86 protein-coding genes, 1 tRNA gene, 1 pseudogene, 1 riboswitch and 1 other annotated feature are annotated in these 87324 nt (G+C 64.9%); of the genes and pseudogenes, 48 read left to right on the top strand and 40 right to left on the bottom strand.

The window, feature by feature from the left end:
• The first annotated feature begins 426 nt into the window (after positions 1-426).
• Complete coding sequence (locus tag EWH12_RS12400) at positions 427-663, top strand: zincin-like metallopeptidase domain-containing protein (protein ID WP_129926780.1); 237 nt, start codon at positions 427-429, stop codon at positions 661-663.
• A gap of 101 nt (positions 664-764) precedes the next feature.
• Here the strand turns inward: EWH12_RS12400 and EWH12_RS12395 are convergent, their stop codons facing one another.
• The 3 genes from EWH12_RS12395 to EWH12_RS12385 are packed head-to-tail and all read right to left on the bottom strand — an operon-like array spanning position 765 to position 2739.
• Entirely contained in the window at positions 765-1106 is a 342-nt protein-coding gene (locus tag EWH12_RS12395) for a helix-turn-helix domain-containing protein (protein WP_129926777.1), read from the bottom strand.
• A complete protein-coding gene (locus EWH12_RS12390) occupies positions 1099-1458 on the bottom strand; it encodes a type II toxin-antitoxin system RelE/ParE family toxin (protein ID WP_129926776.1) in 360 nt (119 codons plus the stop codon). The genes EWH12_RS12395 and EWH12_RS12390 overlap by 8 nt, the downstream gene beginning before the upstream one ends.
• Before the next feature lie 42 nt (positions 1459-1500).
• A complete protein-coding gene (locus tag EWH12_RS12385) occupies positions 1501-2739 on the bottom strand; it encodes a phage integrase (protein WP_129926775.1) in 1239 nt (412 codons plus the stop codon).
• Positions 2740-2982: 243 nt separating this feature from the next.
• Between EWH12_RS12385 and EWH12_RS12380 the strand changes: the two genes are divergently transcribed.
• From EWH12_RS12380 to EWH12_RS12370, 3 genes are all read left to right on the top strand, one after another.
• A complete protein-coding gene (locus EWH12_RS12380; RefSeq protein WP_129926774.1) occupies positions 2983-3258 on the top strand; it encodes a hypothetical protein in 276 nt (91 codons plus the stop codon).
• Between the two features lie 85 nt (positions 3259-3343).
• Positions 3344-3883 carry a glycoside hydrolase family 108 protein gene (locus EWH12_RS12375; protein WP_066607444.1) on the top strand — a complete coding sequence of 180 codons (540 nt, stop codon included), beginning with the start codon at positions 3344-3346 and terminating at the stop codon, positions 3881-3883.
• 11 nt (positions 3884-3894) lie between these two features.
• Entirely contained in the window at positions 3895-4164 is a 270-nt protein-coding gene (locus EWH12_RS12370) for a 3TM-type holin (protein ID WP_066606526.1), read from the top strand.
• Positions 4165-4618: 454 nt separating this feature from the next.
• On the opposite strand, the gene EWH12_RS12365 is transcribed toward EWH12_RS12370, so the two are convergent.
• Positions 4619-5200, bottom strand: coding sequence for a hypothetical protein (locus EWH12_RS12365; protein ID WP_066606528.1), 582 nt, complete (start codon positions 5198-5200; stop codon positions 4619-4621).
• 279 nt (positions 5201-5479) lie between these two features.
• Between EWH12_RS12365 and rpsM the strand changes: the two genes are divergently transcribed.
• The 9 genes from rpsM (at position 5480) to EWH12_RS12320 (ending at position 15268) form a co-directional block, all read left to right on the top strand.
• Positions 5480-5848 carry a 30S ribosomal protein S13 gene (gene rpsM / locus EWH12_RS12360; RefSeq protein ID WP_066606530.1) on the top strand — a complete coding sequence of 123 codons (369 nt, stop codon included), beginning with the start codon at positions 5480-5482 and terminating at the stop codon, positions 5846-5848.
• A gap of 111 nt (positions 5849-5959) precedes the next feature.
• Positions 5960-6349 (top strand): 30S ribosomal protein S11, encoded by a 390-nt coding sequence (gene rpsK, locus EWH12_RS12355; protein WP_004208752.1) that lies wholly within the window; start codon positions 5960-5962, stop codon positions 6347-6349.
• Between the two features lie 118 nt (positions 6350-6467).
• On the top strand, positions 6468-7529 hold the full coding sequence (locus tag EWH12_RS12350) for a DNA-directed RNA polymerase subunit alpha (protein WP_066606532.1): 1062 nt from the start codon (positions 6468-6470) through the stop codon (positions 7527-7529).
• Positions 7530-7705: 176 nt separating this feature from the next.
• Positions 7706-8128, top strand: coding sequence for a 50S ribosomal protein L17 (rplQ, locus tag EWH12_RS12345; RefSeq protein ID WP_066606534.1), 423 nt, complete (start codon positions 7706-7708; stop codon positions 8126-8128).
• Between the two features lie 101 nt (positions 8129-8229).
• The gene (locus EWH12_RS12340) at positions 8230-10425 is read left to right on the top strand and encodes a prolyl oligopeptidase family serine peptidase (protein ID WP_129926773.1); all 2196 of its coding nucleotides are present in this window, start codon (positions 8230-8232) and stop codon (positions 10423-10425) included.
• A 64-nt stretch (positions 10426-10489) separates the two neighbouring features.
• The gene (locus tag EWH12_RS12335; protein ID WP_207212398.1) at positions 10490-11116 is read left to right on the top strand and encodes a hypothetical protein; all 627 of its coding nucleotides are present in this window, start codon (positions 10490-10492) and stop codon (positions 11114-11116) included.
• A 47-nt stretch (positions 11117-11163) separates the two neighbouring features.
• The gene (locus EWH12_RS12330; protein WP_129926772.1) at positions 11164-12414 is read left to right on the top strand and encodes a TCR/Tet family MFS transporter; all 1251 of its coding nucleotides are present in this window, start codon (positions 11164-11166) and stop codon (positions 12412-12414) included.
• 43 nt (positions 12415-12457) lie between these two features.
• Positions 12458-14017, top strand: coding sequence for a glutamine-hydrolyzing GMP synthase (gene guaA / locus EWH12_RS12325; protein ID WP_066606541.1), 1560 nt, complete (start codon positions 12458-12460; stop codon positions 14015-14017).
• Between the two features lie 78 nt (positions 14018-14095).
• Positions 14096-15268, top strand: coding sequence for an aminotransferase (locus EWH12_RS12320; RefSeq protein WP_129926771.1), 1173 nt, complete (start codon positions 14096-14098; stop codon positions 15266-15268).
• Here EWH12_RS12320 and EWH12_RS12315 read toward each other — a convergent pair.
• From EWH12_RS12315 to EWH12_RS12305, 3 genes are all read right to left on the bottom strand, one after another.
• Entirely contained in the window at positions 15223-15735 is a 513-nt protein-coding gene (locus EWH12_RS12315) for a hypothetical protein (protein WP_129926770.1), read from the bottom strand. The genes EWH12_RS12320 and EWH12_RS12315 overlap by 46 nt on opposite strands.
• Positions 15736-15793: 58 nt before the next feature.
• A complete protein-coding gene (locus tag EWH12_RS12310; protein WP_129926769.1) occupies positions 15794-16570 on the bottom strand; it encodes an SDR family NAD(P)-dependent oxidoreductase in 777 nt (258 codons plus the stop codon).
• Positions 16571-16655: 85 nt separating this feature from the next.
• Positions 16656-17486: an alpha/beta fold hydrolase gene (locus EWH12_RS12305; protein ID WP_129926768.1), complete on the bottom strand. Its 831-nt coding sequence runs from the start codon at positions 17484-17486 to the stop codon at positions 16656-16658.
• 208 nt (positions 17487-17694) lie between these two features.
• On the opposite strand from EWH12_RS12305, the gene EWH12_RS12300 reads away from it, so the two are divergent.
• From EWH12_RS12300 to EWH12_RS12250, 12 genes are all read left to right on the top strand, one after another.
• Positions 17695-18600, top strand: coding sequence for a GlxA family transcriptional regulator (locus EWH12_RS12300; RefSeq protein WP_242496039.1), 906 nt, complete (start codon positions 17695-17697; stop codon positions 18598-18600).
• A 128-nt stretch (positions 18601-18728) separates the two neighbouring features.
• On the top strand, positions 18729-20207 hold the full coding sequence (locus EWH12_RS12295; protein WP_129926766.1) for a DNA recombination protein RmuC: 1479 nt from the start codon (positions 18729-18731) through the stop codon (positions 20205-20207).
• A 78-nt stretch (positions 20208-20285) separates the two neighbouring features.
• Complete coding sequence (locus tag EWH12_RS22235) at positions 20286-20459, top strand: hypothetical protein (protein ID WP_165363623.1); 174 nt, start codon at positions 20286-20288, stop codon at positions 20457-20459.
• A gap of 58 nt (positions 20460-20517) precedes the next feature.
• Positions 20518-21147: a nicotinate-nucleotide adenylyltransferase gene (locus EWH12_RS12290; protein WP_066607450.1), complete on the top strand. Its 630-nt coding sequence runs from the start codon at positions 20518-20520 to the stop codon at positions 21145-21147.
• 84 nt (positions 21148-21231) lie between these two features.
• Complete coding sequence (gene rsfS, locus EWH12_RS12285) at positions 21232-21549, top strand: ribosome silencing factor (RefSeq protein WP_408021514.1); 318 nt, start codon at positions 21232-21234, stop codon at positions 21547-21549.
• A 41-nt stretch (positions 21550-21590) separates the two neighbouring features.
• Positions 21591-22013, top strand: coding sequence for a 23S rRNA (pseudouridine(1915)-N(3))-methyltransferase RlmH (locus tag EWH12_RS12280; RefSeq protein ID WP_129926765.1), 423 nt, complete (start codon positions 21591-21593; stop codon positions 22011-22013).
• Between the two features lie 178 nt (positions 22014-22191).
• Positions 22192-23385, top strand: coding sequence for a murein hydrolase activator EnvC family protein (locus EWH12_RS12275; RefSeq protein ID WP_408021515.1), 1194 nt, complete (start codon positions 22192-22194; stop codon positions 23383-23385).
• Between the two features lie 103 nt (positions 23386-23488).
• Positions 23489-24841 carry a S41 family peptidase gene (locus EWH12_RS12270; RefSeq protein WP_066606572.1) on the top strand — a complete coding sequence of 451 codons (1353 nt, stop codon included), beginning with the start codon at positions 23489-23491 and terminating at the stop codon, positions 24839-24841.
• 146 nt (positions 24842-24987) lie between these two features.
• Positions 24988-25464: a disulfide bond formation protein B gene (locus tag EWH12_RS12265; RefSeq protein ID WP_066606575.1), complete on the top strand. Its 477-nt coding sequence runs from the start codon at positions 24988-24990 to the stop codon at positions 25462-25464.
• Positions 25461-26015: a demethoxyubiquinone hydroxylase family protein gene (locus EWH12_RS12260; protein WP_066606578.1), complete on the top strand. Its 555-nt coding sequence runs from the start codon at positions 25461-25463 to the stop codon at positions 26013-26015. The genes EWH12_RS12265 and EWH12_RS12260 overlap by 4 nt, the downstream gene beginning before the upstream one ends.
• Positions 26016-26028: 13 nt before the next feature.
• Complete coding sequence (locus tag EWH12_RS12255; RefSeq protein WP_066606580.1) at positions 26029-26577, top strand: hypothetical protein; 549 nt, start codon at positions 26029-26031, stop codon at positions 26575-26577.
• A gap of 92 nt (positions 26578-26669) precedes the next feature.
• The gene (locus tag EWH12_RS12250) at positions 26670-27071 is read left to right on the top strand and encodes a hypothetical protein (RefSeq protein WP_129926764.1); all 402 of its coding nucleotides are present in this window, start codon (positions 26670-26672) and stop codon (positions 27069-27071) included.
• Positions 27072-27171: 100 nt separating this feature from the next.
• Here EWH12_RS12250 and EWH12_RS12245 read toward each other — a convergent pair whose 3' ends face one another.
• Positions 27172-28746 (bottom strand): amidase, encoded by a 1575-nt coding sequence (locus EWH12_RS12245; RefSeq protein ID WP_129926763.1) that lies wholly within the window; start codon positions 28744-28746, stop codon positions 27172-27174.
• Positions 28743-29159, bottom strand: a complete 417-nt coding sequence (locus EWH12_RS12240; RefSeq protein WP_066606589.1) for a DUF1801 domain-containing protein — start codon at positions 29157-29159, stop codon at positions 28743-28745. The genes EWH12_RS12245 and EWH12_RS12240 overlap by 4 nt, the downstream gene beginning before the upstream one ends.
• 33 nt (positions 29160-29192) lie before the next feature.
• A riboswitch (yybP-ykoY riboswitch) is annotated at positions 29193-29383 on the top strand.
• A 17-nt stretch (positions 29384-29400) separates the two neighbouring features.
• On the opposite strand from EWH12_RS12240, the gene EWH12_RS12235 reads away from it, so the two are divergent.
• The 5 genes from EWH12_RS12235 to gltB all read left to right on the top strand — a co-directional run bounded on the left by EWH12_RS12235 (position 29401) and on the right by gltB (position 38052).
• Positions 29401-29979, top strand: coding sequence for a TMEM165/GDT1 family protein (locus tag EWH12_RS12235; protein WP_066606593.1), 579 nt, complete (start codon positions 29401-29403; stop codon positions 29977-29979).
• Between the two features lie 79 nt (positions 29980-30058).
• Positions 30059-30985, top strand: a complete 927-nt coding sequence (locus tag EWH12_RS12230) for a complex I NDUFA9 subunit family protein (protein ID WP_066606596.1) — start codon at positions 30059-30061, stop codon at positions 30983-30985.
• 58 nt (positions 30986-31043) lie between these two features.
• Positions 31044-31853: an undecaprenyl-diphosphate phosphatase gene (locus EWH12_RS12225; protein WP_129926762.1), complete on the top strand. Its 810-nt coding sequence runs from the start codon at positions 31044-31046 to the stop codon at positions 31851-31853.
• 164 nt (positions 31854-32017) lie between these two features.
• Positions 32018-33463, top strand: a complete 1446-nt coding sequence (locus tag EWH12_RS12220) for an NAD(P)-dependent oxidoreductase (RefSeq protein ID WP_129926761.1) — start codon at positions 32018-32020, stop codon at positions 33461-33463.
• Positions 33464-33513: 50 nt separating this feature from the next.
• Complete coding sequence (gene gltB, locus EWH12_RS12215; protein ID WP_129926760.1) at positions 33514-38052, top strand: glutamate synthase large subunit; 4539 nt, start codon at positions 33514-33516, stop codon at positions 38050-38052.
• A 7-nt stretch (positions 38053-38059) separates the two neighbouring features.
• On the opposite strand, the gene EWH12_RS12210 is transcribed toward gltB, so the two are convergent.
• Positions 38060-38557, bottom strand: a complete 498-nt coding sequence (locus EWH12_RS12210) for a hypothetical protein (protein ID WP_129926759.1) — start codon at positions 38555-38557, stop codon at positions 38060-38062.
• 160 nt (positions 38558-38717) lie between these two features.
• Here EWH12_RS12210 and EWH12_RS12205 point away from each other — a divergent pair.
• The 4 genes from EWH12_RS12205 (at position 38718) to EWH12_RS12190 (ending at position 45652) form a co-directional block, all read left to right on the top strand.
• Positions 38718-38804: transfer RNA gene (locus tag EWH12_RS12205), tRNA-Leu, on the top strand.
• 124 nt (positions 38805-38928) lie between these two features.
• Positions 38929-42288, top strand: coding sequence for a transglutaminase family protein (locus tag EWH12_RS12200; protein WP_129926758.1), 3360 nt, complete (start codon positions 38929-38931; stop codon positions 42286-42288).
• Entirely contained in the window at positions 42288-44759 is a 2472-nt protein-coding gene (locus EWH12_RS12195; protein ID WP_129926757.1) for a circularly permuted type 2 ATP-grasp protein, read from the top strand. The genes EWH12_RS12200 and EWH12_RS12195 overlap by 1 nt, the downstream gene beginning before the upstream one ends.
• Positions 44756-45652: a transglutaminase family protein gene (locus tag EWH12_RS12190; protein WP_129926756.1), complete on the top strand. Its 897-nt coding sequence runs from the start codon at positions 44756-44758 to the stop codon at positions 45650-45652. Before EWH12_RS12195 ends, EWH12_RS12190 begins: the two co-directional genes overlap by 4 nt.
• On the opposite strand, the gene EWH12_RS12185 is transcribed toward EWH12_RS12190, so the two are convergent.
• Positions 45645-47006 carry a cytochrome P450 gene (locus EWH12_RS12185; RefSeq protein WP_129926755.1) on the bottom strand — a complete coding sequence of 454 codons (1362 nt, stop codon included), beginning with the start codon at positions 47004-47006 and terminating at the stop codon, positions 45645-45647. The two genes, EWH12_RS12190 and EWH12_RS12185, sit on opposite strands and share 8 nt — an antisense overlap.
• The gene (locus EWH12_RS12180; RefSeq protein WP_129926778.1) at positions 47003-48136 is read right to left on the bottom strand and encodes a hypothetical protein; all 1134 of its coding nucleotides are present in this window, start codon (positions 48134-48136) and stop codon (positions 47003-47005) included. Before EWH12_RS12180 ends, EWH12_RS12185 begins: the two co-directional genes overlap by 4 nt.
• 22 nt (positions 48137-48158) lie before the next feature.
• Between EWH12_RS12180 and EWH12_RS12175 the strand changes: the two genes are divergently transcribed.
• Positions 48159-48452 carry a hypothetical protein gene (locus EWH12_RS12175; protein WP_066606615.1) on the top strand — a complete coding sequence of 98 codons (294 nt, stop codon included), beginning with the start codon at positions 48159-48161 and terminating at the stop codon, positions 48450-48452.
• Between the two features lie 5 nt (positions 48453-48457).
• Entirely contained in the window at positions 48458-49285 is an 828-nt protein-coding gene (gene kdsA / locus EWH12_RS12170; RefSeq protein WP_066607454.1) for a 3-deoxy-8-phosphooctulonate synthase, read from the top strand.
• An 82-nt stretch (positions 49286-49367) separates the two neighbouring features.
• Here the strand turns inward: kdsA and EWH12_RS12165 are convergent, their stop codons facing one another.
• The 4 genes from EWH12_RS12165 to EWH12_RS12150 all read right to left on the bottom strand — a co-directional run bounded on the left by EWH12_RS12165 (position 49368) and on the right by EWH12_RS12150 (position 55145).
• A complete protein-coding gene (locus EWH12_RS12165) occupies positions 49368-50633 on the bottom strand; it encodes a glutamate-5-semialdehyde dehydrogenase (protein WP_066606618.1) in 1266 nt (421 codons plus the stop codon).
• Positions 50634-50853: 220 nt separating this feature from the next.
• On the bottom strand, positions 50854-51954 hold the full coding sequence (locus EWH12_RS12160) for a helix-turn-helix transcriptional regulator (RefSeq protein ID WP_129926754.1): 1101 nt from the start codon (positions 51952-51954) through the stop codon (positions 50854-50856).
• Between the two features lie 108 nt (positions 51955-52062).
• Positions 52063-52707 carry a class I SAM-dependent methyltransferase gene (locus EWH12_RS12155; RefSeq protein ID WP_129926753.1) on the bottom strand — a complete coding sequence of 215 codons (645 nt, stop codon included), beginning with the start codon at positions 52705-52707 and terminating at the stop codon, positions 52063-52065.
• A gap of 143 nt (positions 52708-52850) precedes the next feature.
• The gene (locus tag EWH12_RS12150; RefSeq protein WP_066606624.1) at positions 52851-55145 is read right to left on the bottom strand and encodes a CDC48 family AAA ATPase; all 2295 of its coding nucleotides are present in this window, start codon (positions 55143-55145) and stop codon (positions 52851-52853) included.
• A 153-nt stretch (positions 55146-55298) separates the two neighbouring features.
• On the opposite strand from EWH12_RS12150, the gene EWH12_RS22230 reads away from it, so the two are divergent.
• The 3 genes from EWH12_RS22230 to EWH12_RS12140 are packed head-to-tail and all read left to right on the top strand — an operon-like array spanning position 55299 to position 57576.
• A complete protein-coding gene (locus EWH12_RS22230) occupies positions 55299-55475 on the top strand; it encodes a hypothetical protein (RefSeq protein ID WP_165363622.1) in 177 nt (58 codons plus the stop codon).
• A 6-nt stretch (positions 55476-55481) separates the two neighbouring features.
• The gene (locus tag EWH12_RS12145; RefSeq protein ID WP_066606627.1) at positions 55482-56360 is read left to right on the top strand and encodes a LysR substrate-binding domain-containing protein; all 879 of its coding nucleotides are present in this window, start codon (positions 55482-55484) and stop codon (positions 56358-56360) included.
• Between the two features lie 58 nt (positions 56361-56418).
• The gene (locus EWH12_RS12140) at positions 56419-57576 is read left to right on the top strand and encodes a GGDEF domain-containing protein (RefSeq protein ID WP_066607460.1); all 1158 of its coding nucleotides are present in this window, start codon (positions 56419-56421) and stop codon (positions 57574-57576) included.
• Between the two features lie 5 nt (positions 57577-57581).
• Here the strand turns inward: EWH12_RS12140 and EWH12_RS12135 are convergent, their stop codons facing one another.
• On the bottom strand, positions 57582-58253 hold the full coding sequence (locus tag EWH12_RS12135; RefSeq protein WP_066606631.1) for a glutathione S-transferase family protein: 672 nt from the start codon (positions 58251-58253) through the stop codon (positions 57582-57584).
• Positions 58254-58437: 184 nt separating this feature from the next.
• On the opposite strand from EWH12_RS12135, the gene acs reads away from it, so the two are divergent.
• A complete protein-coding gene (acs, locus tag EWH12_RS12130; protein WP_066607468.1) occupies positions 58438-60381 on the top strand; it encodes an acetate--CoA ligase in 1944 nt (647 codons plus the stop codon).
• Between the two features lie 96 nt (positions 60382-60477).
• Positions 60478-60990, top strand: a complete 513-nt coding sequence (locus tag EWH12_RS12125; RefSeq protein WP_129926752.1) for a cytochrome b — start codon at positions 60478-60480, stop codon at positions 60988-60990.
• 15 nt (positions 60991-61005) lie between these two features.
• On the opposite strand, the gene EWH12_RS12120 is transcribed toward EWH12_RS12125, so the two are convergent.
• The 3 genes from EWH12_RS12120 to EWH12_RS12110 form a co-directional block, all read right to left on the bottom strand.
• Positions 61006-62487 carry a SulP family inorganic anion transporter gene (locus EWH12_RS12120; RefSeq protein ID WP_129926751.1) on the bottom strand — a complete coding sequence of 494 codons (1482 nt, stop codon included), beginning with the start codon at positions 62485-62487 and terminating at the stop codon, positions 61006-61008.
• 67 nt (positions 62488-62554) lie between these two features.
• Positions 62555-62610, bottom strand: a sequence feature (sul1 is cis-regulatory element that is thought to sense ions involved in sulfur or methionine metabolism; They are found in Alphaproteobacteria).
• A gap of 82 nt (positions 62611-62692) precedes the next feature.
• Positions 62693-63901, bottom strand: coding sequence for an FAD-dependent monooxygenase (locus tag EWH12_RS12115; protein WP_066606638.1), 1209 nt, complete (start codon positions 63899-63901; stop codon positions 62693-62695).
• A gap of 133 nt (positions 63902-64034) precedes the next feature.
• Positions 64035-65126 carry a branched-chain amino acid aminotransferase gene (locus EWH12_RS12110; RefSeq protein ID WP_066606641.1) on the bottom strand — a complete coding sequence of 364 codons (1092 nt, stop codon included), beginning with the start codon at positions 65124-65126 and terminating at the stop codon, positions 64035-64037.
• A 157-nt stretch (positions 65127-65283) separates the two neighbouring features.
• Between EWH12_RS12110 and EWH12_RS12105 the strand changes: the two genes are divergently transcribed.
• On the top strand, positions 65284-66300 hold the full coding sequence (locus EWH12_RS12105; protein WP_129926750.1) for a threonine aldolase family protein: 1017 nt from the start codon (positions 65284-65286) through the stop codon (positions 66298-66300).
• A gap of 122 nt (positions 66301-66422) precedes the next feature.
• Positions 66423-67343 (top strand): DMT family transporter, encoded by a 921-nt coding sequence (locus tag EWH12_RS12100; protein WP_242496038.1) that lies wholly within the window; start codon positions 66423-66425, stop codon positions 67341-67343.
• Here EWH12_RS12100 and EWH12_RS22225 read toward each other — a convergent pair.
• From EWH12_RS22225 to EWH12_RS12050, 11 genes are all read right to left on the bottom strand, one after another.
• Positions 67340-67492: a hypothetical protein gene (locus EWH12_RS22225; protein WP_165363621.1), complete on the bottom strand. Its 153-nt coding sequence runs from the start codon at positions 67490-67492 to the stop codon at positions 67340-67342. The two genes, EWH12_RS12100 and EWH12_RS22225, sit on opposite strands and share 4 nt — an antisense overlap.
• A 76-nt stretch (positions 67493-67568) precedes the next feature.
• Complete coding sequence (locus EWH12_RS12095) at positions 67569-68363, bottom strand: Rossmann-fold NAD(P)-binding domain-containing protein (RefSeq protein ID WP_129926748.1); 795 nt, start codon at positions 68361-68363, stop codon at positions 67569-67571.
• A gap of 46 nt (positions 68364-68409) precedes the next feature.
• Positions 68410-68772: a HesB/IscA family protein gene (locus EWH12_RS12090; RefSeq protein WP_066606657.1), complete on the bottom strand. Its 363-nt coding sequence runs from the start codon at positions 68770-68772 to the stop codon at positions 68410-68412.
• A 108-nt stretch (positions 68773-68880) separates the two neighbouring features.
• Positions 68881-69342 carry an SUF system Fe-S cluster assembly protein gene (locus tag EWH12_RS12085; protein WP_129926747.1) on the bottom strand — a complete coding sequence of 154 codons (462 nt, stop codon included), beginning with the start codon at positions 69340-69342 and terminating at the stop codon, positions 68881-68883.
• On the bottom strand, positions 69335-70546 hold the full coding sequence (locus tag EWH12_RS12080; protein ID WP_129926746.1) for a cysteine desulfurase: 1212 nt from the start codon (positions 70544-70546) through the stop codon (positions 69335-69337). The genes EWH12_RS12085 and EWH12_RS12080 overlap by 8 nt, the downstream gene beginning before the upstream one ends.
• The gene (locus EWH12_RS12075; RefSeq protein ID WP_129926745.1) at positions 70543-71295 is read right to left on the bottom strand and encodes a SufD family Fe-S cluster assembly protein; all 753 of its coding nucleotides are present in this window, start codon (positions 71293-71295) and stop codon (positions 70543-70545) included. The genes EWH12_RS12080 and EWH12_RS12075 overlap by 4 nt, the downstream gene beginning before the upstream one ends.
• Positions 71292-72038: a Fe-S cluster assembly ATPase SufC gene (gene sufC, locus EWH12_RS12070; RefSeq protein ID WP_066606672.1), complete on the bottom strand. Its 747-nt coding sequence runs from the start codon at positions 72036-72038 to the stop codon at positions 71292-71294. The genes EWH12_RS12075 and sufC overlap by 4 nt, the downstream gene beginning before the upstream one ends.
• A gap of 3 nt (positions 72039-72041) precedes the next feature.
• Positions 72042-72497 (bottom strand): hypothetical protein, encoded by a 456-nt coding sequence (locus EWH12_RS12065; RefSeq protein ID WP_066606675.1) that lies wholly within the window; start codon positions 72495-72497, stop codon positions 72042-72044.
• A 39-nt stretch (positions 72498-72536) separates the two neighbouring features.
• The gene (sufB, locus tag EWH12_RS12060) at positions 72537-74036 is read right to left on the bottom strand and encodes a Fe-S cluster assembly protein SufB (RefSeq protein ID WP_129926744.1); all 1500 of its coding nucleotides are present in this window, start codon (positions 74034-74036) and stop codon (positions 72537-72539) included.
• Positions 74033-74443, bottom strand: a complete 411-nt coding sequence (locus tag EWH12_RS12055; RefSeq protein ID WP_066606680.1) for an RrF2 family transcriptional regulator — start codon at positions 74441-74443, stop codon at positions 74033-74035. Before EWH12_RS12055 ends, sufB begins: the two co-directional genes overlap by 4 nt.
• A gap of 212 nt (positions 74444-74655) precedes the next feature.
• Entirely contained in the window at positions 74656-75597 is a 942-nt protein-coding gene (locus tag EWH12_RS12050) for a helix-turn-helix domain-containing protein (RefSeq protein ID WP_066606682.1), read from the bottom strand.
• Positions 75598-75949: 352 nt separating this feature from the next.
• On the opposite strand from EWH12_RS12050, the gene EWH12_RS12045 reads away from it, so the two are divergent.
• Positions 75950-77005, top strand: coding sequence for a quinone-dependent dihydroorotate dehydrogenase (locus tag EWH12_RS12045; RefSeq protein WP_129926743.1), 1056 nt, complete (start codon positions 75950-75952; stop codon positions 77003-77005).
• A 323-nt stretch (positions 77006-77328) separates the two neighbouring features.
• A complete protein-coding gene (ggt, locus tag EWH12_RS12040) occupies positions 77329-79029 on the top strand; it encodes a gamma-glutamyltransferase (RefSeq protein ID WP_129926742.1) in 1701 nt (566 codons plus the stop codon).
• Positions 79030-79150: 121 nt separating this feature from the next.
• Here the strand turns inward: ggt and EWH12_RS12035 are convergent, their stop codons facing one another.
• From EWH12_RS12035 to EWH12_RS12025, 3 genes are all read right to left on the bottom strand, one after another.
• Positions 79151-79645 carry a hypothetical protein gene (locus EWH12_RS12035; RefSeq protein WP_129926741.1) on the bottom strand — a complete coding sequence of 165 codons (495 nt, stop codon included), beginning with the start codon at positions 79643-79645 and terminating at the stop codon, positions 79151-79153.
• Positions 79646-79703: 58 nt separating this feature from the next.
• Positions 79704-80129, bottom strand: coding sequence for a SufE family protein (locus EWH12_RS12030; RefSeq protein ID WP_129926740.1), 426 nt, complete (start codon positions 80127-80129; stop codon positions 79704-79706).
• A 104-nt stretch (positions 80130-80233) separates the two neighbouring features.
• Complete coding sequence (locus EWH12_RS12025; RefSeq protein ID WP_129926739.1) at positions 80234-80770, bottom strand: hypothetical protein; 537 nt, start codon at positions 80768-80770, stop codon at positions 80234-80236.
• Between the two features lie 124 nt (positions 80771-80894).
• On the opposite strand from EWH12_RS12025, the gene EWH12_RS12020 reads away from it, so the two are divergent.
• Positions 80895-81785: an aldose 1-epimerase family protein gene (locus EWH12_RS12020; protein WP_242496037.1), complete on the top strand. Its 891-nt coding sequence runs from the start codon at positions 80895-80897 to the stop codon at positions 81783-81785.
• Between the two features lie 121 nt (positions 81786-81906).
• Positions 81907-83484: a peptide chain release factor 3 gene (locus EWH12_RS12015; RefSeq protein WP_129926737.1), complete on the top strand. Its 1578-nt coding sequence runs from the start codon at positions 81907-81909 to the stop codon at positions 83482-83484.
• 257 nt (positions 83485-83741) lie between these two features.
• Here the strand turns inward: EWH12_RS12015 and EWH12_RS12005 are convergent, their stop codons facing one another.
• The 4 genes and pseudogenes from EWH12_RS12005 to EWH12_RS11995 form a co-directional block, all read right to left on the bottom strand.
• Positions 83742-84029 carry a hypothetical protein gene (locus EWH12_RS12005; RefSeq protein WP_129926735.1) on the bottom strand — a complete coding sequence of 96 codons (288 nt, stop codon included), beginning with the start codon at positions 84027-84029 and terminating at the stop codon, positions 83742-83744.
• A gap of 26 nt (positions 84030-84055) precedes the next feature.
• A pseudogene (locus EWH12_RS22990) lies at positions 84056-84283 on the bottom strand (DUF6538 domain-containing protein); the annotation flags it as partial.
• A gap of 334 nt (positions 84284-84617) precedes the next feature.
• The gene (locus EWH12_RS12000; RefSeq protein ID WP_129926734.1) at positions 84618-85871 is read right to left on the bottom strand and encodes a type II toxin-antitoxin system HipA family toxin; all 1254 of its coding nucleotides are present in this window, start codon (positions 85869-85871) and stop codon (positions 84618-84620) included.
• Complete coding sequence (locus EWH12_RS11995) at positions 85868-86098, bottom strand: type II toxin-antitoxin system Y4mF family antitoxin (protein WP_371262321.1); 231 nt, start codon at positions 86096-86098, stop codon at positions 85868-85870. The genes EWH12_RS12000 and EWH12_RS11995 overlap by 4 nt, the downstream gene beginning before the upstream one ends.
• A 183-nt stretch (positions 86099-86281) precedes the next feature.
• Between EWH12_RS11995 and EWH12_RS11990 the strand changes: the two genes are divergently transcribed.
• Positions 86282-86896 (top strand): type IV toxin-antitoxin system AbiEi family antitoxin domain-containing protein, encoded by a 615-nt coding sequence (locus EWH12_RS11990; protein ID WP_129926733.1) that lies wholly within the window; start codon positions 86282-86284, stop codon positions 86894-86896.
• On the opposite strand, the gene EWH12_RS11985 is transcribed toward EWH12_RS11990, so the two are convergent.
• Together EWH12_RS11985 and EWH12_RS22475 are read right to left on the bottom strand one after the other, a co-directional pair.
• Positions 86893-87129 carry a helix-turn-helix domain-containing protein gene (locus tag EWH12_RS11985; RefSeq protein WP_129926732.1) on the bottom strand — a complete coding sequence of 79 codons (237 nt, stop codon included), beginning with the start codon at positions 87127-87129 and terminating at the stop codon, positions 86893-86895. The genes EWH12_RS11990 and EWH12_RS11985 overlap by 4 nt on opposite strands.
• Positions 87126-87324, bottom strand: a 199-nt coding sequence (locus tag EWH12_RS22475; protein ID WP_207212397.1) for a DUF2274 domain-containing protein, incomplete at its 5' end; no start/stop codon positions are given. The genes EWH12_RS11985 and EWH12_RS22475, both read right to left, overlap by 4 nt.

The raw sequence follows: 87324 nt of genomic DNA, 5'->3' as shown, positions 1-87324 counted from the left end.
TGGAAACAATCGGCGCGGTGAGCCATAACCCCATTGTCAGCCTGCCAGCTCTGGCTGCCTGACCCGAACCCGATCCCGATCCTGCCGTGGATTGACGGTTCCTACACCACCTCCTGGGACACGACCCAAAGACGGCTGAATCACAACATGCTGGTATTGCTCAACAACTTTCGGATCGGGCTCTTACGCGACGGTGCTGATTTGTGGGCTTTACCTAGTGCAGGTTTGACCGACACTCTCTGCTAGGCTCGCCACGATGCGCGGCAACCCCGGCGTCGCCGCGCAGTTCCATTCGATCTTACTCCCCCCTTCGGGTGAGGCTCGCGGCTTGCGCGGGCCTCTTGTGTCGTTCTCGCCGCCCATCCCCGGCACTGGGCGCATGGGGATTTGATCATGCTGGAGACACCGATCGATTTCACCCACTAACTGCATTTTTCTGCTGGACTGTCAGGATATGTCGCCGAGCTTGGCGCAGCTTTCCTTGCCGCCGATCTTGGGCTTTGCATCGAGCCGTGCCCCGATCATGCCAGCTATATCGCAAGCTGGATCAAGGTGCTGCAAAACGACACCCGCGCCATTGTGCAAGCCGCCGCCCATGCCGAACGAGCCGTCGCCTATCTGCACCAACTGGCGGCCCCCGAAGCAATCGAGGAAGCGGTATAAACTATCTATGATGAGGCCGCCTCAAGCAGGGGCGGCCACTTCGTTTGTCCCACCCACCGCCCCATGCGTGGGCCGCTCCCTTCGATCGCGGCTATTCCGTTTCAGGCAGCGAGCGGCGAAACAGAAGCCCGCTTCCCACCCGCACGCGGCGCGACGGAAATCTTGACCCGAACATCCCGGTTGAGCCGGTCGAGAATACGCATCAGCCGGTCGATGGTGAAACGGTCGAGTTTGATCTGGCGGATGCGGGAGAAATCCGCCGCAGCAATGCCGGTGCGCGCCTCAGCATCGCGCACCGTCAACTTCTCAACATCAAGGGTTTTGACAATTTCGGCGGCAAGGATGGCGCGAAACTGGCGAAGGTTCGCATCGGGCGCGTCGAAATCGGCAAAGACGTTGCCGGAACCGCGAACCAGTTCAAAATCATCATCATGGTCAGCCATCGAGCATTTCCTTCAACCGCTTGATGCGCTCGCGCACGAGATCAATTTCGTGGCGGGGCGTCGCAATCCCTTTGGTCGATTTCTTCTGGAAGGCATGGACCACCCAGATGTCATCGCCCAGTTGGAGCGCATAAACGACGCGATAGGCGTCGCCGCGCTCCTTGATCGCCAGTTCCCATACACCTGAGCCAAGCCCGGCGAGCGGCTTGGCGAGGTCCGGCGTTCCGCCATCGGCCACGACAGTGAGGGCATCAAGCGCCCGATCCATCGCCCCCATAGGGAACGCTTCGAAATCCTTCCGCGCCGCCTTGATCCAAGAGATTGTGCGGAGGGTCTTACGAGATTTCGTCATATGTAGTCATATCTGCCAACAAAGTCAATTTGAGATGACACTTCACGCCGCCGCCGCCAGGGAGGATCTGCGATCAAGAACCTCAACCGCTTTCAACTTATGCTCAGGCGCAAGATGGGCATAGCGCAAGGTCATGGCGTAATCGCTATGGCCGAGCAGTTCGCGAACCGTGTTGAGATCGACGCCCCCCATCACCAACCGCGATGCGAAATGATGGCGCATGTCGTGCCAGCGAAACCCGGCAATGCCTGCATCCTTGAGCAGCCGCCGCCACGAGAAGTTCACACGGTCGAAACGCTGCCCTGCCTCGTTGACGAACACCAGTCCATCCGCTTCTTCCGCCTGCGCCCGCCATCCTTGCAGAACCAGCGTCGCTTCCCGGTTGAGGGGAATGTGGCGCGTTCGCTTGGATTTCGCCGTCGCCCCTGTAACCGTCAGGATGCGCCGGTCGAGATCGACATTGGACCATGTAAGGTCGAATAATTCACCGCGACGACAGCCGGTGTTGATCGACAGCAGGATCAACGGCTTTACATGATCGGTGAACATCGCCGTTCGCAGGCTGGGCAGCAGCACATAGCCACGCTCGCGCCGCCAATGATTGGCGGAATCACGTTCGGCGCGGCGGCGCTCCTCGCGTGCGTCTATTGCGATACGAAGCCGGGCCTCCTCATTATCGCTCAGGAACCGCACCTTGAGGCAGTCGTCCGTCCGAGACTTTTTGACCTTGGCGAGAGGATTGGTCGCGATCAGCTCCCAATCGACAGCGCGATTGAATGCGGCCTTGATCGAGGAAATGTCTCGATTGATGGTTTCGAGGCTCAGGCCGCGCTCTATTTCCCCCGCGCGCCACTTCTCCACGTCCAGCCCGGTGATTTGATCGAGTCGCTTGTCCAGCAGCGGTTTGAACGCCGTCGCCAGACGCTTGAGGTTCTGCGCGTGTGCCCGTTGATTGGCCTTGGCCCAGATCGCATAGTCGCCATCAAGAAAAGCTCGAAACGTCGGGACGCCCGGCTTGGGTTTGCGCGCTTCGATGGGGTCGATGCCCCGATAGGCATCGGCGAGGATCGCGCGGGCGCTCTCGCGCGCCTCCGCCAAGCCGAGCGCATCGGCCCTTCCCAGCCACACACGTTTGCCGCGCGCATATTCGCAGTAGAAGGACTTTACCCCGGTAGGCGTCACCCTCAGCACCAACCCCTTGAGGCGCGCATCGCGATGATCTTCGACCTTAACCGGATTGGCCATTTTTTCGATCATCACTTGTGTCAGAACAGTTCTCATTCCAACCCTTCCGAATCACTCTGGTGGTGCACTGGTGGTGCAACTTGCCGCATCGCGATGGAACAAAACGCGACCGATCGAAACGCCGATCACGTTCACAAGCTGTTGTAAATCTGTGATAAAATCAAGATTTTTCGATGCACTGCGATGCGTCGAAAATCGCCAAAAAAGCGGCTGGGGGTGTGGGGGTCGGAGGTTCGAATCCTCTCGTCCCGACCAAGAAAGCCGCCGATTTCTGCGCATATGCAGAAGGCGGCGTTTTCATTTGGGCCTTACGACCGGCACGCCTATATGACCGACAGTCGATCGACATGGTCACGCCACCATGCGACGATGGCGGTGGCGTTGCGGCCTCGCCCGTGGTGCCGGGAAAACAGCCTTATGTATATGATGACCGGCGCCGCGCTTGGCGCCATCCTGCTGATCCTCCTGCGGCTCAGCCTGACGCATATTCAGCGTTGGATGAAGCGCCATATCGAAGTCACATCGAAAGATGATGATCGCAAACCCCGCGACTGATCGCTCCGAACAGGGCCACATTTCCCCTGTCCTACAACGAACCATATGGGATAAATGATTCGCCTCATCTATGAAGGAGGCGAATATGGATATTGACGACCTGATCGAAGAGGTCATCGCCCGCGAAGGCGGCTATAGCAATCACCCCGCCGATCGCGGCGGCCCGACCAATATGGGCATCACCTTGGGCGTCGCTCGCGCCAATGGCTATGCTGGCGATATGCAGGCGATGCCGCGCAGCGTGGCCCAGGACATCTACCGCCGAATTTACTGGGAACGGCCCGGCTATGCCTTCGTCGCCGAGATGAGCGGGCCGATCGCCGCCGAATTGTTCGACACCGGCGTCAATATGGGCGTCGCCGCCGCGACCGGCTTCCTCCAGCGGGCGCTCAATGCGCTCAACCGCAACCAGCAGGATTATCCCGACATCAAGGTGGACCGGGCGATCGGCGCACGGACGCTCGCTGCTCTACGCGCCTTCCGCACGCTGCGCGGCGCGGCCGGCGACAAGGTTCTGCTCAAGGCGATGGAGGCGCTCCAGGGCGAACGCTATATCGCCCTGGCGGAGCAGCGCCCGGCCAACGAAGCCTTTCTCTATGGCTGGCTCGCCAACCGGATCGGTTAAGGGAGGCCGTGATGCAGCAGGAAACCGAATCTGATTCCACCGACCCGTGGGCACGGCGGGCGCGGCCCGCCTTCCTCTATGTCATGTACGCGCTGCTACTTTGGTCGGTGCCGATGGGGTTGGTCGCAGGCGTCCATCCGGCCACGGCGGCGGCGATCATCGCGGGGATGCGCGCCTATCTCGATGCCCTGCCCGAACCGCTCTACGCGCTCTTTGGCACCGGCTATCTGGGCTACACCGCCGCGCGCGCCTGGGGCAAGGCGAAGGGGCTGGAGCGCTGACCGGCTGAGTATCAGCCCTGCCTATGTCCCGGACTGCAATATGCTATCGACCACGCAAAGCATGAGAGGGGCCGTCGGGGGAAACCCGACGACCCATCATGTGCATGGTCAGCGGCCGGAAGCACCGCCCAAGGAAAACGGAATATCGCGCTATCGCCCGCACAGAGACATGGCCTGTCTATTGGCGCTCACAGTCTCTGGAGAGGGGTCGACGCCAAGGCGTCGCTCAGCGGCGCGTTTCCCGAATGGACTGAACCGACCCCAATGCTGAACCATGAGACATCGGATCACCTCCTTTCGCTAGTTGAAGCCCGCGTGGCCGACTTCGATGTAACCTCTGATCGGCCACGAGACGGACTTTGAATCAGACGCAAGGTAGGATCAAGACTTGTAATTTTCTTTTTTCGAATCATACTTCCGCGTCCGCACCTCGACCGGAATCGCGTCCAACGGTTCAGCCCCGGCAATCTTCGATGACGCGCGATATTTCGGCCCAGGCCGGAACGATCAGCATCGGCGCGCCCGCCGCCTCCACCGCGATCTTGCCACGGCTATAGGCCAGTTGGTCGAGCCCCGCGTCGGACGCCGCGCGGAAGGCGACCAGTTGCCCCGCCGCTCCGGCAGACACCGTCGCCGGCCAACTCGCCGCGCCATAGCTGGTCCGCACGATCAGCGCGCCCTGCCCAGCCCCGGCCCCCGCCCGCGCCAGACTGACCCGGCGGCTGGCACGATCGCAGCGCAGCGTCAGTTGCGCATCGGCAACGCCGGGTCCGAACGCGGCCGACGATCCCGCCGCCTCGGCACGATAGGTCCAGCCGCCCGGCGCAACCGGCCGATATTGCCAGCCGCTCGCGACCGGCGCGGGCTGCGGCGTCGATGCGGGGGCAGGCGCAGCCGGAGACGGCCGCGCAGGCGCGGACGCAGGCGCCGGTACAGACGCGGGCCGCGTCACCGGCCGCTGCGCGCCGGGACCGACGCAGGAACCGAGCAGGATCAAAAACGGCGCAAGCGCGGTGAAGGATGGGATAAGACGCATAGCCTTCCATGCCGGACGCTTGGCTCCCGCTCAACCCGAAAAGGGTCGAGCCGCCGACCCGCTGCGTCCGGCCGCATGGCAATTGACAGTTTTCCGCCGAATCGCTAAAGGCCCCCTTCCCCTGAACGTGGCGAGCGGCGGTGCTTTTGGCACTGGCCGTCTTTTTTGCGTCCTGGGGCTATGTAATTGGCCGTTTTTCCTGGCCAGGGAAAATCGGCTCGGACGCTTTGAGATAGGGACGGCTCCGGTCGACCCTGTGGAGCAGGAGACACTATTACCATGGCACGTATTGCGGGTGTGAACATCCCGACCAACAAGCGCGTGATCATCGCGCTGACCTACATCCACGGCATCGGTCGCAAGACCGCCGTCGACATCGCCGACAAGCTGGGCATCGATCACAGCCGCCGCGTGCAGGACCTGTCCGACGCCGAAGTGCTTCAGATTCGTGAAACCATCGACGCCGACCTGTCCGTCGAGGGCGACCTGCGTCGCGAAACCGCGATGAACATCAAGCGCCTGATGGATCTGGCCTGCTATCGCGGCCTGCGTCATCGCAAGGGCCTGCCGGTCCGCGGCCAGCGCACGCACACCAATGCGCGCACCCGCAAGGGCAAGGCGAAGCCGATCGCTGGCAAGAAGAAGTAAGTAAGGCGCCGGGAAAACAGTCCGGGGGACTGTTTTCAGCCTTACTCCGCCGGAGGCAGCCATCGACAAGGCGCGGCCTAGGCCTAGCAGATTTTGTAGGAAGAACTCAAAATGGCACGCGAACCCCAGCGCATTAAGCGCCGCGAACGCAAGAACATCTCGGCCGGCGTGGCCCACGTCAACGCCAGCTTCAACAACACCATGGTGACCATCACCGACGCCCAGGGCAACGCGATTTCGTGGTCCTCGGCCGGCATGATGGGCTTCAAGGGCAGCCGCAAGTCCACGCCGTACGCCGCTCAGGTGTGCGCCGAAGACGCTGGCCGCAAGGCCGCCGAACATGGCGTCCGTACTTTGGAAGTCGAAGTCAAAGGCCCCGGTTCGGGCCGTGAATCGGCTCTGCGCGCGCTGCAGGCCGTCGGCTTCCACATCACCTCCATCCGCGACGTGACGCCGATCCCGCACAATGGCGTGCGTCCGTCCAAGCGTCGCCGCGTCTAACAGCGGCTGAACGACATGCGGGCGGCGGACGCGCCGCCCGTTACCCGTCTACATCGGCCGCAACGTCCTGTCGGGTCCAGGATGATAAGCGTTTCGGCCACATCCCCAGGGGAATTACATGACTGTCAACATGAAGAACTGGCAGGAATTGAAGAAGCCCAACGCCCTCGAAATCAAGCCGACCAGCGACGGCAAGCGCAAGGCGACCTTCGTCGCCGAACCGCTTGAGCGCGGTTTCGGCCTGACGCTCGGCAATGCGTTGCGGCGGGTTCTTCTTTCCTCGCTCCAGGGCGCGGCGGTCACCTCGATCAAGATCGAGAACGTCCTGCATGAATTCTCGTCGCTCGCCGGCGTCCGCGAAGACGTGACCGACATCGTCCTCAATATCAAGCAGGTCGCGCTGCGCATGGAAGGCGAAGGCCCCAAGCGGCTGCAGCTGTCCGCCACGGGCCCGGCCGTGGTGAAGGCGGGCGATATCAGCGTCGTGGGCGACATCGAAGTGATGAACCCCGAACTGGTCATCTGCCATCTGGACCAGGGCGCAACGCTCAACATGGAACTGACGGCTGACATCGGCAAGGGTTATGTCCCCGCCGTCGCCAACCGCCCGGCGGACGCCCCTATCGGCCTCATTCCGATCGATGCGCTCTACTCGCCGGTCCGTCAGGTCGCCTACAAGGTGGACAATACCCGCGTCGGCCAGGAACTGGACTATGACAAGCTGTCGCTGACCATCGAAACCGATGGCACCGTCACGCCGGAAGACGCGGTGGCCTACGCCGCCCGTATCCTGCAGGACCAGCTCCAGCTGTTCGTCCACTTCGAAGACGCGCTGCCCGCCGCTGCGCCTGCTGCGGGTCACACCGCCGCTGCGGCTTCGGAAGGCGAAAGCGACACCAACCAGATCAACCGCTATCTTCTCAAGAAGGTGGACGAACTGGAACTGTCGGTCCGCTCGGCCAACTGCCTCAAGAACGACAACATCATCTATATCGGCGATCTGGTCCAGAAGACCGAAGCCGAGATGCTGCGCACCCCCAATTTCGGCCGCAAGTCGCTGAACGAAATCAAGGAAGTGCTGTCGTCCATGGGCCTGCGCCTGGGCATGGACATCCCTGGCTGGCCGCCGGAGAATATCGAGGAAATGGCCAAGAAGCTCGAACAGGAGCTGCTGGGTTAAAGCCAGACTGCCGTTCGTTTCGAGCGAAGTCGAGAAGCGGGAAGCGCGCGCAAGACGCTTCTCGCCACGCTCGAAGCGAACGGATGCTGGTTTATCGGGGTTTTGGGCGGCGCCCCTTATTCGCCGCCTGGTCTGGGATACCTCACACGGTCCCTTAACGAACGAAGGAATGCAACATGCGTCACAAAATGGGTCAGCGTAAGCTGCAACGCGCCACCGGCCATCGTAATGCGCTTCTGCGCAACCTGGCCGCCTCGCTCATCAAGCATGAGCAGATCATGACCGGCGCGGTCAAGGCGAAGGCGCTGCGCCCCTACGTCGAAAAGCTGATCACCCTCGCCAAAAAGGGTGGCCTGTCCAACCGTCGCCTGGCCGACGCCCGGCTGAAGGACGATGCGCAGCTGGTCAAGCTGTTCGAAGTCCTGGCCGAGCGCTACAAGGACCGCAACGGCGGCTATACCCGCGTGATCAAGGCCGGTTTCCGCGCGTCCGACGCGGCGCCGATGGCGATCATCGAACTGGTCGACCGCGACGTCAGCGCCAAGGGCCAGGACAGCGGTCCGGTCTTCAGCGCAGACGACGAGCTGGAAGAAGCCTGATCCGACCAGTCCCGGATTAAGGGACTGGCGCTTTACCAACAGGCCGTGGCTCTCTAGGAGCCACGGCCTGTTGTCGTTTGGAAAAGAGTCGAAAAGAGAGGATGCGCGCCGCTGCCCTGATCCTGCTGCCGCTGTTGCTGGCGGCCAATCCCGTCCTGGCGGAACCGGACGGCGCGACCCCGGAAGCCGCCGCCATCGATGCGGGCGGGCGCACGGAAGCCGGCGTGCTGCGCTATCCGATCACGAAACGGCTGGACCTGGTCGAGGATCATTTCGGCGTGAAGGTCGCCGATCCCTATCGCTGGCTGGAAAACGACCTGCGCGCCGACCCTGCGGTGCGCGACTGGGTGGGGCGGGAAAATGCCCTCACCCGCCGTTATCTCGACGACCTGCCCGGCCGCGAAGCGCTCAAGGGCCGGATGCGGGCGTTGCTCTCGCACGGGCGCTACACCGTGCCGCGCAAGGCGGGCGGCCGCTATTTCTATGGCTATAACAAGGGACTGGAGAACCAGACCCCGCTCTATGTCCGCGACGGGCTGTCCGGCCCGCAACGCCTGCTGCTCGACCCCAATGACTGGGCGAAGGACGGCGCGAGCGCGCTGGCCGAATGGACCCCCTCCCCCGACGGCCGCACCCTCGCCTTCGCGGTGCAGGAGGCCGGCAGCGACTGGCGCACGCTCAAACTGCTCGACGTCGATACCGGCAAAATGCTGGACGACCGGGTCGAATGGGTGAAATTCTCCCAGATCGCCTGGGACGGCCGGGCAGAGGGCTTTTTCTACTCCCGCTTCGCCGCGCCCCAGGAGGGTCAGGCCTTCCGCTCCGCCAACGAAGACCAGCAACTCTATTATCACCGCATCGGCACCCGTCAGGCGCAGGATCAACTCGTCTACGCCACGCCCGACCGGCCCGCCCTCAGCCATCAGGCCCAGGTGACCGGCGACGGCCGCTGGCTGATCATCAGCTCCTTTCAGGGCATAGACCCCCGCCGCGAACTCCATGTCGCCGAACTCACCGGCGGCCCGATCAAGCCCCGCCTGCTGGTCAAGGGACCGGCGCAGGACTGGCGGCTGATCGGCAGCAAGGGCACGACCCTCTTCTTCCTGACCGACGACCGCGCGCCCCACATGCGGGTGGTGACGCTCGACGCATCGCGGCCGCGCCGGGGACCGCGTGAACTGGTCCGCGAACGGCCCGAAACGCTGGCGGGCGGATCGCTGGTCGGCAACCGCATGATCCTGGCCTATATGAGCGACGCCCAGACGGTCGCCGAACTGGTCGATCTGGACGGGCGCAAGGTGACCGACGTGCCGCTGCCGGGCTTTGGCACCGCAGCGGGCTTTGGCGGGCGGGAGGGCGACCCCGAAACCTTCTTCAGCTTCTCCGGCTTCGTCACCCCGTCCAGCATCTACCGCTTCGACACGGCCAGCCTGCAAAGCCAGATCTTCGCCCAGCCCGACCTGCCCTTCGACCCCCGTGATTTCGGCATCGAACAGCGCCTCTACCCGTCGAAGGACGGCACGCTGATCCCGATGACGATCCTGCGCAAGAAGGCGCTGGCCGATCGCGCGATCGCCGCGCCGACCATCCTCTACGGCTATGGCGGCTTCAACATCAGCCTCACGCCCGGCTATTCGGCGACCCGCATGGCCTGGCTGGAACAGGGCGGCGCCTATGCCATCGCCAATCTGCGCGGCGGCGGGGAATATGGGAAGGCGTGGCACGATGCCGGGCGCGGCGCGAACAAACAGAATGTCTTCGACGATTTCATCGCCGCGGCCGAATATCTGAAAGCCAACGGCTTCACCCCCCAGAACGGCCTCGCGATCGAGGGCCGATCGAACGGCGGGCTGCTCGTCGGCGCCGTGGTCAACCAGCGCCCGGACCTGTTCGCCGCCGCGCTGCCCGCCGTCGGCGTCATGGACATGCTGCGCTTCGACCGCTTCACCGCGGGCCGCTACTGGATCGACGATTATGGATCGCCCGACAAGGCGGCCGATTTCCCCCTGCTTTATGGCTATTCGCCCTATCACAACATATTGGGCGGAAAGGATTATCCCGCGATATTGGTGACCACCGCGGACACCGACGATCGCGTCGTTCCCGCCCATAGTTTCAAATATGCCGCCGCGCTCCAGGCCGCGGACCTGGGCGCCCGCCCCCGCCTGCTGCGCGTCGAAAACCGGGCGGGCCATGGATCGGGCAAGCCAGTGGATAAGCTGATCGACGAATATGCCGACAGCTACGGCTTCGCGGCCTATTTCACCGGATTGCAGATCAAGGCCAAGCCGCAGTAATTTTATTCAGCCGCGCGACAGCCGACCGCAGATATATCCCCGTCCATCGCATGGAGACGCAGGCATGATCGGGACCAAGACACGCTGGATGACCGGAGCGCTGGTGAGCGCGGGACTGCTGCTGGGCAGCGTCAGCGCCGCAGAGGCTCGTCCGCGTTATGGCTATGACCGGGGCTGGAATGGCGGCGGTCCTGGCGGCTGGAACCGGCATCATCGCCGCGGCGACGGCTTTGGCCTGGGCGACGCGATCGGCGTCGCCGCCATTCTTGGCGCGGTCGCGGTCGTCGCCTCCTCCGTGAACAGGAACAAGCAGGTCCGCGACCCGAACACCGGCGGGACATATGATGCGCCGCCGCCCCGCACCGGCACCGACTATGGCACGGACATCCGCAACGATACGCCTGCGCGCGACGACGCGGACTTTTCCGATGTCGCCGCGCAGGACGACGGCATGACAGACGCCTGCGCCATGGCCGCGCGCGACGAAGCGCAGGACCGCGAAGGCGGCTATGCCGAAGTCCGCCACATGGAAACGCCCCTCGCCACGGCGGACGGTTATAATATCGACGGCTATGTCGAAACCCGCGCCAGCTACCGCGCCAATGACGGCGTCTCGCGCCGCTTCACCTGCGCCATGAAAAACGGCCGCGTGGCGAACGTATACATCAGCCGCGATCTTACAGCACAGTAACACGCATCCGCTTGGCAGGGCGGTCATGGCCGGTTAGGCCAACCGCCATGACCGCCCCGTTTATGCCCCGTCGCACCGCCGCGATCGCCTTCATCCTCATCACGGCGCTGCTCGACGTCATGTCGATGGGGATCGTCATCCCGGTCCTGCCGCAATTGATCGAAATCCTGTCCGGCTCGGATGCGGCGGCGGGCATGTGGAACGGCCTGTTCGTCGCCCTCTGGGCCGGGATGCAGTTCGTCTGTTCGCCGCTCATCGGCTCGCTGTCCGACCGTTTCGGCCGCCGCCCGGTGATCCTGATCTCGGTCGCGGGCCTCGCGCTCGACTTCGTGCTGATGGCGCTCGCGCCCAATCTCTGGTGGCTGGCATTGGGCCGCATCCTGGCGGGCGTCACCTCGTCCAGCTTCACCTCCACCTTCGCCTATATGGCCGACATCACCCCGCCACAGGATCGCGCCAGGGGCTATGGCCTCATCGGCGCGGCCTTCAGCGCGGGCTTCGTCGCCGGCCCGCTGATCGGCGGCCTGCTGGGCGAAATTTCGCTGCGCGCGCCCTTCTGGGCCGCCGCCGCCCTGTCCGGCCTCGCCTTCCTTTATGGCTGCTTCGTCCTGCCCGAATCGCTCGCCCCGGCAAAGCGCATGGCGTTCAGCTGGCGCCGCGCCAACCCCTTCGGCGCATTGAAGCTGCTCCGCTCGCACCCGGAACTCTCCAGCCTCGCCGTCGGCAATTTCCTCCTCTATTTCGCCCACCACATTTTTTCCGCCATCTTTGTCCTCTATGCTGGCGACCGCTATGGCTGGGGCGCATGGCAGGTGGGCGGGCTGCTGGCGCTGGTCGGCTTGCTGGACATGGGGGTGCAGGGCTTGGCTGTAGGCCCGGTGGTCAAGCGCCTGGGCGACCGCGCCACCATGGTCGTGGGCCTTTGCTTCGGCGCCATCGGCATTGCGTCCATGGGCCTCGCGTCCACCGGCTGGCTGTTCGTCGCCGCCATGTTCCCCAACGCGCTCTGGGGCCTCGCTATGCCGACGCTCCAGTCGCTGATGACCCGCCACGTCTCCGAATCCGAACAGGGGCAGTTGCAGGGCGCGAACAACAGCGTCGGCGCGATCGCCGGCATCATCTCGCCGCTCTTCTTTGGCGCCATCTACTCGCTGTCGGTCGGCCCCCGCCCGCCCCTGCCCTTCATCGGCAGCGCCTTCCTCATCGCCGCCGCCGTACTGGCCTTCGCCGCGCTCATCGGCTGGCGCGCCGGGCAGCAGTTCAAGCCGCAACTGGACATATCGGGGCCGGGCGACTAACCGGGCGCGAATCCCTTCCCACGCTCGACATAAAGGCGATTCGATGACGCTGCCCCTTCAGGATTCCATCCTTATCGTGGACTTCGGCAGCCAGGTGACCCAGCTCATCGCCCGGCGCGTGCGCGAAGCCGGCGTCTATTCCGAAATCGCCCCCTTCAACACCGCCGCCGAAGCCTTCGCGCGGATGCAGCCCAAGGGCATCATTCTGTCGGGCGGCCCCTCCTCGGTCATGTGGGAAGACAGCCCCCGCGCCCCGCAAGCCCTCTTCGACGCGGGCATCCCTATCCTTGGCATCTGCTACGGCCAGCAGACGATGATGCAGCAGCTCGGCGGCAATGTCGAAGGCGGCGAAAGCGGCGAGTTCGGCCGCGCCTTCATCGAAGTGAAGAAGCCGTGCGCCCTGTTCGATGGCCTGTGGACCACCGGCGACAAGCATCAGGTCTGGATGAGCCATGGCGACAAGGTCACGACCCTCGCTCCCGGCTTCGAAGTCGTCGCCACCAGCGAAGGCGCGCCCTACGCCATCACCGCAAACGAGGCGAAGCGCTTCTACGCCACCCAATTCCATCCCGAAGTCGTCCACACCCCCGACGGCGCCAAATTGCTCGCCAATTTCGTCCGCCATGTCTGCGGCCTGGCCGGTGACTGGACCATGGCCGAATTTCGCGCGGCCAAGATCGCCGAAATCCGCGCGCAAGTGGGCGAAGGCCGGGTGATCTGCGGCCTGTCCGGCGGCGTCGACAGCGCGGTCGCCGCGGTCCTGATCCACGAAGCGATCGGCGATCAGCTCACCTGCGTATTCGTCGATCATGGCCTGATGCGTCTGGGCGAGGCCGAACAGGTGGTCAGCCTGTTCCGCGAACATTATGGCATCAAGCTGGTCCATGTGAACGCGGAAGACCGCTTCCTGGGCGGCCTTGCCGGCCTCACCGACCCGGAAAAGAAGCGCAAGTTCATCGGCGGCGAATTCATCAAGGTCTTCGAGGAGGAAGCCGCCAAGGTCGGCGGCGCCGATTTCCTCGCGCAGGGCACGCTCTATCCCGACGTCATCGAATCGGTCAGCTTCACCGGCGGCCCTTCGGTCACGATCAAGTCGCACCATAATGTCGGCGGCCTGCCCGAACGCATGAACATGAAGCTGGTCGAACCTTTACGCGAACTGTTCAAAGACGAAGTCCGCGTGCTGGGCAAGGAACTGGGCCTGCCCGACATTTTCGTCGGCCGCCATCCCTTCCCCGGCCCCGGCCTCGCCATCCGCATCCCCGGCGAAGTGACCAAGGAACGCTGCGACATTCTCCGCAAGGCGGACTTCATCTATCTGGAGGAAATCCGCAACGCAGGGCTGTACGACGCGATCTGGCAGGCCTTCGCCGTACTGCTCCCGGTCCGCACCGTCGGTGTCATGGGCGACCTGCGCACCTATGACAGCGTCTGCGCCGTGCGCGCCGTGACCTCCACCGACGGCATGACCGCCGACATCTATCCCTTCGACGCCGCCTTCCTCAGCCGCGTCGCGACCCGCATCATCAACGAGGTCAAGGGCATCAACCGCGTGGTGTACGACTACACCTCGAAGCCGCCGGGGACCATCGAATGGGAATAAACCGGGATCAACGGCCGTTCGGGGGACGGCCATCCGGTTTATTCGGCCGCGCAAGCGGCCGCAGCGGTGGAGACTGATATGACCAGCGCCCTCCTCGGCCACCCCGTCTATCGGGACATGCCGACCACCATTTTCGAACATATGTCCGCCCGCGCCCGCGAAACCGGCGCGATCAACCTGGGCCAGGGCTTTCCCGAAAGCCCCGGTCCCCGCGCCGTGTTGCAGGCTGCCGCCGACGCGCTGCTCACCAAATCCAGCCAATATCCGCCGATGGCTGGCCTGCCCGAACTGCGCAGCGCGATCGCCGACCATTATGCCCGTCACCAGCAATGCGATCTCAGCCCGCAGGAGGTGATCGTCACCTCCGGCGCGACCGAGGCGATCGCCGCCAGCCTGCTGGCCTTGGTGAAGCCGGGCGACGAAGTGCTGATGCTGGCCCCGCTCTACGACGCCTATCTGCCATTGGTCGAGCGCGTCGGCGGCGTGGCGAAGGTCGTGACGCTGACCCCGCCCGACTGGCGCGTCACCCGCGAAGCGCTGAGCGCAGCGATCACGCCGCGCACCCGCATCCTGCTGATGAACAATCCGGTGAACCCGACCGGCATCGTCCTGCGCGCCGCGGAACTGGCGCTGCTGGCCGACCTCTGCGTCGCCCACGACCTCATCGCCATCTGCGACGAAGTCTGGGAACAGACCGTTTATGACGGCATCCCGCACCGCCCGCTGATCGCCTTTCCGGGGATGCGCGACCGAACGGTGAAGATCGGGTCGGCGGGCAAGATCTTCTCCGTCACCGGCTGGAAGGTCGGCTGGATGTGCGCCGCCCCACCCATCGCCACCCTGCTGGCGCGCGCCCACCAGTTCCTGACCTTCACCACCCCGCCGGGCCTGCAATGGGCGGTGGCGGAGGGGCTTGCCTATCCTGACGCCTGGTTCTCCGAGCAGCGCGCCGCCTATCAGGCCTCGCGCGACCGGCTGGCGGCGGGGCTGGCGGCAGCGGGCTATGTCGTCCAGCCCAGCGCCGCGACCTGGTTCCTGTCGATCGATCTGCCCGCGTCGGGCATCGCGCTGGACGACGTCGCTTTCTGCAACCGCATCATCGACGAAGCGGGCGTGGCGGCGATCCCGATCAGCGCCTTTTATCCGGCCGACCCGGTCACTCATCTGGTCCGCCTCTGCTTTTCGAAGACGGACCAGACATTGGATCAGGCGATCGCACGGCTCGCCGCCTTCCGCGCGACGCTCGGCTGACGGACGATCGCCGCGCCCAGGATCAGCATCGCGATCAGCAGCAACCCCTGCGCCGCCAGGAAGGGCGGTTCCGTCCCGGTCGGCGCGAAGGCGTTGAGCAAGGGCACCTTGAGGAAGCTCTGCACCACCAGCACGAACAGGTTGAGCCACAACGCCGCGGTCGCGCTCACCGCGTAGACGACCCGCGCCCGGCCGCGCAGCTTGAGGCCATAAAGCGCCACCAAAGCGACGATCAACACCAAGGTCGAGACGATGCCAACCCCGATCGCCGGGGTGAAGCCGCGAAAGGGAAAGAGGAATCCGGTCAGGCTGGTCAACAGCGTCGTGCCCAGGAAGACCGCCTGCGCGCCGGGCAGGAACCGCCCCTTCGCCTGCGCCACCAAAGCTAAAATCCCGGCAACGATACCGACCAGACTGATCGCGACATGCAGCGCGATGAAGGCGGGAATGGAAAAACCGAGGATCATGATGTTTCTCCTAGGAAAATTCCCGTCATCCCCGCCTTCGCGGGAATGACGGAGCAAGTTAAACGCGATACCGCGCCGCCGCATCCTTGCGCGACAGGCCCGGCCGCAACGCCCCCCGCGCCGCCAGATAGGCGTCTAGGTCGCCCCGGTCCGGCAATGCCGGAATGGTGATCGGCTCGCCCATGTCCAGTCCCGCCAGCGCGGCGTCGACCATGACCTCGACATCCATCACCATCTCGGCCGGGATGCCTGCGATCTGCTCGTCGGTCCAGATCGCCGTCCGGGTGATCCCCGGCAGCACCGCCTGCACCTGCACGCCCTTGACGCCCAGTTCGACCTGCAACGCCTCGGTAAAGGCCAGGACATAGGCCTTGCTCGCCGGATAGACCGCGGTGAAGCCGTCGGGCATCAGCGCGGTGACCGACGTGATGTTGATCAGCGTCCCCGCCCCGTTGGCCGCCAGCCGCGGCGCGATCGCGCGCGACAGCCGCGTCACCGCCACTATGTTGAGGGCGATCATCCCGGTGAGGTAATCCGGGTCCGTCTCGACAAAGCCCTGCTCGCCCGCAATTCCAGCATTGTTGATCAGGCCGGTGATGGCGTCATCGTCGCGCAACCGCGCCTCAATCCGGGCCAGGTCATCCGCCTTGGCGAGATCGGCGGCGGTCACCTCGACGCGCACGCCGGTCTGGCGCAGTTGGACAGCCAGCGCCTCCAACTTGTCCGCCCGCCGGGCGACCAGGATCAGGTTGGCGCCACGCTTGGCGAAACGACCGGCATAGACCGCGCCGATGCCGTCCGACGCGCCGGTGATGAGGATGGTTTCATTGGTCATGGGAAGTCTCCTTCGATTCGCAGCCTCCCCGTTCGTGCTGAGCCTGTCGAAGCACGCACGCGAACCGGGGTAAGGCGCTTGATTGTCAGCCGTTGATGAAATCGAGCAGGTCGGCATTGAACCGATCCTGATGCGTGACCGTCAGTCCATGATCGGCGCCTTCATACACGATCAGTACCGCCTGCGTAACGATCTTCACGGTGGAGAGCGCGGACGCGCCGATCGGCACGATCTGGTCGTCATCGCCATGCAGGACGAGCGTGGGCACATCGACCTTGGCCAGGTCCGCATGGAAATCGCTCTCGGAAAAGGCGCGGATGCTGTCGAGCTGGCCCTTCAACCCGCCCATCATCCCCTGCCGCACGAAATCGTCCCTGATGCCCTCGGACATCACCGCGCCTGCGCGGTTATAGCCGTAGAAGGGGATGGTCAGATCCTTGAAGAACTGGCTGCGATTGTCGAAAGTGCCCTTGCGGATACCGTCGAACACATCGATCGGCAGCCCGCCCGGATTGGCCTCGGTCTTCAGCATCAGCGGCGGCACCGCGCCGATCAGCGCCAGCTTGGCGACCCGGCTGGTGCCATGGCGGCCGACATAACGGGTGACTTCGCCGCCGCCGGTCGAATGGCCGACCAGAATCACGTCATGCAAATCCAGCGCCGCGATCACATCGGCCAGATCGTCGGCATATTGGTCCATATTGTTGTTGTCCCACACCTGATCCGACCGGCCATGGCTGCGGCGGTCATGGGCGATGGTGCGAAAGCCATGGTTGGCGAAGAACACCATCTGCGCGTCCCAGGCGTCGGCGCTCAGCGGCCAGCCATGGGAAAAGACGATCGGCTGGCCGTCGCGCGGCCCCCAATCCTTGTAAAAGAGGCGGGTGCCGTCCTGGGTGGTGACGAAATTGCGCATGATGAAAGTCCCTTCTGTGTCTGGAAGAGCGTCTGTCTCGCCCTGTGCTTGCAGTTTTAGGGGCAATGACGGAGGATCGGGATTGGCGGTCCCGACATTAAGCGGGCCGATTCCGACAAAGGCTGCCCCATGGACGCAACCCAGACCCCCAGGGTCGAAATCGGCATCCCTCCTCTATCGCGACTGCCAGCAGGCGATGGTCCATGGCATGACCGACCTGATCGCCATCGCCGGGCAGTTTTCACGGCAACATGGCGGCCCGCCACTCCGCGTCAGCCATTGGCAGATGCAGGTGGACGGCGGCTTCGCCCGCAGCCAGGACACGCATGAAGGCCACACCGGCACGCCCGACATCTGGCTCGTCCCCGGCCGCCTGTCGGGCATTCCCGATGCGGAGGAAGCCGCGCCCTACGCCCGCTGGCTGCTCGATCGCCACGCCGCGGGCGCCACCCTTGCCTCCAACTGCGGCGGCGCGTTCCTGCTGGCGGCGACCGGCCTGCTCAGCGGCCGCCCGGCGACGACGCACTGGTGGTTCGCCGACCCATTTCGGGGGCGCTTCCCCGACGTCAAACTGGATTGCGACCGCATCGTCATCGACGATGGCGACATCATCACCGCGGGCGGCCTGATGGCCTGGACCGACCTTGGCCTGCGACTGGTCGACCGCCTGCTCGGCCCGACGGTGATGCTCGACACCGCCAAATTCCTGCTGATCGACAGCGCGGGGCGCGAACAGAAGCATTTCGCCCGCTTCATGCCCCGCATGACCCATGGCGACGAACCGATATTGAAGGCCCAGCACTGGCTCGCCGCGCGGGAAGCCAAAGCCGTCAGCGTCGGCGACATGGCGGCGCAGGTCGGTATGGAGGAACGCACCTTCCAGCGTCGTTTCAAGGCGGCGACCGCCATGACGCCGATCGAATATGTCCAGCATCTGCGCGTCGCAAAGGCGCGCGAACATCTGGAGTTTACGAAGCGCACGATCGACCAGATCGCCTGGAGCGTCGGCTATGAAGACGCCGCCGCCTTCCGCAAATTATTCCACCGCCTTGTTGGCCTGTCGCCCGGCGACTATCGCGCCCGCTTCGCCGCACCAAGCATGCAGGCGGCCTGAATTTTTCGATAGTTAGCTAACTATCTAAATTTGCGGATGGCGATTCAATTGTCGCACTCGCTGTCTCAGACTTGCGGCTTTCGCCGCTCCCCGTTAAGTTCCCTTTTCGTTCTTATCAGGGAAATTTCATGAACAGCCTGGCCGCCCTCTTCATTCTCGTCGCCCTGCTGATTGGTCTTGCGGTCGGCTGGCTGCTCAGCGCCCGGTCCATGGCCCCGCTGGCGGCGGAAAAAGCCGATCTCGCCGCCAGGCTCGACCTCGCCACCACCCAGCGCAACGGCGCCATCGCCGAACTGGCGGTGGAGCAGGAGCGCGTCCATCAGTCCGCGACCCACATCGCCCGGCTCGAAACCGCCCAACTGGCCGCCGACCAGCGGCTCGAAGCCCTGCAGGCCGCCGCCGCCCAGCGCATCGAGTCCATCCAGGCCGAACGCGAAGCCGCGCTGCGCGAACTGGCCGGATTGAAGTCCGATACACAGGCCCGCACACAGGCCTTCGAGCAGCAGATCGCTGCGCTCCGGGACGCCAAGGAACAGCTCTCCGCCCAGTTCAGCGAAATCGGCGGCAAGTTGCTCGAATCCGCCCAGACCCAGTTCCTGACCCGCGCCGACCAGCGTTTCGCCCAGGCGAACGAGAAGAGCGAGGCCCAGCTCAAGACCCTGCTCAATCCGGTCGAAACCACGCTCAAACGCTATGAGGAGGGCCTCGCCCGCGTCGAAAAGGACCGGGTCGGCAGCTATGCCGAACTGCGCGAGGCGGTGCAGCAGGTCCATCTGGGCCAGGGACAGGTGCGTGAGGAAACCGCCAAGCTGGTCAACGCCCTGCGCGCCGCGCCCAAGACCCGCGGCCGCTGGGGCGAGCAACAGTTCAAGAACCTCATCGAAACCGCCGGCCTCTCCCCCTTCGTCGATTTCAAGGAAGAAGTGTCGGTCGCGGTCGAGGACGGCAGAATGCGGCCCGATTTCGTCATCAACCTGCCCGGCGACCAGCAGATGGTGGTCGACGTCAAATGCTCGCTGGTCGCCTATTTGAACGCCGTCGATCAGGTCGATCCCGCGTTGCGCGACGCCCATATGCTCGACCATGCCCGCGCCATGCGCACCCATGCCGACGCGCTGGGGCGCAAGGCCTATTGGGAGCAATTCGACAAGGCGCCCGACTTCGTCATCATGTATGTCCCCGGCGACAATTTCGTCACCGCCGCGCTGGAGGCCGACATGGACCTGTGGGAACGCGCGGCCAAGAATCGCGTCATCATCTGCGGCCCCGCCACCTTCCTGCCCCTCGCCCGCACCTTGGCGGGCCACTGGCGCCAGGCCAAGATGCAGGAACAGGCGCAGCAGGTCGGCCAACTCGGCAAGGAACTGTACGAGCGCCTCGCCGTCGCCGCGACCCATTTGAAGCGCCTCGGCTCCGGCCTCAACAGCGCCGTGTCCAACTATAATAATTTCATCGGCAGCTTCGAAAGCCGCGTCCTCTCGACCGGCCGCAAGTTCCGCGACCTCGACATCGAAACCGGCGGCAAGGAGATCGAGGCGATGGAGCCGCTCGACGTGCTGGCGCGCGACGCGCAGACCGAAGAAGCGCGCGCTTTGCCGGCGGCGTAACGGACAAATGGAGGAACAAGCCCGGCTCGCCTGCGTCTCTTCTCCATAAGCGACCAATATCGCAGTTTGGAGACTATCATGTGGAAGTCATTATTAACGCGCCGCCCGCTGCGGCGCCCGGACAAGGCGAAGGATGATCCGCCGCCGCGCGACCATCACATGGTGCGCGACACACCTTTCGCCGACCTGATGGCGAAGCTGGACCGGATTCCCTATCGACGGACGCGCAAGCCCGCTTTCGGCGGCCGCTGACGCCGATCCGCCGATCGCCCCCATTGCGGCCCTGTCGCCGCGCTGGCATGGCGGGATCATGACACGCATCGGCCTGCTCGGCGGTTCCTTCAATCCGGCCCATGGCGGCCATCGCGCCATCTCGCTCTTCGCCAGGGAAGCGCTGGACCTGGACGAAATCTGGTGGCTCGTCTCCCCCGGCAACCCGCTAAAGCCCGCCAAGGGCATGGCCCCGCTCGCCGCCCGCCTCGCCCATGCCCGCACCGTCGCTCGCCGCGCCCCGATTCGCCCGACCGCGATCGAGCGCCAGTTACGCACCCGCTACACCATCGATACGCTCCGCGCCCTCGCCCGCCGCTACCCCAAAAACCGCTTCATCTGGCTGATGGGCGCGGATAATCTGGCGCAATTTGGCCAATGGCGCGACTGGCGCGGCATCGCCCGGCAAATGCCCATTGCTGTCATCGCCCGTCCGGGCTATGATGATGCCGCTCGTGGCTCTGCGGCTATGAGCTGGCTGCGGCGCTTCGTCCGGTCCGCGCGCCAGGGTGCAGACTGGACGAATTGGAGACCACCGGCGCTCGTGCTATTGCGCTTTCGCCCTGATCCAAGATCGGCAACCCTGCTGCGGCAGGCGGACCCCCTCTGGCATCGCGAATATGAAGCAACGTGTGCGCGCGATCCGCTCACGCGTCGGTACGTCATCTAGATTGGAGTTTCATTGTCTAACCTCGCCTCTGCCAACGATCCGGCCTTTGCCGCCGATTCCGTGGCCGCCCTGCACGCCCTCGTCATGCAATCGCTCGACGACGACCAGGCCCAGGAAACCATTTCCATCCCGCTGGAAGGCAAGAGCAGCATCGCCGATTATATGGTTATCGCCAGCGGCCGTTCGTCGCGTCAGGTCGCCGCGATCGCCCAGCATCTGGCTGAACGGATCAAGAAGGAAACCGGCCGCTCCGCACGGGTCGAAGGGCTGCCGGTCGCCGACTGGGTGCTGATCGACGCGGGCGACGTGATCGTCCATCTGTTCAAGCCGGAAGTGCGCAGCTTCTACAATCTGGAACGGATGTGGGGCTTCGTCGACGCGCCGGTCGCGGGCAACGCCTGAACCCTTCGACAGGCGCGAGATGACCGGCTAGGAGGAGCGCCATGCTCCTCCACATCATAGCGCGCGGCAAGATCGGGCGCTCGCCCGAAGCCGACCTGGTCGACCGCTATGTCAAGCGGCTGACCATGCCGCACAAGATCACCGAAATGCCGGATCGGGGCAGCAAGCTGCCCCCGGTCGCGCCCGGCACCGTCACGGTCATGCTGGACGAAAAGGGCAAGCAGCTCTCCTCCATGGACTTCGCCCGACGGATCGAGGGCTGGCGTGACACGGGCACCCGCGAATGTCGCTTCCTGATCGGCGCGGCGGACGGCTTCGATGATGCCGACCGGGACAATGCGGACCTGCTGATCGCCTTTGGCGCGATGACCTGGCCGCATATGATGGCCCGCGCGATGCTGGCGGAACAGCTCTGGCGCGCCTGTTCCATCCTTGCCAACCACCCCTATCACCGCGAAGGCTGAAGCATTCTGAAGTCGGCTGGCGCAGCCGACGCCTCGCAGAATGCGACCAACAAAAGAAAGAGCGGAGAAGGTCGTTCGCCGCTAGAACCCGGACGGATTTCCGCCTAGTCAGAGACGACAAGGGTCGGGATAACGGGTGAAGCGCAACCTCCTCATCGCAAGCACAGTGGCGGGCCTGATGGCCCTGGCCGCCACGCGCCTGCTCGCCGCCAACGACAGCGCGATCATCCTGTCCGGCACCGCCGGCACCACGTTGGCGCAGGAACAGCAGGCGCTCAAAGCCGCCCGCCGCCAGTCGGACGAGGCGCGCGACCGTTCCGCCCGGCTGGAACAGCAGGCCAGCCTCGCCCGCGACGAAGCCGAACAGGCGCGCCGCCGCGCCGCCGCGGTCGCCGCCCGCATCCAGCAGGCCGAAGCCGACATCCAGGCCGCACAGGCCCGCATCGCCATCATCAACCGGATGCAGCGCGCCCAGGCCAGCCGCCTTGCGGCCAAGCAGGAGCCGGTCGTCCGCCTCACCGCCGCGCTGCAAATGATGGCGCGCCGTCCGTTGGCGCTGGCGCTGGTCCAGCCCGGATCGGTCGGCGACGCGGTCCATATGCGCGCAGTGCTGGGGCAGGTGCTGCCGGTGATCGAACAACGCACCGCCGGCCTGCGCCTGGAACTGGACAAGAGCCGCGCCCTGCGCGCCACCGCAGGGCAGGCCGCCGACGCGCTGGGCAAGGCGCAGGCCGACCGCAAGGACCGCCAGACAGCATTGGCTGCGCTCGAAGCGCAAAAGCGGGTCGCCGCCCGCGACTATGGCGCCAATGCGGGCATGGAAGGCGAACGGGCGCTGGCGCTGGGCGAACGGGCGCGCGACATTGTCGATCTGATGGACCGGCTGGAGGACGCGGGCGACCTGCGCGATCGGCTGGCCGCGCTGTCCGGCCCGCTGCTGCGTCCCGCCCGCCCCGACCAGGCCGGCGCCGCCGCGCCCGAACGTACCGCCTCGGTCGGCGGCCCGCCCCCCTATCGCCTGCCGGTGATCGGCCAGCTCGTCACCGGCATGGGCGAAGTCAATGACGGCGGCGTCCGCTCGCGCGGCCTGACCCTGGTCACGCAACCGGACGCCCAGGCGATCGCCCCCACCGCCGGCCGCGTCGCCTTCGCCGGCCCCTATCGCGACTATGGCCAGATCCTCATCATCGACCACGGCCAAGGCTGGACCACGCTCATCACCGGCCTGCACCGCGTCACCGCCCAGGTCGGCGATAGCGTGCGCCAGGGCGACCCGGTCGGCATCACCGGCGCGGAACGCCCCAACATCACCATCGAACTGCGCCGCAACGGCCGCCCGGTCGATATCGTGCCGCTGGTGGGGCTCGGTTAACCCGACGCTCATCGACCCTGCGCGACATTCATCGAAGCGCGCTTTTGCGTTGGCACGCGAATCGGCCTATATCGGGGATCAGATGCCGGAATCTAGGACAGCCATGAAATCCACCTTCCTCCAGGGCGCCGTCGCGCTTGGGGCGCTTGCGCTCATCCCTGCCACCACCGCAGCCCTCGCCGACGGGGAGGCGTCGAGCTACAAGGCGCTCGACGAATTTATGGACGTGTTCCAGAAGGTCCGCAGCGACTATGTCGAAAAGGTCGATGACGAAAAGCTGATCAAGGGCGCGATAGACGGGATGCTCGCCAGCCTCGATCCGCATAGCAATTTCCTCGACGCGCGCGATTTCCAGAATCTGCGCACCCAGACCGAGGGCAGCTATGGTGGCCTCGGCCTCTCGGTCACGCAGGAGGATGGCGCGGTCAAGGTGATCGCGCCGACGCAGGATACCCCGGCCTGGCGCGCGGGAATCAAGGCGGGCGACTATATCACCCATATCGACGGGCAGCTCATCTATGGCGGCACGCTGGACGAGGCGGTCGACAAGATGCGCGGCGCACCCGGCACGGCGCTCAAGCTGACGATCGTGCGGGCGGGCCGCGACAAGCCGATCGAACTGACCCTCACGCGCGAAATCATTCAGTTGAAGCCCGTGAAATGGGAGGTGAAGAACAATATCGGCGTCATCAACATCGTCAGCTTCTCGGCCAATACCGGGGCGGACGTGCGGTCCGCGATCCGCAGCATCGACAAGTCGCTGGGTCACAAGCCCACCGGCTATGTCCTCGACCTGCGCTCCAACCCCGGCGGCCTTCTGGACGAAGCGGTGACGGTCAGCGACGCCTTCCTGGAGCGCGGCGAGATCGTGTCGCAACGCGGCCGGGCGAAGGGCGATGTCGAACGCTATTATGCCAAGCCCGGCGACGATGCGAAGGGTCTGCCGGTGATCGTGCTGGTCGATGCGGGGTCCGCCTCGGCTTCCGAAATCGTGGCCGGCGCGTTGCAGGACCAGCATCGCGCGCTGGTGATGGGCGAACGCAGCTTCGGCAAGGGCAGCGTCCAGACCATGTTGCCGCTGTCGAACACCACGGCGCTGAAGCTCACGACCGCGCGCTATTATACGCCGTCGGGCCGCAGCGTGCAGGAAGGCGGCATCCAGCCCGACATCCGCGTGCCGCAGCTATCCGATCCCGATTACAAAAATCGTCCGAAATTCCGCGAGAGCGACCTGCGCCGTCATCTGATCAACGAGATCAAGACCGACGACAAGGCGCTGGAGGAGGACACGAAGGACGATCCGCGCTTCGCTTTGTCGGCCGAGGAGCTGAAGAAGAAGGGCATCGAGGATTTCCAGCTCGACTATGCGCTCAAGACGATCGCGCGCCTCGCCAGCACGCCCGGCGCGACCATCGCCCAGGCGCAGGTCGCCGCGCGCAAGCCGGGGGCGAAATAACGGCTATCAACAGCGTGTTCCCGCGCAGGCGGAAACCCAGTCCCACCGTCCGAACTGGATGCCCGCCTGCGCGGGAACACGCCATGATGCGTCCAGACCATCAAGTTCAGCATGACGAAAGCAAGCCAAGGCTTTAAGCGGGCGTTATGAAGAGCATCCCGCTTGCCCGCACCATCGCCCTGCTGACCCCGGTCCTGTTATTGGGCGGGGCCTATGCCTCCCAATATATTGGCGGCCTGCACCCCTGTGAGATGTGCTGGTGGCAGCGTTACCCGCATATGGCCGCCATCCCGCTGGCGCTGATCGCCTATGCGCTGCGCAGCCGCGCCTGCGTCAGCGCGCTGTTCGCGGGGCTGGCCGGCCTCGCCATCGGCATTAGCGGGCTGATCGGCCTGTTCCATGCCGGGGTCGAATATGGCTGGTGGGAAGGGTTGACCACCTGCTCCACCACCCCGGCCGGCGGGGCGGACCTGCTCAACCAGATTTGGGCGACCCCGATCGTCCGCTGCGACGTCGCGCCCTGGGATCTCCTCGGCATTTCGCTCGCCGGCTATAACGGCCTCTTGTCCGGGGCCGCCGCGCTCGCCATCTTGGCGCTGTTGCTTAAAGCGAGAAAAGCATGACCGCGCCCAAGGATTTTCCACGCCCCGGCAGGAGCCTGTCCGATTCCGATCGCGCCGCCATGGTGCGGGTCGATCAGGCTGGCGAGTTCGGCGCGGTGCGCATCTATGCCGGGCAACTGGCAGTGATGGGTGATCGCCATCCCTATGGCCGGCTGATCGCCGGCATGGCGGCGCAGGAGGAACGGCATCGCGCCGCCTTCGACGCGATGATCGCCCGGCGCGGCGTCCGCCCGACGGCGCTCGCGCCGATCTGGAGCGCGGCCGGCTTCGCGCTGGGCGCGGTGACCGCGGCGATGGGACCAAAGGCCGCGATGGCCTGCACCGCGGCGATCGAAACCGAAATCGACCGCCATTATGCCGAACAGTTGGCGCAATTGGGCGACAGCGATCCGGAACTCTCCACCGCCATTGCGGATTTCCAGGCGGAGGAGGTCGAGCATCGCGACGCGGCGCTCGCGCATGGCGCCGAACAAGCACCCGCCTACCCCCTTTTGTCGGGCGCCATTCGTTTGGGATGCCGGGCCGCCATCGCGCTTTCCAAGCGCCTCTGATAAGGACGGATATATGAGCAAGACCCGAATGATCGCAGCCTTCGCGCTGATGCTGGGCGCGTCCGTCCCTGCGCTGGCTCAACCGGCGACAGCGCCGACGGCCGTGACCGACCCCGCGTCGGAAAAGGTCAATATCGTCATCGTCTATGGCGAAGACGCCTGCCCGCAGAGCCAGGGCGACGACATCGTCGTGTGCGCGCGCAAGGGCGAGGAGGAACGCTATCGCATCCCCGAACCGCTGCGGGGCGATCCCAATATGCCCAGCAAGCAGGCGTGGGGCGAACGGGTCCGCTCGATGGAATATGTCGGTCGGCAAGGCACTGAAAGCTGCTCGCCGGTCGGCGGCGGCGGCGCGACCGGCTGCTTCGCGCAACTGTCCCGCCTCGCCAAGGCGGAACGGCAGGCGCTCGACAATGCCAGTTGGAAGGATCTGGTCGCGGCCGAACGCGCCAAGCGCCTGTCGACCATCGACGCTGACAGCGACGCGATCGAAGCGCGGGTGAAGGCGGAGGAAAAGGCGGCGCAGCAGCCCCAACCGGCTCCCGCCGCACCGCAACGCTGACGGTTTTGGGGCGTTCATGCCGTCCTGATCCACGAACCGCCGGGCATTGGGCACGCCCGGCATCTGACAGGGGTGGTAAAAGGATTTATCTTATGCGGCCGCGCGTCGTACTTCCCCTGATCGGCCTGTGGCTGGTCCCTCTGCTGCCCTCCTATGCGCTCGCACAGGCGGAGCCGCCGCCCGAACGCATCATCAACCTGCTGGTCTATGGCGACGACCCCTGCCCGCAAAGCAAGGGCGACGATATCGTCGTCTGCGCGCGCAAGCCGGAGGCGGAGCGTTATCGCATCCCCAAGAAACTGCGGGAAAAACCCGCCGTGTCTGGCGGTCCCGGCTGGGGCAGCCAAGTCGCGACGATGGAACAGACCCAGCGCCAGACGCTGCCCAATAGCTGCAATGCGATCGGCAGCAACGGCTTCACCGGCTGCACCGCCCAGATGCTGCAACAATGGTTCGCCGAACGGCGGATGCAGGAAAGCGCCGGCGAGCCGTGAAATACGCTGCGTTTTCCCGCGCAGGCGGGAACCTTGATCCAAACGGCGGACTGGATTGCCGCCTGCGCGGGAACACGCCTCTTGCTATACCGGATGAATTTTAGGGCCGACGCCCCTCCAGTTCCGTTCCGCTGTCCACGGTCGCCCGGAAATCCGGCTTGCTGCTGATCCCCGCCGCCTGTTCATAGGCATAGCCCGCATCGAGCAGCCTTTGCTCGGCATAGGCTGCGCCAATGAAACTCAATCCAACCGGCAGGCCGCGCACCAGCCCCATTGGCACGGTCAGATGCGGATAGCCCGCAATCGCCGCCGGGCCGGCGGAGCCGCCTGGCCCCTCATATTGATCGCCCCACACCGTGTCGGACGGCCAGGCCGGGCCATAGCTGATCGTCACCAACAGATCGACGCGGTTGTCGGCAAGCATCGCGTCGATCCCCTCTTTGCCCGCGAGCCGCAACGACGTTTCGCGCGCCGCCTTGTAGGCCGGGTCGTCCAGCCCGCCCTTCGCCTGCGACAGGACGAATATCTCCTGCCCGAACAGCGGCAACTCCGACGTTTTGTTGGCATCATCAAACACTATGAGGTCGGCGAGCGTCCGGCTCTCCACCTGATCGGGCCGGGTGGAGGCCAGATAGGCGTTCACATCCGCCTTGAATTCATATTGCAGCACGTCGTAGCTGGCCGCCGACATGCCCTCCATCGCCGGCTTCTTTACCTCCACCAACGTCGCGCCCAGACCCTTGAGCAGCGCCAGCGCCGCTTCATAGCGCGCCAGCAGTTCCGGCTGCGCGCCGCCGCGCAGCACGCCGATGCGCGCGCCTTTGATGTGTGTCGGGTCAAGCGCGGCGGCATAATCCCTGGCATGGGCCATGGCGTCGGCGGTGGCCGGGTCGGCGGGATCGCTGGCGATCAGCGCAGACAGCAGGATGGCGACGTCGCGCACGCTGCGCGCCATCGGACCGGCGGTATCCTGGCTGTGGCTGATCGGCACGATATGGGTGCGGGGTATTAGGCCGACCGTCGGCTTCAATCCCACCAGCCCCATCATGGATGCCGGGCAGATGATTGATCCGTTGGTTTCGCTGCCGATTGCGGCGGGCGCAAAACCGGCGGCAACCGCCGCGCCCGATCCGCTCGACGATCCACAGGTCGTGCGGTCCAGCGCATAGGGATTGCGGGTAAGGCCGCCGATCGCGCTCCATCCGCTCATCGACCGTTCCGACCGGAAATTGGCCCATTCGGACAGGTTCGTCTTGCCCAGGATGATCGCGCCCTTGGCCTTGAGCGCCGCGGCGACCGACGAATCCCGACCCGAATCGTTGCGGGCCAGCGCCAGCGAGCCGGCGGTGGTCGGCATCCCCGCCGCCTCGATATTGTCCTTGAGCAGGATCGGCACGCCATGAAGGGGGCCGCGCAGCTTGCCCGCGCGGCGCTCGGCATCCAGCACCCCCGCTTCCTGCATCGCATGGGGATTGAGACTGATGATGCTGTTGAGGCGCGGCCCCTTGCGGTCCAGCGCCGCGATGCGTTGCAGATAGGCGCGCACCGCCTTCTGACTGGTAATGCGGCCGGCCGCCAGATCGGCGGAGAGCGACGCGACCGTCGCCTGCTCGATCTGCGCCCGCGCGGGCGATGCGGCCAGCAGCAGGGCCAGGATGGGCAGCAGCCTCTTCATCGCGGATAGACCTCGTCCATATGGGCAAGGCTCTTGACGATCAGCGCCTCCAATACCGCCATGTCGATGCCGGACAGGCGTTTCACATAGAGGCAGCCCTTGCCGCGCCGATGCGTGCCCAAAGTGGCGAAATCCATGTCCGCCAGCCCGGCCAGATAGAAAACCAGCTCCGCCTTGCGCGGCGCAAAGCCGATGCGGCAGCTCTCGCCCTCGCGCCCGCTGTCATAGCGATAGCGATAGCGGCCAAAGCCGATGATGCTCGGCCCCCACATGCGCGCCACTTCGCCTGAAAGCGCCGCCATCAGCGCGGCGATCCGGCGAACGTCCTCGCGCCGCTCTTCCGGCTCCACCGCCGCCAGAAACGCCTCCACATCCCCCGCCGTTTCGACCGTCTTGTTCGCGTCCTTCGCCATGGCTTGCCTTCCCCGCGCCGCTCGCCTAGAGGCTAGCGCGTCATCTGGGGAGTAGCCAGCCGTTCCGTGTCAGGAACGGGCCATGCGTCAACATATTCGGCCGAGAGGTCGTGGCGTATGGGAGGCGGCGAAAAGCCGCATCGGGCGAGACCAATGGCATCGGCGCTTATCTGTCCGGCCGGGCGGGAGGCGACGGTGGCATTGCGTCTGTTTCACTTCCGCCCGGCCCCGGAAATTCACGATGGAAGCTCTCTTCACTTCCGCCGCGCTCGTCGCGCTCGCCGAAATGGGCGACAAGACGCAGTTGCTGGCCATGCTGCTCGCCACCCGCTTTCGCAAGCCGGTGCCGATCATCCTGGGCATTTTCGCGGCCACGGTCGCCAATCATTTCCTCGCCGCGCTGGTCGGCCATTCGATCGCAGGCGTTCTGACGCAGGACTGGTTTCGCTACGCCGTCGCCGCTTCCTTCATCGCCATGGCCGCCTGGACGCTGATCCCCGACACGTTCGACGAGGATGCGCCGCTGAAAGCCCCGACCAAGGCAGGCGTGTTCGTGACGACGCTGGTCGCCTTCTTTCTGGTCGAGATGGGCGACAAGACGCAGGTTGCGACCGTGGCGCTGGGCGCGCGGTTCGACAATCTGGTCGCCGTCACCATGGGCACGACGTTGGGCATGATGGTCGCCAATGTGCCGGCCGTCCTGTTCGGCGAGGCGCTCGCCAAGAAGGTGCCGATGCGCGCGTTGCAGATCGGCGCGGCGTTGCTGTTCCTGGGTCTGGGCCTGTGGATGCTGGCCGATCTGCAAGGCTGGTTCGGCTAAAGGCGGTTGTCAGCGCGCGGCGGCTGTTGCAAGGGGTTGGCGGAGTCATTCCCTTAAATTTGGACATGGGACGCGCGTGATGAAGGACAGTCTGGTTACGGTGTTCGGCGGCGGCGGCTTTCTGGGCCGGCAGGTCGCCCAGGCGCTGATGGCGCAGGGCGCGCGGGTGCGGATAGCCCAGCGCGACCTGGCCACCGCGATGAAGGTCAAGACGCTGGGCAATCTGGGCCAGACCCAGTTCGTCGCCGCGGACATCCGCAAGCCCGACAGCGTAGCCCGCGCCATCCATGGCAGCGACGTCGTCGTCAATCTGGTCGGCATATTGGCGGGCGATTTCGACGCTTTTCACCACGTCGGCGCGGCCAATGTGGCGAAAGCCGCCGGCGCGGCGGGCGTGCGGGCGCTGGTCCATGTCTCGGCGATCGGTGCGGACGCCGAAAGCCCGTCGGCCTATGGCCGGTCGAAGGCGGCGGGCGAGACCGCGGTCAAGGCCGCCTTCCCCACCGCGACCGTCATTCGCCCGTCGATCATCTTCGGGCCGGAGGACCAGTTTCTCAACCGCTTCGCCGACATCATCAGCCTGTTCCCGGTCGTTCCGGTGATTGCGCCTGCGACCAAATTCCAGCCGGTCTATGTCGGCGACGTCGCCGACGCGATCGCCCATGCAGCGGCGCAGCCCGGCGTGCATGGCGGCAAGACCTATGAAGTCGCCGGCCCGCAGGTGATGAGTATGAAAGAAATCAACGCCTGGATCGCCAAGGCGATCGGCCGCGACAAGCCGTTGATCGATGTGCCGCGGGGCGTCGCTTCGCTGTTGGCGATGCTGCCGGGCGGACCGATCAGCCGCGACCAACTCGCCATGCTGGGCCGCGACAATGTCGTGGCGGCCGGCTCGGAAGGGCTGGAAGCGCTCGGCGTGGCCCCCACCCCGCTGGGCGCGGTCGCCGACAAATGGATGGTCCGCTATCGCCGCCACGGCCGTTTCGCCGGCCGCGCGCGCGCCTGACATATCCTCGTGCTCCCGCGCAGGCGGGAGTATGCTGCGCCAAAAGGCTAGCCCATCCATGGACCTGCATTACCTCACCGTCATCCTGCTGGGCATCGTGGAGGGGCTGACCGAGTTCCTGCCGGTATCCTCGACCGGCCACCTTATCCTGGCGAGCGAATTGTTGGGCTATGATTCGGCGACCTGGGCGATGTTCAACGTCGTGATCCAGCTCGGCGCGATCCTGGCGGTGGTGGTGCTCTACTGGCGCACCTTCTGGGCAGTGGGCATGGGGCTGCTGCGACGCGAGCCGGTGAGTTGGCGGTTCCTGCGCAACCTCCTGCTCGCCTTCATGCCCGCCGCCATCGTCGGCCTGGCGCTGCACGATTATGTCGAGATGCTGCTGGGCGCGCCCAAGGTCGTCGCCTGGGCGCTGATCGTGGGCGGCGTGGCGATCCTGCTCATCGAACGCATGGTGAAGGAGCAGCGGTTTCACGGCATCGCCGACATTCCCGCCATCCGCGCGCTGGGCGTGGGCCTGATCCAGTGCATTTCGATGATTCCGGGCGTCAGCCGGTCGGGTGCGACCATCATGGGCGCGCTGACGCTGGGCGTCGAACGGCGCACCGCGGCGGAATTCAGCTTCTTCCTCGCCATCCCGACCATGTTGGGCGCGACGACATTGGAACTGCTAAAGAAGGGCGACCAGATCACCAGCGCGGCTGTGGGCTGGGACAGTATCGCGCTGGGCTTCATCGTCTCTTTCTTCGTCGCGCTGCTGGTCATCAAATGGTTCGTCGGGCTGGTGTCCAAACATGGATTCACCCCTTTTGCCTGGTATCGAATCGTCGCTGGCTGCGCCGCACTCATCTGGTTGGGGATGCGATAGGTCCGAATCGCTACTTATATCTGGTTAGTTTTTGCGATCTATTCGCAACTATGCGACAAATTGGCATTTTATTAGTAAGCTTTGCTGTCCTAAATGCTAGAATCCACGTGACTGCGTGGGTTTTTCTGCTATGCGCGCTACTGAAACAGATTCAGAGGCGATCCATGGCTGACAATCCGATGCTGAAATTTGTGGGCAAAGTGCAATCCTACCCGGAAAAGCGGGCGGCAGATGACCGCGCCGACGATTTCCTGGAAATCAGCCGCAGCTTCATTCTCGACAAAGCAGAGGAACAGGCGTCGCGCTGCTCGCAATGCGGCGTCCCCTATTGCTCGACCCATTGCCCGCTGCACAATCATATCCCCGACTGGCTGCGCCTGACCGCCGAAGGCCGGTTGCGCGAAGCCTATGAACTGTCGAACCTGACCAGCACCATGCCCGAAATCTGCGGCCGCATCTGCCCGCAGGACCGGCTGTGCGAGGGCAATTGCGTCATCGAATTTTCGGGCCATGGCGCCGTCACCATCGGCAGCGTCGAAAAATACATCACCGACACCGCCTGGAAGGAAGGCTGGGTCGAAGCGCTGGTCCCCGGCACCCCCAACGGCCAGTCGGTCGGCGTGATCGGCGCCGGGCCTGCGGGCCTGACGACGGCGGAATATCTGCGCGTGGCGGGCTATGAGGTCCATGTCTATGACCGACACGACCGCGCCGGCGGCCTGCTGACCTATGGCATCCCCGGCTTCAAGCTGGAGAAAGACGTGGTCATGCGCCGCGTCCAGCGCCTCAAGGATGGCGGCATCGTCTTCCATGAGAATTTCGAGATCGGCCGCGATGCGACGCTGGAAGGCCTGCGCGCCAAGCATGACGCGATCCTGATCGCGACGGGCGTCTATAAGCCGCGCGACATCAAGGCGCCGGGCGTCGGCGCCGCGGGCGTGGTGAAGGCGCTCGACTATCTCACCGCCTCCAACAAGGCGGGCTTCGGCGATGCGGTGCCGGAACATGACGACGGGTCGCTGCTGGCGACGGGGAAGAATGTTGTCGTCATCGGCGGCGGCGACACCGCGATGGACTGCGTCCGCACCGCCATCCGCCAAGGCGCCAAGTCGGTGAAATGCCTCTATCGCCGCGACCGGGAAAACATGCCCGGATCGCAGCGCGAAGTCGCCAATGCCGAGGAGGAAGGCGTCGAATTCGTCTGGCTGACCGCTCCCATTGCGTTCGAAGGCACGGAGCATGTCACCTGCGTCAAGGTCACCAAGATGCGCCTGGGCCAGCCCGACGCCTCCGGCCGCCGCGCGCCCGAAGCCGATCCGGGCAGCGAACATACGCTGGAAGCCGATCTGGTCATCAAGGCGCTGGGCTACGACCCCGAAGACCTGCCCAGGCTGTTCGGCAGCGAAGACCTGTCCGTCACCCGCTGGGGCACGTTGCGCGTCGATCACAAGACGATGATGACCAGCGTGGACGGCGTGTTCGCGGCCGGCGACATCGTGCGCGGCGCATCGCTGGTCGTGTGGGCAATCCGCGACGGCCGCGATGTCACCGACCATATGCACCGCTATCTGAAGGCCAAGGCCAAGGCGGGCGAAAGGGTCGCGGCGTAAGCCGCCCCTCGCCCGCTCAAAACCATCATCATCGGAAGGAAGGCCCGATCATGACCGACACCAATTTCATGGCCAGCCCCGAAGAGCGCGCACGGATCGCGGCCGAGGGCATGTATCACCCGGATATGGAAGGCGACGCCTGTGGCGTGGGCTTGGTCGCCGCGACCGACGGCCGCCCAAGCCGCCGCGTCGTCGCCTCCGCCATCGATGCGCTCAAGGCCGTGTGGCACCGCGGCGCGGTCGATGCCGATGGCAAGACCGGCGACGGCGCGGGCATCCATGTCGATTTGCCGGTGCGCTTCTTCGACGATGCGATCGCGGATTCCGGCCACAAGCCGCTGCCCAATCGCCTGGCCGTCGGCATGATCTTCCTGCCACGCACGGACCTGTCCGCGCAGGAAACCTGCCGTACCATCGTCGAAGCCGAAATCATTGAGGCCGGCTACACCATCTATGGCTGGCGCCAGGTGCCGGTGGACGTCTCCGTCATCGGCGAAAAGGCGCAGCGCACGCGCCCCGAAATCGAGCAGATCATGATCGCCGGCCCGATGCCGGAAGAACGCGACCAGGCCGAATTCGAAAAGGATCTCTACCTGATCCGCCGCCGGATCGAAAAGCAGGTCATCGCCGCGCAGATCCAGGATTTCTACGTCTGCTCGCTGTCCTGCCGCTCGATCATCTACAAGGGGCTGTTCCTCGCCGAATCGCTGTCGGTCTTCTTCCCGGACCTACAGGATGAACGGTTCGAAAGCCGCGTCGCGATCTTCCATCAGCGCTATTCGACCAACACCTTCCCCCAATGGTGGCTGGCCCAGCCGTTCCGCACTTTGGCGCACAATGGCGAGATCAACACGATCCGCGGCAACAAGAACTGGATGAAGAGCCACGAGATCAAGATGGCTTCGCTGGCCTTCGGCGAGCAGTCGGAGGACATCAAGCCGGTGATCCCGGCTGGCGCGTCGGACACCGCCGCGCTCGACGCCGTGTTCGAAGCGATCTGCCGCTCCGGCCGCGACGCGCCGACTGCCAAGCTGATGCTGGTCCCCGAAGCATGGCAGGCCAAAAGCGCCGACCTGCCCAGGGCCCATGCCGACATGTACGACTATCTCGCCTCCGTCATGGAGCCGTGGGATGGCCCGGCCGCGCTTGCCATGACCGACGGCCGCTGGGTCGTGGCCGGCGTCGATCGCAATGCGCTGCGCCCGCTGCGGTACACGCTGACCGGCGACAATCTGCTGATCGTAGGGTCGGAAACCGGCATGGTCGTCGTGCCCGAAACCACCATCGTCAAGAAGGGCCGCATGGGGCCAGGCCAGATGATCGCCGTCGACCTGCTCGAAGGCGAAATCTATGACGACCGCGCGATCAAGGACCGGATCGCGGGCGAACGCCCCTATGGCGAACTGATCAAGGACTTCCTGGCCGTGGAAGACCTGGCCGAAGCGCCGACCGCGCTGCCGGCTTGGGACAAGGCTGAACTGACCCGCCGCCAGGTCGCCGCCAACCTGACGCTGGAGGATCTGGAACTGATCCTCGCGCCCATGGTGGAGGACGCCAAGGAAGCGATCGGGTCGATGGGCGACGACACGCCGCTGGCCGTCATTTCCGACAAGCCGCGCACGATCAGCCATTTCTTCCGGCAGAATTTCAGCCAGGTCACCAACCCGCCGATCGACCCCTTGCGCGAACGGCACGTCATGAGCCTCAAGACGCGCTTCTCCAACCTCCACAACATTCTGGAGGAAGGCGCACAGAACAGCCATGTGCTGGTGCTGGAATCGCCGGTGGTGACGAGCGCCGAATGGGCGCGGCTGAAGGCCTATTTCGGTCCGTCCGTGGCCGAGATCGACTGCACCTTCCCCGCGAGCGGCGGGCAGGAGCAACTGCGCGCCGCCATTTCCCGCATTCGCGAGGAGGCCGAGCAGGCGGTGCGCGAGGGGCGCACCGAAATCTTCCTGACCGACGAGGGCGTCAATGCCGATCGTGCGGCGATCGCCGGCGTGCTGGCGGCGGCGGCGGTCCATACGCATCTGGTGCGCAAGGGGCTGCGCAGCTACGCATCGATCAACGTGCGGTCGTGCGAAGCGCTCGACACCCATTATTTCGCGGTGCTGATCGGCGTCGGCGCGACCACGGTGAACGCCTATCTGGCCGAAGCCAGCATCGCCGACCGCCATGGCCGCGGCCTGTTCGGCGACCTGTCGCTGGACGCCTGCTTCGAACGCTATCGCACGGCCATCAACGAAGGCCTGCTCAAGATCATGTCCAAAATGGGCATCGCGGTCATCAGCAGCTATCGCGGCGGCTATAATTTCGAGGCGGTCGGCCTGTCGCGCGCTCTGGTCAACGATCTGTTCCCCGGTATGCCAGCGAAGATTTCAGGCGAGGGCTATGCCTCGCTCCATTACAGCGCGATGCTGCGCCACGAGCAGGCGTTCGACGCCGCTGCCGTACGCCTGCCGATCGGCGGCTTCTACCGCCAGCGCCAGGGCGGCGAGAGCCATGCCTATTCGGCGCAGCTGATGCACCTGTTACAGACGGCCGTGGCGACCGACAGCTATTCGACCTATCTGCAATTTTCGCGCGGCGTGCGCGATTTGCCGCCGGTCTATCTGCGCGACCTGATGGAGTTCAACTTCGCCCGCGAAGCCGTGCCCATCGATGAAGTGGAAGCCACCACCGAAATCCGCAAACGCTTCGTAACGCCCGGCATGTCGCTGGGCGCGCTCAGCCCCGAAGCGCATGAAACGCTGGCGATCGCGATGAACCGCATCGGCGCGAAGGCGGTGTCGGGCGAAGGCGGCGAGGATGCGAACCGCTTCAAGCCCTATGAAAATGGCGACAACGCCAATTCGGTCATCAAGCAGATCGCGTCGGGCCGCTTCGGCGTCCATGCCGAATATCTGGCGTCGGCCGAGGAGATCGAGATCAAGGTCGCGCAGGGCGCCAAGCCCGGCGAGGGCGGCCAGTTGCCCGGCTTCAAGGTGACCGAGTTCATCGCCAAGCTGCGCCATTCGACGCCGGGCGTGACGCTGATCTCGCCGCCGCCGCACCACGACATCTATTCGATCGAGGATCTGGCGCAGCTCATCTACGACTGCAAGATGATCAACCCGCGCGCTCGCGTCTGCGTGAAGCTGGTCAGCCAGGCCGGCATAGGCACCGTCGCGGCAGGCGTGGCGAAGGCGCACGCCGACGTCATCCTGATCGCGGGCCATGTCGGCGGCACTGGCGCGTCGCCCCAGACGTCGATCAAATATGCCGGCACACCATGGGAAATGGGCCTGTCCGAAGCCAATCAGGTGCTGACCCTCAACGGGTTGCGCCACCGGGTGAAGCTGCGCACCGATGGCGGCCTGAAAACCGGGCGCGACATCGTGATCGCCGCGATATTGGGCGCGGAAGAATATGGCATCGGCACGCTGTCGCTGGTCGCCATGGGCTGCATCATGGTGCGCCAGTGCCATAGCAACACCTGCCCGGTGGGCGTGTGCGTGCAGGATGAAAAGCTGCGCCAGAAGTTCACCGGCACTCCGGAGAAGGTCATCAACCTGATGACCTTCATCGCGGAGGAAGTGCGCGAAGTCCTCGCCCGCCTCGGCTTCCGCAGCCTGGACGAAGTGATCGGGCGGACGGAACTGCTCAAGCAGGTCAATCGCGGGGCCGAACATCTCGACGATCTCGACCTCAACCCCATTCTGGCCAAGGTGGATGCCCCCGACGACCAGCGCCGGTTCAGCCTGGACCATTGGCGCAACGAAGTGCCCGACAGCCTGGACGCGCAGATGATGCGCGATGCCAAGGCCGTGTTTGAACGGGGCGAGAAGATGCAATTGACCTACACGGTGCGCAACACGCACCGTGCGGTCGGCACCCGTCTGTCGTCCGCCGTAACCGATCGTTTCGGCATGTCCACGCTGGCCGACGGGCATCTGACCGTGCGGTTGCGCGGGTCCGCCGGGCAGTCGCTGGGCGCGTTCCTGTGCAAGGGCATCACGCTTGAAGTGTTCGGCGACGCCAACGACTATGTCGGCAAGGGGCTGTCGGGCGGCATCATCAAGGTGCGCACGACCGTATCCAGCCCGCTGTCGTCAAAAGACAATACGATCATCGGCAACACCGTCCTCTACGGCGCGACCGGCGGCAAGCTGTTCGCGGCGGGTCAGGCGGGCGAGCGCTTCGCCGTCCGCAATTCGGGCGCGCAGGTCGTGGTCGAAGGCTGCGGCGCGAACGGCTGCGAATATATGACCGGCGGCACAGCCGTCATTCTGGGCAAGACCGGCGCGAATTTCGGCGCGGGCATGACCGGCGGCATGGCCTTCATCCTGGACGAGGATGGCAGCTTCCCGGCGCAGGCCAACCCCGAAGGCATTGTCTGGCAGCGACTGGACAGCGCCCATTGGGAGGCGCAGGTCAAGGCGCTGATCGCCGAACATGCGGTGGCGACCGACAGCAAATGGTCCAACACCATATTGGACGACTGGGATCGCTGGCGCCGCTATATCTGGCAGGTCTGCCCCAAGGAAATGCTGGGCCGCATCGCCCATCCGCTCAGCGACAGCGCAGCGGAAACGGTCGCCGCCGAATAGACCCGCTTTAAGGCCGGACACCCTCCGCCGTCGTCGCCACCAGCGTCGGCGGCGGAACCGCGCTTGCGCCGGTGCGCGTCACGATGGCGGGCGGCGGCGCGTCGTCGGCGAATCGCGCGGCCTGTGGCGGCACGATACGGACCGGCACAGGCGCGGCCGCAGGCATGATGTCTTCAGGCGGCTGTTCCGCCTCGTAATCCCGCATCGCTGGATCGCTACTCCCGCCGCGGGTCATGGCGTCCAATTCTAGCCCCGCCATGTCCGCCTGCCAGCGCCGCTCGGCCAGTGTCGGGCCGCAACCTGTGCAATGGATCGCCCCCGGCCCTTTCTGCATTGCAAACGACGTGTCGGTCGCCGCCTGATCGCTGATCACCGTCTCCACATATTCACTGGCGTTGCGCGCAGGCACCTGCGGGCTGGTCACATAACTGCCCAGCCCCAGCCCCATCATGGCCGCCGCGCCCAAGGTCGCGCCGGCACCCATCCAGAAATGCGCCGTCGTCATGCGGTTTCTCCTAGGCCGCTCACGCTATGGCGCGACAGCGGCATCACCTTCTCCAACCAATCACAACGCCGACGCCGATCACTTGTTGCATGGTGTAAAAGCCTTTGCTAAGGGCCGCCTCCTACCAAGGCACCGGCCCCGCCGGTTTCCCTGTTGATGTGCGGCCATGGCGGAATTGGTAGACGCGCAACGTTGAGGTCGTTGTGGGCGAAAGCCCGTGGAAGTTCGAGTCTTCTTGGCCGCACCATCATTATCCCGCGCCATCGCCATCGGGGCGAGCGGCCGGGAAAGCTGGCCGATACAGGCAATAAACTTCGTCGCTTCAGAGATTGGCTGTTGCATTGCAACAGGGGGTGGCGTTTGATCCGGCCATGCTCAAGGCCGCCCTCCACCATCTCACCGCCTATCGCTACAACCGCCCGATCCGGCTCGGCCCGCAGGTGATCCGCCTGCGCCCCGCGCCGCACAGCCGGACCAAGGTGCCCAATTATGCGCTGAAGATCGAGCCGGCGAACCATTTCCTCAACTGGCAGCAGGATCCGCACGGCAACTGGCTGGCGCGGGTGGTGTTTCCCGATCCGGTCGATCATTTCCGCATCCAGGTCGACCTGCTTGCCGATCTCGACATCATCAATCCGTTCGACTTCTTCGTGGAGCCCTATGCGGAAAATTATCCCTTCGCCTATGACGACCAGCTAAAGACCGACCTCGCCGCCTATTTCGATATCGAGGATCAGGGGCCAAGGTTCGAGGCAATGGTCGCCCAATATGACGGCTATCAAAGCCGCACCGTCGATTTCCTGGTGGAGGTGAACCGCCGCCTGCAACAACAGGTGGGTTACGTCATCCGCATGGAGGCAGGCGTACAGACGCCGGAGGAGACGCTGGACATCGGCACCGGCTCCTGCCGCGATTCCGCCTGGCTGCTGGTGCAGTTGCTGCGCCGGCTGGGCTTTGCTGCGCGCTTCGTGTCGGGCTATTCGATCCAACTCGTCGCCGATGTCGAACCGATCGAAGGGCCAAAGGGCGTCACCCAGGACGTGGTCGACCTCCACGCCTGGGCGGAAGCCTATGTGCCCGGCGCAGGCTGGGTCGCGCTCGACGCGACCAGCGGCATGTTCGCGGGCGAAGGCCATATCCCGCTCTGCGCCACCCCGCACTACAAGTCCGCCGCGCCGATCAGCGGCATGGCCGAACCGGCCGAAGTCGATTTCGAATTTGCGATGACCGTCAGCCGCATCGCCGAAGCGGTGCGCATCACCAAGCCCTTCACCGACAATCGCTGGGACGCGGTGATGGCGCTGGGGGCCAAGGTGGATGCGGACCTGATCGCGCAGGATGTGCGGCTCACTACCGGGGGCGAGCCGACCTTCGTGGCCGAAGATGGCGGCGACGCGGGCGAATGGAATGGCGATGCGGTCGGCCCGACCAAGGCCGCCTACGCCGACCGGCTGATCCGCAAGCTGCGCGCCGAATTTGCGCCCGGCGGCCTGCTGCACCATGGCCAGGGCAAATGGTATCCGGGCGAAAGCCTGCCGCGCTGGGCCTATGCGGTCTATTGGCGCAAGGACGGCACGCCGATCTGGCGCGACGACAGCCTGATCGCGCCCGACGACGCGCCCGAAGGCGCGGCGCAGGTCACGGCCGCCGACGCGAAGGCGTTCCTCGCCCACATGGCGGGCAATATGGGCTTTTCTGACGAATACACCCATGCCGTCTATGAAGATCCGGCGGTGTGGGCGGTGAAGGAAGCCGACCTGCCGCTCAACGCCAGCCCCGACGATCCCAAGATCAGCGATCCCGAAGCCCGCGCGCGCATGGTCAAGACGTTCGAGCGCGGCCTCGACCAGCCGGTCGGCTACGTCCTGCCCGTACAACGCTGGCAAAGCCAGGCCGCGACGCCCCGCTGGCAGAGCGAAATCTGGCAGCTGCGCCGCGGCCGCCTGTTCGCGGTTCCGGGCGATTCGGCGCTGGGCTATCGCCTGCCGCTGGGGTCGCTGCCCTATGTGCCGCCGTCCGACTATCCCTATATCCATCCCCGCGACACCAGCGAGCCGCGCGAACCCCTGCCCGATTTCCGTGCGCAGGCGCCGCAACAGGCCAGCATCGAGGAAGTCCGCGCCCAGCAATCGCAGCGCGTCGCCGGGCCGGACGGCGGCGTCGCCGCGCAGGACCGGGTCGAGCAGGTCTTCATCGAGGGCGCGGTGCGCACCGCCGTCACCGTCGAGCCGCGCGGCCATTATCTGTCGGTCTTCCTGCCGCCGGTGCAGGCGCTGGAAGATTATCTGGAACTGATCGCGGAAGTAGAAGCGACCGCCGAAGCGCTGCGCATCCCCGTGCGGATCGAGGGCTATGCCCCCCCGCCGGACCCGCGCATCGACGTGCTGAAGGCGACCCCCGATCCCGGCGTGATCGAGGTCAATGTCCAGCCCGCATCAAGCTGGGACGAAACGGTCGCGATCACCGAACGCCTCTATGCGCTGGCCCGCGAATGCGAACTGACCGCCGACAAGTTCATGGTGGACGGCCGATCGGTCGGCACCGGCGGCGGCAATCATATCGTGCTGGGCGGCGCGACGCTCAATGATTCGCCCTTCATCCGCCGCCCGGACCTGCTGAAGAGCTTCGTCCTCTACTGGCAGCGGCATCCGGCCCTCTCTTATCTTTTTTCGGGCCTGTGCATCGGCCCGACGAGCCAGGCGCCGCGCATCGACGAAGCCCGGCATGACGGCCTGTACGAATTGGAGATCGCGCTGGCGCAGGTGCCCAACCCGTTCGCGGGCAATGGTGCAGCCCCGCCGCCCTGGCTGGTCGATCGCCTCTTTCGTAACCTGCTGGTCGACGTGACGGGCAACACTCACCGCACCGAAATCTGCATCGACAAGATGTTCTCGCCCGACGGCCCGACCGGCCGCCTCGGCCTGCTGGAGTTTCGCGGTTTCGAAATGCCGCCCGAAGCGCGGATGAGCCTGGCCCAGCAATTGCTGATCCGTGCGCTCGCCGCTTGGTTCTGGCGCCAGCCGCAACAGGGCGGCCTTGTTCGCTGGGGCACAACACTGCACGACCGCTTCATGCTGCCCCATTTCGTCTGGGCCGATTTCCTGGAGGTATTGTCCGACCTGCGCGGCGCAGGCTATGACTTCGACCCCAACTGGTTCGAGGCGCAGCGCCAGTTCCGCTTCCCGATCCATGGCGCGGTCGATGCCGGTGGCGTAGGGCTGGAAATCACCCATGCGCTCGAACCCTGGAACGTGCTGGGCGAAACCGGCGCGATCGGCGGCACGGTGCGCTATGTCGATTCATCGACCGAGCGGTTGCAGGTGCGCGCCACCGGGCTGGTCGCCGGGCGGCACATCGTCGCCTGCAACGGGCGACAGGTGCCGATGACGGCGACGTCGGTGCCGGGCGAAGGCGTGGGCGGCGTGCGCTACAAGGCGTGGGTGCCCGCCAATTGCCTCCACCCCAACCTGCCCGCCAATGCGCCGCTCACCTTCGACGTGCTGGATAGCTGGAGCGGGCGTTCGCTGGGCGGGTGCGTCTATCATGTCGCGCATCCGGGCGGGCGCAATTACGACACGCTGCCGGTCAACGGCTATGAGGCGGAGGCGCGGCGCAAGGCACGCTTTCAGGATTATGGCCATACGCCCGGCCAGGTCGACATGCCCGCCGCCGAACCCGCCAACGAGTTCCCGATGACGCTCGACCTGCGCTTCAAACATAGCGGACTGTGATGGCTGCCGACGCCCTCGCGCCGCCCTGTCATGGCGATGCCTGGGCGGACGCCTATCTCGCCACCGCACCGACCGGCGACCTGTTCGCCGGTGCGTCGCCCGCCATGGCGACGCGCTGGCGCGATATGCTGGGGCGGCTGTCCACCCAGGCGCAGGGCGATCCGGCGACGCTCGCCGACCATGTGTCGCGGCAGGCGATCGACCTGGGCATGGCGTTCCGCCTGACCGGCGATGAACAGGAACGGTCCTGGCCGCTCGGCCCGGTGCCGCTGCTGATCGATGCGGCGGAATGGGCGCAGATCGAACGCGGGCTGATGCAGCGCGCCAACCTGCTCGAACGGGTGGTCAGCGACATTTATTCCACCCAGTCGCTGGTGCGCGACGGCAAGCTCCCCGCCAGCATCGTTACCGGCAGCCCCCATTATTGGCGGGTAATGACCGGCACGCCGCCGCCGCGCGGCCATCATCTTCATTTCTACGCCGCCGATATCGGCCGCGGGCCGACCGGCGAATGGCGCGTGCTGGCCGATCGGGTGCGGACCCCCGTCGGCGTGGGCTATGCGCTGGAAAACCGGCTCGCTTTGTCCCGCGCCACCGGCGACCTGCTGGGCGCGATGAACACCCGGCGGCTCGCCCCCTTTTTCGACGAGCTGCGCCGCGGCCTCGCCGCCGATTGCGAGCGCACCGATCCGCGCATCGGCCTGCTGACGCCCGGTCGCTTCAATCAGAGCTATGCCGAACAGGCGCATCTCGCCCGCTATCTCGGCCTGTTGCTGGTCGAGGGCGACGACCTGATCGTGTCGGACGGGCGGCTGTTCGTGCGCACCATCCAGGGGCTCAAGCGAATCGATGGCCTCTGGCGCTGGATGGACAGCCGCTTCCTCGACCCGCTCGCCTTCGACGGCCGATCGCATATCGGCGTGCCCGACCTCTATAACGCCTGCGCCCGCGGCGGGTTGATGGTCAGCAACTGGCCCGGCGCCGGCGTGATCGAATCGCGCGCTTTCGCCGCTTTCCTGCCGCAACTGGCGCGCGAGTTGCTGGGCGCAGAATTGCTGCTGCCCAATATCGCGACCTGGTGGTGCGGCCAGCGGCAGGAGCGCGACCATGTGCGGGCGCAGCTCGACAATCTGGTGGTCGGCTCCGCCTTCGATCAGGATGTCGCGGGCCTGCCCGACGCCCATTTCACCCCCGGATCGGCGCTGGACGGCACGCAGCGCGCGGCCCTGCTCGATGCGATGGCGCGGCGGCCGATGGACTATGTCGGGCAGGAGGTGGTCAAGCTCTCGACCACGCCCGCGATCATCGACGGGCAGTTGACCCCCCTGCCCTTCACCCTGCGCATCTTCGTCGCGCGCGACGCTGCCGGCCAGTGGCGGGTCATGCCCGGCGGCTTCGCCCGGCTGGCGGGGCATGGCGACATTCGCGCCGCGCTCATGGGCCGGGGCGACATGTCGGCTGACATGTGCGTGATCGACAGCAAGCCGGTGCCGCCCGACAGCCTGCTGGGCGTCGGCGCACCCGCGATCCGCCGCATCGGCGGGATGCTGCCGGCGAAGGCGGCCGACAATCTCTTCTGGCTCGGCCGCTATATCGAACGGACAGAAATGACGCTGCGGCTGGTCCGCGCAATCGTCGGCGGTTCGATCGAGGCCGACCTCGGCCCCTCGCTCGCCTCGCCCACCATGGCGCGGCTGGTCGATCAACTGGCGCTGTGGGGCGCGATCGCGGGACGCAACGGCGCGATCGGCCCGCTCTGCGCCACCGCGCTCGGCGACGCGCGCCGGTCGGGCAGCGTGCGCGCGCTGATGGGCGTGGTCGCCAATATCGGCGAAGGGTTGCGCGACCGGCTCGCCAGCGATTTCTGGCGGCTGGTGCGCCTGCCGCTGCCCGCCTTCGACGGGCAGGTCACCGAAACCCTGCTCGACGCCTCGTCCCGCATGATCGAGCGGATTTCCGCGCTGTCCGGCCTGGCCGCGGAAAATATGGGCCGGACCGAGGGCTGGCGCTTCCACGATATGGGCCGCCGCATGGAACGCGCCATCAACGGCTGCCGCCTGCTGACGACGTTCGGCAGCGACGGCGCATCGGCCGACGACCTGACCGTGCTGCTGGACCTGCAGGACAGCCAGATCAGCTATCGCACCCGTTATTTGACTGGCCCTGCACTCCCCCCTGTGCGCGATCTCGTCGCGCTGGAGCCGCATAATCCGCGCGCCATCGCCTATCAGGCGGCCCGGCTGGCGGAGCATGTCGCCGCCCTGCCCACGCTGCGCGCCGACGGCATGCCTGAAGAGCCCCGCCGGCTGGCCGATGCGCTGGTCGCCCGGCTCGCGCCGCTGACCGGCGACATGCTGACGATGGCCGACATCGGCGATATCGAAAACCGCCTGCTGCGCCTGTCCGATGCGATCGGCCAGCGCTACTTCCTGCAACTGCGCAAGACCCAAAGCCCGGACCTGCTGTCATGATCTACCATGTCCGCCACCAGACCATCGTCCGCTACGCCAGCCCCGTGCGCCTCGCCCGCTTCAACCTGCGCCTGCGCCCCGCGCCCTGGACCGGCCAATGGACGTCCGACTATGCGCTGACGGTCGATCCCTTGCCCTCCGCCATCGAATCGCGCCCCGGCGCCTGGCCGGTCAACGTCGCCCGACTGGTGATCGAAAACCCGATCCGCCAGTTGACGATCGAAGCCCGCTTCCGCGCCGGGGTCGATAATGGCCCGCAGATCGTGCCCCAGCCCGACGATCCCACGATCGCCACCGTCGCGCAAGCCGCCCTGCTGGATCGCGACATGGGGCCTTCCGCCCCCGCCCATTATCTCTACGCCTCGCCGCGCGCGCCGCTGCTCGCCCAGATCGGCGACTGGGTGGGCGCCATGCTGGCCCCGAACCGGCCGATCGTCGCCGCCGCGCTGGACCTGACCCGGCGCATCCAGGCCGAGTTCGCCTATGAACCCGGCGCGACCGATGCCTCCACCCCGGTCGCCGACGCCTTCGCCGCGCGCCATGGCGTGTGCCAGGATTTCGCGCATGTGATGGTGGTGGCGCTGCGCCTTGCCGGCCTGCCCGCCGCCTATGTCAGCGGCTATCTGCGCACCCTGCCGCCGCCCGGCCGCCCCCGGCTGATCGGCGCCGACGCGATGCATGCCTGGGTGATGTTGTGGTGCGGCCCGACGCGCGGCTGGATCGGCTTCGACCCCACCAATGGCGTCATCACGCATGACGGGCATCTGTTCGTCGCCATGGGCCGCGACTATGCCGATGTCGCGCCGATGGACGGGCTGTTCGTCGGCGGCGCGGGCCAGAGCCTGCGAGTCATGGTCGACGTCGCGCCGGAAGAAGAAGCCGCGCTCAGCTGAACAGAAGCGGCATTCCCGTCCTGGGCCGAATCGTCAGGCGGCTGATCGGTTCGGGCTTGAAGCCTTCCGGCACGGCAAGGGAAAAGCGGCGCACGACGCTGGCGATCACCGTCATCACCTCCTGCTGGGCGAAGCCCGCGCCGACGCACACGCGCGGGCCGCGGCCGAACGGGAACCAGGCCTGTTTCGCCATGTCCGCATTGGCCGGATCGTCGAAGCGATCGGGATCAAAGGCATGGGGACAGGCCCAATTATCCTTGTTGCGCTGGGTCAACCAGGGCGCGACCACCAGCATCGATCCGGCTTCCAGATGCTTGTCGCGCATCGGCATCGGGCAGGTAACTTCGCGCGGCAGGAAGGACACGGGCGGATAGAGGCGCAGCGTCTCCTTGAAGATATTGCGGACCTGTCCCATGTCCTTGAGCATCGCCGCGGTCAGCGGGGCGTCGCCTGCGACCTCCGCGATCTCCGTCCGGACCCGATCCTGGATATGGGCGCATTCGGCCAGCATGTAGAGCGCCCAGGTCATGGTGCTGGCCGATGTTTCATGCCCGGCCAGGAAGATGGTCGACACCTGTTCCATCACCTGCTGACAGGTGAAGGCTAAGCCGGTCTGCGCGTCCTTCGCCTCGATCAGCGATTGCAATATGTCGCGATGCGGCGCTTGCCCGCGGGCGTGCCATCCTTCGTAGCGCGCCTCCACGATCGGCCGGAACACGTCGTGGATCGCCCGCGCCGGACCTTTGGATCTTTTCTCGAACCAGCCCGCCGGCAGGCCGTAGAGGCGCAGCATCGATGCGCTGTGGGCGAGCCGCTGGAATTTGCCAAAGGCGGTGTGGATGATGTTCGATCGCTCGGCATCCAGCGTCTGCGAAAACAGCGTGCGAAAGATGATGTCGGCCGCGACATGGGTCATCATCGGGTCGATATCGACCGGCTTGCTGCGGTCCGCCGCGTCGAGCCGGGCGAGCAGATCGTCCGCCGCTGCGACCATTAGCGGCATCGATTTGGTCAGCGCAGTATGGGCGAAGGCGGGGTTGACCATCGCCCGCTGGCTTTCCCAATCCGCACCATTGGCCGAAAAGACGCTGTTACCGATCAGCGGATCGAGGTTACGCACCAGTTCGCTATGCTTGGGATAAGCGGTGCCGCCGCGCAATATCTGGTCGACCAGCCTCAGTTCGTTGGCGATGTACATGGTGCGTCCGGGCAAGCGGATCTCGCCCATCTTCATCGTATAGCTTTTGTCGAACAGCACATGGATCCAGCTATGCCAGCCGCGCAGAAACCGCTTGATCAGGCCCCGCTTGGTGCGGGGCGGCTGCGGATAGGGGGGCGTAAAAAGATCGGTCACGGGATCGTCCTGAACGCGGCGACGGCGTCGTCCACAGTGCGGCGGCCAGCGGTCAGGCTGATGAAATCGAGCGGCGAGAGCCGATCGCCGACGCGCAGATAGTCGAAATGGGCCTCATATTTGTTCGACCATCCGCCATGATAATTGTCCGGCTCGTAGAAGAGATGGAAGCGCGGCGATAGCATGTCGACCCGCGCCGCATGGGCGTCGGCGACGAGCCGGAACGGATTGACGTTATAATAGGCCGCGCCATCGGGCGGGGAACTGATGTCGACATAGCGGAAGGCCTTGTCGGTCAGCGCGCGCAGATCGTCATGATACCAGGTCGCGTCGCGGCGCAGGCCGATGACCGGCACCACCTGCCCCAACCCCAGCATCACGAAATGATCGGGCAGGCTGCCGCCGCGCAACGCGATCAGGCGGCGCATCAACCGCATCCCCAATATCGTCCCCGCGCTGTGCGTGACAAGTTGCACCTCGTCCCAATTCCCATCCAGTTCCTGCGCCATCCGCGCGGCGAACTGGTCGATCCGCTCATCCAGCGCCACGCCCGGTCCCTGCGCGGCCAGCGCGCCATGATAGGTCATGAAGCGCAGCAGCCAGGGCACGACCAGCTTGGCCAGGATGCGGCCCGACAGAAAGGCGCTGAACGCGATGCCGATGATCGCCCCGATCCAGAAGGGCAGTAGCAGCGACAGCAACAGCGCGGGCGCCAGCGCCAGCAACAGCGGGATCAGCACGGCCAGCAGCGGCGGATAGAGGATGGTGACGACCGGCCCCTTGCGCAGCCGGCGCATCCGCAGGAAATCCATCTGACGGGCATGGCCGGCATAGGCGCGGGCCGCGCGCAGGGCGAGGCTGAGCGGATTGCGAATCCACACCTTGCCGATCAAATCCTCCCAGCGGAGATATTCATAGTCGATTTCGACTCCAGCCTGCGGGTTATCGACGGTCCAATGCGCCGATACGATCGATCCGGCTGCCCCCGCCTGCCGGCCGCCCACGGCCAGCGTTTCGCCCGTCAGTGCCGCATGGCGCGCCGCCTGCTCGCGATAGAGCTGGTGGTAGAAACGCACGCCACGTGGATCGAAACCGCCGAGGTAGAAGACTTTACGCTTGAACTTTTCCAACAGCATTGCCCTAATCACGCGCATGAGCACGCCCGAACGCGACTACTGCTATTTCATCGACCACCGCAAATACAACCGCAATGTCGGCTGTCGAAAGCATGACAATATGTACGGCATCAATGGCGGCGGCAGCGAACGGGACCGGTGGCGGGCCGACCTGACCTTCTACCGCCACATGAAATCCAATGGCGATCCGATGGCAATCCCGTCCTTGCTCGCCTGCCTCGCCTTCGGCTGGTTCTGCTGGAACTATCATCCGGACAAGGGGCTGTGGCGCGGGCAATTGTTGCGCCGCTTCGCTAAAGCGCCCAAATGACCGCCATGACCAATCCCAAACATGTGTCCGCAGGGCCTATCACCTTCGGCAACGACCTGCCCTTCGTCTTGATTTCCGGCCCCTGCCAGATCGAAAGCCGCGACCATGCGCTGTTCATGGCCGATGCGCTGGCCAAGACGGCCGACAAAGCGGGCGTGCCCTTCATCTTCAAATCCTCCTTCGACAAGGCGAACCGGACGTCGGTATCGGGCCGACGCGGCGTCGGCATTGACGCGGGGCTGGCGATTCTGGCGGACGTTAAGGCGACGCTCGGCTGCCCGGTGCTGACCGACATCCATGGTCCCGAACAGGTCGAAGCCGCGGCGCAGGCGGTGGATATCCTGCAAATCCCCGCCTTCCTCTGCCGCCAGACCGACCTGCTGCTCGCCGCCGGGCGCACCGGGGCGATCATCAACGTGAAAAAGGGCCAGTTCCTCGCGCCCTGGGACATGGCGGCAGTGGCGCAGAAAGTCGCCTCCACCGGCAACGACCGCATCCTGCTGACCGAACGCGGGGCGAGCTTCGGCTACAACAGCTTGGTCAGCGACATGCGCGCGCTGCCGACCATGGCCCAGACCGGCTATCCGGTGATCTTCGACGCCACCCATTCGGTGCAGCAGCCCGGCGGTCTAGGCACCGCATCGGGCGGCCAGCGCGAATTTGCGCCCCTTCTGGCCCGCAGCGCGGTGGCGGCAGGCGTCGGCGCGATCTTCGCCGAAGCACATGACGACCCCGACAACGCGCCCTCCGACGGCCCGGTGATGCTGCCGCTGGACTGGGTGGGGCCAATGTTGGAGAAGCTCAAGGCGATCGACGAGGTTGTGAAGGGATAAAAACCGCCGGTTCCCGCGCAGGCGGGAAGCTAGTCCCGGCCTCAGAACTGGACTCCCGCCTGCGCGGGAGCACCCCATATCTTTAAGGCCGCACCTGCCCCGTCCCGCGCACGATCCATTTATAGGTCGTCAGCCCTTCCAGCGCCACCGGCCCACGCGCATGGAGCCGCCCGGTCGAAATGCCAATCTCCGCGCCTAGCCCAAATTCGCCGCCATCGGCAAACTGGGTCGATGCGTTCCACATCACGATCGCGCTATCCACGGCGTTGAGGAAGCGCTCGGCCGTCGCGCCATCCTCCGTGATGATCGCGTCAGTATGGTGGCTGGCATGGGCGGCGATATGGGCAATGGCATCCTCCACGCCATCGACCAACCGAACCGATACGATCGCGTCGAGATATTCGGTGTCCCAGTCCGCATCCGCCGCCGCAATGACCCGCGCATCCATCGCCTGCACATCCTCGTCGCCGCGCGTTTCGCATCGGGCGTCCAGCAACGCCGTCACCAGTGCCGCCGCCGCGCCATAGGCGCGATCGATCAGCACCGTTTCGGTGGCGCCGCACACGCCCGTCCGCCGCATCTTGGCGTTGACGACCAGCGCCTGCGCCATGGCGGGGTCGGCCGCCCCGTCGACGTAGCTGTGGTTGATACCGTCCAGATGCGCCAGCACCGGCACGCGCGCCTCTTCCTGCACCCGCGCGACCAGGCTCTTGCCGCCGCGCGGCACGATCAGATCGACAAACTCGGCGGCTTTCAGCAGCGCACCCACGGCCGCGCGATCGGTCGTGGGCACCAATTGCACGACATCGGCGGGCAGGCCGGCGGCGACGATGCCCTCGACCATCGCAGCATGGATCGCACGGTTGCTCTCCTTCGCTTCGCTGCCGCCGCGCAGGATCACCGCATTGCCCGCGCGCAGGCACAAAGCCGCCGCGTCCGCCGTCACATTGGGGCGGCTTTCATAGATGATGCCGATCACGCCCAGCGGCACGCGCACCCGACTGAGTTCCAGGCCATTGGGGCGCACCACGCTGTCGATCACGCTGCCTAGCGGATTGGCGAGCGTCGCGACCTGCTCAACGCCCTCGGCGGTGGCGGCGACGCGCTCTGCGTTCAACTTCAGCCGGTCGAGGAGCGCAGGCGAGAGGCCATTGGCGACCGCATTGTCCATGTCGCGCGCATTGGCGGCGATGATCGCCGGCGCCTGATCCCGCAACGCCTGCGCCGCGCGCCGCAGCGCGTCGGCCTTTTGCGCGTCGCTCGCCTGCGCGATCGTCGCGGCGGACGCGCGCGCCCGCGCGCCCAGCATGGCGATCAACATTTCAGGGGTCTGGGTCAGGTCGTTCATGGGAAAGCTCTCGCCGAAAGGTCGGCCGCGCCTTAGCATGAAAGCGCGCCGAAACGAAAGCGGCAGACCTTGGGGAGAAATAGTGCCGACGACCGGATCATGGGTCGCAATATGATCCGGCCGCCGGCCCAGCAGGACGAACCCGCCTGCGGCATTCTCTACCCTTTCGTGATGGCCGCCACATACCCCAAAGGGGGTAGGCAACAGAAAATTCGCAAAATCAGTGACTGATCAGGCCGACGATGCGCACCAGTTGCGATTCCCGGCTGCAACCGGTCTTGTCGTAGATGCTGCGCAGTTGCACCTTGAGCGTTTCCACCGACACGCCGCGGGCCACGGCAATGTCCTTGCGCCCCTGGCCCGCCGCCAGCCGTATGGCGATGTCCGCTTCGGCAGGGGTCAGGCGGAAGGCCCGCGTCAGCGATTGCACATGCCGGTCGGTCGGCGCGCCGACGCGGGCGATGACGATCGCGCGCGGGGCGAAGGGCAGCGCCCAAGGCCGCACCGGCAAAGGATGAAACTCCAGCATGATCGCGACCCCGCCGGCATCGTCCGCCAGCGCGACCGGATCGGCCGGCAGGCCGGGCGGATCGATCACCGCACGCATCGCCCGCACCATCGCGCGCGTTTCCTCCGCCCGATCGCTGGCCAACCAGCCGTCGCTGACCCTGATTCGGCTGGACGACAGCAACGCTTCGGCGCGCGGCGTCATGCCGCCCACCCGTCCGGTCGCGTCGAGCAGCCAGCAGGCCCGGTCCATCGCCTCGAACGTGCCGGACAGCAAGGCGAAGCCCTGCTGCTCGATCGCCTGTTGGAGCCGAACGGCGTTCCGCGCATGGCCCGCAATCTGCCCGAACAGGTCACGATCCCGCTCGCTGGTCCGCCCGTCCTTGCTGTCGCGCAACAGGGCCAGTCCGATCATCTGGTCGTCATTGACCACCAGCCGCGTCTGGCACCCATCGAAAATATCGAAGTCGGAACATAGGTCCAGATAAACGTCGGACCGCAGCGATTGCCGGGCGACGTCATAATGGGCTTCATGCACGATGGTCGGCCGATCGGCCAGCCGATCCGCCGCCACCCGGAAATTCAGGTCGGGCGCGGACTGGTCGATCAATGCCGTCTTGGTGACGACGCTGGCGTCGATATCGCTGATCCAGTTGAAGCTCGACGCGCCCGGCCCAAAACCGATCAACTGCCCATGGCGCGATCCTGTGGCGTCGGCCATCGCCTTGATGGCTTCCCCCCATTTTTCCGGTTGCAGCGCTGCGGACAGGAACAGGTCCGCCCACGGATCGCTACCTTCGGCGCGTGTCGCCATGATCTTCCCCCATGCCCCGCAACGGGGTTAGCTCAAGCGGGGCGGAAGTCAAATTCGCTTTGGAAGGCTGCCGGTTTAGTCCGGAGACTTGATCTCGATTAGGAAATTTCAGGCGGCTTGCGCCAATGCCTCCCGCCGGACCGCGCGAATCATCCGGCAGGGCGGGATGTTGCGCCATTCCAGCGAATCGCTGACATCGCCGAACAGCGGATTGAGCAGGCGCAGCACATAGCGCGAATATTGGTAGATCAGGAACGCCCCGCCCGGCCGCAATGCGCTGCGCGTTTCCGCGCAGATCGACTCGCCCACGCCTTCGGGCAGGGTCGAAAAGGGGATGCCCGACAAGACATAATCGGCCTGATAATGGCCCGCTTCCTTGATGAAGCGGCGTACATCGGCTGCCGATCCGTGGACCACGCGCAAACGCGGATCGTCGATCTTCGCCTCCAGATAGGCGACAAAGTCGAGATTGAGGTCGATCGCGAGCAACGTGCCGTCGGTCGGCAAGCGATCGAGGATCGATCGGGTGAAGGTGCCCACACCCGGCCCATATTCCACGAACAGCCGCGTATCGTGCCAATCGACCTGGTCCAGCATCCGGTCCACCAATGTCGCGGAGGACGGGATGACAGAACCTATCATGCCGGGATGCCTGACGAACTGGCGGAAGAACATGCCCCATTGGCTGAAAAATGACCCCGCCTTACCCGCGTCGGCCTTATTCTTGTTCTTCTTCAATGGAATGGAGGCCATCAACACCCGCCTATCTGGATCATGCTCACCGCCTTGCAAATCCCGGCCTTGCTGGCAAGCGGCTTTGCGACACTATCGTCATGAACGCGGCGGCGGCGGATGGGTTCAATCCGCCGCCCCGCCCGTTCAGTCGATCCGCTCGCTCAGTCAGCCCCGTCGCGCGATCGAACCATGCCTGGCGACACGAAGCCGATCGGATCGACCTGCATCGCCCGCTGCTTCAATTGCGACTGGATCTGCTCATATTCGCGCTCCATTTCGGGCGTGACGGACGCGCGAGTGTCGCCCAGCGCGCTGTCGAAATGCGCCTGCGTCACCTTGTCGACCGACAGCGACTGGCGCAGCGCGAACAGGCCCGCGCGCCGCACCAGATCCTCTAGGTCCGCGCCGGTGAAACGCTCCGTCTCGCGCGCCATATGATCGAGGTCCACATCATCGGCCAGCGGCATCTTGCCGGTATGAATGCCCAATATGCGGCGGCGGCCCGCCTCGTCGGGGACCGGCACATAGATCAGCTCGTCGAACCGCCCCGGCCGCAGCAGCGCCGGATCGATCAGGGTGGGGCGGTTGGTCGCGCCGATGACGACCACCGACTGCAACTCCTCCAGCCCGTCCATCTCGGCGAGGATGGTGTTCACGACCCGCTCCGTCACCGCCGGTTCGCCCAGCCCCCCGCCGCGCGCAGGCACTAGGCTGTCCAGTTCATCGATGAAGATGACCGTCGGCGCCACCTGCCGCGCGCGCGCGAACAGGCGAGCGATCTGCTGTTCGCTTTCGCCATACCATTTGGACAGCAGGTCGCTCGACTTGGTAGCGATGAAATTGGCCTGCGCCTCACGCGCCACCGCCTTGGCCAGCAAGGTCTTGCCGGTGCCGGGCGGGCCGTAAAGCAAAAACCCCTTTGCCGGGCGGATGCCGATGCGGCGAAAGGCGTCGGGGTCTTTCAGCGGCAGCTCAACCCCTTCCTTCAACCGCATCTGCGCGTCGTCCAGCCCGCCAATATCCTCCCAACTGACATTGGGCGCCTGCACCATCACTTCGCGCATCGCCGAAGGCTGGACGCGCTTGATCGCCGACAGGAAATCCTCCCTCGTGACGGACAATTCCTCCAGCACGTCGGCCGGAATCGTCCCGTCCTCCAGGTTCAGGCGCGGCATGAAGCGGCGCACCGTCTCGATCGCCGCCTCGCGGGTCAGCGCGGCGAGGTCCGCGCCGACGAATCCATAGGTCATGCGCGCCAGTTCGGCGAGGTCGACCTTGTCACCCAGCGGCATCCCGCGGGTATGAATGCCCAATATCTCGCGCCGCCCGCGCTCGTCGGGCACGCCGACGATGATCTCGCGGTCGAACCGGCCGGGCCGCCGCAATGCCTCGTCGATCGCCTCGGGCCGGTTGGTTGCGGCGATGACGACCAGATTGGTGCGCGGCTCCAACCCGTCCATCAGCGTCAACAACTGGGCGACCAGACGCTTCTCCGTCTCACCCGTCACCTGCCCCCGTTTGGGCGCGATCGAATCAATCTCGTCGATAAACAGGATCGAAGGAGACGCCTTGGCTGCCGCCTCGAAAATCTCGCGCAACTGCTTTTCGGACTCGCCATAGGCCGACCCCATGATCTCCGGCCCGTTGATCAGGAAGAATTCAGCGTCCGATTCATTGGCGACCGCCCGCGCCAGCCGCGTCTTGCCGGTCCCCGGCGGGCCATGCAGCAGCACCCCCTTGGGCGGATCGACGCCCAGCCGGGTGAACAATTCGGGATAACGCAACGGCAGCTCGACCATCTCGCGCAGCTGGTCGATCGCATCGGCCATGCCGCCGACATCGTCATAGGTCACGTCGGCCCGGCGCGATTCGCGCGGCTCCTCATATTCAGCGCGCAGTTCCACTTCGGTATCCGCGTCGATATGGACGATGCCCTTGGGCACCGTCGACACCACGACCAGACGGATTTCCTGCAAGGCATAGGCGGGCGCGGCCAGCATCTGGCGCAACTGCGGAGGCATGTCGCCGGGCGGCACCTGCTGTTGTCCCGATGTCGCGACGACGTCGCCCGCGGTCAGCGGCCGCTGATAAAAGACGCGCTTCAAGGCATCGGGATTGCCCTGCAACCGCAGATTATTTTGTGCAGGCGCGAACACCACTCGTTGGGCGGGCCGCGGCTCCGCCTTGCCGATCTCCACGAAGTCGCCAGAGCCGACCCCGGCATTGGCGCGCTGCAAGCCATCCAGGCGCAGCACATCCAAGCCCTCATCCTCCTTATACGGCCGCACGACCCGCGCCGATGTCGATCGCTTGCCCACAATCTCGATGACATCGCCTTCGGCCAGCTGCAATTCCGCCATCACCGCCAGCGGCAACCGCGCCAAACCGCGCCCCGCATCCTCCGGCCGTGCATTGGCGACCTGAATCCGGCGTCCGCTACTTTCCTGATCGGCCACAAGCCATCCCCGTCTTTCTGGTTCCGTAACGAGATAGGAAACGCAAGGACGCGCGAAAAGGGGCAAGCCGCCGGATCGACCGACGAAAAAAAGGGCCAGCCCAAAAGGCCAGCCCTGAAAGTTTTAGGAGAGGATGCCTGAAAGGCACCTCCTATGTGCGGCGCGACACATTTTATTGCAAGTGCGAAAAGAAACGCGGAGTTGCAAAAAATGCATCTTGCCATTTTGCCCATTTTCCTGCTCAGTGCGGAGAGGATGCTTGAACCCCGGCTCGCGATGCGCCCGACAAGAAGACATGACGCGGCGCAGCGCACCGGCTTTGATATTTGACGAGATATGCGCAGATTGCCGCCCCTCACGGCCCTGGAGGCCTTTGTTCAGGTTGCTCGCCTGGGCTCCGTCAAGGCGGCGGCGGAGGAACTCGCCCTTTCGACTCCGGCGCTCAGCCGCCGCGTGCAGGCGCTGGAACGCTTCATTGGCCGCCCCCTGTTCGACCGCAAGCATCAGGCGCTGGAAATCAATGCCGAAGGGCAGCGGTTGCTGGACGATATCGCGCCCGCCCTCGATTCCCTGGCGCAGGCGCTGGAAAATATTCAGAGCGGCGGCAACCAGTTGCGCCTGCGCCTGGCCGTGATGCCGCTGTTCGCGACGCAGCGCCTTTTTCCCCATCTGGGCAAGCTGCGCCAGCAACATCCACAGCTGCATATCGACATCGAAACGACGCCCCATGCGGTCGCGCGGCTGGGCGAAGGGCTGGATGCGGCGATCGTGCTGTCGAAGGACATCGATCCCGCGCTCTACGCGCATGAGTTGGATCATGAGGAAGTCTATCTGATCGGCCGGCGCGAATTGCTGGAGGGGTCACAGGCGCTCGCCTCTCCCACCGAACTGGCGCAGCAGACGATCCTGCTCCACCGCGACATGGCGATGTCGTTCGACGCCTGGAAGGAGGCGGCGGGCCTGCCCGACCTGCAACCGCTGGCGATCGACAATTATGATTCAGGGCAATTGATGCTGGAGGCCGCCGCCCAGGGGCTGGGCGTCGCGGTGATGCACGCCAGCCATTATGAACAGTCGGGCGATCCGCGGTTGGTGCGGCTGTTCCCGATCCATGTCGAAAGCCCCTATCGCTATTTCTTCGTCTGCCGGCCCCGCGCGCTGCAGACCCGCGCCGTGCGCATTTTCCGCGACTGGCTGGTCAGCGCCGACATCTGACCCGATTATTTCGCTGTCGCCGCCTTAACCTTGTTTCCCGCCGTCCGTTATGAAGCATATGAACGGGGCACAATCTTCTTCCGCCAGCCCGCAACATGGGCTGACCGATCGTCTGGCGCGCTGGGCCAGAGGGTTTTCCGGCAAATCCGAGGAGGATAGCGTCGAAGAGGAATTAAGGCCGCGCAGCGGCACCGCATCCAACCGGGAAATCAACCGCCGCCGACAGCTTTATGGCGATATAGGCGATTTCCTCTTCGCCCATGATCTCGATCTGACTCCCATCAATTTCAGCGTCGCGCTGGATTATCTGACCGGCGCCAATATTGGCGTCGAAAAGGCGATCAGGGCGGTGATGATGGAACGCGGCAAGATCACCAATGGCTGGATCGAATCGATCGCCGCCGAACAGCGCGCCGATGAGGTGACGCCCGAATCGCTGGCGACCATGTTGGACAAGGTGGAGGAAAACCTCACCCAATTCACCGGCCTGATGCATGAGTCGCGCAATTCGGCGAAGGATTATGGCGCTGCGCTGCAGGAGCAAGCCAAGGATTTGGGCGAAGGCCGCGACAATGAACCGGTATTGGCCCGCCTGGTCGGCCTGACCCGCTCAATGGTCGAAAAGACCCGTCAGGTCGAAACCCAGTTGCGCGATAATCAGCGCCAGACCCAGGCGCTCAAGTCCAGCCTGGAAAATGCCCGCCGCGCCGCCGAACATGACCATCTCACAGGCCTCCCCAACCGCCGCGCATTCGAAGGGGTGCTGCGGGAGGAAGTGGCCCTGGCGCAGCAGAATGGCGAAATGCTCTCGGTCGCCTTTTGCGACATCGACCATTTCAAGCATGTCAACGACACGCACGGCCATGATACGGGCGACCGGGTGTTGAAATTCGTCGCCGGCCTGCTGGCCAAGGCTTCGAACGACCATTGCCACGTCGCCCGCCATGGCGGCGAGGAATTTGTGATGCTGTTCCGCGGCAAGAGCGCTGCCGAAGCCTGCGAAGCGGTGGACAGCGTGCGCGAGGATTTGGCCACGCGCAGCCTGGTCAACCGCACCAATGGCGAACGGATGGAGCGAGTCAGCTTTTCCGCCGGCGTCGCCAATGTGCTGATCTACGAAGACCCGCGCGCCGCGCTCAAGGCCGCCGACCGCGCCCTTTATCTGGCCAAGGAACATGGCCGCAACCGCGTCTATCTCGCGGCCGAAACGGACTAAAACCGCTAAAAATCCGGCTTCTCATAATGCGCCGGCGGGGTGATGACCTCCATCCGTTCCGACAATAGAGGCCGGAAGGAGGGGCGCGACTTGAAGCCCGCATACCAGCGTCTGACCGGCTCATGCCCCTGCCAGTCGATCCCACCCAGATAGTCCGCCACCGACAGATGCGCCGCCGCCGCGATGTCGGCCAGGCTCAGCGTCCCACCCGCCATCCAGCTGCGATGATCCAGCAGATAGTCCATATAGTCCATATGGACATTGGCGCGCTTCATCGCCTCGCGCAGGATGCGCGCGTCGGGCGGCGCACGCTCGATCAGCCGCTTCTTCATTCGTTCGTGCAGCAGCGGGCCGACCACGTCTCCATAGAAATTCTGGTCGAAAAAGACGGTGAGCCGCCGCACTTCCGCCCGCCCTGCGGCGGTGCCGGAAATCAGCGGGAACTTCTCTACCGTCTCCTCGAAATATTCGCAGATCGCCTGGCTGTCGATCAGGGTGACGCCCTTGTCCGCGTCCGCCATCACCGGCGTCGTGCCGGCCGGGTTCAGGTCCAGAAATTCGTCGCGCATCGCCCAGGGCGATTCTCGCACCAGATCATAGCCGATCCCCTTCTCGCCCAGGAGAAGCCGGACCTTGCGAGAGAAGGGACAGAGCGGGAATTGATAAAGCAGCCACATAAGCGACCCCTGTTAGGCGCGGGCGCGCCGCGGGGGAAGCAGCAAAATCGCCGCATAATATTCCATTCATAGGGCGCTATTGGCCAAAAGGATGGTGGCGATCGGCATGGTGCGGCCTTTCGATCCTGCTATCAGCGCGATAGAAGAGGCGGCAATAACGGTTTCGCGATGGAAAGGATGCCCAATGTCTGATGATTTCTTCCCGGTCCCTGAAAGCTGGGCGAAGGGAGCATTGATGGACCGGGCGGCGCGCGACGCCGATTATGCGCGCTCGATCGAGGATAGCGACGCCTATTGGCTGGAGCGGGCACAGCGGCTGGACTGGATTACAGTCCCGACCAAATGCAATGAAAGCAGCTTCGCCGAGGGCGATTTCGGCGTCAAATGGTTCGCCGACGGCGTGCTGAACGTCAGCGCCAATTGCATCGACCGCCATCTGGCGCAGCGGGCGGACCAGACCGCCATTCTGTGGGAACCCGATTCGCCCGATGCCCAGCCGCGCCGCTACAGCTATGCCCAACTGCACGAAGAGGTGTGCCGCCTCGCCAATGTGCTCAAGGCCGCCGGCGCGAAGAAGGGCGACCGCATCACCATCTATATGCCGATGATCCCGGAGGCCGCCTTCGCGCTACTCGCCTGCGCGCGCATCGGCGCGGTCCACAGCGTCGTGTTCGGCGGTTTCTCGCCCGACGCGCTGGCCGGTCGCATCCAGGATTGCGATTCGAATATCGTCATCACCGCCGACGAAGGCCGCCGCGGCGGCAAGGCGGTGCCGCTCAAGGTCAATGTCGACGCCGCGCTCGTCCATTGCCCCAGTGTGAAGAAGGTCATCGTGGTCAAGGCGACCGGCGGAACGGTGACGATGCAGGACGGCCGCGACCTGTGGCTGCATGAGGAAGCCGCCAAGACATCGCCCGACTGCCCGCCCGAACCGATGAACGCGGAAGACCCGCTGTTCATCCTCTACACCTCCGGTTCCACCGGCAAGCCCAAGGGCGTGCTGCACACGACCGGGGGCTATCTGCTCTGGGCTGCCCTCACGCACGAACTCTGCTTCGATTATCGCCCCGGCGACATCTACTGGTGCGCCGCCGATATCGGCTGGGTCACCGGCCACAGCTATATCGTGTATGGCCCGCTGGCGAACGGCGCGACGACGCTGATGTACGAAGGCGTCCCCAACTGGCCGACCCCCAGCCGCATCTGGGAAGTGGTGGACCGGCATCAGGTGCAGACCATCTTCACCGCCCCCACGGCGCTGCGCGCGCTGATGAAGGAAGGCGACGGCTTCGTCCATTCCACCAGCCGCGCCTCGCTGCGCCTGCTCGGCACGGTGGGCGAACCGATCAACCCGGAAGCCTGGCGCTGGTATCATGAAGTCGTGGGCGAAGGCCGCTGCCCGATCATCGACACCTGGTGGCAGACCGAGACGGGCGGCGCCATGATCGCCCCGACGCCGGGCGCCACCGATCTCAAGCCCGGCTCCGCCACCTTCCCCATGCCCGGCGTGGCGCCGCAGATCGTGGATGCGGAGGGCCATGTGCTGGACGGCGCGGCCGAGGGCAATCTCGTCATCGCGCAAAGCTGGCCGGGCCAGATGCGCACCGTCTGGGGCGATCATGACCGCTTCTTCCAGACCTATTTCACCACCTTCCCCGGCAAATATACCACCGGCGACGGCGCCCGGCGCGACGGCGACGGCTATTACTGGATCACCGGCCGCGTGGACGACGTCATCAACGTGTCGGGCCACCGCATGGGCACGGCGGAGGTCGAAAGCGCGCTGGTGCTGCATGAAAGCGTCGCCGAAGCCGCCGTCGTCGGCTTCCCCCACGATATCAAGGGCCAAGGCATCTACGCCTATGTGACGCTCAACAGCGGCGAGGAAGCGACCGACGATCTGCGCAAGACGCTGGTCAAATGGGTGCGCACCGAAATCGGCCCGATCGCCACGCCCGACGCAATCCAGTTCGCCCCCGGCCTGCCCAAGACCCGGTCGGGCAAGATCATGCGCCGCATCCTGCGCAAGATCGCGGAGGGCGACGTGTCGGCCCAGGCGCTGGGCGACACCAGCACCTTGGCCGACCCGTCGGTGGTGGACAATCTGATCGCCAATCGTCAGTCCTGACGGGTCGCCCGCGCGGCGGCACGTTCAGAGTGAAGCCAGGGCCATCGGACAGGATGGCCCTGGCTTCCGGCAGACATTCGCAAGAAGGAGCCGCCCATGGCCCGTTACACCGCCGTCGCCCGCGCCCTGCACTGGGCCATCGCCGTCCTGATTCTCCTCAACCTGGCGCTGGGTTTCGCCCATGACGCCTTTCCGAAGGACTGGGCGGTGATGCCGGTCCACAAGTCGATCGGCCTCACCATATTGGCGCTGACGCTGCTACGGATCGTCTGGCGCCTCGTCCACCCCGCCCCGCGCCTGCCCGCCGCCATGCCACTGTGGGAAAAGGCCGCCGCCCATGCGACGCACTTCCTCTTCTACGCGCTGATGCTGATCCTGCCGCTTTCGGGTTGGATCATGACTTCGGCGGGCACCCGTCCGCTCAACTGGTTCTTCCTGTTCGACGTTCCGAAATTCGGCGTGGGCAAGGAAAATGCGATCGTCGGGCTGTCGCGCGGCGCGCATGAACTGTTGCCCTGGCTCTGGGCCGCCCTGATCGCGATCCACGTCAGCGCGGCGCTGCGCCACCATCTTGTGCTGAAGGACGACGTGCTGCGCCGGATGCTGTGACGCAGGGAGGCTGGACTAGTCTTTCCCGCCGCCCACCGCCGGTGCGAGCCGATCGACCAGGATGGCGCTGGCCCGGTTGAGACCGATCACGTCGACCGTGGCGCCATGATGGCGCATTTTGGTGACGACCTCCTCCAGCGCGCCGACCGCCGTAATGTCCCATAAATGACTGGCGGCCAAGTCGATGCGCACCCGGCTCGCCGTGTCGCGCAGGTCGAACCGATCGGCGAAGATATCCGCGCTGGCGAAGAAGACTTGGCCAAGGACGGTGTAGGTTCGGGTATCCGTCGTCGCGTCGTAGGTCGAGGTGACATCCATCAGCCTTGTCACCTTGAAGGCGAAGAAAACGCCGCTCAGCAGGACGCCCACGGCCACACCCATCGACAGGTCGTGGGTCGCGACGGTGACCAGCACCGTGGCGAGCATGACGACGCCCGAAACCTTGGGATGGCGCGCCAGGTCGCGGATCGACCCCCAGGAAAAGGTGCTGATCGACACCATGATCATGATGGCGACCAGCGCCGCCACCGGCACCTGCGCCACCCATGGCCGCAGCGGCACCATCACCAGCAGCAGGAATACGCCCGCGACCAGCGTGGAGAGGCGTCCACGCCCGCCGTAGCGGACATTGCCGACCGTCTGGCCAATCATGCCGCACCCGGCGATGCCCCCGAACATCCCCGCTGCGACATTGGCGAGGCCAAGGCCCGTGCATTCCCGCGCCTTCGAACTGCTGGTTTCGGTCAGGTCGTCGACGACGCTGGCGGTCATCATCGATTCCAGCAGACCGACCGCCGCCATGGCGAGCGCATAGGGCGTGATGATCGTCAGTGTCTGCCAGGCGAGGGGAATCACCGGGAAAGCGAAGGACGGCAGCGACGACGGCAGGCGGCCCAGGTCCGCCACGGTGTGAATCGGCATGGGAAAGGCCATGTTGACCGCGGTCAGGATCAGGATGCAGATGAGCGGCGAAGGGATCGCCGTTGTGATGCGCGGCGCCAGATAGATGATCGCCAGCCCGCCGCCGATCATCGCATAGGTGTGCCAACTGACATCCAGCATCTGCGGCATCTGCGCCAAGAAGATGAGAATGGCGAGCGCGTTGACGAAGCCGGTACGGACGGACCGCGAAACGAAGCGCATCAATATGTCGAGCTTCAGCAGGCCAAAGACGATCTGGAACACCCCCGCCAGCAGCGTAGCGGCGAGCAGATATTGCAGCCCATGGCTATGGACGAGCGCGGCGGCCACCAGCGCCACCGATCCTGCCGCGCCGGAAATCATCGCCGGTCGCCCACCCGCAAAGGCGATCACGATGCCAATCATGAAGGATGCGAACAGGCCGACCTGCGGATCGATGCCCGCCACGAAGGAAAAGGCGATGACCTCCGGGATCAAGGCGAAGGTGCCCACCATGCCGGCCAATATGTCGCGTCGGGCGCTATCCGCACCCTGAAACCATTCGGCGCGATAGCGCGCAAAAGCTATATTGTTCATATTTTGGAAAACCGACGAGGTCACAGCAATGGCGCGAACGCAATCGCGGAAATGAGTCTGTGACGCGCGTTGTTCGGCGGATCGGCGGCCGAAATAGCCACCCGGAATTGCACCGGGTCCATGCGAATGACAGCCCTGTATCGTGGTGGACGCGCCAGCGCAATCCACTTGCGCCCCTCGCGTCAGCCGCTGCTGGTCTGCCGCCTCACACCATCTCGCCGGACAGCAGCTTGGGCAACGCCCCCGATTGCCCCCGCGCTTCCGCCATGAAACGTCCTTTCAGCGCCCCGCTGCGTTGCACCGCCGCCAGCCCCGCGCGCCGCACCAACGAGGGCAGCTTGCCCGGCACATCGAACAGCCGCACCAGCCCGTCCATCGCCACGCTCGTCATCATCGCATCCAGGCCGCGCCAGCGCTGGTAGCGCGCCAGCAACTGCGCATCGCCCGGATCGAGGCCAAGCCGCATGCCGTCCACCAGCACCTCGACGAGCGCCGCGACGTCGCGAAAGCCCAGATTGACTCCCTGCCCGGCGATCGGGTGGATGGCGTGCGCGCTGTCGCCCACCAGCGCCAGCCGCGTATCGGTGACGCGCGCGGCATGGTGGAAGCCCAGCGGATAGGAGGATCGCGGACCCGCGAGCCTGATCTCGCCCAGAAAGCCGCCGATCCGCTTCTGCGCCTCGGCCAGCCAGGCGCGCTCGCCCAGTTTCATCATCGCGGGGGCCTGCTCGGTCGGCACGGTCCACACCACGGCGGACCGGGTGCCCGGCAGCATCGGCAACAGCGCGAAGGGGCCACCGACATAGAAAATCTCATAGGCCGTATTAGCGTGCGGCAGTTGATGGTCGATCGCCGTGACCATGGCGGTATGCTTATATTGCCAGCGCGTCGTGTTGATCCCCGCCGCCTCGCGCGTGGGACTATTGCGCCCCTCCGCCGCTACCAGCAGCGCGCCATGGATGGTGACGCCGCTCGCCAGCGTCAGCGTGACGCCATCCTCATTGCGATCCACATGAACCGCGCGGTCGGGCTGATGGCGAGTCAGATTGACCGCCTCGGCCGCCGTCTGCGCCAGCGCGACGCGCAGGTCGCGATTGGGCACCATCGTTCCCATCACGCCATCGTCGGCATCCGGCGCGAAATCGAGCGCCCCCGGCTCCAGCCCGTCGCTCACCCATATCCGGTCGATCGGACAACCCTTGCCCGCCAGATGCTTACCAACGCCAATGGCGTTCATCATGGCATAGCTGGTCGAGCTAATCGCCGACACGCGGCCATCGAAACCCGCGGCGGTGGTCGAAACCGGGTCAGCCGGATCGATCACGGCGCAGCGCACGCCATGGCCGGAAAGAGCGATACCCAAGGTCAGGCCGACCAGCCCGCCCCCCAATATGACGACATCGAAGCGTTCCATGCGACGCTATCTAGGCGCTTGGCCAAGAATTGAAAAGCGATCTGGACCAAATAGCATGTACTCCCGCGAAGGCGCTGAAACGAGTAACGTGCCTCGTCTCAGCGTCTTCGCGGGAGCACGCAGCCCTATAATCTCAGACGGTACGCACCCAGCCCGCCGGATCGGCCACGATCCCGCGCTGGATACCCGTCAGCTCCGCCCGCAGCGTCTCCGTCACCAATCCGCCATCGCCATTGCCGATGGTGAAGTCGCCGTCCTTGCTTTTGACCGTGCCGATCGCGGTGACGACCGCCGCGGTGCCGCAGGCAAAGGCTTCGCGCAGCGCGCCGCTGGCTGCATCCGCGCGCCACTGGGCGAAGCTGTACGGCTCCTCGCGCACATCATGGCCCTTGGCGCGGGCCAGGTCGATGATGGAATTGCGGGTGATGCCGGGCAGGATCGTGCCGCCCAGCGGCGGGGTGACGATCGACCCGTCGTCCATCACGAAGAAGACGTTCATGCCGCCCAGTTCCTCGACCCACTTATTCTCGGCGGCGTCGAGGAAGACGACCTGATCGCAGCCATGGCCGATCGCCTCCTTCTGCGCGACCAGGCTCGCAGCATAGTTGCCGCCGCATTTGGCCGCGCCCGTGCCGCCGCGCGCCGCGCGGGTATAATGTTCCGACACCCACAGCGTCACGGCCTTCTTGCCGCCTTTGAAATAGGCGCCAGCAGGGGACGCGATGACGCAGAAAATATATTCGTTGGACGGGCGGACGCCCAGGAACGTCTCGCTCGCGAACAGGAAGGGGCGCAGATACAGGCTGCCCTCGCCAGTCGGAATCCAGTCGGCGTCGATCTTCACCAGTTCCTCGACCGCTTCCAGGAACAGGTCTTCGGGCAGGGCCGGCATCGCCAGCCGTTCGGCCGACGCGGCGAAGCGGCGGGCATTTTCCTCCGGGCGGAACATGGCGATGCTGCCATCTTCCAGTCGATACGCCTTCATCCCTTCGAAGATTTCCTGCGCATAATGCAGCACCGCGCAGGCGGGATCGAGCTGGAAGGGTTCGCGCGGACCAATGGCGTGGCTGTGCCAGCCCTGCCCCTCGGTATAGCGAATCGTCACCATATGGTCGGTGAAGAGCCGGCCGAAGCCCGGATCTTCCAGCAGGACCCCGCGCGCGTCAGCCGCCACAGCCTTGGTGCTGGGGGTAACGGTGAAACGCGATGTCTGCTCGGCGGCCATGGTGAGTCTCCTGTTCTGGCGTGCAAGGCGCCCGCCTATGTCACAGAGCGGCGCATGAAACAATGGGTCATATATACTGACCCATTTTGCCGAAAAGGGCCAGCGATGCCGCGCTGGCCTCTTCCCGCCGCCGGACGCCAAGGGTATCGCTGCGGCCATGCATTATTTTTCCGACAACGCCACGCCCGTCAGCCCCGCCGTCATGGCGGCCATCGCCGCCGCCGACCGCGCCGATCATGGCTATGATGGCGACGCCTGGAGCGCGCAGCTGGATGGCGCGCTCAGCGCCCTGTTCGACACCCCGGTCAGCGCGCTGTGGATCGCGACCGGCACGGCGGCCAACAGCATCGCGCTGGCCACGCTCTGCCCGCCCTATGGCGGCGTGATCTGCCATGAGGAGGCGCATATCGTCGTCGACGAATGTGGCGCGCCCGGCTTCTTCACCCATGGCGCGACGCTGATGCCGCTGCCGGGCGAAGGCGCGAAGCTGACGCCGGACGTCGTCGCCGATCGCTTGAAGGCGATCCGCCCCGACGTGCATCAGGTGCCGGCCTGCGCGATCAGCATCACCAACGCCACCGAATATGGCCTGGTCTATAGCCCGGACGAGGTCGCCGCGCTCGGCGAACTGGCGACGGCGCATGGCCTGGGCTTTCACATGGATGGCGCACGTTTCGCCAATGCCGTTGCGCACTTGGGCTGCGCACCCGCCGACATCACCTGGCGCGCCGGGGTGGATGCGCTGTCCTTTGGCTGCGTCAAAAATGGCGGCATGATCGGCGAAGCGCTGCTCTTCTTCGGCGACTCCGCACCAGCCCGCGCGGCCGAAGCAAAGCGCTGGCGCAAGCGGTCGGGCCATCTCTTCTCCAAGGGCCGCTATCTCGCCGCGCAGATACTGGCGATGGTCGAAGGCGACCTGTGGCTCCGCAACGCCCGCATGGCCAACGCAGCGGCGCAGGCGCTTGCCGACGGCGCCACCGGCCGCCTGCTCCACCCGGTGCAGGCGAACGAGCTGTTCATCCGCCTGTCCGCCGCCGAAGCCGCCATCTTGCGCGCCCAGGGCTTCGATTTCTACGACTGGGGCGACGACGCCGCGCGGCTGGTCACCAACTGGTCCCAGGACGCGGCCAGCGTCGCGCCGCTGGCGCACGCGCTGTGGGCGCTCACCATATGAGTGAACATTCGTCAGATTCGGACGTGCCGTCATTTCGTTCAGGCCGAGGCGAAAAAAATGGTGCTGGTCGAGAACCGGAGCGCAGCGTCCCTCTTGCACGTGAGTACCGGAAGCGCAGAACAGTGCCGTTTGCAGCCCGGCTTGGGCGAAATGGCGGTACGTCCGGCGGCGTCGTGCTGCCCTTCATCCTTGTCACGTTGATCTGGAGTTCGACCTGGATCGTGATCCGCGACCAGATCGGGTCAGTGCCGGCCAGTTGGTCGGTCTGCTACCGTTTCCTGCTCGCCGGCATCGCCATGGCCGCCTTCGCCAAATGGCGCGGCGTCCCGCTTAACATCGGACGCAGCGGCCTCGTCTACGCCGCCCTGCTCGGCGTGGCCCAGTTCGTCCTGAACTTCAACTTCGTCTATCGGGCGGAACATTATCTGACCTCCGGCCTAGTCGCGGTCGTCTATGCGATGCTGCTTATTCCCAACTCGATCCTCGCCTGGCTAATCTTCCGCCAGCCCGTCAGCCACGCCTTTATCGGCGGGTCGCTGGTGGCGGTGACGGGCATCATATTGATGCTGGTCCATGAATATCATGCCGCGACCGTCCGGCCGGATATGGTGCTGCTGGGTGCGGCCTTCTCGCTCGCCGGGCTGATGAGCGCGTCGGCCGCTAATGTCATGCAAGGGATGGATATCGCCCGCCGCCTGCCGATGCTGGCGGTGCTGGCCTGGGCCATGCTGATCGGTGCCGCGGTGGACGCCGCCTTCGCCTGGGCCACCATCGGCCCGCCGCAGTTCGAGTCGCGGCTGGGCTATATATTGGGCATAGGCTGGCTTGGCATCGCCGGATCGGTCGTGACCTTCCCGCTCTATTTCACCTTGATCCAGCGCATGGGCGCTGGCCGCGCGGCCTATAGCAGCGTGCTGATCCCGGTGATCGCGATGCTGATCTCGACCCTGGCGGAAGGCTATCGCTGGAGCGCGCTGGCCATTGCAGGCGCGCTGCTCGCCATCGCAGGCATGGCCATCGCGCTGCGCTCGAAAGCGACTTAACGCGCGCCCGGCTGATAACGCCGCTTGGCGGCGTCGACTTTGGCGAGCAGGCTGGGAATCGATTCGGACGGAGCCAAGACAGGTCGTGGCGCAGACAAATGCTGCATCTGGTCGCTGAGCGCGGAAAAGGCCTTGTCGATACGGGTCATGGATCATCCTTGCACTATGATGATCCCGCCTTCGTCCTCGCCGGTTAACAAGCCGTAAACCATACGCCAGGCCGTCTCACAAGCAGGCGGCCAAGCCCTCCCGATAAGTCGGATAGCGCGGCGTCCAGCCCAGCAACCGCTTCGCCCGGCCACTGGCGACCCGGCGATTTTCGGCATAGAAACCCCGCGCCATCGGCGACAGTGCAGCCTCCTCCATCGTCTGGAGCGGCGGCCAGGGTTGGGCCAGCAAGTCGCAGGCCGCCTCTATCACGTCATTCTGCGCGCAGGGCAGGTCATCCGCCAGATTATAGACGCCGGGTGGACCATCGAAGCTGGCGATCACTCCGCCGACGATATCGTCCACATGCACCCGGCTGAAAACCTGACCGGCCAAAGCGATGCGGTGCGCCCTGCCCACGCGCACCCGTTCCAGTGCCGATCGCCCCGGCCCATAAATGCCTGGCAGGCGAAAACGGCGCATGTCGGCACGCAACGCCCCCCAGTCGGCATCGGCGGCGGCGCGGGCGGTGCGCCGCCCCTGCCCCACCAGGCTTGCCTCATCCACCCAGGCGCCTGCCGCATCGCCATAGACGCCGGTGGACGACAGATAGCCGGTCCAGAGCGCCGGTGCGGCGGCGATCGCGGCGCCATAGCGGGCAAGGACGGGGTCTGCGTCCCCTTCGGGCGGCACGGAAGAGAGGATATGAGTTGCGCTGGCGATGGCGGCGCGGACGGCGCTGGCGTCATCGAAGGCCAGGATATCCGCGTCGGCGCTCCGCCGAACGCCCGTAACCCGCCACCCCTCGCCACGCAAGCAAGCCTCCAGGCGAGCGGCGGTGTAGCCTAGCCCAAGGATGAGCATATGGGGCATAGATTCCCCTTCAATCATATTCCGCCTATGCGGGAACACGGCCGCCTTAAACCGTGAAGCTCTCGCCACAGCCGCAACTGCCCTTGGCGTTGGGATTGTTGAACACGAAGCCGGCGGTGAAGTCATCCTCCACCCAATCCATCGTCGATCCGATCAGGTACAGCACCGACGCGCCGTCGATATACAGCACGCCGCCGGGCGTCTCGATCTTCTCATCGAACTTCGCCTCTTCGTTCACATAATCGACCGAATAGGCCAGCCCGGAACAGCCGCGCTTGGGCGTGGACAGCTTGACGCCGATCGCGCCATCGGGCGCCTGCGCCATCAGGTCAGCGATGCGCGCCTGCGACGTCGGCGTCAGGATGACGGCGGCGGGCCGGGCGCGGATCTTGGTCTGTACGTCGGTCATTCTCTTGTCTCCTCCCCTCCATTTAGGGAGGGGTTGGGGGAGGGCATGTTGGAGCAGCCGAACCGTACAGCCACTCCCCTGACCCCTCCCTGAAGGGAGGGGAAACTTTCAGAGCATCCCCAGTTCCAGCTTGGCTTCATCGCTCATCTTTTGTGGGTCCCATGGCGGATCCCAGACCAGGTTGACCTGCGCATCGCCCACGCCTGGCACCGCGCCCACGCGCAGTTCGACTTCGCCCGGCATGGATTCAGCGACCGGGCAATGCGGCGTGGTCAGCGTCATGGTGACGACGGCGTGGCCATCGTCCGTCACATCGACGCCGTAGATCAGGCCCAGATCATAGATATTGACCGGGATCTCCGGGTCGAAAATCTCCTTCAGCGCCTCGATGATCCCGTCATAGAGGTTGCCGCCCGGTTCACCGGCCGGCGCGGCGCTGGGCTTGGCGGACAGGAAGCCGTCCAGATAGTCGCGCTGACGCGCCTCGTCGACCCGCGCCTTGGGCGGGGCTTCCACCGCCTCGACTTCCTCGATCACGATCTTACTCTCCTCGCGATTATTGTCAGTCATTGGCGAAGATCTTCCTTACTCTTTCTAATCCCGCGACCAGCGCCTCGACATCGCTCTCGTCGCTATAAATGCCGAAACTGGCCCGCGCGGTCGCCTCGACGCCCAGATGGCGCATCAACGGCTGTGCGCAATGATGGCCGGCCCGGATCGCAACGCCCGTTTCATCCAATATGGTGCCGACATCGTGCGGATGCACCCCCTCGACCGCGAAAGACAGAATGCCCGCGCTGTCGTCCGGCCCGAACAGGCGGATGCTGTTCATCCCGCCCAGCGCCGCCCGCGCCTTGGCCACCAGCGAGCACTCATGCGCGTGGACCCTGTCCAGCCCGATGCCCTGCACATAATCGATCGCAGCGGAAAGCCCAACGACCCCGGTGATATGCGGCGTGCCCGCCTCGAACCGGTTGGGCGGGGGGGCATAGGTCGTCTTCTCGAACGTCACCTTGTCGATCATCGACCCGCCACCCTGATAGGGCGGCATGGCGTCCAGCAATTCGGCCCGTCCCCACAATATGCCGATGCCGGTTGGCCCGTACAGCTTGTGCGCGGAAAAAACGTAGAAATCGCAATCCATCGCCGCCACATCGACGGCCAGCCGTGGCACCGCCTGGCACCCGTCGATCAAGATTTTGGCACCCACCATATGCGCGATATCGGCGGCGCGGCGCACGTCCAGCACGCTGCCCAGCACGTTGGACACATGGGCCAGCGCGACCATCCGGTGCTGCGGCGTAATCATCGCGCGCATCGCGTCCAAGTCGATCTTGCCATCCTGCGTCAGCGGCACGACGTCGATCGCCGCGCCGACTTTCTCCGCGACGATCTGCCACGGCACGATATTGCTGTGATGCTCCAGCATCGACAACAGGATGCGGTCGCCCGCCTTGAGTTGCGTCCCGGCCCAGCATTGCGCGACCAGGTTGATCCCTTCGGTCGCGCCTCGGACATAGACGATCTCACCGTCGCTCGCCGCGCCGATGAAGCCGGCAACCTTGCGCCGCGCCGCTTCATAGGCGAGCGTCATGTTGGCCGACCGCTCATAGACGCCGCGATGCACCGTCGCATAATCCGGGCCATAGGCGCGCGCGATGGCGTCGATCACGGCATGGGGCTTCTGCGCGGTCGCGGCGCTGTCCAGATAGTGCCAGTCGCCCACACCGGGGAAATCATCCCGCAACCGCAAAGTCTGGGCGAGATCGTTCATACCAACGCCTCCAGCTTGGCGATCGCGGCCGCTTCCAGCGCTTGCCTGACCGCCTCGTCCGCCACATCATCAAACACACCCGCGACGAAGGATCGCAGCAGCAACGTCTTGGCCGTCGCCGGGTCCATCCCGCGGCTCGCCATATAGAACAGCGCCGCCTTGTCCAGTTCGCCCACGGTCGCGCCATGCGCGCATTTCACGTCGTCGGCGAAGATCTCCAACTCCGGCTTGGCGTTGGCCGTAGCCGTCCGGTCCAGCAGCATCGCCTTGACCGACTGAAATGCATCGGTCCGCTGCGCATCGCGCGCGACATTGATGCTGCCCAGGTAACTGCCGGTGGCGCGACCGCCCAGGATCGACCGGATCGTCTGACCGCTGGTCGAATCGGGCTTGGCGTGCGTGACGCTGGTGATGATCTCCAACGTCTGGTCACCGCCGCCCAATATCGCGCCGTTCAGCTCGAAATGCGCCTGGCTTCCGATCGTCACATGAAAGGTCACCCGCCCCAGCTTGCCGCCGATATTGAGCACATGAAAATCGCACCGCGCCCCGTCGGCGATGGTGATGACATAGTCATGCACCGCCGCCGTCCCATCCGCCGCGTCCTGCAACAGATGATGGCGCGCGACGTCCCCTGCCGCCACATCGATCCGCGTCGGGGCAGGCGTCGGCCAGATGGCGGCGACAGCCTCCACATCGCTATAGCGCCAGTCTTCCTGGCGGCGGGTTGGCAGAGCGAGAGCGTTCACGCCGCCACCACCTCGGCATAACCCTCACGCTCCAGCTCCAGCGCCAAGTTCGGCCCGCCGGACTTCACGATCCGGCCACCCGCCAGCACGTGCACATAGTCCGGTTTCACATAATCGAGCAGCCGCTGATAATGGGTAATCAGCAGCACCGCCTTGTCGGACTTGCGCATGATCGCGTTGATCCCCGCGCCCACGATTTTGAGCGCATCAATGTCGAGGCCGCTGTCCGTCTCGTCGAGGATCGCCAGCTTGGGATCAAGGATGCCCATCTGCACCATTTCGGCCCGCTTCTTCTCGCCGCCGGAAAAGCCGACATTCACCGGCCGCTTGAGCATCTCCATGTCGAGGCCCAGCAGCGCGGCCTTTTCCTTGGCCAGACGGATGAACTCGCCGCCATTCAATTCGTTCTCGCCGCGCGCCCGCTTTTGCGCATTCAGGCTCTCGCGCAGAAATTGCAGGTTGGACACGCCGGGAATCTCGACCGGATATTGAAAGCCCAGGAACAGCCCGGCCGCCGCGCGCTCATGTGGTTCCAGTTCGAACAGGTCCGCATCGTCAAACGTCGCGGTCCCGCCCGTCACGTCGTAACCCGGCCGTCCACCCAGCGTATAGGCCAGCGTCGATTTGCCCGCGCCGTTCGGCCCCATGATCGCATGGATTTCGCCCGCATTGATGGTCAGCGACAATCCCTTCAGGATCGCCTTGCCGTCGATTGCGTTGGTGAGATTGTCGATCGTCAGCATAAATTATCCCTCATGCGCCCGCTGAAGCGTCCGCGCGGTCCAGAACGCCATGTCCCGCACGTCGCCCGGCGCGGGGAACAGCGTGTCGATATGGCGCTTGATCGGCATATAGGGCCACCAGTCGGCCTCGCCCTCCGGCGGTCCCTTTTCCAGCAGCGCGACGACGAACTCGCTCACCGGCCCCATGCGGGCCAGGTTGGGCGCCTTCGCCTTGTGGAACGCCTTGTCCTTGCGCAGCTTCTCGGTCATCGCCGCGTCGGCTTTTTGCAGGGTATCGCGGCTGGTCGCCTCATAGGCGTCCAAATCGCCGAAATCGGCGCGGGCGCGCGTCTCCAGCTCGCCTTCTTCCAGCTCATAATCCTCGGTCAGGATACGGATCGCGGCGGTCCACGCCTGGCCATTGCCAACATCCTCCGCAAAATCCGCCAGGGCATCCTGAATATCGTCTTCGTCGCTCAATTTTTCTTCCTTGGTCCTGTTATGGAGCCGCGCCTGGCGTCAACCCACCGATCCTTCCAGCGAAATCCCCAGCAGCTTCTGCGCCTCGACCGCAAATTCCATCGGCAATTGCTGCAACACTTCCCGCGCGAACCCGTTCACGATCAAACTCACCGCGCTTTCCGCATCCAGCCCGCGCTGCATCGCGTAGAACAATTGGTCGTCGCTAATCTTCGACGTCGTCGCCTCATGCTCGATCTGCGCGCTGGGGTTGCGCACCTCGATATAGGGCACGGTGTGCGCGCCGCACTGGTCTCCCAGCAGCAGCGAATCGCACTGGGTGAAGTTGCGCACGCCCTCCGCCCCCGGCGCCACGCGCACCAGCCCGCGATAAGTATTGTTGCTGCGCCCGGCCGAAATCCCCTTCGACACGATGGTCGATCGCGACCCCTTGCCATTGTGGATCATCTTGGTGCCGGTATCGGCCTGTTGCAGATTGTTGGTCAGCGCGACCGAATAAAACTCCCCGACGCTATTCTCGCCGTTCAGCACGCAGGACGGATATTTCCAGGTGATCGCGGACCCGGTTTCCACCTGCGTCCAGCTTACCTTGCTGTTCTTGCCCTGACACAAAGCGCGCTTGGTCACGAAATTATAGATGCCGCCCTTGCCGTCCGCGTCGCCGGGATACCAGTTCTGGACGGTCGAATATTTGATCTCCGCATCGTCCAGCGCGACCAGTTCCACCACGGCGGCGTGCAACTGGTTCTCGTCGCGCATCGGCGCGGTGCAGCCTTCGAGGTAAGAGACATAAGACCCCTCGTCCGCGACGATCAAAGTCCGTTCGAACTGCCCGGTATTCTCCGCATTGATGCGGAAATAGGTGCTGAGTTCCATCGGGCAGCGCACGCCCCTGGGAATGTAGACGAAGGTGCCGTCGGAAAACACCGCGCAGTTGAGCGTCGCGAAATAATTGTCGTGCATCGGCACGATCTTGCCCAGCCACTTCTTCACCAGATCGGGATATTCGCGCACCGCCTCGCTGATTGAGCGGAAGATGACCCCCGCTTCCTCCAACTCCTTGCGGAAGGTCGTCGCGACGCTGACGCTGTCGAACACCGCGTCCACCGCGACCCGACGCGAACCCTTCACGCCTGCCAGCACTTCCTGTTCGGCGATGGGAATGCCCAGCTTCTTGTAGGTCGCCAATATCTCCGGATCGACCTCGTCCAGGCTGTCCAGCTCCACCTTCTTCTTCGGCTCGGCGTAATAATAGGCGTCCTGATAGTCGATCGGCGGGACGTTCAGCTTCGCCCAGTCCGGCGGCGTCATCGTCTTCCACATGGCGAACGCCTTCAACCGCCAGTCGAGCAGCCATTGCGGCTCCTTCTTCTTGGCGGAAATGAAGCGGACCGTATCCTCGTTCAGCCCCTTGGGCGCGAAATCCTGCTCGATGGCCGAAGACCAGCCATGTTCGTAGGTGGAGGCGCGATCCGCGGCCTCCTGCGCTTCCTGGTTGCGGCCAGAATAGCCTTGAACGGTGGTTGCTTGTTCGGTCATGCCATTTCTCTGCTAAGGCTGGCGATCGTCACGCCGGCCAGGGCGGATCGGATCGCTTCATTGGCCACATTCATGTGCGGGCGGATGCGGCAGTCGGTTTCCAGATTGCAGTCATGCGCCCCCAATTCGTTGCAGGCGGTCATGGCGATCGGTCCTTCGACCGCCTCCACCACATCGGCCAGCGTGATCGTCGCGGGCGGGCGCGACAGGCGCACGCCGCCGCCGGTGCCCCGGCTCGATTCGAGCAGCCCGGCCGCCGACAGCCGGCTCACCAGCTTTTGCGCGGTGGGCAGCGGGATGCCGGTTTCGGCCGAAAGCGTGGTCGCGTTCATCTTCGCCGCGCCACAATGGCGCGCCGCAGCGGACATCAATACGACCGCATAGTCAGCGAAGCTCGATAATTTCATATCAATTGCGAACCATTCTCAAATCGGATCGAATCCATCCGATTGGCCGCATGTGGCCCCGCGGGCGCGGTTAATCAAGGCATTTTTGCCTGGAAAGGCTTAGAACAACGCGCTTCATATAATCCGTTCGGGTTGAACCTGTCGAGGCATCCTGCTGGTTGCGGCCCTTCGACAGGCTGAGGGCGAATGGATATGGGAGTCGTTCTGATCGCTCAACTCAACCGATTCAGCACCGCCACGTCGCCGCCCAGCGATCGCCGCAGTAGCGTCAGTTGCGCCACCGCCGACGGCTCGGTCTGCAACTGGTGCGGGGTCAGGCCGATGAAATGCTTGATTTCCCGGATGAAGTGCGACTGGTCGTAAAAGCCGCCCTCCTCGCACAATTGCTGCCAGCTTTCCCCGTCCAGCGCGATCCGCGCCGAACAGCGCAGCGCCCGATATTTGCGCGCCAGCAATTTGGGCGGCGCGCCATAATATTTATTGGCCAGGCGGGCGAGTTGGCGCGGCGACAGGCCGGTCGTCTCCGCCAGTATTTCAATCCGCGGCGACCCTTCGTCCATCAGCCAGGCGTCGATCGCCGCCAGTAATTCCCAGGTCGCCGGGCGCAATGGCCGCGTCAGCCGCCCCAGTTCTGCCCAGCACAGCGCCGCCATGGCGTCGGCATCCTCGCCCAGCCCGCGCAACCCGTCCAGCAACCGGGCATAGGCGTCGCCCCGTTCGGCGGCCAAGTCGCACAACCGGTCCGCCAACTCGCTGGCGTCGCCGCCATATAGCGCCAGCCAGCCGGCGGGCAGCAGCGAAATGCCCATCACCCGCGCCGGCCGGTCCAGTTCGAACCGGGTCGCCCCCATGGTCGGCCCCAGCAGGCAGACGTCGGGCGTCGCCATCACCGTCCCGTCCTGGAAATGATAGTCGCCGCCACCCTCCAGCATCAGCCGCAACTGCGGCACATCGGCGCGGGTGACGTCGGCATAGCGATCAGCCGACACGGTGAAATAATAAAGCGATCCGAAATAGGCGCGCAGATGCGCGGGCGGCGCGAAATAGCGCAGCCGGACAGGCCCCTGTGCGGCATCGACCGTGTAGGACAGCGGCCCGCGGTCATCCGGCAACGCGACTGCGCGCGCCACATTATCGCTGTGATGCGACCCCATGTTTTCACCCCTGCCGATCACTATGCGCCAACGCAGGCGCAGCGCAAGCGGCCGCTTGAAATATGGTAAAGTTTTTCGGCACCTAGCTTTGAAATGCGCCAAAAAAATGACCCGGCGGTTTGCACCGCCGGGTCAGTAAAAGGTCTCATTGGCCATAGGCCAGAGAGCCTTCGGGTCGCAAGGCGGCTTTACGCCCGAATCGAAGCAACTTTATTGGATGAAACGGACATTTTTGGCGCGCAAACGGTTCCATTCATGACGTTTCTTGTCATGAAATAACCTTGTCGCCGCGCTGTTGCCGCATGGCCACAGTGACTCGACGGGCCGATGGTCCGCTGGCATAGGCTTGGCGATGTCCTATCGCCTGATCCGCCCGCTGCTCTTCGCCCTGGATGCCGAGCGCGCCCACCATCTCTCGATCGCCGCCTTGCGCCTAATGCCGACCACCGCGCCGCTTGGCGTCGATCCAATGCTGGAATCGGTGGTGGCGGGAATCCGCTTCCCCAACCCCATCGGCCTCGCCGCGGGCTATGACAAGGACGGCCGGATCGCGCATAAAATGCATGGCCTGGGCTTCGGCTTCGCCGAACTGGGCACGCTGACCCCGCTGGCCCAGCCGGGCAATCCCCAGCCGCGCCTGTTCCGCTTGGTCGAGGACCGCGCCGTCATCAACCGCTTCGGCTTCAACAATGGCGGTCAGGGCGCGGCCGCGGACCGGATCGCCCGCTACCGCCAGCCCGTAAATAGCGGCGGCCCGGTGATCGGCATCAATATCGGCGCGAACAAGGATGCGACGGCGGCCGGGCGCGGCATCGCGGACTATGTGACCGGCGTCACCTGCATGGCCCCGCTGGCCGACTATCTCACCGTCAACATCTCCTCCCCCAACACGCCCGGCCTGCGCGCACTGCAGGGCCGCGCCGCGCTGGACGATCTGCTCTCTGCGGTGATGGCGGCGCGCGGCGCGGGAACGACGCCTATTTTCCTGAAGGTCGCGCCCGATCTGGAACCGGCCGACGTGGAGGATATCGCCGCGGCCTGCATCGACCATTGCGTCGACGCGCTGATCGTGTCCAACACCACTCTGTCGCGCCCGGCGCTGCGCTCGCCCCATGCGGGCGAAACGGGCGGCCTGTCCGGCGCGCCGTTGACCGACCTGTCGCTGGCGCGGCTTCGGGATTTCCGGCGCCTGGCCGGCAACCGGCTGCCGCTGATCGGCGTCGGCGGCATCGCCAATGCGACCCAAGCCTATGCCCGCATCCGCGCCGGCGCGTCGCTGGTCCAACTTTACAGCGCGCTGGTCTATGAAGGGCCGTATCTGGCCAGGCGGATCAACGCGGGGCTGAAGGCGCTGATGGCACGGGATGGCGTGAAGACGATCGCCGAATTGGTGGGCGTGGACGTCTGATATAGTGCGGCATCAATGGGTAGGCTTACCGCCATTCCGCTTTGCGCGAGGCTTCAAGCGGAAGGCGACGTAAAAATCCCGTCACCCCAGAAGGCTGGGGTCTTGTGAGGGGGGGACGCGGCGCTTCGGCTTGGCGCTTACCCAACCGCATCGCATCGTCGCCTGAGACCCCAGCCTTCGCTGGGGTGCGGTGTGGGTCATCCGCTTGCCGGTTATGCGACTGGTCTGCTGAGCGCCCGCTTCTGCCCAACCCAACGCCCTGCCATGCCCAAAAACCGCCACAAAGGGTTGCGGCGCGCAACCTTATGGCTAGGGTGACGGCCATGCTTCCCCGCCTTTCGCGCCTGCTGGCCCCGCTCGCCCTCCTTGCCCTCATCCCCGCACCTGCCGCCGCGCGCGCGCCGGTGTCGACCAACGCCACCGTGTCCGCCGCCGATCCCCGCGCGGCGCAGGCCGGACAGGAGATATTGCGCCAAGGCGGAAGCGCCACCGACGCCGCGATAGCGATGATGCTGACGCTCAACGTCGTGGAACCGCACAATAGCGGCATCGGCGGCGGCGGTTTCCTGATGCATCATGACGGCGCGACCGGCCTGCTCGAATCGATCGACGGCCGCGAAACCGCCCCCGCCGCCGCGCGGCCGGACCGCTTCATGGGCGCAGACGGCAAGCCCCTCCCCTTCATGCAGGCTTGGCCGGGCGGCTATTCCGCCGGCGTGCCGGGCAATCTGCGCATGGCGTGGGACGTGCATAAAAAATGGGGCAAGCTGCCCTGGGCCGACCTGTTCGCCCCCGCGATCCGCTATGCCGAAGATGGCTTCGACCTGGGCGAACGCACCGCCACCGCCCTGCGCGCCACCCAGAATATCTGGGCCGACTTCCCCGAAATCCAGAAGCTCTTCTGGGTGAATGGCGCCCCGCCCCCGGTGGGCGCCACACTCAAGAACCCGCCGCTCGCCGCCCTGTTCAAACGCATCGCCGCGGAAGGCCCGGACGCCTTCTATACCGGCCAAAACGCCCGCCTCATCAGCGCCGCCGTCACCAACGCCCCCAAGAATCCGGCGCCGCTCACGGAGGCCGACCTCGCGACCTACAAGGCGAAACCCCGCAAGCCCGTCTGCGGCCCCTACCGCGCCTATACCGTCTGCGGCATGGGACCGGCCTCGGCCGGCGGCGTCACCGTGTTGGAAATTCTCGGCATGGTGGAACGCTTCCCGCTGGCGCAATGGGGCAAGGATGACCCGCGTAGCTGGCACGTCATCGGCGAAGCGATGCAACTCGCCTATGCCGATCGGGAAACCTGGCTGGGCGACCCAGACTTCGTATCCGTCCCGGTCAGCGGCATGATCGACCCCGCCTATCTCAGGCGGCGCTCCTCTCTGATCCGCCTCAATAAGGCGCTGGGTGCCTACAAGCCCGGCACCCCGCCCGGCGCGCAGCCGCGCACCGCCTCGTTGCCCCAGCCCGAAAGCGGCACCAGCCATTTCGTCGCGATCGACCGCAATGGCGACATCGCCGCCTGGACCTCCACCATCGAAAGTTTCTTCGGCAGCCAACTGATCGCAAACGGCGTCATCCTCAACAATGAACTGACCGATTTCAGCTTCACCCCTGAAAAGGATGGCAAGCCTGTCGCCAACCGGGTGGAACCAGGCAAGCGCCCTCTCTCCTCTATGTCGCCCACCATCGTCTATGACGCCGGTGGCACGCCCATCTTCACCGTCGGCGCGGCGGGCGGCAAGACCATCATTATGCAGGTCGCCAAGGCGCTGATCGCCCATTTCGACTGGGGCCTCTCGGCGCAGGACTCGATCGCCCATGGCCTGCTCTTCTTCAACGGCGACGGACTGGTTCTGGAACAGGGCACGTCGCTCGAAGCCATGAAGGCGCCACTGGAGAAACTGGGCCACCGCGTCAGCGTCAACCGCATGGGCCTCAAGGCCAATGCCGCCGAGCGTCTGCCTGACGGCCACTGGCAGGGCGCCGCCGACCCGCGCAGTCCAGGCGTGTCGTTGCAGGAGTAATCCCGACAAACCCGTTCGTGCTGAGTAGGGCTGAGCTTGTCGAAGTCCGGTATCGAAGCATCCTTCGATACGCCATTTCGATTTCGCCCAATGGCTACTCAGCACGAACGGAGCATGAAGATCACCCGTTCAAATCCAGCCCCGCCAGATTAAAGTCGAACGGCGCGGTCTGTGCCTTCCCGTCCACCACCAGGTCGACCTTCATGCTCTTGGCGTCCTTGATCGCATCATAAGCCCCCTGCGACGGCGCGATCGCGATGCCGTCGTCATTGGTCGCCATCCGCCCTTTCCATTCGTGGCGCTTGCCGTCGTCAGTGGTGGCCGTGATCCGGCAGTCCGACAGGTCGCAGGTAAAGGGCGCACCGACCAGCTTGACCGTCACGTCCGCGCCGCCCTCCTTGAGCGGCTGAACCAGCAGGACCGAAAATGTGTCGGGTGCGGTCATCGTCTGCACACTGTTGGCGCTGCCGATATAGGCGACCTTGGGCTTGCCACTCTCACCGTCCTCATATTTCCATACCTGGCCGATCTGCTCGCGCTGGGTCAGCTCCTTGGGCGTGTTGTCGCTACAGGCCGCCAGCGTGGCCACAGCTGCAATCATCACAATGGCGCGCATCGCCGTTTTCCTTCCATACAGTTACGGAAGGACAATGTTTCAACCCGCCGGGAGTTTCCTATGCGGCGTAACGCGCCGCCGTGTCGCGGATCAGGGCGATCATGTTGGGAATACCCTGGGTCCGGTTGGAACTGAGCTGGTTCTTGAGGTCGAACGGCGCCAGTGCGCCCTCGATATCGGACGCGCTGATGTCGCCGGGCGCGCGATCCTGAACGGTCAGCAGCACCAGCGCAATAATCCCCTTGGTAATCGCGGCATTGCTGTCCGCCAGGAAATGTAGCCGACCATCATCCAGGACCGTAGGATAGACCCACACCGCCGCCGAACAGCCCCGCACCAAAGTCGCGTCGGTCTTGAGCGCATCGGGCATGTCCTCCAGCCCGCGCCCCAGATCGATCAGCAACCGATAACGGTCGTCCACATCGAGAAATTCATATTCTTCCTGAAGATCGGCGAGATTGGGCTGGTCGGTCATGCCCGCCATATAGGGGCAAATGGTAAAAGCGGAACCCGCTTTGCATCATGGCGCAACCTGTTCCCGCGCAGGCGGGGACAGGCATCCTCTATCTTATCTGTCCACCGCACCCGTCAGTTCGTGACCTTGCATCCCTTGGCCGCCGCATAGCCGCGCAGATAGCCGCGCCGCGCGACGCCCGCCGTCACCGCGGCCTGCAACCGCCGCTCGGCCGGGGCGGCGCCGCTGATCTCGCGCACCAGCCCGCGGAAGGGGATGAGCGAATTGACGATCGTCTTGCCGACCGCCTCGGCGATCTTGCCGGTGCGATTCTCGTTCGCCTTCGCGCCGATGGTAAAATCCTCGCCCAGCACGGCGTTGAGTTCGGCCAGAGAGGCTTTCAGCCCCTTGCAGGTCCGCGAAGGCGGCGCAGCATAGGGATTGTCCACCGCCTTGAGCAAAACGGGCGGAATCTCGTCCTTGTCCAACCCAATGTCGCGCGCCGGTTGCGTCGCGATGGTACCGGCCTTGTCCAGCGTCCCGTCACGGCGCTTTTCCGGCTCCTGCTTGGTCTGATCCGGCTTGGTCTGATCCGGCTTGGGTGCCTCCTGAGCCAGCGCCGCACCCGGCAGCATCAACATCAGGGCAATGGCGGTCGTCGTAAATTGCATGATAGTCCTCCCGGCCCATCAAACCAGCGACGGACAGGTCGGTTCCGGGCCGAAACGATTGTGGCGCAAGACAAGGCGCACCCCCCGCGCTATGCGGCACGCTCCATCCCGCAGGAGATATGTCTTGTCCCGATCCGACGCGCGCCTCACCATCGCCTCGTCCACCCTGTCCGCCGCCATCGATCCGATCGGCGCGGAACTCTGGTCTTTGCAGGACGCTGCCGGGCGCGAGATGATGACAAACGCCGATCCTCGCTGGTGGACCGGCCATGCGCCGCTGCTCTTCCCCTTCGTCGGCCGGTCGCGCGGAGACGTCTATCGACTGGACGGCCAGGACTATCCCATGCCCCAGCACGGCTTCGCCCGCCGCAGCGTCTTCCTGCCCATCGAACAGGACGATAATCACCTGCTGCTGCGGCTGGAGGCGGACCATGAGACGCGCGCCGTCTATCCCTTCGACTTCCGCCTCGACATGGCCTTCGCGTGCGAAGGCGCAACCCTGCGCATGACCGCCACCGTCACCAACCGGAGCGAAACGGCCATGCCCTTCAGCTTCGGCTATCATCCCGCCTTCGCCTGGCCGCTTCCCTATGGCGGCACAGTCGAGGATCATCGCATCCTCTTCGAAGCGCCCGAACCCGCCCCGATCCGCAAGGTCGGCAGCGAACCCGGCCTGATCGCCCGCGAACCCTTCCCCTCCCCGGTGGACGGCGACACGCTCGTCCCCACCTACGCCCTGTTCGACGGCGACGCCCTGATCTGGGACGATCTCGCCAGCCGCTCGCTGACCTGGGGTGTGCCGGGCCAACCGCATCTGAAGATCGATTTCCCCGACACCCCCTGGCTCGGACTCTGGCAAAAGCCCGGCGCGCATTATCTGTGCGTCGAGCCCTGGGCCGGCATGGCCGATCTGGTGGGCTTTACCGGCGACGTCTGGGACAAGCAGGGCATCATGGCGCTGCTGCCGGGCGACCACCGATCCTTCCGCATGGACGTGACGCTGGTGGACGTGTAACGGGCGCCTTCAAAAGATTCCGTTCGGGCTGAGCCTGTCGAAGCCCTGTCCTTTTCTCCGAAGAAAAGTGCAGCCCTTCGACAAGCTCAGGGCGAACGGATGTTTTCAAGAGCCGTTGACCATGACCATCCCATCCCGCCGCACCTTCGCGATCATTTCCCACCCCGACGCGGGCAAGACCACGCTGACCGAAAAGCTGCTGCTGGAAGGCGGCGCGATCCACCTCGCCGGTGAGGTCAAGGCGCGCGGACAAAACCGCCGCGCCAGATCCGACTGGATGAAGATCGAGCAGCAGCGCGGCATTAGCGTCACCTCCTCGGTCATGACGTTCGAACGGACCCGCGATGGGGAGACGATCACCTTCAACCTGCTCGACACGCCGGGCCATGAAGATTTCAGCGAAGACACCTATCGCACCCTGACCGCCGTCGATTCCGCCGTCATGGTGATCGACGCGGCCAAGGGGATCGAGCCGCAAACCCGCAAGCTGTTCGAAGTCTGCCGCCTGCGCAACGTCCCCATCATCACCTTCGTCAACAAGGTCGATCGCGAAGGCCGCGAAACCTTCGGCCTGCTGGACGAGGTCGCCGACCAGTTGCAGCTCGACGTGTGCCCGATGAGCTGGCCCGCCGGCATGGGCGGCGAGTTCGAAGGTATCTACGACTTCGCCACCAACCGCCTGATGCAGCCCACCGGCCCGTCCAAAGAATTTGACGGCACCCGACACCAGTTCACCGGCCTGGACGACCCGAAACTGGCCGATTTCCTCACCCCCCATGCGCTGGAAAAACTGCGCGAGGAAGCCGAACTGGCGCAGGGCGGCTATGCCCATTTCGATCTCGACCGCTATCGCGCAGGCGACCTGACCCCGGTCTATTTCGGGTCGGCGCTCAAATTGTTCGGCGTCACCGAACTGATCGACGCGCTCGGCCAGCACGCCCCGCCGCCCCGCGCCCAGCCCGCCGAACCGGCCGCGATCGAGCCGGAAAACAGCGAAGTCACCGGCTTCATCTTCAAGGTGCAGGCCAATATGGACCCGATGCACCGCGACCGCATCGCCTTCATGCGCCTCGTCTCCGGCAAGTTCAAACGCGGCATGAAGCTGACGCCCAGCGGATCGGGCAAGCCGCTTGCGGTCCACTCGCCAATCCTCTTCTTCGCGCAGGACCGCGAACTGGCCGACGAGGCGTTCCCCGGCGACATCATCGGCATCCCCAATCATGGCGCGCTGCGCGTGGGCGATACCCTGTCCGAAAAGCCCGGCCTGCGCTTCACCGGCCTGCCCAATTTCGCGCCGGAAATCCTGCGCCGCGTGCAACTCAAAGACCCGACCAAGACCAAGCAGTTGCGCAAGGCGCTGGACGACCTGTCCGAAGAGGGCGTGATCCAGGTCTTCTATCCCGAAATCGGCAGCAACTGGATCGTCGGCGTCGTCGGTCAGCTCCAGCTCGAAGTGCTGATCTCACGCCTGGAGGCCGAATATAAGGTCGCCGCAGGCCTTGAACAGTCGCCCTTCGACACCGCCCGCTGGATCAGCGGCGACGATGCGGCGATCAAGGAACTGGTCGGCCATAATGTCAGCAACATGGCCAAGGACCGCGACGGCGCCCTCGTCTTCATGGCCCGCAGCGCCTGGGACATCGGCTACCAGCAGGAACGCCACCCCAAGGTGAAATTCAGCGCGACCAAGGAACGGTAATCAGCAGCGTGCTCCCGCGAACTGGAGGCCGCCTTTGTCGTAACAGGCGAGGGCCTTCGAGGCGGGCCTTAAAACGGCATCCAAAATTCCCATGAGCGCAGCATGTCCCGTGGCGTGGATTTCGCCGCGCTTGCGAGCCCGGTCGGCGGCTTGGCGTGCGGTGAGTTTCGGGAAGCGCTTGACGGCATTGCGCGGCATGAACCGTAGCATATCGATATAGTCGCGACAGTGAGCGCGCGCGTGTGCATCGGAGCATCCTATACAATCACCGACATAGCGAGCTTACGGCTTGTCTCATATGATTCGCGCGTTCGCGCCGACCGTGCCTGTGTCGGATCGGCGAGATAACGCTCATAGGCATCGCCAAAGGTCAGGCTGGAAGGCTGGACGGGAGGTGTCGTCACCTCCTGTTCGATAGGGGCTGCTTCACGGATCGTCGGCCGCCTTGCCACCGCATCGTTAAGTGACGGTTCGAAAAGCGTCTGATCATGAGGGAGGCCCGCCATCCAACGACTGTGCTCGATCTCAGCGTCGATCCGCGCCATCGCCACCGGCGACCGGCGCAGGCGACTTTGAGACTATCCGTCCGAAGCGAACGCCATATCTGCGTGCGACCGATCAGGTCGCGAGCATCACGCGGAACGCGGCGACGATAGTAGAGCTGTGTGCCGCGCAGACACAGCCCGGCAGGCGTATTGTGTGGCAGATTTGTGTAACAGCCACTTCGACGATCACTGGCGGTTTTCCGAGGGTTTCGGGACGATTGCCGCGCAGATTGTGTAGCAAAAGTGTGTAGCAAATGCGCGTCGGAGGTCGTCTGACCTACGATCTCCTCGCATTTCGAACGATATTGGGGAACTGGTGCCAGAAGAGGACTCGAAAACGCAATATTTATCTCTATAATTCAGTATCTTACTGTGGACGCCATCGATCTATACCATAATCGATACCCTGGGACTTTTTGCTTCGGAGGTTCGAGTCCCTCGGCGCATGTTCAAGCGCGAAATTGAGTCCGTCAGCGGCGTGATTCGCTCCAGGCGTTGATCGGCACGAAAACCTAATTTCCGCGCAGCACGATAACCTAAAATCCGAACGTCCCAGACAACTCGACCCAAGCCCAGGGGCCGGCCGGGTCATCCCGCCTTGATGAGCAAGCGCCTGGCCCGATCGGCAATCAGATCGGCAAACCTGGCAAAGTTCTCACTGCCTGGCAGCCTCTGTTTCAGGCTGCTGTCGGGCGCGTCCAATTGCGCCAAGGTCGCTTCGCACAACTGCCGTATGCGACGCCGGAGATAAGGGGCACCAATATTGACGTCCTCCGCGAACTGATCCCAGTGGCGCGACTCGATCTCTTCCAGCGTTGCCTTCTTCGCAATTTTCATCGCCAGCTTGGGCGACAGATCGCGATAGGCGACCGTGGAAAGTAGGTCATAGAGCGGCGCAAGCCGGATTGCCCCATCGATGTACAGCAGGCTGAAATTCTTAGCGTGCGCATCGGCATTGCCGATGATCAGATTGAAGATGGCCGCATCCGCCAGCTTCAATATGTCGCGCGCGGGGCGGGTGGCGGCCTGGCGTAGCAGGGCGAAGCTGTCCTTGAACGTAGGACCGCCTTCGCTGGCATATTTGCGCTGTGACGGGACGCCCAACGCCTGGGCAAAATCCTCCTGATGAAGGCGAACCAATCGGCCGTCGGCGTCCCGAGTTCGGTCGTAACGCTCGATCAGCAGGAAGGGTTGATCCCGGACCCTCCGCATGGTGACCGACGCCACGTCCAGCCCGATCTCTCGGGCCAAGGTCATGCAGTAACATTCGTTCTCGGTCGTCTGCTCGAACCGCGCGATCGGTGGCTTGAGAATATGGCTGGTGGGCTGCCCCGGTGCCGGGAGCGCGATATGATCGTCGATCAGCAGGACGGGCAGCTTGGACTGCGCGCCCGCCAGGGATAGGCGCAGGCCGCCTTCACCGGCGAGCATGGGTCTCATCGGCAGATGCTGCAGTAATTTCAGCAAATGCTCATCATCAAGAATGTCAGGCGCTCCGCTCGCAGGTGCTGATGGAAGCTGACCTTCCGGCAACAGCATCAGTGCGCCGGCGACTTCGCCGCCGAGATGCTCCAGCAACTGGAATTCATTTCCGGCCGAAATGCCTAATGCCCTGGCGATCGCGCTACGCTGCCCCTCTTCCGGCAGGATACCGCCGAAGAAGGAATGACATACCCGTCTGCCAAACGGCTCCACCTGCTTTGGCAACGAGAAAGACAGCGCTGGCGCGTCGGCCTCTTCGAGCCATTCGGATGCGTAGCTGAACCCCATGTCGCCATAGTCGTTGAGGTGCAGGAATCCGGCGACCTTACCGCCCCACCATATGGAAAGCTGCTTGCTCATTTGATGCGTGCCGGCGTTGCAATGGAAACATCGCAGCCGAGGGTCGCAAGAACCTGCAATGCCTTGCCCAATTGCAGCGTCGGCTTGCCTGCCTCCAGATCGACGATGAAGCGCACTCCGACACCGCAGGCTGCGGCGAGCTCTTGCTGCCGCAACCCTTGCGCCTTGCGTTCTTCCCGAACGATCCTGCCAAGTGCGTTGCTATCCATATTCCCGAGCGGGAACATAAATCATCCGACCCGCCTAAACAAGGCGATTATTCCCGATCGGGAAATTATCTGATGACCGGATCTTCGAAGGGCTGAATTATTCCCGATCGGGAATTTCCTAGCAACTCTACGAAATCAGCTCGGAAAATGCCACGTGACAAAACCTATGACGTAATTTATTATAATCCGAGGATTTGTCACATGACCACTAACCCCGCAAGCCAGCGTGATTGCCTGACCAGCCTACTGCAACGCAGTGTTCTTCTGCGTGCTCGAGAGCTTCGCAACGCCGGGATAGCCTCGGAAACGATTGCACGCGCGGTGAAGGCCGGCGAGATCGAGCGTGTAGCGCGTGGACTCTACCAGCACCCGGACGCACCGATTGATGCCGCGCGCACACTCGCGGAGACCGCGAAGAAAATCCCGAAGGGCGTGATCGCCATGGTTTCGGCGCTCGCATTCCACGAACTCACCGACCAGATGCCGCGCAGAGTGTGGCTTGCGATCGGCCGCGGAGACTGGTCACCCGTCGCTTTCTATCCTCCCACGCGGATTATCCGGCTCAGCGAGAAATATCTCCATCAAGGCGTCGAACATCACATGATCTCGGGCGTCAGCGTCCCGGTCTACTCGGTTCCGAAAACGCTCGCCGATCTGTTTCGAAACTCCAGGCTGGTCGAACGCTCCATTGCGGTGGAGGGGCTGCGCGCGGCCCTTGCCCAGCGAAGAGCGACCCCGGGCGTGATCGCGCAAGCGGCCATCGCCGGCGGCGCATGGCGTATCATGCGGCCTTATCTCGAAGCTCTCACCTGCTAGCGCTCGACCAATCGCTTGATGCATCGGTAGGGGATGAACGTGGATCGCCCGATCTTGACAGTTTCGATCTCGCCGGATTGGATAAGCTCATAGAGGGTCGAACGGCCGATACCCGTCAACTTGACCGCCGTCTTGATCCGCACGGTGAGCGGTTCCATCGGCAGTGCATCCTGCTCGGCTATCGCCTCGAGCGCTTGCTTCCGACGCTCGCTGTCGCTCAGCCCGCGGGTCATGATCTAATCCGCGAACGCGCGAACCCGCGATCGCTTTCGAGAAAAGCCGTCAGCATCGCGGGGATGAGTTCGGCAATATATCCTGACAGTCCAGCGAAAAATGGCGGTTGGAAGGTGAAAACCATCGGTGCCTCCAGCACTGCCCAAAAACCCCATGGCTCCCCCGAGGCGGGGGTGGGCGGCGAGAACGACCGG

It is taken from the genome of Sphingobium cupriresistens, from assembly GCF_004152865.1.
Taxonomy (GTDB): domain Bacteria; phylum Pseudomonadota; class Alphaproteobacteria; order Sphingomonadales; family Sphingomonadaceae; genus Sphingobium; species Sphingobium cupriresistens.
Note: the sequence above shows the minus strand (reverse complement) of the source record. Positions and strands in the feature narration are given on the sequence as shown.

Bases quoted from the DNA above. Each gene is read 5' to 3' on its own strand.
- EWH12_RS12395 (WP_129926777.1), bottom strand. From the start codon at position 1,106: ATGGCTGACCATGATGATGATTTTGAACTGGTTCGCGGTTCCGGCAAC.
- EWH12_RS12390 (WP_129926776.1), bottom strand. From the start codon at position 1,458: ATGACGAAATCTCGTAAGACCCTCCGCACAATCTCTTGGATCAAGGCG.
- EWH12_RS12385 (WP_129926775.1), bottom strand. From the start codon at position 2,739: ATGAGAACTGTTCTGACACAAGTGATGATCGAAAAAATGGCCAATCCG.
- EWH12_RS12380 (WP_129926774.1), top strand. From the start codon at position 2,983: ATGCAGAAGGCGGCGTTTTCATTTGGGCCTTACGACCGGCACGCCTAT.
- EWH12_RS12375 (WP_066607444.1), top strand. From the start codon at position 3,344: ATGGATATTGACGACCTGATCGAAGAGGTCATCGCCCGCGAAGGCGGC.
- EWH12_RS12370 (WP_066606526.1), top strand. From the start codon at position 3,895: ATGCAGCAGGAAACCGAATCTGATTCCACCGACCCGTGGGCACGGCGG.
- EWH12_RS12365 (WP_066606528.1), bottom strand. From the start codon at position 5,200: ATGCGTCTTATCCCATCCTTCACCGCGCTTGCGCCGTTTTTGATCCTG.
- rpsM (WP_066606530.1), top strand. From the start codon at position 5,480: ATGGCACGTATTGCGGGTGTGAACATCCCGACCAACAAGCGCGTGATC.
- rpsK (WP_004208752.1), top strand. From the start codon at position 5,960: ATGGCACGCGAACCCCAGCGCATTAAGCGCCGCGAACGCAAGAACATC.
- EWH12_RS12350 (WP_066606532.1), top strand. From the start codon at position 6,468: ATGACTGTCAACATGAAGAACTGGCAGGAATTGAAGAAGCCCAACGCC.
- rplQ (WP_066606534.1), top strand. From the start codon at position 7,706: ATGCGTCACAAAATGGGTCAGCGTAAGCTGCAACGCGCCACCGGCCAT.
- EWH12_RS12340 (WP_129926773.1), top strand. From the start codon at position 8,230: ATGCGCGCCGCTGCCCTGATCCTGCTGCCGCTGTTGCTGGCGGCCAAT.
- EWH12_RS12335 (WP_207212398.1), top strand. From the start codon at position 10,490: ATGATCGGGACCAAGACACGCTGGATGACCGGAGCGCTGGTGAGCGCG.
- EWH12_RS12330 (WP_129926772.1), top strand. From the start codon at position 11,164: ATGACCGCCCCGTTTATGCCCCGTCGCACCGCCGCGATCGCCTTCATC.
- guaA (WP_066606541.1), top strand. From the start codon at position 12,458: ATGACGCTGCCCCTTCAGGATTCCATCCTTATCGTGGACTTCGGCAGC.
- EWH12_RS12320 (WP_129926771.1), top strand. From the start codon at position 14,096: ATGACCAGCGCCCTCCTCGGCCACCCCGTCTATCGGGACATGCCGACC.
- EWH12_RS12315 (WP_129926770.1), bottom strand. From the start codon at position 15,735: ATGATCCTCGGTTTTTCCATTCCCGCCTTCATCGCGCTGCATGTCGCG.
- EWH12_RS12310 (WP_129926769.1), bottom strand. From the start codon at position 16,570: ATGACCAATGAAACCATCCTCATCACCGGCGCGTCGGACGGCATCGGC.
- EWH12_RS12305 (WP_129926768.1), bottom strand. From the start codon at position 17,486: ATGCGCAATTTCGTCACCACCCAGGACGGCACCCGCCTCTTTTACAAG.
- EWH12_RS12300 (WP_242496039.1), top strand. From the start codon at position 17,695: ATGACCGACCTGATCGCCATCGCCGGGCAGTTTTCACGGCAACATGGC.
- EWH12_RS12295 (WP_129926766.1), top strand. From the start codon at position 18,729: ATGAACAGCCTGGCCGCCCTCTTCATTCTCGTCGCCCTGCTGATTGGT.
- EWH12_RS22235 (WP_165363623.1), top strand. From the start codon at position 20,286: ATGTGGAAGTCATTATTAACGCGCCGCCCGCTGCGGCGCCCGGACAAG.
- EWH12_RS12290 (WP_066607450.1), top strand. From the start codon at position 20,518: ATGACACGCATCGGCCTGCTCGGCGGTTCCTTCAATCCGGCCCATGGC.
- rsfS (WP_408021514.1), top strand. From the start codon at position 21,232: ATGCAATCGCTCGACGACGACCAGGCCCAGGAAACCATTTCCATCCCG.
- EWH12_RS12280 (WP_129926765.1), top strand. From the start codon at position 21,591: ATGCTCCTCCACATCATAGCGCGCGGCAAGATCGGGCGCTCGCCCGAA.
- EWH12_RS12275 (WP_408021515.1), top strand. From the start codon at position 22,192: ATGGCCCTGGCCGCCACGCGCCTGCTCGCCGCCAACGACAGCGCGATC.
- EWH12_RS12270 (WP_066606572.1), top strand. From the start codon at position 23,489: ATGAAATCCACCTTCCTCCAGGGCGCCGTCGCGCTTGGGGCGCTTGCG.
- EWH12_RS12265 (WP_066606575.1), top strand. From the start codon at position 24,988: ATGAAGAGCATCCCGCTTGCCCGCACCATCGCCCTGCTGACCCCGGTC.
- EWH12_RS12260 (WP_066606578.1), top strand. From the start codon at position 25,461: ATGACCGCGCCCAAGGATTTTCCACGCCCCGGCAGGAGCCTGTCCGAT.
- EWH12_RS12255 (WP_066606580.1), top strand. From the start codon at position 26,029: ATGAGCAAGACCCGAATGATCGCAGCCTTCGCGCTGATGCTGGGCGCG.
- EWH12_RS12250 (WP_129926764.1), top strand. From the start codon at position 26,670: ATGCGGCCGCGCGTCGTACTTCCCCTGATCGGCCTGTGGCTGGTCCCT.
- EWH12_RS12245 (WP_129926763.1), bottom strand. From the start codon at position 28,746: ATGAAGAGGCTGCTGCCCATCCTGGCCCTGCTGCTGGCCGCATCGCCC.
- EWH12_RS12240 (WP_066606589.1), bottom strand. From the start codon at position 29,159: ATGGCGAAGGACGCGAACAAGACGGTCGAAACGGCGGGGGATGTGGAG.
- EWH12_RS12235 (WP_066606593.1), top strand. From the start codon at position 29,401: ATGGAAGCTCTCTTCACTTCCGCCGCGCTCGTCGCGCTCGCCGAAATG.
- EWH12_RS12230 (WP_066606596.1), top strand. From the start codon at position 30,059: ATGAAGGACAGTCTGGTTACGGTGTTCGGCGGCGGCGGCTTTCTGGGC.
- EWH12_RS12225 (WP_129926762.1), top strand. From the start codon at position 31,044: ATGGACCTGCATTACCTCACCGTCATCCTGCTGGGCATCGTGGAGGGG.
- EWH12_RS12220 (WP_129926761.1), top strand. From the start codon at position 32,018: ATGGCTGACAATCCGATGCTGAAATTTGTGGGCAAAGTGCAATCCTAC.
- gltB (WP_129926760.1), top strand. From the start codon at position 33,514: ATGACCGACACCAATTTCATGGCCAGCCCCGAAGAGCGCGCACGGATC.
- EWH12_RS12210 (WP_129926759.1), bottom strand. From the start codon at position 38,557: ATGACGACGGCGCATTTCTGGATGGGTGCCGGCGCGACCTTGGGCGCG.
- EWH12_RS12200 (WP_129926758.1), top strand. From the start codon at position 38,929: ATGCTCAAGGCCGCCCTCCACCATCTCACCGCCTATCGCTACAACCGC.
- EWH12_RS12195 (WP_129926757.1), top strand. From the start codon at position 42,288: ATGGCTGCCGACGCCCTCGCGCCGCCCTGTCATGGCGATGCCTGGGCG.
- EWH12_RS12190 (WP_129926756.1), top strand. From the start codon at position 44,756: ATGATCTACCATGTCCGCCACCAGACCATCGTCCGCTACGCCAGCCCC.
- EWH12_RS12175 (WP_066606615.1), top strand. From the start codon at position 48,159: ATGAGCACGCCCGAACGCGACTACTGCTATTTCATCGACCACCGCAAA.
- kdsA (WP_066607454.1), top strand. From the start codon at position 48,458: ATGACCAATCCCAAACATGTGTCCGCAGGGCCTATCACCTTCGGCAAC.
- EWH12_RS12165 (WP_066606618.1), bottom strand. From the start codon at position 50,633: ATGAACGACCTGACCCAGACCCCTGAAATGTTGATCGCCATGCTGGGC.
- EWH12_RS12160 (WP_129926754.1), bottom strand. From the start codon at position 51,954: ATGGCGACACGCGCCGAAGGTAGCGATCCGTGGGCGGACCTGTTCCTG.
- EWH12_RS12155 (WP_129926753.1), bottom strand. From the start codon at position 52,707: ATGGCCTCCATTCCATTGAAGAAGAACAAGAATAAGGCCGACGCGGGT.
- EWH12_RS22230 (WP_165363622.1), top strand. From the start codon at position 55,299: ATGTGCGGCGCGACACATTTTATTGCAAGTGCGAAAAGAAACGCGGAG.
- EWH12_RS12145 (WP_066606627.1), top strand. From the start codon at position 55,482: ATGCGCAGATTGCCGCCCCTCACGGCCCTGGAGGCCTTTGTTCAGGTT.
- EWH12_RS12140 (WP_066607460.1), top strand. From the start codon at position 56,419: ATGAACGGGGCACAATCTTCTTCCGCCAGCCCGCAACATGGGCTGACC.
- EWH12_RS12135 (WP_066606631.1), bottom strand. From the start codon at position 58,253: ATGTGGCTGCTTTATCAATTCCCGCTCTGTCCCTTCTCTCGCAAGGTC.
- acs (WP_066607468.1), top strand. From the start codon at position 58,438: ATGTCTGATGATTTCTTCCCGGTCCCTGAAAGCTGGGCGAAGGGAGCA.
- EWH12_RS12125 (WP_129926752.1), top strand. From the start codon at position 60,478: ATGGCCCGTTACACCGCCGTCGCCCGCGCCCTGCACTGGGCCATCGCC.
- EWH12_RS12120 (WP_129926751.1), bottom strand. From the start codon at position 62,487: ATGAACAATATAGCTTTTGCGCGCTATCGCGCCGAATGGTTTCAGGGT.
- EWH12_RS12115 (WP_066606638.1), bottom strand. From the start codon at position 63,901: ATGGAACGCTTCGATGTCGTCATATTGGGGGGCGGGCTGGTCGGCCTG.
- EWH12_RS12110 (WP_066606641.1), bottom strand. From the start codon at position 65,126: ATGGCCGCCGAGCAGACATCGCGTTTCACCGTTACCCCCAGCACCAAG.
- EWH12_RS12105 (WP_129926750.1), top strand. From the start codon at position 65,284: ATGCATTATTTTTCCGACAACGCCACGCCCGTCAGCCCCGCCGTCATG.
- EWH12_RS22225 (WP_165363621.1), bottom strand. From the start codon at position 67,492: ATGACCCGTATCGACAAGGCCTTTTCCGCGCTCAGCGACCAGATGCAG.
- EWH12_RS12095 (WP_129926748.1), bottom strand. From the start codon at position 68,363: ATGCCCCATATGCTCATCCTTGGGCTAGGCTACACCGCCGCTCGCCTG.
- EWH12_RS12090 (WP_066606657.1), bottom strand. From the start codon at position 68,772: ATGACCGACGTACAGACCAAGATCCGCGCCCGGCCCGCCGCCGTCATC.
- EWH12_RS12085 (WP_129926747.1), bottom strand. From the start codon at position 69,342: ATGACTGACAATAATCGCGAGGAGAGTAAGATCGTGATCGAGGAAGTC.
- EWH12_RS12080 (WP_129926746.1), bottom strand. From the start codon at position 70,546: ATGAACGATCTCGCCCAGACTTTGCGGTTGCGGGATGATTTCCCCGGT.
- sufC (WP_066606672.1), bottom strand. From the start codon at position 72,038: ATGCTGACGATCGACAATCTCACCAACGCAATCGACGGCAAGGCGATC.
- sufB (WP_129926744.1), bottom strand. From the start codon at position 74,036: ATGACCGAACAAGCAACCACCGTTCAAGGCTATTCTGGCCGCAACCAG.
- EWH12_RS12055 (WP_066606680.1), bottom strand. From the start codon at position 74,443: ATGAAATTATCGAGCTTCGCTGACTATGCGGTCGTATTGATGTCCGCT.
- EWH12_RS12050 (WP_066606682.1), bottom strand. From the start codon at position 75,597: ATGGGGTCGCATCACAGCGATAATGTGGCGCGCGCAGTCGCGTTGCCG.
- EWH12_RS12045 (WP_129926743.1), top strand. From the start codon at position 75,950: ATGTCCTATCGCCTGATCCGCCCGCTGCTCTTCGCCCTGGATGCCGAG.
- ggt (WP_129926742.1), top strand. From the start codon at position 77,329: ATGCTTCCCCGCCTTTCGCGCCTGCTGGCCCCGCTCGCCCTCCTTGCC.
- EWH12_RS12035 (WP_129926741.1), bottom strand. From the start codon at position 79,645: ATGCGCGCCATTGTGATGATTGCAGCTGTGGCCACGCTGGCGGCCTGT.
- EWH12_RS12030 (WP_129926740.1), bottom strand. From the start codon at position 80,129: ATGGCGGGCATGACCGACCAGCCCAATCTCGCCGATCTTCAGGAAGAA.
- EWH12_RS12025 (WP_129926739.1), bottom strand. From the start codon at position 80,770: ATGCAATTTACGACGACCGCCATTGCCCTGATGTTGATGCTGCCGGGT.
- EWH12_RS12015 (WP_129926737.1), top strand. From the start codon at position 81,907: ATGACCATCCCATCCCGCCGCACCTTCGCGATCATTTCCCACCCCGAC.
- EWH12_RS12005 (WP_129926735.1), bottom strand. From the start codon at position 84,029: ATGGCGCGGATCGACGCTGAGATCGAGCACAGTCGTTGGATGGCGGGC.
- EWH12_RS12000 (WP_129926734.1), bottom strand. From the start codon at position 85,871: ATGAGCAAGCAGCTTTCCATATGGTGGGGCGGTAAGGTCGCCGGATTC.
- EWH12_RS11995 (WP_371262321.1), bottom strand. From the start codon at position 86,098: ATGTTCCCGCTCGGGAATATGGATAGCAACGCACTTGGCAGGATCGTT.
- EWH12_RS11990 (WP_129926733.1), top strand. From the start codon at position 86,282: ATGACCACTAACCCCGCAAGCCAGCGTGATTGCCTGACCAGCCTACTG.
- EWH12_RS11985 (WP_129926732.1), bottom strand. From the start codon at position 87,129: ATGACCCGCGGGCTGAGCGACAGCGAGCGTCGGAAGCAAGCGCTCGAG.